This is a genomic window from Pseudomonas sivasensis, assembly GCF_021391435.1.
Classification (GTDB): domain Bacteria; phylum Pseudomonadota; class Gammaproteobacteria; order Pseudomonadales; family Pseudomonadaceae; genus Aquipseudomonas; species Aquipseudomonas sivasensis.
In genome coordinates this window covers 3,873,693-3,987,742 of the sequence record NZ_CP090029.1, presented here as the reverse complement: position 1 = coordinate 3,987,742, position 114,050 = coordinate 3,873,693, and the positions used below count along the sequence as shown (strand labels likewise).

Genomic DNA, 114,050 nt, shown 5'->3' with positions numbered 1-114,050 from the left:
CGGCGGCAACTCCATGCCATAGAACATCACCGAATGCCCCTCGGCACTGACGATCAGCCAACCAGCAATCGGCATACCGATCATCAAGGCGTACAGCGCGGCGTGCATCAGGGTGGCGAGCAGGCTTTGCCATTGCGGCGGGGCGGGGACGATCTTCGGCGCCACCCCCAGGCTGCGCGCGAACAGACGCAGCCATACCAATACAAACACGGTGAGGCCGAACATGAAGTGCATCTCGACGATCAAGGTGCGGGCGCCGCTGCCTTTGGGGAACTGGCCGCGTAACTCTATGCAGGCGTAGACCACCGCCAGCAGCACCACCATCAACCAGTGCAGCGCAATCGACATGGTGCTGTAGCGCGTATCGGAATTTTTCCACGGCATCGCTCGGTTCCTTATTCATCAGGGTAAACCTCCGCTCTTTGGCGACGGAGTCTTTTTACTTTATGCCTGTTTTGAACGATTTGCCCGGCGCGAATGCCTTTGTATTGACGCTTGTCAGTGGCTTTGCGGCATTTCACCGCGCGCCAGACGCTGGTTAACATCGGCGATCACCGCCGGCAGGTCAGTGATGGTATCGATCAGGTAATGCGGGCGTGAGCCTTCGAACATCGCCTCGATGCGTGTGCGTTCGCTGGCCAGGGTGGCGGCATCGAGGGCTTGAAACTGTTCATAGGTAAGCCCCAGGGCATTGCCGGAGCAGGTCAGGGCCACGGTCCACATTCCGGCGCGACGACCTTCGAGTATGCCGGGCACGGTGTCGTCGACCTTGAGGCACGCCGCCACATCATCAATTCCGAGGGCAATTACATTGGCCAGGGCCTGGGCCGGCCATGGGCGGCCGTTGGGCACTTCATCGGTGGCGACCACATGGTCGGCGACGTAACCATTGGTGGCGGCCAGGGCGACAACCTTGTCCATCACCTGCTTGGGGTAGCCAGAGCAGGAGCCAATCTTGATGCCTTGCTCACGCAGTTGAGCGATGGTGTCGAGTGCGCCGGGGATCAGCGCCGAGTGTTCGGCGATCTTCTCGATCTGCAACGGCATGAAGCGCTGGTAGATGGCGGTCACGTCGTCGTCGGTGGGCGTGCGGCCGAACGCTTTGCGATAACGTTCGGCGACTTGCGGTTGGTCGCAAAGGGTGCGGATATGGTCCCACTTGCCCATGCCCATCGGGCCACGGGCTTCTTCGATGGAGACTTGCACGTCGAACTCGGCGAAGGCCTCCACAAAAATCTGAGTCGGTGCGAAGGAGCCGAAGTCGACGACGGTGCCGGCCCAATCGAGGATGACGGCCTGGAGGGTGTTGGGGTTTTGATAGTTCATGGTTCAGATCCTGTGGGTTATGGGGAGAATCAGATGTCCAACACTTCCATTTCTTGCAGCACCTCGGCGATCGCCTTGACCGCCGTCTGCATGCCGGTTGCGTCGACATGGCCGATGCAGCCGACGCGGAATGTTTCCACTTGGGTCAATTTGCCGGGGTACAAGATGAAACCCTTGGCCTTGACCCGCTCGTAGAAGTCCTTGAACTGGTAGCGCGGGTCTTTGGGGGCGTGGAAGGTGACGATGATCGGTGCCTGGATTTCGGCCGGCAGAAAACTGCGCAAACCAAGGCTGGCCATGCCGTTCAGAAGCGCCTGGCAGTTGTCGGCATAGCGTCGATGGCGTGCAGGCAGGCCACCTTCCTCCTGGTATTGCAGCAGCGCTTCGTGCAGGGCGGCGACCACGTGGGTCGGTGGGGTGAAGCGCCACTGGCCGGTCTTCGCCATGTAGGTGTGCTGGTCGAACAGGTCCATCGCCAGGGAATGGCAGTTGCCTTGGGCGGCGGCCAGTGCCTGCTTCTCGGCAAAGACGAAGCCCATGCCGGGCACGCCTTCGAGGCACTTGCCCGAGGCGGCGATCAGTGCGTCGAACGGCACGTTTCGGGCATCAATTGGAAGGGCGCCGAAGGAACTCATGGCGTCGATGATCAGGCGCTTGCCGTGGTTCTTAACGACCTGGGCGATCTCCGGCAACGGATTGAGAATGCCGGTGCTGGTTTCGCAGTGGATCAACGCGACGTGGGTGATGCCCGTGTCGGCCTGGAGCAAACGGTCCACATCGGCGGCGGTGGTGGGTTCGTCTTCAGCGGTTTCAAAGGTGCTGAAGTCGCGGCCCAGCACTTCACAGATCTTCGCCAGGCGCTTGCCATACGCACCGTTGATCAGGACCAGCACCTTGCCATTACGCGGGACCAGGGTGCCGATGGCCGCTTCGACGGCAAAGGTGCCGCTGCCTTGCAAGGGCACACAGTGGTGGCTGTCAGCACCATTGAGGATTGCCAGCAATTGCTCGCAGACGCTGGCAGTGAGTTGGTTGAAACGGTCATCCCATGAACCCCAGTCCACCATCATGGCCTGACGGGTGCGGTTGGATGTGGTCAGGGGGCCAGGGGTCAGCAGGATCGGCGCGGCAGTGGTCATCTCAAGTCCTCGCAAGGCATCGGGGGTTGAAGCTACGGCGCCTAAATTGCAGTTTGGCTTGTCATCAATCAAATTGTTTGTTGTTATGCGAGCTATCAGTGAGGCCGATGACTATGAACCTGTTCCAACTGCGCGCATTCGATGCCGTGGCCCGCGAGGGCAGTTTTACCCGTGCTGCCGCGCGGCTTTTCATCAGCCAACCGGCGGTGACCGGGCATATCAAGGCCCTGGAGGAGTACTACCAGATCCCGTTGCTACGGCGCACCGCCCGACGGGTTGAGTTGACTGAAGAGGGCGCACGGCTGGCGGCGATCACACGGGCGATCTTCGGCCTGGTGGACGAAGCCCAGACGATGCTGGAGGCCAACCGCCAACTGCTGACCGGGCGTCTGGAAGTCGCGGCGGACGGCCCGCACTTGGTGATGCCGATGATTGCCAGCCTGCGCGCGCGCTACCCCGGGATTACCGTCAACCTGCGCCTGGGCAATGCCCAGGAAACCCTCGCCGCGCTGTTATCCGAACATGCGGATGTGGCGGTGCTCACCGAAGTGGAGCCGCGCAATGGCCTGCACCTGCAACCGTTGAACGAGTCGCGGATTTGCGCATTGGTGCCGGCCAGCCATCCGTGGGCGCAGCAACCCGAGGGTATTCGCCTCGAGCAACTCAACGACGTGATCATGGTGCTGCGCGAGCCCAGCTCCATCACCCGGCGTACCTTCGATGACGCCTGTGTGGCGGCGAATGTGCAGCCCAAGGTGCTGCTGGAACTGGACAGCCGCGAAGCGGTGACCGAAGCCGTCGCCGCTGAGTTGGGAGTGGGCGTGGTCTCGTCCATGGAAGTCAGCCCCGACCCACGCGTGCAGGCCGTGGCGATTGAGGGCGATGGGCTGGTCAACCGGCATACACTCGGTTGCATGGAGCGGCGCCGTTCGTTGCGCCTGATTCAGGCGTTTTTCGAGTTGGCGCCGAGCTGAAGGCTGTCGCGCACGATCTCCAGGAACGTCGCCACCACCCGGCGGGAACTCTGTTCCTTGAGGCATACCAGGGTTTCTTTCATGCGCTGGCTGCAATCGCGGATCGGCATGGCGCACACCCGTGAGTCGGCGCCGAACTCCGCCGCCGAGACCACGCCCACGCCGATGCCCACCACCACCGCTTCACGCGCGGCCTCACGGCCTTCCACCTGGATCGCCGGACGAATGCGCAAGCCTGCCTGGCTCATTTCCTGTTCAAGGGTCTGACGGGTGACCGAGCCGATTTCACGCAATACCAGCGGCGTGTCGTCCAGGTCAGCCAAGCAGATGGACTCGCGTCCGGCCCACGGGTGGTTGCGCGCGACAAAGGCGAGCAATTGGTCGTCAGGCAACGGCAGCGACAGCAGGCGCTCATCGTCGACGTCGCGGCCCAGCAAGGCCAGGTCGGCCTGGTAGTTGTACAGGCGAAACAGCGATTCGTCGGTGTTGCCGGTTTCGATCTTCACGCTGATTCCCGGGTACAGCTGGCAAAAACGCGCGATCTGCGGCAGCACATGCACGGGGGCATCCACGGCGAGGGTGAGGGTGCCGGTGAGCAACGCGCGGGAGTCCTGCAACAGTTCCTCGGCTTCGGCCTCGATCACAAACAGGCGCTGGGTGATGCTCAGCAGGCGTTCGCCCAGGTCTGTCAGGCGCACTGAGCGCTTGTTGCGATGAAATAACAGCACGCCGAAGCGCTCTTCTAGTTTGCGCACCTGGTCGGAAATCGCCGGTTGCGTCAGGAACAACCGTTCCGCGGCCTGGGTGAAACTGCCGTGTACGGCCACGGCATGAAAGGCTTTGAGTTGGGTATGGGACACCGACATCGCAAATCCTCTTACAAGCTGAGCTTATATTTGAAATACGATAAATCGATTTTACCTATTAGTCAGCCATTGCTTTGATATGTCTCAACCACTGTAGGTTGAGTCCTACAACCTCCGGTGGTCATGGGCTCTGGGACACCGGACTCATCTGACCAATGTCGCGCTTTCCAGGGCTCGGCATTGCAGTGCTTAACCATAAAAACAACAGGCATTTGCTTCTCGATTCTGCCGGCACACTCACCTGAGGTCAGAAACACCATGAATATCCCTATGGGTAGCATCAAGCGTTGGCGTGTGCAGATTTTCGCCATCACCTGGCTGGCGTACGCCGCGTTCTATTTCACTCGCAAGGCGTTTTCCGTGGCAAAGCTGGGGATCGTCGACGACCCGAGTTTCCCCCTCGACAAAATGATGATGGCCAACCTGGATGGCATTTACCTGGCGGCCTATGCCGTCGGACAGTTCACCTGGGGCATGCTGGCTGACCGCTTCGGGCCGCGTGTCGTTGTGCTCGGCGGGTTACTGATTTCTGCCGCTGCGGCGCTGGTGATGGGCACGTTTGCCACCTTGCCGATCTTTATAAGTTGCATGCTGATCCAGGGCTTGGCGCAGTCCACCGGCTGGTCTGGACTGTGCAAGAACCTCGGCAGTTTCTTCCCGGCGCAGCAGCGCGGGCGGGTGCTGGGGTTATGGAGTTCGTGCTACGCCTTCGGTGGCCTGGTGGCGTCGCCCTTTGCCGGGTGGTGGGCCTACACCCTGATCGGCAGCTGGCATGCGGCGTTTATCTCCAGTGCGGCGGTGGTAGCGTTTGTGGCGGTGCTGTTCTTTCTCTTCCAGCGCAACACGCCGCAGGACGTGGACTTGCCGGCCGTGGAACCGGAGCCGCTGTTGAGCGCCGAGGAGGCCGCCGCCGAGAAGCGCATCAGCGTGCTGGAACCGCTGCGGGCCATCTTGCGTAACCGCACCGTCTTGACCCTGGGGCTGGCGTATTTCCTGTTGAAACCGGCGCGCTACGCGATCCTGTTGTGGGGCCCGGTGATCGTGTATGAGCAAATGCCCTCGGTCGGCAAGGTCGGCGCGGCCATCGTGCCGACGGCGTTCGAACTGGCCGGTTTGCTGGGGCCAGTGCTGATCGGGCTGGCGTCCGACAAACTCTTCGGTGCCCGACGCATGCCGGCCTGCGTGCTCAGCCTGCTGGCCCTGACCGTGGCCTTGGCGCTATTCATGGGCGCGCTGCACACCGGCAGCGTGCTGCTGGTGATGGCGTTGTTGTTTGTGATGGGCCTGACCCTCTACGGGCCGGACTCAATGATCAGCAGCACCGCCGCCATCGACTTCGGCACCGCCAAGGCGGGGGCGACAGCCGCAGGCTTTGTGAACGGTTGCGGTTCGGTGGGGGCGATCCTCGGCGGGTTGCTGCCGGGCTACTTCGATACGGTGACGGTGTTTATCGTGTTTGCCGGTGCCGCGCTCTTTTCCTCGCTGGTGCTGATGCCCTACTGGAACGCCAGGCCGGCCGTGCTGGCCCAGGTCGGGGATTTCGTGCCGGACCGCGGTCTTGCGATCAAACCCTTGCGAACCTGAGGGGTATGGCCGGTTTTTGGTGGATCAGAGCGTTTTTGCCCTATAAACTCTGCCCCCAAAGCGCCGGCCAGTAGACGTTTCGGCGCGATGTATAGAAGAGAGTGAGTCATGGGCGCACAGTGGAAAGTCAAACATAAAGAAGCGGCATCCAATGCCAAGGGCAAGATCTTTGGCAAGCTGGTGAAAGAAATCACCATCGCCGCCCGCAATGGCGCCGACACCGCGACCAACGCTCACCTGCGTCTGGTGGTGGAGCAGGCCAAGAAGGCCTCGATGCCCAAGGAAACCCTGGAACGCGCGATCAAGAAGGGCGCCGGTCTGCTCGGTGAAACTGTGCAATACCACCGCGTGACCTACGAAGGTTTCGCCCCGCACCAGGTGCCGCTGATCGTTGAGTGCGTAACCGACAACATCAACCGCACCGTGGCGGAAATCCGCGTGGCGTTCCGCAAGGGGCAGTTGGGTGCTTCGGGGTCGGTAGCCTGGGACTTCAACCATGTCGGCCTGATCGAAGCGTCGCCGGATACCCCGGATGCGGATCCGGAAATGGCTGCGATTGAAGCCGGTGCACAGGACTTTGAAGACGGCGAAGAAGAGGGCGCGACCCTGTTCATCACCGAAACCACCGACTTGGACGCAGTGCAGAAAGCGTTGCCCGAGCAGGGTTTCACCGTGCTATCGGCCAAGCTGGGCTACATCTCGAAAAATCCGGTCAGCGGTTTGACGGAAGAGCAGATGGCTGAAGTCGAAGCCTTCCTCGAAGGTTTGGACAACCATGATGACGTGCAGGATATGTTCGTGGGCCTGGCGGGCTGATTGAATTTATAGCTGTACAACTGTGGGAGGGGGCTTGCTCCCGATAGCGGTGGTTCTGACCCACTGCAATCGGGAGCAAGCCCCCTCCTACTTGGTTTTAAGAGTGTTGGGTAGATGCCAGCAAGGCGTTGATTTCTTCGAAGCTCGGTCGCGCCAACACATCCGGCTGACAGCACATTTTTTGGAGTTCCAAGAGTTCACCGCTCAACCCCGTTTCAACCCGCTCCAACAATTCCCCCAGCAACACCCCGAACGCCCGCACTTCAAGTCGCTGTAACGCCCGTGTCTCCAAGGTATCCGTCGTGGCATGGAACGACGCTGCGCCAAAATCCCCTAGCAGGCAATCGCCCACTTCATTCCACAGAATATTGTGGCCGTACAGGTCGCCATGGGTGATGCCGTGCCTGTGCAAATGAGCGGCCACCGAGGCGATACCCTGGGCCATGCGCAAGGCCACATTGGCACTGAAACGGGCAGTCGGTTCGTAGATGTCGCGGGTGCACGAAGTCAGGCTCGGCAGGGCGGCGAGGTTGCGGTAACTGGGGTCAATCAGGTCCATCACCAGTGCGGCCTGGTGATCGGGATGGCCGACTACACGGCCCTCGACCTTGATCAGATTGGGATGCAGCCCGGCGGCGATGCAGGCCTGCATTTCGTGCAGCGGCGAGCCATCGCTGGTGATGGTGCCTTTATAGAGTTTGACTGCCACCGGCTTGGCCTGCGGTTTCCATAGGGCCTTGCGGATCACCCCCGAGGCGCCTTCGCCCAGCACTTCGGCCAATTCCAGTTCTGCCCACGGGATGTCCGGCGTTGCGTCGTCTGCCGCCACATCCACTGCCATTTCCACCGGGTTTCCGGCATAGGCCAACCAGGTCAGGCTTGGCAGGGCTAACAGCCATTGCGGCAGATGGGTAAAGCGGTTGGACGCGATGCGAAGCAATTCGAGGTTGTGACAGTTGGCCAGGCTTTCCGGCAGGGCCGCGAGTTGGTTCCCGGCGAGCATCAGTTTTTGCAGCAGCGGCCGCTCGCCCAACGCGTCGGGCAACTGGCTGATGCGATTGTCGGTGAGGATCAGCCAGCGCAACAGCGGCGGTAAAGCGGCGGCGGGAACGTGGCTGATCTGGTTGGCCTTGAAGCCGATCATGCTCAACTTGGCGCACTGCCCCAGGCATTCCGGCAGCTCAGTAAAAGCGTTGTCCGAGCAGAAGAGCACGCGAAGGTGCGGCAGGCGGTGCAGGTCGTCGGGCAGGCGGCTCAGGGCGTTACCGCTGAGGTTGAGGATCTCCAGGGAGTCGGCCAGCCCGAAGATTTCTTCTGGGAATTCGGTGAGCCCGCAGGACAGGTCCAGGCGCGTAACGCCGGCCAATTGGCCAGCCTTGAGTTGGGCGAGGGTATTCATGAACGGCGCGGTCACTCGGCAAGGGGGCGTAAATGGCGCTCATGATACCGGGTCGGGCACCGGTTGCGGGCTGGGGTGTTGCAGTTGATTCAGGCGGCTGGCGGTGCGCGCCAAGTCGATGGCCTGACCGCTCATCGCCTGTGCCAGCGGTTGTTCGCCGATCAGGATCAGGTGCTTGTCTTTGTCGTAGAGCACGTCCACTAGGTTGATAAAGCGCTGCTGCACAGCGATCGGGCACTCGGCCAAGTGGGGCAGGCCGTCGATGATCCAGTGATCGAAATCCTCGCACAGCAGCAGGTAGTCCATCACGGCTGTCAGCTGTTCGCAGAGGTCGCTGAAGGTGAGCGCGATGGTGCGAGCGTGATGCTGGCGGCAGATCAATTGTCGGTTGCCCACCGTCAGGTGCTGCGCCGGGCCATCGGTGACCGGCAGGCCGAGCGCCGCACGCTGGGTCGGTGTGCCCGGCCACACGTATTGCCCGGTGGTAAAGCGCTGCACGGAATGAGCCTGGGGCAGGCTGCGGAAATCCTTGGGCGAGCTGACTTCCAGCACCTCCATGCGCGTGGCGATCAAGTCGATCACCGGTTTGAACCGCTCGTGGTACAGCGGGTTGGGTAACAGGCCTTCGGGCGCATAGTTGGAGGTGACCAGTACCAGTACGCCGCGCTGGAACAACGCCTTGAACAGCCGGGTAATCAGCATGGCATCGCCGATATCGTGCACGTGGAACTCGTCGAAACACAGCACACGGCAGCCGTCGAGCAGTTCGTCCAGGGTGACGGCCAGGGCATCCTCGGCCTTCTGGTGGGCGAACATGCCCCGGTGCAACTGGGCGAAAAAATCATGGAAGTGCACGCGCTGCTTTTCGGCGAGGGGCAGCGCCTGGAAGAAACCGTCCAGCAGCCAGCTTTTGCCGCGACCTACCGGGCCGTGCAGGTACAGGCTGCGGGTGGGTTGGCCAGCGAGCAGGCGCTGGGTCGCGCGCGCCATGGCGGCGATTGCCTGGGCCTGGCCGGCGCTGAGGGTATAGCCCTGTTGCCGGGCCTTGTTCTCAAAGAACGTCTGGATGGGCGAGTCGTCGTGGCCGTCGGTGTGTTTACCGAGCAAGCGACGGATTAAAGGAAGCACGGCCAATGGGATTCACTCTGTGTGTCGAGGTCGCTTACTTTAGGTCGCTCGGGGCGATTTGACCAATACAGAAGGGCGCGGCCAGCTATCTCTAAACGGCATGGAGCACAGGTAATCCTGTCCACACTGGCAGATTTTTTCTCAGTGACTACCCTTCTACATGGCAGTCACCCCTGTATAAGGATTTGGGGCAGTGAAGGGACGAGCAGTATTGACAGTCATGGGCGCGATGCTCTGCAGCACGGTTTACGCGGCGCAACTGCAAGTTGTGGTGCGCATCGATGTGCAACGGGGCTGTCAGTTGGTGGGCACCACCCGCAGCGCTGGCATCGAGCAACTTGGCGTATTGGATTTTGGCAGCGGCCCGCGTCTGGATGACCCGGCCGGGCCGTTGAGTGCGGCGCTGATCAGCCAGCGCCAGCCGCGCCTGGAATGTAACCCCGACACCCCGTACCAGATGCGCGTCGATGGCGGCCTGAACGGTGGCACCGGCGAAGTGCGTTACCTGAGCACGGGCATCCCCTCCGGCAAACCCATTCCTTATCGCATTTATGCCGACGCCGCGCGGCGTGTTCCGTTGCCAGTGAATGTCCCGCTCAGCGGCCGTGTGCCGGACTCTGGCTCCGTCGATCTGCCGCTGTATGGTCGTATCGAACCGCTCAAGGACATCCCGGCCGTCGGCCGTTACACCGACCTGCTCAAGGTAACGGTCACATGGTGAACCGTGGCTGGACCCTGCTGGCCATGGGTGGCCTGTTGCTGCTGGCTGAAGACGCCCGGGCGGCGGTGGCCAGCGGGTTTATCCAGGCGCACATGGTGATCACCGCCAGTTGCGAAGTGAGCAAGGGCAACGACACAGCGCCGGTCAGCCCGACGGGCGGCACCGCCATGCTGGACTTTGGCAGCCAGGGACCTACGTGGAGCAACCCCTTGGGGGCGAACATCTCAGACGGCAGTAACGCGCCGCTGACAGTCTCGTGCAACCCGACGGTCGCCAGCTTCACCGTGACCATCGACGGCGGCACCAATGCCGTCGGCACCACCCGGCGCCTGAGCAACGGCCGCCAGACTATCCCTTATCAACTGATGGCCGACCCGCGGGGGCGTATCCCTTACACCATCGGCCAGCAACGCAGTTTTGTAGCCGCTAATGGCACGCAAATGACCATCCCGGTGTGGGGCGCCGTGGTGGCCAATACCACGGCCCTCCCTGCAGGAACCTATACCGACACATTGACGGTGACACTGGATTGGTAAATCAAAAGGATGACGATCATGCATGCACTTGTATCTCGACTCGGCGTTTGTGCACTGGGTCTGGCGATGGCCTCCAGCCTGAATGCGGCCACCACGGTGACCGGCCAGATCACCTCCAGCCTGACACTGATTGCCAGTTGCCAGGTCAACGGTTCCGGAGCGGCTACTGGTCTCAACTTCGGTAGCTTGAACTTCGGCACCACCAACAGCCTGTTTACCAATGCTGACGCCCAACTGCTGGGCGGTACCGGCACTGGTGGCGCGCTCTCGATCCTGTGTTCCAGTGGCACCACGCCAGCAGTGAAAGTGCGTGCCGGTGCCCATGATGGTGCTTCTCCGGGAGGCACCCGTGCACTGGCCGACGGCGCGGGTAACTTCGTGCCTTACGACTTCTACACCGACAGCGGCCATTCGGCGCTGCTGGCGATTGACGGCGTGATCACCCTCGCGACCAGCACCGGTGTGGCGCAAACCGTGAACCTTTATGGTCGGGCAGTGGGCAAGGCCGGGCTGCCGGCGGGCACGTACTCGGACACCGTGGCCGTTGAACTGACGTTCTAATGCGCTGGCTTCGCGCATTGCTGGCCTGTGGGCTGGTGGTGCCGCTGCCGTTGGCGGCAGTGACCAGCCAGAGTTTTCAGGTGAGCGCGACGATTACGCCGGGCTGCCTGATCGTCGGCGGCGGCGCCAACTACGGCGCGCTGAACTACGGCAGTTACTCGGCCCTGGCCACCAGCACCGTGACCGCGGCGCTGACCGGCGGCGTGACCCTGCAATGCACGCCGGGGGTGGCGTTAAGCATGAGTGTCGACGGCGGCCTGCATAACAGCAGCGGGCGCAACCTGCAACTCAACAGCGGCAGTGCGCGAGTGGCTTATCAGCTGTTTCGGGACGCGGCGTTCAGCCAGAGCCTGGGGATCAGCCAGAGCGTCAGCGTGGCGTACAGCGACGCAAACAACATCAGTCTGCCGATCTATGGGCGGGTGGTTTTACCGGGCAATCAGCCTGGGGGGACGTACAGCGACACGCTGCAGGTGCAGCTGACGTGGTAGGGCTTATCGGTAAAAGGAGTGGTTTTATGCGTTCACCTTCCCGGCGGCTGTGGGCCGCAGGTATTGCCTTGGGGGCGTTGTGCACGACGGGGCTGGTGCAGGCCGCCAGTTCGGTGCTGATCTGGCCTATCGACCCGGTGCTGGAAGCTGATCAACAGGCCAGCGCGCTGTGGCTGGAGAACCGCGGAACGGAAACCGCGAGCCTGCAGATTCGCGTATTTGCCTGGAGCCAGAGTGGCTTTGACGAGCAGTACCAGAACCAGCGCGATGTGATCGGCAGCCCACCGGTGGCCAGGATCGAACCGGGTCAAAAGCAACTGGTACGCCTGACCCGCACCCGTGAAGTGCCGCCGGGCCAGGAGTTGGCCTACCGCATCATCATTGATGAAATTCCCTCGCCATTGCAGGTGCCCACGCCGCCGGAAGGCAAGAATACGGCGGCGGCGATTCGTTTCCAGATGCGCTACTCGGTGCCGTTATTCGCCTACGGCGCGGGGCTGTGGAGCAAGGAGGACGCCACGCGTCAGCGTGACCCGGCGGGCGCGGGCAAACCGGACCTGAGTTGGCACAAGGTCACAGTCGCGGGGCGCAATTACATCGAGGTGCGTAACCAGGGCGCTGTGCATGCACGATTGACGGACGCGTCGTTCAAGCAGAGCGGACAGACGCGGCCGCTGGTGGAGGGCTTGTTGGGTTATGTGCTGCCCGGCGCGACGATGCGCTGGCCGGTGCCGGAGGCTGTGTCGGCCGATCAGCCGTTGCAGGTTCGCGTCAATGGTGCGGCGCAGTTGGAGAGCCTGGCGCCGAAGCGTTGAAGGCAGTGTAACGGGGCGGGGAAGCTCCGGGTTTTAAGCAGATGGAGATGTCCATTGAAGGACACAACGCCATGGTGAGTCGTGGTCGGGCTCGTCATCTATGGCTGTCGGTGGTGGTCAGCGGGCTGTGGGGCGTGGCAGTGGCTGGCGACCTGCCGCCGCCGCCGAGCAGCATGGAGGCTGTCGCCGATGCACAGTTATTTCTGGAGTTGGTGGTCAACCAGATGGACACCGGCCGCGTCGTTGCAGTCGATCAACGTGCCGGGCAGCTCTATGTGCCGGCCGGTGCGCTGCAGGACGTGGGCATGAAATTGCCCGGTGAACTCAGCGGCAGCGTGGCCCTGGACGCAATCCCCGGCCTGCACAGCGATTACGACAGCAACGGCCAGCGCCTGCTGATCGACGTGCCGCCGTCGTGGTTGCAGGAGCAGTTCATCGGCAACCGCAACACCTACCCGCGTACCCAGGCCATGAGCAGCTTTGGCGCTTTGCTCAACTACGACCTGTACTTCAACGACACCGATGAAGGCGGCAGCTACCTCGCGGCCTGGAATGAAGTGCGGCTGTTCGACAACTGGGGCACCTTGTCCAACACCGGGCAGTATCGCCAGACCCTGGCCGGCGGTATCAACGACAGCACCCTCAATAATGGTTACCGGCGCTACGACACCACCTGGCGTTTCTCGGATGATGAGCGCTTGCTCACCTACGAGGCCGGCGACGTGATCAGCGGTTCGCTGCCCTGGAGCAGCTCGGTACGCTTGGGCGGGGTGCAGTTGTCGCGCGATTTTGCGGTGCGCCCCGATCTGGTTACTTATCCCTTGCCGCAATTTGCGGGCGAGGCGGCAGTGCCGTCGTCGGTGGATCTGTTCATCAACGGCTACAAATCCGAAAGCGCGCTGCTGCAACCGGGCCCCTACACCCTGACCAATATCCCGTTTATCAACGGCGCGGGTGAAGCGGTGGTCGTCACCACCGACGCCCTGGGTCGCCAAGTGTCGACCACGGTGCCGTTCTACGTCACCAGTACGCTGTTGCAACAAGGCCTGACGGATTTTTCGGTGGCGGCCGGCACGTTGCGCCGCGACTACACCGTGCGCGACTTCTCCTATGGATCAGGGGTGACCAGTGCCACGTTGCGTTATGGCTACTCCGACAACCTCACTCTGGAAAGCCACGCCGAAGCCACCAGCGATCTGACCCTCGGCGGGCTGGGCGCCAATGTGCGCCTGGGCAATTTTGGCGTGCTCAACACTGCCCTCAGTCAAAGCCAGTTCGAAGGCCGCAACGGCCAGCAACTGAGCCTGGGTTATCAGTACAACAGCACCCGTTACAGCCTGTCCTACCAACGGGTGGAACGGCGCGCCGATTACGCCGATCTGACCCTGGTCGACACGCCCTACGCAAGCCTCAGCAAGCGCAGCGAACAGGTGACCCTGAGCCTCAATCTGCAGCGTTTTGGCAGCCTGGGCCTTGGGTATTTCGACGTGCAGGCAGCGGACGATTCCCGCACGCGGCTGCTCAACCTGAGCTGGAGCAAACCGTTGTGGCGCAACACCAGTTTCTACCTGTCGGCCAACCGCGAGATCGGCGATAGCAATTGGGCCATGCAGGCACAACTGGTAATCCCGTTCGACCTCAACGGCAGCCTGGCGTTGAGCACCGAGCGCGGAAAGGACGGCACCCGTCGCCAGCGCGTCAACTACAGCAGTGCGGTGCCCAGCCAAGGTGGGTTCGGCTACAACCTGGGGTATGCCCAAGGCGATGCACCCAGCTATCGACAAGCTGACTTGACCTGGCGTTTGCAGTCGGTGCAATTGCAGGCCGGCGTGTACGGCAGCAGCGATGCCGAGACGCGCTGGGCGGATGCCAGTGGCTCTCTGGTGTGGATGGGCGGCGACACCTTTGCTGCCAACCGCATCAACGATGCATTTGTGGTGGTGAGTACCCAGGGGTTTGCCGGGATTCCGGTGCGTTACGAAAACCAGTTGGTGGGAGAGACCGATCGCAATGGGCATTTGCTGGTGCCATGGAGCAGTGCGTATTACCGGGGCAAGTATGAAATCGATCCGCTGAACCTGCCGCTCAATGTGCAGAGCCCTAACGTGGAACAACGAGTTTCGGTGCGCCGTGGCGCGGGTTATCTGCTTGAGTTCCCGCTGCGGCGAGTGCTCGCTGCGAGCGTTACCCTGGTGGACAGTCAGCATCAGGAATTACCCCTGGGCAGCCTGGTGGTCCATGAGCAAAGCGGCCAGCAGGCGGTGGTGGGCTGGGATGGTCTGGTGTACCTGGAGAACCTGTCGGCCCACAACACCTTGCAGGTGACGTTGGGACAAGGGCGAGCCTGCCAGGCGACCTTTGATATCGATGAGCAGCAACAAGGCGTGCCGCTGATCGGGCCGTTGGTGTGCCAGTGAGAGGCAGGGCATGGTTGCTGCTCGGGCTGCTGCAGGCGGGCCCGGCGATGGCGGCGTGCTCGGTGGTCACCACCGCGCCGGCCAGCTTCGGCTCGATCAGTTCAATGACGGTGCGCACTGCCGCGCAGACCAGTTCCACGGCCAACGCCGGTTTGAGTTGCACGTCGGCGCTGATTTCGCTGTTGGTGTCGTCGGACCACTTCTACGCCACCGTTACGTCGGCCCAGAGTGGCATGGTCGGGCCGACCGGTGACGTGATCGGTTACACCCTTTACGGCAACAACAGCAGCAGCTATCCGATTACCCGAGGCACGCAATTCGATTTTGGTGGATCCGGGGGGATTGCCCAGGCGTTGGGGCTGATCGCAGGGCCAGGGACGAAAACCGTGCCGCTGTACCTGAGCAGTATCACGGGCAGCAATGTGGCGGCGGGGCTATATACCGAGACGTTGAACATTGCCTGGAACTGGAACTATTGCTCGGGGATCGGCATCGGCGGCGTCTGCCTGGGACGGGACATTGGTAATGCCGTCGCGACCCTGACGGTCAGCATGATCGTCACCAACGACTGTCAGATCACCGCGCCCAATATCAGCTTTGGCAGTGCTCCGGTGATCAGTGGGTTCACTGCCGTGACCGGACAAACCATCAACATCGCCTGCACCAAGGGCAGTGCCTACACCGTGGGCCTGAGCGACGGCCAGAATCCGCTGAGTGCTGGTGGGCGGCGGCGCATGATTTCAGGCAGCAATTACCTGGCCTACGACATTTTCAAAAGCGCCGGCACCACGCGGTGGGGCAGTGTTGGCGCAGCGCGGCGGGCCAGTTCCACGGCTGAGGTCAACCCCGGCAATGGCTTGGGCACCGGCAGCCAGGTGTTCAACTACAACGCAAAAATCTACAGCGACCAGACCACCCCAACCGCCGGCACCTATCTCGACAATGTGGTGCTGGACGTGGGGTTCTAGAACGGCTGAAGGGAGGGTGGCGGCTGATCCGTCGGGCTGACCACCGCATAGTTGTAGCCGCCGCCGGACCAGTATTGCGCTTGTAATCCATCCGCCGTGCGCTGGCCGCGGGGCAGGAAACCGTTGTCCGGGCCCGGTGGGCGAATGTAGAAACTGATGCGCCGACCCTGGGGATCTTCGTACAGCACCATGGCGGCGGCGCCTTGGTCGGTGGTGAGCAATCGACCGCTGACCGGCTTGAAGCCCGACTGACTCAAGTCCGGCAGGCGGTGGGCCTGGTTGAAGTAGCGGTCGAGCCACGCCTGCATGGTGCCGCTGTCCTGGCCGTTGTAGTCGGCGGGCATGATGCCTTCCTGGGCAAACAGGCGGAACGCTTGCATCGCGTCGGCCATCGGCAACATCGGTGCTTGTGTGGCTTCACGGGCGTGCCAGCCGCCGAGGCCGCCCAGGCTGACGGCAATCAGCAATACCGCCGCCGTGGCGAAGTGGCGGCGCGATTGATGCTTGATGCGTTGGCGAATCAGCGCCGGGTCCAGTGCCGGGTTGGCCGGCTGTTGCAGGGCGCCGCTCAAGGACGCGCGCAGCAGTTGCGCGTCCTGTTGCCAAGCCTGGACCCGGGCCGCGACGTCGGGATGGGCCGCCAAATAGGTGTCGAGCACACGGCGATCACTCTCCAGGAGCTGGTGGTCGACGTAGGCATGCAGGTCGCGTTCGCTGGGGGGCAGGCTGATCATTTGAGTATCCGCAGGGAAGGGCTGGCAATTTCGCCATCGCTGAGTTGACGCAAGGCTTGGCGTGCCCGGGACAGGCGCGACATCACGGTGCCCACTGGCACGTCGAGGATGTCGGCGACGTCCTTGTAGCTCAGACCTTCGACCGACACCCATAACAGCAGGGCGCGCTGTTCGGTGTTGAGTTGATCGAAGGCTTGCAGGGTCGACTGGGCGATCACGGTGCGCTCCACCGACGGCTGCGCGTCATCGCGGCCGGTAAAAAACTCCAGCATGCGTGCATAGCGCCGGGTGCGGCGGTGGGCGTCGAGGAACTGCCGATAGAGGATCGAAAACAGCCACGCGCGCAGATCGCCCTCAACGCGTTTGTCGGCCCAGCGGGTAATCGCCCGTTCCAGGGTGGACTGCACCAGGTCATCGGCGCTGCTGGCGTTACGGGTCAAGGACACGGCAAAACGCCGCAGCCTGGGGATGAGTTCACGTAACTGTTCGTCGAGTTCATGCATGGGTGTCTGGCTGGTCACTACGCTGGGACTAGAGAGACGTCCGGCGTTAAGGGTTATTCCAGGCTAGGAAAAATAAATCCACGGCCAGGGAATAGAGCAGATCGGCATTCGTCTCAATGCTCCGACCTTTAGTTTCACCCCCTAAGGCCTCTGGCCCTGGAGTTTGTTCATGGTAGATCACTCATCACCGCCCCGTCCTGCGTTGAGCACTGCGAGCCTGATTGCGCGACTCGCCGGTATTGGGGCCGTAGTTGCTGTCGTTGCCGGGGCATTTGCCTACGTCAACGGCACGCTCGACCCACAGCGGCTGCGGCCGAAAACCTTGGTCAATGCCCTGGAAACGAATAACGGCGTGCACCCTGGTTTTCGCCGTAACCATGCCAAGGGCGTGTGTGTGGCCGGGTATTTCGAGAGCAGCCCCGAAGCCCGTGCGTACTCCAGTGCCCAGGTGTTCAGCGAGGCCAAGACGCCCCTGGTCGGCCGGTTTGCGTTGCCCAGTGGTAACCCATATGCACCGGACAGCAGTGTGCCGATCCGCAGCTTTGCCGTGCAGTTCAACCAATCCAACGGCCAGCAATGGCGCACGGGTATGAACAGCATGCCGGTGTTCCCGGTAGGCACGCCCGAGGCGTTCTACCAGATGCTCAAAGCGGGTGCGCCCGATCCGGCCACCGGCAAGCCGAACCCGGCGAATATGCCGGCGTTTTTCGCCGCGCATCCCGAGACGGCGCCGTTTTTGGCGTGGGTCAAGACCGCCAAGCCATCGGCCAGTTACGCCACCGAAACCTATAACGGCATCAACGCGTTTTACCTGGTGAGCGCCGATGGCAAGCGCCAGGCCGTGCGCTGGGGCGTGGTGCCGCAGAGCCAGGATGCGGCGGGGGATACTGCGCCGGGCGGAGCTGACTTCCTTGAGAAAGACTTGGCGCAGCGCCTGGCGTCAGGGCCATTGCGTTGGCAGTTGAACATCACCCTGGCCAACCCCGGCGACCCACTCGACGATGCGAGCAAGACCTGGACCGGCGAGCATAAAGTGTTGAACGCCGGCACCCTGGTGCTGCAAAGCAGCCAACCTCAGGCCGACGGTGATTGCCGCGACATCAACTTTGACCCGCTGATTCTGCCCAGCGGCATCGAAGCCTCAAATGATCCGCTGCTGGCCGCCCGCTCGGCGGCGTATGCCAGTTCGTACCTGCGCCGTGCCGGTGAAGTCGGCCCGTTGCACAGTGCCCCTCAGGAGTCGAAACCATGAATGCCCACCCTCGGTTTTTTGCGCCCCTGGCACGTCTGCTGCACTGGTTGATGGCGCTGATGGTCATCGCCATGTTGTTTATCGGCGCGGGGCTGGCGGCGTCGGTGTCGGAGCGGCATGAGTGGTTGATCCACCTGCACAAGCCGCTGGGGATTGCGATCCTGGCGTTGGTGATCGTGCGATTGGTGGTGCGTTTTTCCACCCGTCAGCCGCCGTTACCGTCTGACTTACCGCAGTGGCAAGTGCTGGCGGCCAAGGCATCCCATCTGGTGCTGTATGGGTTGATGCTGGTATTGCCGCTGCTGGGTTGGGCGATGATCTCGGCGGCAGGTGATCCGGTAATGCTCAGCAGTTCGGTGCAGTTGCCGGCGCTGGTGGCGGCTAACGCGCCGCTGTTTGCGCTGCTGCGCAAGGCCCATGGGTATCTGGCTTACCTGCTGTTTTTCACGGTGCTGTTGCACTTGGCGGCGGCGTTGTTCCATGGACTGATTCGGCGTGATGGGGTGTTGCAGAGTATGACCGGCACCAGGGACTGATGCCGGCTGAGGGCAGGGGCGTTAGCGCAGGACCGTGACGATATCGGCCACGGTACTCAACACATCCTTGCCCAATTGCTTGGACCGCTCACCCGACCAACCGGTTTTCGGGTTGGGGGCGTCGTCGTTGTCCTTGAATGGCATTTCCAGGGTCAGGGACAGGCAGTCGTATTTTTCGCCGACTGCATTGCACGCCAGGGTCATATTGGCTTCGCCCGGCAAGTCGCGGGTGTAGCCATGTGTGGTCTGGAAGTCTCGGGTCAGCGCACTCAAGTGGCGGCGGAAGTGTTTTTCCAGCGCTTCGATACGCGGGGTATAGCCCGGGTTGCCTTCGCAGGCGGCGGTGAACACGTAGGGGATTTCTTCGTCACCGTGGATATCGAGGAACAGGTCCACACCGTACTCTTCCATCTGTTGCTGCACGAACAGCACTTCTGGACTGATCTCCTGGCTGGCGCTTTGCCAGGCACGATTGAGGTCCTGCCCCATGGCGTTGGTGCGCAAGTGACCGTGGAAAGCACCGTCGGGGTTCATGTTCGGCACCAGGTACAGGTCGGCAACGGCCAGGAGTTTTTTCATCTCGGCATCGCCGTCCTGTTGCAGGCGCTCGATGATGCCTTCCATAAACCATTCGGCCATGTGTTCGCCGGGGTGCTGTTGGGCGATGATCCAGATGTTGCGACGGCCTTCGCCGCCTTTGCCACGGCGCAGCAGTTGGATATCGCGGCCTTCGACGCTTTTACCGGTCGCCAGCAGTTGAGTGCCGGCGTATTTCAGCGCCAGCTCTATCAGCCGATCATGGCGTTCACGGCTGTAGGGCTCGAAGTAGGCGAACCAGGCATGTTTCTCGCGGGTTTCGAGGCTGATGTGCAGGATCTCTCCGTCGAAGCGAGTCGGTACTCGGAACCAGTTGACGTGATCATAAGACGCGACAGCGTGGTAGCCGCTCCAGGCATGCTTATACGAGGAGCCACCCGCGTTGCTCAGGCGAAAGGTGTGGGTGTGGCCCACGTGCATGCCTTCGGCCTTGAAGTGGAACCATTGGAAATGGTGGCTGCGGGTATCGGGTCGAATTGCCAGCAACAAATGGTATGCATCGCTGGCGTCGAGTACTTGGATATTGCCACTGTCGAAGTCGGTGCTGATCTTGATGGAAGTCAAGGCCACGGTCATAGTCTGGTTGCCTGAATATGAGTGTTGTGACGACTATATTACACAGGAGTCTGGTAAAGACTGGACGCAAAATTGTTGCGAGAAGGGGGGCGTCATCCGTGACGCTGCCGCAGCTTAAAATCTATGAGATTGATTCTCAAGCGCTATTTCGCAGAGATCTGAGCCAGAGCGCCCGACTGACTTTCTTTTGGCGATGGTCTTTTGCTACCATGCGCGCCATCGAGCAACACACAGTCTTCATTAGCCTGAAGCCACGCCAGGGAAACTGGCAAAAAAAAGACCCGGCCAAAGAGCCGGGTCAAAAACCGTGATTAGCCTGATGAGGAGATATTCCAAGAGTCCGACCTAAGGTCCCTTGGTTTATCGACTGATCTCGCGATCAGCTGAGCCCAATAATAATCATTATCATTTGCAAGTCAAATGTTTTTATCCCTGTGATAGAAATATTTTTCTTCGCGCCTCTTACGCGTTCGTCTGAGCCTCCGATGCCTGCAGCGACCGCTCTATCATCGCCTTCGCCATATCAATCAAATACACCACTGAAAACGCCAGGTCGCGCTGATTGCCTTGATGGCTGCTCGCCGATTCATAGGCCGTAGCGGCGGCGCTGCGCAACAGCTCTGAGGCGTGCACCAGCGCTTCTTCCTGACTGATGCCCGGTTTAAGTGTGAAAAAACCTTCGTCCGGGACGGGTGCTGACATATTTCCTTTCAAGTAAAAGTCCAGCGCCCTCTGGGCAGCACCGCTGCTGCGCAGGTTGTAAACGTCGTCACTCTTGGTGGCTTCAGGCAGGAGATACGGGCTCGTTGTCATAAGGGGCGGTACTCTGTGTGGGTGTCGAAAACCTTGAGCCTGATAATAGTACGTATCGTATTTATGTCGTTTTATGGATTACTACAAACTGTTTATTGCCCTGAAAAATACCTGCCGTATTGTCTGGCGCCATGGATAACTGGATAGCGTTGGTCAAGGCCAACATGAAAGACCGCAAGGTCACACAGGGTGAGCTGGCTGAACGCTTGGGCATGTCCCAGGGCGGTGTGGGCCATTGGCTCAACAAGCGGCGCGTGCCGAGCCTGGCAGACATGAACCGGGTCCTGGAAGAGTTGGGGCTGGGCTACCTGGAAGTGGTGCAGGAGGTGCGTGAGAAAACCGACGAAGTCCCCATTCAGGCTAAACAGTACACACCGTATTTTCGCTACCCGGTCAGCGAGTGGAGGGGCCTGTGCGAAGTGCGCGAAGAGCGCCCCGCTTATGGCGCCGCGGGCTTCGAGCTGTCGGACTACCATGCCCACGGAGATGCCTTTTGGCTGCCCGTGACGGGGGACGCCATGACGGCGCTTAGTGGCCTGAGCATCGCTGCGGGCATGATGATTCTGGTGGATCCCGCAGTCGCCGCACAACCCGGCAGGCTGGTGGTCGCCCAATGGGCAGACAGCCCCCAGGCGACCTTCCGCCAGTTGATGGAAGAGAGCGGCGAGCTCTACCTGGTGCCGCTCAACCCTACCTACCCGAAACGGCTGTTCACCAAGGATTGCCGCATCCTTGGCGTCGTCGTGCAGGCCACGGCGAAGTTCTAATCAGCGGTTTCGAGTTCCACCAGCGCGCAACCTTCGGCAACCATTTCGCCTTCCTGGCAGAACAGCGCCTTGACCACTCCGGCCTTGGGCGCGCGGATGCTGTGCTCCATCTTCATCGCTTCGAGCACCACCAATTGCGTACCAGCTTCAACCGCTTGGCCAACTTCCACCAGCACTCGCACAATGCTGCCGTTCATCGGCGCTGTAAGGCCACCTTGATGAGACTGGTTTGCCTCGACGGCGGCAATTGGGTCGAACAGGCTCACGCCATGCATCTCGCCATCCCAACGCAAGAACAGGGTGCCCTCGCGACGTACTGCCAGATGTGAATGACGCACGCCGTGATGGTCGATCAGCAGGCGCTCCCCGCACAGTCGCGGAACATCTTCGCCCACTGTCACTCGGCGATCCTGCCCATTACAGCTCAAATGCAGGGAAACCTCGGCAGGTAGCCCGGCACGAAACCCACGGGTGTCCGCCCAAGGCCCTTCACCCGCCGGCAAGCTCTGCATAAATGCCGAACCCGCCGCCTGCCAGAACTCATCGCTCAACTCACCGGGCACGGGCAGCAACTCATCCTGATAACGCGGAATAAATCCGGTATCCAGTTCGGCCGCCGCAAATGCGGGATGGCCAATGATGCGCCGCAGGAAGCCCAGGTTGGTCTTGATCCCGCCGACGGCAAACTCATCGAGCATACCCAGCAATCGCAGGCGTGCCTGCTCACGGTCCTCGCCCCAGGCAATCAACTTGCCGAGCATCGGGTCGTAGAACGGCGAAACGCTGTCCCCTTGGCCAACGCCGCTGTCTACCCGACGCCCCGGGCCCGACGCGGATTCGCGGTACAGCGCCAAGTGCCCGGTGGCGGGCAAGAAGTCATTGGCCGGGTCCTCGGCATACAAGCGCACTTCAATCGCATGGCCGATCAGTGGCACCTGTTCCTGGCTGATCGGCAGCGCTTCGCCCTGGGCGACACGAATCTGCCAAGCCACCAGATCCAGGCCGGTGATGGCCTCGGTCACCGGGTGTTCTACTTGCAGCCGCGTGTTCATTTCCATAAAGAAGAACTCGCCGCGCGCATCCAGCAAAAACTCCACGGTACCGGCGCCAACGTAGCCGATGGCCTGGGCGGCACGCACGGCGGCTTCGCCCATGGCTTTGCGCTGTTCAATACTCAGCCCCGGCGCTGGCGCTTCCTCGACGACCTTCTGGTGCCGACGCTGGATCGAGCAATCGCGTTCATTGAGGTACAGGCAATGCCCCTGTTGATCGGCAAATACCTGGATCTCCACATGGCGCGGCTTGAGCAGGTATTTCTCCACCAGCATCTGGCCGTTGCCAAAAGAGGACAGTGCTTCACGCTGGGCGGAGGCCAATGCTTCGGCGAGTTGGTCGACGTGCTCAACCACCTTCATGCCCTTGCCACCGCCGCCCGCTGTGGCTTTTAGCAGCACCGGATAACCAATACGTTCGCAGGCGGCGCGGAAGGTTTCCAGGTCTTGGGCTTCGCCGTGATAACCCGGCACCAATGGCACACCAGCGGTTTCCATCAGCGCCTTGGCGGCGGATTTGCTACCCATGGCGTCGATGGCCGAGGCGGGCGGGCCGAGGAAGATCAGGCCGGCGGCTTCAATCGCCCGGGCAAAACCGGCGTTTTCCGACAAAAAGCCGTAGCCCGGATGAATCCCTTGGGCACCGCTGGCGTGGGCGGCCGCGATGATCTTATCGATTTGCAGGTAACTTTCCGTGGCCTTGCTGCCGCCCAGGTCCACGCGAATATCCGCCTCGCGACTGTGCCGCGCATCACGGTCGATGGCGCTGTGCACGGCCACGGTGGTCAGGCCCATCGCTTTGGCGGTGCGCATCACCCGGCAGGCAATCTCACCCCGGTTGGCTACCAGCAGGGTCGTCAGTGTACTCATGGGCGCGGCTCCTGGGATTGCCAGCTCGGTGACCTTTTTTGCAGGAACGCCCTCAATCCTTCCTGCCCCTCGGCACTGACGCGAATCCGCGCAATTGCGTTTTCGCAGTAGCGGCGCAGTGCTGGGGTGAGGGCGCCGTTGCCCACTTCACGCAGCAGATCTTTACTCGCGCGCATCGCTGCCGGGCTGTTTTGCAACAGGTTGGCAATCCACTGCTCGACCTGGGTATCCAGCTCACCGGCCGGGTAGCTTTCGGCCAGCAAACCGATATCTCGCGCACGTTGGCCACCAAAGCGTTCGGCCGTCAGAGCATACCGGCGCGCCGCGCGTTCGCCGATGGCCTGCACCACGAACGGACTGATCACCGCCGGCGCCAGGCCAATGCGCACTTCCGACAGGCAGAACTGCGCGTCATCGGCGCCGATCGCCATGTCGCAGCAACTGATCAACCCGAGGGCGCCACCGTAGGCTGCGCCTTGCACCACGGCCAAGGTCGGGATTTTCAGCTTGGCCAGGTTGTACATCAGCTCTGCCAGTTCGCGGGCGTCGTCGAGGTTGGTGTGGTAATCCAACTCGGCTGACTGCTGCATCCAGGCCAGGTCCGCGCCGGCACTGAAGTGCTTGCCGCGTCCGCGCAGCACCAAAAAACGCAGGGTTGGGTCGCCTTGCACCTGGTCGAGAGCAATGATCAATTCGCGGATCATTTCGGCATTGAACGCGTTGTTCTTGGCTTCACGACTGAGCCACAGGGTGGCGAAGCCACGGCTGTCGGTGATCAGTTCGAGGGTGTTGAAATCGCTCATGGGTACAGCTCCGATTACATGCGGAACACGCCGAAGCGGCTCGGCTCGATAGGGGCGTTCAGGGAGGCGGACAGCGCAAGGGCGAGCACCTCGCGGGTCTGCTGCGGATCGATGACACCGTCGTCCCACAGGCGCGCGCTGGAGTAGTAGGGGTGGCCCTGGGTTTCGTACTGATCGAGGATCGGCTGCTTGATCGCGGCCTCTTCTTCAGCACTGAATGCATTGCCCGCACGCTCGGCCTGCTCACGCTTGACCTGCACCAACACGCCGGCGGCCTGCTCGGCGCCCATGACCCCGATGCGTGCGTTGGGCCACATCCACAAAAAACGCGGGTCGTAGGCGCGGCCGCACATGCCGTAGTTACCGGCGCCGAAACTGCCGCCGATGATCACCGTGAACTTCGGCACCTTGGCGCAGGCCACGGCGGTGACTAGCTTGGCGCCATGCTTGGCGATGCCGCCGGCTTCATATTTCTGGCCGACCATAAAGCCGGTGATGTTCTGCAAAAACAGCAGTGGAATCCCGCGCTGGCAGGCCAATTCGATAAAGTGCGCGCCTTTTTGCGCCGCCTCGGCAAACAGAATCCCGTTGTTGGCCAGGATCGCAATCGGGTAGCCGTGCAAGTGCGCAAAACCGCACACCAGTGTTGTGCCGAACAGCGCCTTGAATTCATCGAACACCGAACCGTCCACCAACCGTGCGATCACTTCGCGCACATCGAATGGCTGCTTGGCATCCGCCGGGATCACGCCGTACAGCTCATCGCTGCTGTACAACGGCGCCACTGGCGCGCGTTGCACCAACTGGCCCTGCTTGCGCCAATTGAGGTTGGCCACACTGCGTCGGGCCAGGGCCAGGGCGTGTTCGTCGCTGTCGGCATAGTGGTCGGCCACGCCGGATATCTTGCAGTGCACATCGGCCCCACCGAGGTCTTCAGCGCTGACCACTTCGCCCGTGGCGGCTTTCACCAGCGGTGGGCCGGCAAGGAAGATGGTGGCCTGCTGGCGCACCATGATCGCTTCGTCCGCCATGGCGGGGACATAGGCGCCACCGGCGGTGCACGAGCCCATCACTACCGCAATCTGTGGGATGCCTTGGGCGCTCATATTGGCTTGGTTGAAGAAGATCCGCCCGAAGTGCTCGCGGTCGGGGAATACTTCATCCTGGCGCGGCAGGTTGGCGCCGCCAGAGTCCACCAAGTAGATACACGGCAGGCGGTTCTGCTCGGCGATGGTCTGGGCGCGCAGGTGCTTTTTCACGGTCAGTGGGTAATACGAACCGCCTTTCACCGTTGCGTCGTTGACGACGATCATGCATTCGACGCCTTCCACGCGACCGATCCCCGCGATTACCCCGGCTGCAGGCACGTCTTCGCCGTACACCTGATGGGCGGCCAATTGGCTGAGTTCAAGGAACGGCGAGCCCGGATCGAGCAGGCGATTGATGCGCTCACGGGGCAGCAATTTGCCACGTGAGGTGTGCCGCTCCTGCGCCTTGGCGCCGCCGCCTTGTTGCACATGGGCGAGCAAGGTGTGCAGGGCGTCGACCTGTTGGCGCATCGCCGCGCTGTTGACGGCAAACTCCGCCGAACGCGGGTTGAGTTGAGTGTGCAAGGTGGCCATGGGGCGCTCCTTCAGCGAGTTTCGTTGAAGAGTTCACGACCGATCAGCATCCGCCGAATCTCACTGGTGCCGGCGCCGATTTCATACAGTTTGGCGTCGCGCAGCAGGCGGCCGGCGGGGAATTCATTGATGTAGCCGTTGCCGCCGAGAATCTGGATCGCGTCCAGGGCCATTTGCGTGGCGCGTTCGGCGCTGTAGAGGATCACCCCGGCGGCGTCCTTGCGCGTGGTTTCGCCGCGCTCGCAGGCCTGGGCCACGGCGTAGAGGTAGGCGCGGCTGGCGTTGAGTTGGGTGTACATGTCGGCGACCTTGCCCTGGATCAGCTGGAACTCGCCGATGCTCTGGCCGAACTGCTTGCGGTCGTGGATGTAGGGAACGATCAGGTCCATGCAGGCCTGCATGATCCCGGTAGGGCCGCCGGACAGCACCACACGCTCGTAATCGAGGCCGCTCATCAGTACTTTTACGCCGCCGTTGAGCACCCCGAGGATGTTTTCCTCGGGCACTTCGACGTCATCGAAAAACAATTCGCAGGTGTTGGAGCCGCGCATACCCAGCTTGTCGAATTTGCTGCTGCGGCTGAAGCCCTTCCAGTCGCGCTCGACGATAAACGCAGTGATGCCGTGAGGGCCTTTTTCCAGGTCGGTCTTGGCATAGATCACGTAGGTGTTGGCGTCGGGACCATTGGTGATCCAAGTCTTGCTGCCGTTGAGCACGTAGCGGTCGCCGCGCTTGTCGGCGCGCAGTTTCATAGAGACCACATCGGACCCGGCGTTCGGCTCGCTCATGGCCAGAGCGCCGACGTGTTCGCCACTGATCAGTTGGGGCAGGTATTTGAGTTTCTGTTCGTGATTACCGTTGCGGTTGATCTGGTTCACGCACAGGTTCGAGTGTGCGCCGTAGGACAGCGCTACAGACGCCGAGCCACGGCTGATCTCCTCCATGGCCACCACATGGGCCAGGTAACCCAGGCCGGCGCCGCCGTATTCTTCGGCCACGGTAATGCCCAGCAGGCCCATGTCACCGAACTTGCGCCACAGGTCGGCGGGGAACAGGTTGTCACTGTCGATCTGAGCCGCGCGAGGCGCGATCTCCTTGGCCACGAAGGACTGCACCTGGTCGCGCAGCATGTCGATGGTTTCACCGAGGGCGAAGTTCAGGGACGGGTAACTCATGGACAGGCACCTTAAATATCAGCGTTGTTGTTGTATGGAGGGCTCATCAGAGGAGGGCGCTCACCTTTACGTTAACGTAAGCTTGCGTTGTGGTGCTGTCAATCGTAGTTTACGTTTACGTCAACCTACAAAAAAGACAACAGGGGTCGTTATGGATCAACCGCAGCCGAGCTATAGCCGTGGCGCTCAGGACAAGGCCTTGTTGGCCATGACCATTGGCCAGGCCTTCGATCGCACCGTCGCGCAATACCCTCAGGGCGAAGCGCTGGTAGTGCTTCATCAGCAACGTCGTTATACCTGGCAGCAATTGGCCGAGACGGTTGAACTGCATGCCCGCGCGTTCCTCGCATTGGGCATGCAGACCGGCGATCGCCTGGGCATCTGGGCGCCCAATTGCGCGGAGTGGTGCATCAGCCAGATCGCCAGCGCCAAGCTCGGCGTGATCCTGGTCAACATCAACCCCGCGTATCGCAGCAGCGAGCTTGCCTACGTGCTCAAGCAATCCGGCTGCCAATGGCTGGTGTGTGCCGGTTCGTTCAAGACCTCCGATTACCACGCTATGTTGCAGGAACTGAACCCCGACCTGCGCGGCCTGATCAGCCTTCACCCCGAGCCGCCCGCGGGGTTTATGCCTTGGTCGCAACTGGCGAACCTCGGCGCCAGCGTTGCGCCTGAGCAACTTCACGCGCGCCAGGCCAGCCTGCACTTCGATCAACCGGTCAACATTCAATACACCTCCGGCACCACCGGTTTCCCCAAAGGCGCCACCCTCAGTCATTACAACATACTCAATAATGGTTACATGGTCGGCGAAAGCCTGGGCCTCACCGCGCAGGATCGTCTGGTGATCCCGGTGCCGCTGTACCACTGTTTCGGCATGGTGATGGGCAACCTGGGCTGCATCACTCACGGCACCACCATGATCTACCCCAATGACGGCTTTGACCCGCTGCTGACCCTCACCGCCGTCGCCGAAGAGCGCGCCACCGGCTTGTATGGCGTGCCCACCATGTTCATCGCCATGCTCGATCATCCGGGCCGCGCCGACTTTGACCTGTCCACCCTGCGCACCGGCATCATGGCCGGCGCCACGTGCCCCATCGAAGTGATGCGCCGGGTCATCAGCGAACTGCACATGGGCGAAGTACAGATTGCCTACGGCATGACCGAAACCAGCCCGGTGTCGCTGCAGACCGGCGCCAATGACGACCTGGAACGCCGCGTGACCACTGTCGGCCGCACCCAGCCGCAACTGGAAAACAAGATCATCGACGAGGCGGGCAACACCGTTGCACGCGGCCAGATCGGCGAACTGTGCACCCGTGGCTACAGCGTGATGCTCGGCTACTGGAACAACCCCGAAGGCACCCGAGAGGCCATTGACGACGCCGGTTGGATGCACACCGGCGACCTGGCCAGCATGGATGAACACGGTTACGTGTGCATTGCCGGGCGCAACAAGGACATGATCATTCGCGGCGGCGAAAACGTGTACCCACGGGAGCTGGAAGAGTTCTTCTTCACCCATCCGGCAGTGGCTGACGTGCAGATCATCGGCATTCCCGATGCGCGCTACGGCGAAGAAATTGTCGCCTGGATCAAGCTCCACCCTGGCCATGTGGCCAATGCGCTGGAGTTGCAGGCGTGGTGTAAGGACCGCATAGCGCACTTCAAGACGCCTCGGCATTTCAAGTTTGTGGAGGAGTTCCCGATGACGGTGACGGGCAAGATCCAGAAATTCAGGATGCGCGAAATCAGTCTCCAGGAGCTGCAGGGCGACGTCTGAAACGCGGTGCATGGCTACCGCTTCGGTATGGGGCCCATTGCCTAGAGTGGCGGGATATTCCGCTATCTGAAGGCGATGCACATGACAGATCCAGCCACACCTGACATTGAGGAGGATCAGGGCCCTCACGTCACGGTAATCCGCGACAACACGCCCGGGTGGTACACCGATGCAGTAGACGCGCGTAAAACCGAACTGACCGCAGTGGGCCTGCGTATTCCGGATTGGTACAAACAGGCGCAAGCGCCAGCCAAGGAGCGGCTCAAGAAGGTTCACGAGCGCAGTCGGCGCTCGCTGAACCAGCTCGATCAGTTGCTTGGTTCGCTGCAAAATCCGGCGGACTACGCCGAGCCATTACTGGTTGCCGCCATCGAGAAAACGTTCGGTAAACGCCTGGACGTTCGCCAGGTGTTCTATGCGCGCAAGATGGCGAACACCACATGCAACCCCGGACCCGCTGAGTTGGAACCCGACAGCGAGCATGCACTGGCGCCCGAGTTTTATTTCTATAAAGGCCTGAGCCTGCTTGAAGCGGCGCTGAATAACTTCACTGCGAGTGAGGCCACCGCACCGGTGTGCGGTGATTGCCACCTGATCACCTGTTACAACTTTCACAGCTACCGCGTACGCGTCATTCATTCTGTGTGGAGTGTCCAGGCGCAAAAACTGGACATTGACGCCTATCGTTTTGCCCAGTTGTGCCGGGAGCTTGACCTGGGCAAGTCATACTTCGAACACGTGCGTGCCACGATCAATGCACACATAAACGCAGTGCCAGACGCGCCGCCCGGAAAGCTCTACAGCACGCTGATCACCAGCCATCGAAACCAACTGGAACTGGCCGCTGAGATCGCCTTGATGAAGGCGGATATCGACCCGTCTCAGCATGCGCTGATCAAACAGATCCTGATCGACCCGGTTGGACGCAAATGGGCGGGTGATGATGTCGCGTTCTGTCGATTTCGGCTGCTGGGGCTGGAGCTGGACAGCATCCTGATCATCGGCCCGCGGGTGATGGAGCAGTACCTGGTCAACTCCGAGATCGTGCCTCGGCCTTGCATGGTTTACATCCCCGGCGATCCGCTTTATCCGCTAAAGGCCTATGACAACGTGGGCGCTTTCACCGAAGCACTGACCCTGCGCCTGTGCCGCGCGAAGTACCGAACGTTCTTCAGCCAATTTGTGCCACTGGCCGAGCAGAATGATTTTTTTGCCAAGCTTAAAATGTTGCTTGACCCTGAGGATGGGTACCGCATCAGCGATAATTTTGATGCAAACAAGAGAACGCCGATCCAGCGCCAGGGGGACTACGGCAAGGTCTGGAAAGACGTGTGGTACGACAGCGCGCTGCAGCGCGTGCGTTCGATCATGAACAACGCCAGTGCCGGCGCGGTCTCGACTGACGACATCACTACGCGAACCTACAATGCCTGGCTCTGGTCGTGGGGCAGCAAGGCCCTGGATATTCTTAATCTGGCGGCGTTCGTGGTGCCGGTGCTCGGTGAAGTGATGCTGGTGGTTGGGGCGATACAGATGGCTCGCGAGGTGTGTGAGGGCCTTGAGTCATGGTCCGACGGCGACACGCACCAGGCCTGGGCGCATCTCTCGGCGGTGGCGCTGAATGTGGCGGGGCTGGCGGTCCCCAAGGCGCTGACGGTGTTGAAGGACACCGCGTTGGTCAGACGGCTGGTGCATGTCCAGATGGGCGGGCGACCGCGTCTGTATGACTTCAGCCCGGGTGCCTACAAGCATCAGGTTACATTGCCGGCCGGTCTTGTACCGCAGTCCGATGGACTCTATCCCCACGAGGGGCGCCTGTACTTGCCGGCTGCAGGTGGCGGCCACTATGAAGTCCAGGCCGCACGGGGCCGCAATGCCTTCACACTGATCCATCCCGAAGGTGACACGCGTTATGCACCGCGTATCCGGCATAACGGCGAAGGCGCGTGGGTGCACGAGTTTGAACAGCCTTTGAGTTGGGATCGCACAACCTTGTTGCGCCGTATGGGCCCCCGTGTCGAGCGCCTGAGCGATGACCAGTTGGAGCAGCTTCGGCTGATCAGCGGGGTGTCCGATGATGAACTGCGCCGTATCTATGTCGAGCAGCAACTGCCGCCACCGATATTCAGCGAAACCCTGCGGCGCTTTGAGTTGGCGGGCAAGCACCAGGCGTTTATCGACCAGTTGAGCAGCAATGATCCGCAGGTGTTCGGCCGGGTCGACGCGACCTTGCAATTGAAATTGCTGGTGGACAATGGCCTGTGGCCAAAATCCAGGGTGCTGGTGATCTTTGATGCCGAAGGCAATCTGACCTGGCGTTCTGACCGCGTCAGGACGCGCAGCCAGGTGGTGAAGCTTGATGCCGAGCAGACCGACAGTGGCATGTTGCTGCCGGCTTTTCTCAAACAATTGAGTGAGCCTGAAATCCGTCAACTGCTCGACGAAGAGGCCGTGCTGGACGATCTCCGTACTCGCCTGGATATTGGTGGGCTGACGGACGAGGAAGGCGATCCCATTCCCCGGCCGGCAAGCCGAGAAGACTTGGAGGCAAAGGCGCAGCTTATGATGCCCGCGCAGCGTACGCCCGAGGCGAGAGCACTCAGGTACCGTGACCGGTTGCTGGAGGTGGCGAAGAACACCCAGGGCAAGCTGTACCGCGAGGAGGTTTTGGCCGGTGATAGGCCCAGCAATACTCATGCACAGCTGATCCAGAACAGCTTCCCCGGACTGCCCCGGCTCGCCGCCGAGGAGCTGGCCAACCATGCCAGCCCCGAGGAGTTGGTGCACCTGGACAGCACATCCCGGTTGCCCCTGCGTCTGGCCGAAGAGGCTCGTTGTTACCTGCAAAAAGCACGGGTCATGCGTGCACATACCGACTTGCTGTTTGACAGTGAATTGACCATGGATGGCGTACACCTGGCGCTGCACAAGCTGGCGGCGCTGCCCGGCCGCCTCGACGGTGTCGGCATCGAGTTGCGTGCAGGCACCTATGACGGGCCGGTGCTGGACCGCATAGGCCGTTCGGACGCCCCGCGACAGCGGCGCCTTGTGCGCGTCAGCATGAAGGAATGGGCGGTGTACCGCGAACCGCAGGTGGCTTCGTACCATCGTGCCGATAAAGACGCGTTCTACAGCGCGCTACTGGTGGCCACTGAGGATCAGGGCCTCGACATGCCGCGAATACGCGAATCGACGCCGACCTTGAAGGCACAGATCACCACTCAGCCGTTGAGCGAACAGGCCAGCCGCCAAGCCCTGGGCCTGCAAGCGATCAAGCCGGGGTTCAAGTCGCCCATGCGCCTGGCCGACGGGCGCATCGGCTACCCGCTCAGCCCGGTGGGTGGCGCGCAGCAATGGCCCTCGGTGTGCGTGATGAAAGCAATGATGCTGTACCCGTCGAAATCCATTGAGGCGGTGGTCGAGATGCTGGGGTTGCAAGGCCGTGGCAGTGCGGCGCTGGTGGCCAGGCTCAATCAGCTTGAACAAGAGTTCGCACAGCTTGACCGGGAATTGGTCGCCTGGCAGCAACAAGGTGAGCCCGGTTACCGCAGCGCCAGGCGTCGGGTCAGCGCGACCGTGCGATACGCCTGGCAGCGCGAGTCGGCTACGGCGTTCGCGGCGGATGGCACGTCTATCGGGCATGTCCTGGACCTGTCTGGTGAAGTCATCGACGAGCTTCCGCAGCTCAGTGCCAATATGGACCACGTGGGCCGCCTGACTTTACGGCGCATGGGGCTGTCGGACAGCTCCCTGCCGTTTCTGCAGTCCTTCGGCGGTTTGCGCTGGCTGGACATGCGTGAGAACAACCTCACTCAACTGCCGGAGTTCGCCAACGCGGGCGTTGGGCTGACCAAGCTCAACCTGAGCCGCAACGATATTCGCCTGACCGAGCAAAGCCGAGCGCGCCTGGAAGCCATGCATGGCCTCAAGATTCTAAACCTCTCCGGCAATCGCAACCTGGGATGGACCGCCGACGTGCGCAACATGCGCAGTCTGAACCAGCTGTATCTGAGTGATACCGGGACCACTCGTTTCCCGGCGGGCGTCGAGCAACTGACTCAACTGGCGCGGATCGACCTGCATACCAATCGGCTCACGACACTGCCGGAGTACGCGTTCCAGCATCTGGAACGGATCTCTGTGCATGACAACCCCTTTTCGGAGGCTACCCGGGTGCGCCTACCCGGTGAGTTTCCGGTGAATCAGGCGCAATGGGCAGACCATGTCACCGCCGACGAAGCGCGGGTACTCTGGCTGGCCGATACACCGACGGCGCTGCAGGCCGAGCGCAGGATCCTGTGGGATGACCTGAGTGCCAGTGCCGACTCGGCGCCGTTCTTCACGGTACTGGCCGACACCACACGCAGCGCCGAATATGCCTCATCCAACACCCGTGCAGCCCTGGCGGCGCGGGTGTGGGACATGCTGGAAGCAGCACAGCAAAGTCAAGACATCCGCGAAACGCTCTTCAGCACCGCAGATGATCGAGTCACCTGTGGCGATGGCACCACGGTGGAGTTCATGAACCTTGAAAGGGAACTGATCGGCGCAAGGGCCCTGGTACAAGCGGGGGATGCGCACGCGGAGGGCGCACTGATCAGCACCGCGAAAAAACTGTTTCGCCTGCATCTGGTGGACACCCTTGCGCAACGGGACGTCGAGGCGCGAGGGCCTGGGTTCACCGAGCAGGTCGAAGTCATCCTGGCCTATCGGGTCGGTCTGGCGGACCGGCTGGACCTGCCCGTCAAATCCCGCGGCATGTTGTTTCCCCAGCAAGCCAATGTAAGCCCGGCAGCACTCGACCAGGCCTATACGCAGGTGCTCGCGCATGAGCGGATGGTTGCGGATGAGTCAGCGTTTTTTGCCGAGCGGCGTTTCTGGCAACAGCACTTGCGCACTCGCTACCCTCAGGAGCTTGAGGCCTTGACGGCGCCCGGTACCGCGCTGAACCGGGCCAAGGGCGAGGCGCTCGAAGCGGTCTCGGACTGGCAGGCGCTGGAGGATAGCGCGCCGGACAGGGCGCAGTGGCAGGCAACACACACCGAATTGGTCGATAACCTGATGACTGTGCTGGGTAAGCCCAGGGAAGAGATTCTGGTGGATGGTTCGATGCAAAGTGCGTTCTATATCGAGCAGTTCAACCTGCTGCGCGTGGCGCAGTGGGAGCAAGAAGAACAGGCCATGCGCACGCTGACGCGGTCGGTGCTCAACAACGCCGCCGCGGAGCAGGGGACAGAGGTCTGAAAAGGCCATGTGCAGAAAGCACAAAGGGGACCCGAGGGTCCCCTTTAATTTGTCGTTGCGTGCTCTTTTTTATTATTGAAGGGCGGCCTGTTGTTGTTTTTGGTAGCCGTGACCCTTTTACCGCTGTTTTTAGCGACCCCCATGCGGGGTCAAGAGCAAACGTATTTTTTTGAGCGCTGACCTGCTTCTTCGTGACCGATCCAACCAGTGGGTAGCTACCTGAGGTAGTTTTATTTTTCTCTAACCGGTTGCGGGTTTCGGCGAGCCGTACCCTGCGAAGCACATCTTCTCCAAAAAAATCTGTTAGCTGCGTCTCTGCCGTGTTGTTTTTGTTATGTCAGAGTCGTTTCGTCTTATTTTTATTAGGTTTGGCGCTTTTTATTCTTGTTATGCCATAGAGATAGCAGAAGCCGTGCCAACTTTTAAAAACACTTTAAAATCAGTAGGTTAGTTTTTTGTTCGGATTTGGCTCACGCAAAGTTCGACAAAATATGTTCCCGTGTTACTCGATGTGTAGTCGTGCGGTAACACATTGTCACGGCTGCTCTACTCAAACGGCATTACGGACCTTGGCCACCCGCGAACCCGTAGGGCGGCCCAGGACCTGGCTGATTTGCAGGCCTGCGGCAATCAATGCTTGCAGGTCGATGCCGGTGTCGATCCCCAGGCCGTTGAGCAGGTAGACCACGTCTTCAGTGGCAACGTTACCGCTGGCGCCCTTGGCGTAAGGGCAGCCGCCGAGGCCCGCGATAGAGCTGTCGAACACACTGATCCCCTCCAGCAGACTGGCGTAGATGTTGGCGACCGCCTGGCCGTAGGTGTCATGGAAGTGGCCCGCCAGTTTGTCCCGTGGCACCTGCGCACTGACGACATCGAACAGCCGCCGGGTTGAGCCCGCCGTGCCGGTGCCGATGGTGTCGCCCAGGGAAACCTCGTAGCAGCCCATGGCATACAACTCCCGCGCGACTGCGGCAACTTGCTCTGGCGCAATCTCGCCTTCGTAAGGACAACCCAACACGCAGGACACATAGCCGCGCACGCTGATGCCATGTTGCCGGGCTGCAGCCATGATCGGCGCAAAGCGTTCCAGGCTTTCACTGATGGAACAGTTGATATTGCGTTGGGAAAACGCCTCGGACGCTGCCGCAAACACCGCGACTTCTTTCACCCCGGCCGCCAGCGCATCCTCAAAACCCCGCAGGTTCGGTGCCAGTGCGCCATAGGTCACGCCGGGCTTACGCTGGATCTGCGCAAATACCTCGGCCGAACCGGCCATCTGCGGTACCCACTTGGGCGAGACGAAACTGCCAACTTCGATGTAGCTCAAACCCGCCGCGCTGAGGGCGTCCACCAGTTGCACCTTGTCGGCCACGCTGATGGGTTGGGCTTCGTTCTGCAGCCCATCGCGCGGACCGACTTCGACCAGGCGCACATGGGAGGGGAGTGGATTTGATGGGTGGGACATGGCAGTTACCTTCTGATCAATGGCCAGCCTGGCTCATGGTGTGCGCGAGGGCCTGGGTGCAGCGCTCTTCGGCGGTGTCCAGTTCCAGTTTCATCTGTTCGATATCCAGCAACTGTTGCTCAAGCTGCTCACGGCGCTCTGCGATCTTGGCCAGCATGCTGTTGAGCTGGATGTGGTTGCCGCTGCTGGGGTCGTAGAGTTCGATGAGCTCGCGGCATTCGGCCAGGGAAAAACCGATGCGTTTGCCGCGCAGGATCAGCTTGAGGCTGACCTTGTCCCGTGCCGAATAGATGCGTTCCTGGCCCCGGCGCTCCGGGGTCAGCAGGCCTTGTTCTTCATAGAAGCGAATGGCGCGAGTGGTGATGTCGAGCTCGCGGGCGAGGTCGGAGATGCTGTAGGTGATGCTCATGGCGGCGCTCAAGAAGGTCCTGGCGCTAAGCTAATGGCAGGTTGACGTAAGCGTCAAGGCCAGCTTCGCTGACTATAGGGGGCAAGCCCCCTCCCACAAGGTGCGCGCTTCAACCTCAGGCTTGTTGTTTGTCCAGCTTCTTCTCATGGGCCGTAACTTGCTGGCACAACTCGATCATCTGCTCACGCATCCAGCGGTTGGCCGGATCCTGGTCGGTGCTTTCGTGCCAGTACAGGTGCGTTTCCACCGGAGGCACATCGTTGACCGGCAGGTTGACCCAGTGCAACTCATGGCGCCGTGCGAAGCGTTCGGGCACGGTCATCACCATGTCGGTCTGCTGCAGCACTTGCGAGGCCATCAGGTAATGCTGGGAGCGCAGGGCGATCTTGCGTTGCAGGCCCATTTTTCCCAAGGCCAGGTCGACATGGCCCAGGCCGTTGCGGCGGCTGGAGATGTGGATATGGGTCAGCCCCAGGTAATCGTCGAGGGTCAGCTTGTCCTTGCCCGCCATCGGGTGGCCCTTGCGCATGGCGCACACGTAGCGGTCTTCCATCAGCTTGACGTGGCGCACTTGCGGGTCGGTGTTGAGCGGCGCATCCACAGCAAAATCCAGGCGCCCGGCGGCCAGTTCTTTGGTGGTTTCGCGGCGCTTGGACAGGAAACTTTCGATCACTACCGTCGGCGCCAGACGGCGCAGGCGCTGGAACAGCGCCGGCAGAATCACCGCTTCGGTGAGGTCGGTCATGCTGATGCGGTAGGTCTTGGCCGCCTGTTGCGGATTGAAGATACGGCTTTCCTGTACCGACACTCGCAGCAACGACAGCGCATTACGCACCGGGCCGATGATGTTCTGCGCCATCGGCGTGGGCACCATGCCCTGAGCGGTGCGTACAAACAGCGGGTCGTTGAAGGTCTCGCGCAGGCGTGCCAGGGCGTTGGACACCGCCGGCTGGGTGATGCCGACGATCTGACCGGCGCGGGTCAGGTTGGCTTCGGTATAGATCGCGTCGAAGACGATAAAGAGGTTGAGGTCGACCTTGCTCAGATTCATTGGGTTGCGCTCTTATTGTTAGGTGGCGATTTGTTGCGTGCTGAGACGCCGATCATATATCGGTGATGAATGTTAATACACGCCGAGAATAGGCTAGGTAAATTATGAGCGCTGTTCTAGCATCGATTGCATGACCTAAACAACCTCTCAAAGAAGGGAGCTGCTCATGGATTTCGCCTATTCGCCCAAGGTTCAGGAACTGCGTGAACGCGTCACCGCGTTTATGGATGCTTACGTTTACCCGGCCGAGCCGGTGTTCGAACGCCAGGTCAGCGAAGGCGACCGCTGGCAGCCCACCGCCATCATGGAAGAGTTGAAAGCCAAGGCTAAAGCCGAAGGCCTGTGGAACCTGTTCCTGCCCGAATCCGAACTGGGCGCCGGCCTGACCAACCTCGAATATGCGCCGCTGGCCGAAATCATGGGCCGTTCGCTGCTGGGCCCGGAGCCGTTCAACTGCTCGGCACCGGATACCGGCAACATGGAAGTACTGGTGCGCTACGCCAACGAAGAGCAGAAACAACGCTGGCTCGAACCGCTGTTGCGCGGCGAGATTCGCTCGGCCTTCGCCATGACCGAACCGGACGTCGCCTCGTCGGACGCCACCAACATGGCCGCCCGCGCCGAACGCCAGGGCGACGAGTGGGTGATCAATGGCAAGAAATGGTGGACCTCCGGCGCCTGCGACCCGCGCTGCAAGATCCTGATTTTCATGGGCCTGAGCAACCCCGACGCGCCACGCCATCAGCAGCACTCGATGATCCTGGTGCCGGTGGACACCCCCGGCGTGAAAATCGTGCGCCCGCTGCCGGTGTTCGGCTACGACGACGCGCCTCACGGCCACGCCGAAGTGCTGTTCGACAACGTGCGTGTGCCCTATGAGAACGTACTGCTTGGAGAAGGTCGCGGCTTTGAAATTGCCCAAGGTCGTCTTGGCCCAGGCCGTATCCACCACTGCATGCGCTCCATTGGCATGGCCGAACGTGCGCTGGAGTTGATGTGCAAACGCGCGGTCAGCCGTACCGCGTTCGGTAAACCATTGGCACGCTTGGGCGGCAATATCGACAAGATCGCCGACTCACGGATGGAGATCGACATGGCGCGCCTGCTGACCCTGAAAGCGGCGTACATGATGGACACCGCGGGCAACAAAGTGGCGAAAAGCGAAATTGCGCAAATCAAGGTGGTGGCGCCAAACGTAGCGCTGAAGGTCATCGACCGCGCGATCCAGATCCACGGCGGCGCAGGCGTCTCCAACGACTTCCCGCTGGCCTACATGTACGCGATGCAGCGCACACTGCGCCTGGCCGACGGCCCGGACGAAGTGCACCGCGCTGCAATCGGCAAGTTTGAAATCGGCAAATATGTGCCTAAAGAGTTGATGCGCAGCGGGCAGTAATACGGCGTCGCCTGCAATCGGGGGCGAGCCCCCTCCCACATTCGACAGTATTCCTACTGGAGATACGCGGTCACCTGTGGGAGGGGGCTTGTCCCCGATGAGGCAGGATCAGGCACTGAAGATCCGGCAGTCCTCAGTACACCCAAACCTCCACCCGCCGATTTTTGATCCGCCCCTCATCCGCCGTATTCGCCGCCACCGGCATCTGCGCACCAAACCCGCGAATATCTCGCAGTACTACGCCGCTCTTGACCAACTCCCGTCGCACCGCCATCGCCCGCAATTTAGACAGCAGCGCCGCCCGCTGCGGATCGTTCTTGGTATCGCCGAATCCCACCAGCGACACCTTTTTGTCCAGCTTGTCGTGACCCTTGAGATACGCCACCACCCGCTGTACATCCTGGCGCGCCTTGTTATCCAGGCTGGCGCTGCCTTCTTCGAAACGAAAATTCACGGTCAAGCGCTGAGCGTCCCGAGCGATGGATTGATAGTCATCCGGCATTGTCGGGCGCGGTTCCACGGCCATGGCCTGCACCTGCTGCGCAATAAATCCACTGGCCGCCACAATCGCCTGGCCTTTGCTGCTCTGGGCAAAGTCCACCAGCGCCTTGGCCCACGGGTTATGTGCGGTGGGCGGCAGGTAAAAGAACAATCGGCGCGACAGCGGGTAATCCTCGGTGGCGATCAGGCTGTTGAGCGGCAACATCGGTTGCGAGTCGCCATCCACAATCGCCACGGCCTTGGCGTGGCGCACGTAGGGCAGCCCAATAAAACCGATGCCCTGAGGGTCCTGGCTCACCGCATCGGACAATGCCTCGCTGGACTCGAAACGCTTGGCCGAGGAAACCAGGGGCTTGCCGCGCAGGCGCAACACCAATTCCTTGAAGGTGTCGTAGGTGCCCGACTGGTCATCGCGGGCGTAGATATGAATCGCGCCGCCGATGCCGCCCAGAGCCTCCCAAGTGCTGACCTCACCGTTGAAGATCTGCGCCAGTTGCTCGGTATTCAGTGTATTCAGCGGGTTCTGCGGGTTGAGGATGATTGCCAGGCCGTCGATGGCGATCACGTGTTCGGCGTCGGGGCTTTTCAAGTCACCAAGTGGTTCAAGGTCTACCAGTTCGCTGTCCTTGATCGGTCGGGACGAGGCCGCAAGGTCGGCGCTGGTTTTCTTCAGGGCGACAAAGCCTGTGCTGGAACCGTGGGCTGCGACGTCGATAGTCACCGTTTTGCCCTGGCGTGTCTTGCCGATCACACGCTGTTCATTGGCGCCCTCGGCTGGTTCGCTGTGCACGTTCTGCAACCCTTGATGCTCCATCAAACCCTTGGCCAATGCCGGGGCCAGCGCCGCGCCAATGGTGTTGGAGCCCTGGATGTGCAAGGCCGGGCCTTGATCGGGAACGGGTAGGGGGGCAGCCACAACGGAGAGGGAAAATGCGCAACACAACAGGAACAGAACGCGCAGCATCATGCCGGCACCTTCTCAAGCCAAAGGGAGTGCCGCGAGATTAAGTCAGTTGGATTTCAATAATGTGACTGACACTCAAATGATCAAAGGTGTGGGAGGGGGCTTGCCCCTTCTCCCACATTTGACCCGAGTACAGTCAGGGGGATCAGCTCAGTTCAAGCCAGATCGGCGCATGGTCCGAGGGTTTTTCCAAACCACGCAGGTCGTAATCCACGCCGGCATCCTTGACCCGTGGCAGCAAACCGTTGGAGGCCATGATCAGGTCGATTCGCAGCCCACGCTTGGGCTCATCTTCAAAGCCGCGGCTGCGGTAGTCGAACCAACTGAAGCGGTCGGTCACGTCCGGGTTGAGGTGACGGAAGCTGTCCACCAGGCCCCAGTTTTTCAGGCGGGCCATCCATTCGCGCTCTTCGGGCAGGAAGCTGCACTTGCCAGTTTTCAGCCAGCGCTTGGCGTTGTCGGCGCCGATGCCGATGTCGCAGTCTTCCGGGGAAATATTCACATCGCCCATCACCACCAGCGCCTGATCGTTGCTGAACTGGCTTTCCAACAACTGTTGCAGGTCTTCGTAAAAGCGCTGCTTGGCGGGGAATTTGGTTGGATGGTCGCGGCTTTCACCCTGTGGGAAATAGCCGTTCATGATGGTCACCGGGTTGCCGTTTTCATCGGCGAAGGTGCCCCAGATAAAACGACGCTGGGCGTCTTCTTCGTCATTGGCAAAGCCTTTGTGAAGGCTCAACGCAGGCTGACGCGAAAGCAGCGCCACGCCGTAGTGGCCTTTTTGGCCGTGGTAGTAAACGTGATAGCCCAGTGCTTGTACTTCGGCCAGAGGAAACTGGTCGTCGTGGACCTTGGTTTCCTGCAGGCCGATTACATCGGGTTGATGCTTTTCAATCAGCGCCGCCAGCTGATGGGGGCGGGCGCGCAGCCCGTTGATATTGAAGGAGACGATTTTCATGGTCGGCGGTCCAGTCTGGCAAAAGGGCGATGCTAGCGGACAAGTCGGACGGGGGCCAGCGTGGCGGTAGGACAGATGCGCTGCTAATGTCTGGGAACGACTGGTGCTGCGTAGGTTCGTACCCATAAGAACGCCATCTATTGAGTGGCGCCCAGGGAGATTGATTGTATGACTGACACTGCCATTGACGAAGTTCGCTTGCTCAACAGCGGCTATTCCCGCGAGGCCCGCTCCCTGCTGTACCAGGCCTATCGGCATGAGCCGACGTTTGCCTACATCTTCGAAGCCGAACGCCCAGGTTATGAGCAGCGGGTACGCGCCACCGTGCGGGAGCTGGTCAAGCAGCATTTCTTTCAAAAACTTCCGGCGATCGGTTTGTTTGTGAATGATCGGCTGATCGGAATTGCCTTGATCGCACCCCCGCAACGGCGCCTGGGGATCACCGAGAGCTGGGCGTGGCAACTGCGCATGTGGCTGAGCACTGGCGTGCGCGGTACGCGGCGTTATCTTGATTATCATCACGCCGTGCTGGCGTGCCTGCCGAGCGAATCGGTGCATGTGCTGCCGCTTTTGGGCATTCACCCGCAGTTCCAGGGCAAACACTACGGTGAACAGTTGCTGGAGGCGGTGCACAACTGGTGCGCCGAAGACCCGCACTCTTCGGGTGTGGTGCTGGACACCGGCAATTCCCGCTACCTGGATTTCTACAAGCGCCAGGGCTATGAGGAAATCGGCGAAGTCGCTGTAGGGCCTATCTTGGAGCATGTCTTTTTCCACCCCAATCCCCAGCTGTTACATGCTGCAACGGCTTAATGCAGAATTTTTCAGAATCGTCTGAGTTCTAAGTTTTCCCCCAGCTCGTGTAGCATCCGCGCCTATGAAGTTTCCAGGAAGATTTACCAGCGGCTTGGTTCTGCTGTTCACAAGCTGCGGCGCCTTTGCGCTAAGCGAATTGGACGTGCGGATCAAACCCTCAAACGACGCGTTGAAAGCCAACATTGAAGGCTACATCGGCGGGGTTGGCGATCGTGACGAAGAGGCCTTGCTGCGGTTCAGCCGTGGTGCCGAAGAGCAGGCGCGCAAAGCGGCGCAGGCACTAGGCTTCTATCAGCCAAACATCGACAGCGAGGTGAAAGGCGGCAAGAACCCGCGCCTGATCCTCCGCGTCGACCCCGGTGAACCGGTGCATTTACGCAACGTGACTATTCGGGTCGACGGCGAGGCTGCGAACCTTAAGTCTTTTCGCGTGCCTGCCAGCGATGATCTTATCTCCGGCGCCGTGCTCAACCACGGCCACTACGAAGACGCCAAGCGTCTGATTCAGAATCAAGCCTCGCGCTACGGCTTTTTCAGCGGGCGCTTTACCAGCCAGAAACTCGCGGTGGACCCACAAGCAGGCGTCGCCGATATCGAACTCATTTATGACAGCGGCCCGCGCTACAGCCTGGGCAAGGTCAGCTTTGCCGGCGACACGCCGTTTGATGACGAACTGCTGCAACGCATGGTGCCGTTCAAAAACGGTGACCCTTACGACTCCGAACTGATCGCCGAACTCAACCAGAACCTGCAAGCCAGCGGCTTTTTCGAAGGGGTGCGCGTGGATGCCAGCCCCACCGCCTCGACACAAGACGTGATCCCGGTGGCCGTCAATCTGGACACGCGCAAGCCCCGCACCATGGGCCTTGGCCTGGGTTACTCCACCGACGTCGGTCCGCGCGGCAAGGCCAATTGGACCCGTCACTGGGTTAACCCCCAGGGCCATAGTTATGGCTGGGAAGCCGAACTCTCGGCTCCGCGCCAGAACGTCGGCCTGTGGTACGACATTCCGCTGGACCCGCCGCTCACCGACAAACTGCGCTTCGCTGGCGGCTACCAGAATGAAGAACTGGCGAACACCGACACCCTGAGTAAATTGCTTACCGTCGGCCCCGAATGGCACAGCAAGTTGCCCAGTGGATGGACACGGGTGATTTCTCTCAAGTACCAGCGCGAAGAATATCGCCTGGGCAACGACTCCGGCCTGAGTAACCTGCTGATGCCTGGCATCAGTTATTCCTACCTGCGCAGCGATAACCGCATCGACCCCCACAACGGCTACCGCCTGCAATTCGACACGAAGGTGGCGAAGGAAGGCCTGGGCTCCGACACCAACTTGCTGTACGGCACGGCCATGGTCAAAGGCCTGACTACCCTGTGGGACAATCATCGTTTCCTGGCGCGGGCGCAGTTCGGCGGCAGTGCCACCAATGGCTACAAGTCGGTGCCACCGTCGTTGCGCTTCTTTGCCGGTGGCGATCAGAGCGTGCGCGGTTATGAGTACCAGACGCTGTCGCCCGAGAACGACCAAGGTGATCGCATCGGTGGCCGCTACATGGTGGCCTTGAGCGCCGAGTATCAATATTCCATTGCCGAAAAATGGCGGATCGCGACCTTCATCGACCAGGGCAACTCGTTCAACACCCTGGAACTGCCCAGCCTGAAAACCGGCGTGGGTGTCGGTATCCGCTGGGTATCGCCGGTGGGGCCAATCCGCCTCGACCTGGCCCATGCCCTGGAAGACCCGGGCGGCGTTCGTTTGCACTTTTCCATGGGGCCTGAGCTGTGATGCGTGGTTTGAAAATAGCGGGGCTGGCCGTGGTGGCCATCCTCGCCGTGCTGTTGCTGGCACTGTGGGCGGTACTGGGCAGCCAGGCGGGCAGCCGCTGGGCGTTGGGCCAAGTGCCGGGTTTGAGTGTGGAGAATTTCCAGGGCCGTTTGGGCGGCCAGTGGAGCGCCGATCATCTGCTGTGGCAGCAAGACACCAGTCGCGTGGAACTCAAGGCGCCCGCGTTCGAGTGGTCGCCAGCCTGCCTGCTGCGCATGACCTTGTGCATTGATCGGTTGGATGTGGATCAGGTCATTCTGCAATTTCCACCCAGCACCGAAGAAAGCAGTGGCCCCCTTGTACTGCCAGATCTGAAATTGCCGGTTGCTCTCCAGTTAGGCGACGTTCGCGTCGGTAGCCTGGTGTTCAACGGCAGCGAAGAGCTTAAAGGCCTGCAACTGGCGGCGCATTGGACCGCCGCCGGGATGCAGATCGACTCAGTGCATCTGCAGCGCGACGATCTGGTGCTGGACCTGTCTGGCCTGTTGCAACCCACTGGCGACTGGCCGTTGACCGCCAGCGGAAACTTGAGCCTGCCTTACGCGCCCGGCGGCGCGCCCTGGAAAGTTGCCCTTAAGGTCGACGGCGACCTGCTCAAGACCCTCAAACTCGACGCCGACAGCAGCGGCTACCTGCCGGCCAAACTGCAGGGCGAGCTGCAACCCCTGGCTGAAAACCTTCCGGCCCAGTTGCACATCACCGCTGACGGCTTCAAGCCCAGCGCCGATCTGCCCGACACCCTGCAACTCAATCAACTGGACCTCACCGCCAAGGGTGATCTGAAAAACGGCTACCAACTGCTCGGCAAGGCCGTGCTACCGGCAGAGAAAGGTCCGGTGAACCTGCTGCTGCAAGGCAAAGTCGACGCCAACGGCGCGCAAATTGCGGGCCTGGACCTTAATGCCGGTGACAAGCAAAGCCTCAAGCTGAGTGCCAACCTGGATTGGCAACAAGGCTTCACAGCCGATGCCAGGATCGACTGGCTCGACTTCCCCTGGCATCGCCTCTATCCCGTGATCGACGAACCCCAAGTGACGGTGCGTACGTTCAACGGCGAGATTTCCTATAAAGACGGCAACTACCTGGGCAACCTCAAGGCCGACCTCGACGGCCCGGCCGGCAAGTTCAATGTGGTCACGCCGTTCAGTGGCGACCTCAAGCAAGTCTTCCTGCCCGAGCTGAAACTCACCGCCGGTCAAGGTAAGGCCGAAGGCCATCTGAACCTGCAGTTCGCCGATGGCATCGCCTGGGATACCGCGCTGGACCTGTCGGCGCTCAATCCGGCGTACTGGGTCGCTGAACTGCCGGGTACGTTGGCCGGGCCGTTGCGCAGCAAGGGCGAGTTCAAGAACGAGCAACTCAAGCTGAATGCCGACCTCGACCTCAAGGGCCGCCTGCGGGGCCAAACCGCCGTGCTGGCGGCCAAGGCCGAAGGTGCAGGGGAGCAATGGACCCTGGCCAACCTGGATATTCGCCTGGGTGACAACCGCATTAACGGCAGCGGCAGCCTGCAACAACGCCTGGCCGGGCAGATCGACATCAAGCTGGCGCGCCTCGCCCAGCTCTGGCCGCAGTTACGCGGGCAGATCAATGGCCGCCTCGACGTAGCCGGGAGCCTGAACGCGCCTCAGGGCAAACTCGACATCAAGGGCCAGCAACTGGCGTTTGCCGACAACCGCCTGCAAAGCCTCAGCCTCGGCGCTACCCTCGACAGCGCCCAGCGCGCCAAGATCGACCTCAAAGGCAGCGGTATTCAAAGCGGCGACACCCAGATCGGCACCCTGACCGCCAGCGCTCAAGGCGACATCAAGAACCAGAAGGTCCAGCTCGACTTGGCCGGTCCGCTGGTCAAGCTGGCCCTGGCCCTGGACGGCAACCTCGACAAAGGCAACTGGCGCGGGCGCCTGGCCAGCGGGGATGTCCAGGCCGGCGGGCAGGATTGGAAGCTGCAAGCCCCGGCGAAAATCGACTACATGGCCGACGGCAAGCTGACCTTCGCGGCGCACTGCTGGGTCTCCGGCGGCGCCAGCCTGTGCGGCGAAGACCAGCGCCTGATGCCCGAGGCCAAGTTGCGTTACCACCTCAAGCAATTCCCAATCGACAGCCTCGCGGCCTTTTTGCCCAAGGATTTTGCCTGGCGCGGCAGGCTCAATGCCGATGTCCAACTCGACCTTCCCGACAGCGGCCCCAAGGGCTTGATTTCGGTGGATGCCAGCGGCGGCACTTTGCGCGTCAAGGACAAGGACCAGTGGCTGGATTTTCCTTACGACACCCTCAAGCTTGAAACGACCCTCAACCCCAAGCGCATCGACACACAGTTGAACTTCCGGGGTGGCAAGCTCGGTGAATTGCTGTTGCAGGCGCAGATTAATCCGCTGCCGAAGAACAAGCCGATCACTGGCAATTTCAGCCTCACCGGGCTGGACCTGGCAGTGGCGCGTCCGTTTGTGCCGATGGTGGAAACCCTCAACGGCAAGCTCAACGGCAACGGCCGGATTTCCGGTGGCCTGCTCGCGCCGCAGATCAACGGCAATGTGAACCTGATCGGCGGCGAAGTCTCTGGTCCGGAGTTGCCCGTCAGCCTCGAAGGCTTGAACGTGCAGGCTCTCATCGCCGGCGAAAGCGTGCAGCTCAACGGTGGTTGGCGCAGTGGCAAAGCCGGGCAGGGCAGCCTCAAGGGCCAGATCGACTGGGGTCAGGCCCTGGCCGTGGACCTCAGTCTGCAAGGTTCGCAATTGCCGGTCACAGTCGAACCCTACGCCACGCTGGAAGTGGCGCCGGACCTGAAGATCACCTTGAAGGACGACAAACTGGCGATTGCCGGGAAAGTGAAGATCCCGCGTGGCGACATCACCGTGCGCGAATTGCCGCCGTCGACGGTCAAGGTCTCGGACGACACTATCATCGTCGGCAGTCAGACCGAGGAGGGCAAGCCAGCGATGGCCATGGCCATGGATATCGACGTGGCAGTGGGCGAAGACCAGCTCAACTTCTCAGGCTTCGGCCTCACCGCCAAGGTGCAGGGCCATGTGCATATCGGCGACAACATGGACACTCGTGGCGAGCTTTGGCTCAACGATGGGCGCTACCGCGCGTACGGGCAGCGGCTCAATGTGCGGCGGGCGCGCCTGCTGTTTGCCGGCCCTCTGGACCAGCCGTTCCTGGACATCGAGGCAGTGCGTGTCACCACAGAGCCGTCCCGGACCGTGACCGCCGGTATTCGCCTGAGCGGCAGCGCCGAGCAACCGACTACGCAGATTTTCTCCGAGCCGGCGATGGCCCAAGAGGATGCGTTGTCGTACTTGGTGCTGGGGCGTTCACGCACCACCACTGGCGAAGACAACAACATGCTCGCCGAAGCGGCGCTGGGCCTGGGTTTGATGGGCAGCGCCGGGGTGACCTCGGACATCGCCACCAAGTTGGGCATTCAGGACTTCGACCTCGACACCCAGGGCAGCGGCAATAACACCGCCGTGGTAGCCAGCGGCAAGATCACCGAGAAGCTCAGCCTGCGCTATGGCGTGGGCGTGTTCGAACCGGCCAGCACCATTGCCTTGCGCTACCTGCTGAGCAAGAAGGTATACCTGGAGGTGGCGAGTGGCGTGGCCAGTTCCCTCGACATTTTCTACAAGCGCGATTTCTAAGTCTTAGTCGGTCAAAAAATGTGTGAGGGGGCTTGCCCCCGATTGCGGTGTGACAGTCAGCAGATGTAGTGACTGACACACCGTGATCGGGGGCAAGCCCCCTCACACATTTGCTCCCGCCTGTCGTCGAATTAGCAAGCAAGCTAATTATTCCATTTGACATTCGCTGCCTAAGCAGTAACATCTCGTCATACATTCGCTGCCTAGGCAGCAATAAGGTGACTTTCGATGCCCCATTTCACCCCCGAAAACTTCCACAACTGCCATCTCGGCCTGTTGCTGGGCCGCGCTGCGATCCTCAAGGACCGCATCATCGACACCCATATGGAACCCCACGGCATCACGGCCGCGCAGTTCAAGGTGTTGATCATCATGGCCCAGTTCGGCGTCGACACCCCGGCGGAGCTGTGCCGCAACCTGTCCCTGGACAGCGGTTCGATGACCCGCATGCTCGATCGCCTGGAGCAAAAAAACCTGCTCAGCCGCAAGCGTTCCGAGCTGGACCGACGCCAGGTGCAGTTGGTGTTGACTGCCGACGGCCAGCGCCTGGCGGACATGCTGCCGCACATCGGCGCCCAGGCGCTGAACCAACTGGCGGGCGTATTGGAGCCCGGCGAGTTGGAAACCCTGGAACAGATCCTCAAGAAAATTCTGATAGCTGCGGGTGATCCCATCACCCTTCAGCGGGTAGGTAAATGATGAATCCACGTGCCCTATGCCTAGTGCTGGTCGCCATGAGCATGGCCGGTTGCGCCAATTTCAGCGGCCTCGACACCCAAGGCCAGCGCCTCGACGCCAACACTCTGCAAGCCGGTAAATCCCTGAGCGGCGTGACCCTGTCGAGTGCGGCCTGGCCCAGCGCCGATTGGTGGAAAGGCCTCGGCGACCCACAGCTCGACGGCCTGATCCATGAAGCCCTGCAAAACAGCCCCGACATGCAAGTGGCGAGCGCCCGTGCCCACCAGGCCGAAGCGGCCGCCTACGCCGCCGACGCGTCGCGCATGCCGACCCTGGATGCCAGCGCCGGTGTGACCCGTTCGCGCCTGGCCAAGGATCAGGACCCGCTGGGGCAGGGCGATGCGTACTCCACCGTGCGAAAAATCGGTGCCAGCTTCAACTACACCTTCGACCTCTGGGGTGGCCAGCGCGCCGCCTGGGAAGCTGCATTGGGCCAGGCCCGTGCCGCTGAAGTCGATCAACAGGCCGCGCGCCTGACCCTGGCTGCTGATGTGGCCAAGGCCTACAGCGACTTGGGCCAGGCCCATATCGTGCGTGACCTGGCCACTGACGACCTCAAGCGCACCCGGCAAATGCTCGATCTCAGCAAGCGCCGCCTGGATTCGGGCATCGACAGCCACTATCAGTACCAGCAGACCGAAAGCCTGGAGGCCAGCTCCCAATCGCAATTGATCGACGCGGAAAAACAACTGCAGAGTGCCAAGATCGCCCTCGCGGTGCTGCTCGGTAAAGGCCCGGATCGCGGCAATGAGCTGGCGCGTCCCAGTGTGTTGAAACCCGCTGCCGTTGCTGTCCCGTCGATGTTGCCTGCCGAACTGTTGGGCCGTCGTCCGGACCTGATCGCCGCACGGTGGCGTGTGGAGGCGGCGAGCAAGGACATCGCGGCCAGCAAGACGCGCTTCTACCCCAACCTCAACCTGAGCGCGAGCGCCGGGGCCGAGTCGTTGCTGGGGGATGCGATGTTCGGGTCGGCCAGCCGCTTCTTCAATATCGCGCCAACGATCTCGCTGCCGATCTTTGACGGCGGCCGCCTGCGCGCCGGCCTCGATGCCCGCGACGCCGACTACGACCTCGCCGTGGCCCAATACAACAAAACCCTGGTGCAAGCCTTGGGTGATATTGGCAACACCCTTTCGCAACTGCGCGAAACCGGCCGGCAGATCCAGGCCCAGCAACACGCTACCGATATTGCCCAGCAGTCCTACGACACGGTGCTTCAGCGGTACGGCTCCGGGATCGGTAACTATTTGGACGTGCTCAGCATCGAACAGCAATTGCTGCAGGCCCAGCGTCAGCTGGCGACCCTGAATGCCGGGCAGATCGCTCTATCGATTCAATTGATGCAGGCCCTGGGCGGCGGGTTCAACGCCGACAACGTGGCGTCGACCACCCCAGCCACTCGCACGGAATAATTTGAGGTATTTGTCATGGCCACTGCCGAAAACACTAACGTTACAGAACAACCCAAAGACAACAACCCGCGCAAACGCAAAGTCATGCTGATCGGCCTTGCGCTGATCGTCATCCTCAGCGTCCTCGGCGTATGGGCCTGGCACGAATTCTACGGGCGCTTCAACGAGAGCACCGACGACGCTTATGTGAACGGCAACGTGGTGGAAATCACCCCGCTGGTCACCGGCACCGTGGTGAGCATCGGCGCGGACGATGGCGACTTGGTCCACGAAGGCCAAGTGCTGGTCAACTTCGACCCGAATGACGCCGCCGTCGGCCTGCAAAGTGCCCAGGCCAACCTGGCGCGTACCGTGCGCCAGGTGCGTGGCTTGTACAGCAACGTTGATGGCATGAAAGCCCAGGTCAACGCGCAGAAAGCCGATGTGCAGACCGCTCAGGACAACTACAACCGTCGTAAGACCCTGGCCCAGGGCGGGGCGATTTCCCTGGAGGAACTGTCCCATGCCCGCGACAGCCTGACGGCCGCCAAGAACGCCCTGACCAACCTTGAGCAGCAGCTCAAAACCAGCAACGCCCTGGTGGATGACACGGTGATCTCGTCCCATCCGGACGTGCAAGCCGCCGCCGCGCAATTGCGTCAGGCCTACCTGACCAATGCGCGCAGCACCCTGATCGCGCCGGTCACCGGCTATGTCGCCAAGCGCTCCGTGCAACTGGGTCAGCGCGTGCAGCCGGGTACCGCATTGATGGCCGTGATCCCGCTGAACCAGCTGTGGATCGACGCCAACTTCAAGGAAACCCAACTGCGCGACATGCGCATTGGCCAACCGGTGGACATCGAGTCGGATATCTATGGCAGCGATGTGAAATACAGCGGCACCGTCGACAGCCTCGGCGCCGGCACCGGCAGCGCGTTCGCCCTGTTGCCGGCGCAGAACGCCACCGGTAACTGGATCAAGATCGTGCAGCGAGTACCGGTGCGCATCCATATCAATGCCGAAGAGTTGGCCAAGCACCCACTGCGCGTTGGCTTGAGCACCGTGGTGAATGTGGACCTGCACGACCAGAGCGGTCCCGTGCTGGCGCAACAGCCGCCACAAAAGGCCTCTTTCACCACCAACGTGTATGACCGCCAATTGGCCGAAGCCGATGCCATGATCACCCAGTTGATCCATGACAACAGCGTCGCCGCTCCCAAGGCTGTGCAACGCTGATGAGCAATAACGCCTCGTTCACGCCACCCAGCCTGTTGATGGCCACCATTGGCCTGTCGCTGGCGACTTTTATGCAGGTGCTCGACACCACCATCGCCAACGTGGCGTTGCCGACCATTTCCGGCAACCTGGGCGTGAGTTCGGAGCAGGGCACCTGGGTGATCACCTCGTTTGCGGTGAGCAACGCCATCGCCTTGCCGCTCACCGGTTGGTTGAGCCGACGCTTTGGCGAGGTGAAGCTGTTTCTGTGGGCGACCATTCTGTTTGTGCTGGCGTCGTTCCTGTGCGGTATTTCCACTTCGATGCCCGAGCTGATCGGCTTTCGGGTACTGCAAGGCTTGGTGGCGGGGCCGTTGTACCCGATGACCCAAACCTTGTTGATTGCGGTCTACCCGCCGGCGAAGCGCGGCATGGCCCTCGCGTTACTGGCGATGGTCACGGTGGTCGCGCCGATTGCCGGGCCGATCCTCGGCGGCTGGATCACCGACAGCTACAGCTGGCCGTGGATCTTCTTTATCAACGTCCCCATCGGCATCTTTGCGGTGATGGTGGTGCGTGCGCAGCTGAAGAAGCGACCTGTGGTCACCAGTTATCAACCGATGGATTACGTCGGGTTGTTAAGCCTGATCGTGGGGGTCGGCGCCTTGCAGATCATCCTCGACAAGGGCAATGACCTGGATTGGTTCGAATCCAACTTCATCATCATCGGCGCGGCGATTTCGGCGATTGCCCTGGCGGTGTTCGTCATCTGGGAACTGACCGATAAGCACCCAGTGGTCAACCTGCGGCTGTTTGCCTACCGCAACTTCCGCATCGGCACCATCGTGTTGATCCTCGGTTACGCGGGCTTCTTTGGCATCAACCTGATCCTGCCACAATGGCTGCAAACCCAGATGGGCTACACCGCCACCTGGGCCGGCCTGGCGGTGGCACCGATCGGGATTCTGCCGGTGCTGATGTCGCCGTTCGTGGGCAAGTACGCGCACAAGTTCGACCTGCGTCTGCTGGCGGGCCTGGCGTTCCTGGCGATTGGCTTGAGCTGCTTCATGCGCGCAGGCTTTACCAATGAAGTGGACTTCACCCACATCGCCCTTGTGCAGTTGTTCATGGGGATTGGTGTTGCACTGTTCTTTATGCCGACCCTGAGCATCTTGATGTCCGACCTGCCACCGCACCAGATTGCCGACGGTGCGGGCCTTGCAACCTTCCTGCGTACGTTAGGCGGCAGTTTTGCGGCGTCGCTGACCACCTGGATCTGGATTCGCCGGGCGGACCAGCACCATGCGTACATGAGCGAGAACATGACCACCTATGACGCGGCCACGCGCAATGCGCTGGATGCGTTGGGTGGGGCAGGGCACAAGGCCTATGCGCAGTTGGACCAGATCCTCACCAGCCAGGCGTACATGATGTCCACCGTGGATTACTTCACGTTGTTGGGGTGGATGTTCATGGGATTGATGCTGCTGGTGTGGCTGGCGAAGCCGCCGTTTGGCGCCAAGGCGGGGCCGGAAGCAAGCGGCCACTGATCCACACGGACTGGAATGCAATCAAATGTGAGAGGGGGCTTGCCCCCGATAGCGGTGGGTCAGCCAAAAAATGCTGACTGATCCACAGCCATCGGGGGCAAGCCCCCTTCCACATTTTTATCTCTGTTCACATTGGATCAGTGGTGTTTGAGGTCTCAGGCGCCAGGCAATGCCAGCTGCGGGTTCACAAAATCAAACGCCGCCAACTGAAACCCTTGCTCATCCACCTGCAACGCCCAACCCTGCTTGTCCCAATCCCCCAGCACAATGCGCTTGGCCGCCTGCTCGCCAATCTGCAGTTTGTGGATCGCCGGGCGGTGGGTATGGCCGTGGACCAGGGTGCGCACGCCGAACTGCTGCATCACCCGCGGCACTTCCTCGGGGGTTACATCGACAATGTCGTTGGCCTTCATGCGCGTCTGCGCCCGGCTCTCACTGCGCAGCTTGCGCGCCAGCTTGTGGCGGGTGCGCAAGGGCAAGTGACGCAGGATAAACAGCACAATCGGGTTACGCAGGATGCGCCGCAGCTTCATATAACCCACGTCGCGGGTGCAGAGGCTGTCGCCGTGCATCAACAGCACGGGTTCGCCATACAACTGCACGACACTCGGGTCCTTGAGCAAGGTCGCGCCTGCTGCTTTGCAGAACGCCTTGCCGATCAGGAAATCGCGGTTGCCATGCATGATAAAAATCGGGGTACCGCTGTCGCTCAGCTCGCGCAGGGCTGCGCAAATCGAACGTTGAAAGGGGGTCATCCCATCGTCGCCAATCCAGGCTTCGAAGAAGTCCCCCAGAATGTACAACGCCTGGGCGCCACGGGCGCGGCCGTGGAGCAGATCCAGAAACGCCCGGGTGATGTCCGGGCGCTCCTCTTCCAGATGCAAATCTGAAATCAGCAATATCACCCAACGATCTCGGCTTTCTCGACGATTACGTCTTCTGCTGGAACGTCCTGGTGACCGGCTTTGGACGTGGTGGACACGCCTTTGATCTTGTCGACAACGTCCTGGCCTTCGGTGACTTTACCGAACACGGCGTAGCCCCAACCCTGCACGTTCTTGCCGCTGTGGTTCAGGAAAGCGTTATCGGCCACGTTGATGAAGAACTGCGCGGAGGCCGAATGCGGCTCCATGGTACGGGCCATGGCGACGGTGTACTTGTCGTTGGAAAGGCCGTTGTCCGCTTCGTTCTGGATGCTTGGGCGCTTGTCTTTCTTCTCTTTCATGCCTGGCTCGAAACCGCCGCCCTGGATCATGAAGTTACCGATGACGCGGTGGAAAACGGTGTTTTCGTAGTGGCCAGCGTTCACGTACTCGATGAAGTTGGCGACGGTGATCGGCGCTTTCTCGGCGTTCAGCTCGATGACGATCTCGCCGTGGTTGGTGGTCAGTTTGACTTGAGTCATGTTCACTACTCTTTCAGGAAATTCGTGGGTTTGAGCGCCTTGGCGCCTTACCGGTTTGGCTAAACTGCGGCCAAGGCGCGCAGTTTAGCGTGCCTTGCAGGAATTTCGAGGTGGTTTTTTACCGCGCCCGTCATAAAAGCAGCAATAAATGCAGCAGTTTTTGACCGCGCTCTGTCAGCAGCTTGACAGCATCAGCTATGATACGGCCTTTGTTTTATCTGGCCCCAACCGGCCACGAACCTGTCTGTTCAAGGATCCTATGAGCAAGCCCACTGTCGACACTACCTCGAATTCCAAGGCCGGACCTGCCGTCCCGGTCAATTTCCTGCGCCCGATCATCCAGGCGGACCTGGATTCGGGCAAGCACACGCAGATCGTCACCCGCTTCCCGCCAGAGCCCAACGGCTACCTGCACATTGGTCACGCTAAGTCGATCTGTGTGAACTTCGGCCTGGCCCAGGAGTTCGGTGGCGTCACGCACCTGCGTTTCGACGACACCAACCCGGCCAAGGAAGACCAGGAATACATCGACGCCATTGAAAGCGACATCAAGTGGCTGGGCTTCGAATGGTCCGGTGAAGTGCGCTATGCCTCCAAATACTTCGACCAGTTGTTCGACTGGGCCGTCGAGCTGATCAAGGCCGGCAAGGCCTACGTCGACGACCTGACCCCGGAGCAGGCCAAGGAATACCGTGGCACGCTGACCGAACCGGGCAAGAACAGCCCGTTCCGCGACCGTTCCGTGGAAGAGAACCTCGACTGGTTCGCCCGCATGCGCGCCGGTGAGTTCCCGGACGGCGCCCGCGTACTGCGCGCCAAGATCGACATGGCTTCGCCGAACATGAACCTGCGCGACCCGATCATGTACCGCATCCGCCATGCCCACCACCACCAGACCGGTGACAAGTGGTGCATCTACCCGAACTACGACTTCACCCACGGTCAGTCGGACGCCATCGAAGGCATCACCCACTCCATCTGCACCCTGGAGTTCGAAAGCCATCGTCCGCTGTACGAGTGGTTCCTGGACAGCCTGCCGGTTCCGGCGCACCCGCGTCAGTACGAATTCAGCCGCCTGAACCTGAACTACACCATCACCAGCAAGCGCAAACTCAAGCAACTGGTCGATGAGAAGCACGTGTTTGGTTGGGATGACCCGCGCATGTCGACCCTGTCGGGCTTCCGCCGTCGCGGCTACACCCCGGCGTCGATCCGCAATTTCTGCGACATGGTCGGCACCAACCGTTCCGACGGCGTAGTTGACTTCGGCATGCTCGAATTCAGCATCCGTCAGGACCTCGACGCGAATGCTCCGCGCGCCATGTGCGTCTTGCGTCCGTTGAAAGTCGTGATCACCAACTATCCGGAAGACAAGGTCGATCACCTCGAACTGCCGCGTCATCCGCAGAACGAAGCACTCGGCGTGCGCAAGCTGCCATTCGCCCGTGAAATCTACATCGACCGCGATGACTTCATGGAAGAGCCGCCAAAAGGCTACAAGCGCCTGGAGCCGAACGGCGAAGTGCGCCTGCGCGGCAGCTACGTGATCCGCGCCGACGAAGCAATCAAGGACGCCGATGGCAACATCGTTGAGCTGCGTTGCTCCTACGATCCGGAAACCCTCGGCAAGAACCCTGAAGGCCGCAAGGTCAAAGGCGTGATCCACTGGGTGCCGGCTGCAGCCAGCATTGAGTGCGAAGTGCGTCTGTACGATCGCCTGTTCCGCTCGCCTAACCCTGAGAAGGCCGAAGACAGCGCCAGTTTCCTCGACAACATCAACCCTGATTCCCTGCAAGTACTCACTGGTTGTCGTGCTGAGCCATCGCTTGGCGACGCACAGCCGGAAGACCGTTTCCAGTTCGAGCGCGAAGGTTACTTCTGCGCGGATATCAAGGACTCGAAATCAGGCGCTCCGGTATTCAACCGTACCGTGACCTTGCGTGATTCGTGGGGCCAGTGATTCTGTTTTAAGGAACTGTCGTGCTAACGATCTACAACACACTCAGCAAGACCAAAGAAGTCTTCAAGCCGCTGGATGGCAACAAGGTGCGCATGTACGTGTGCGGCATGACCGTGTACGACTACTGCCACATCGGCCACGGCCGCAGCATGGTTGCCTTCGACCTGGTGACCCGCTGGTTGCGTTTCAGCGGCTATGACTTGACCTATGTTCGCAACATCACCGACATCGACGACAAGATCATCAACCGCGCCAATGAAAACGGTGAGTCGTTCGACGCGCTGACCGAGCGCATGATCGCCGCGATGCATGAGGACGAGGCTCGCCTCAACATCCTCAAACCGGACATGGAGCCGCGCGCCACGGACCACATCCCTGGCATGCACGCCATGATCCAGACCCTGATCGACAAGGGTTATGCCTACGCCCCCGGCAATGGCGACGTGTACTACCGCGTCGCCAAGTTCATGGGCTACGGCAAGCTGTCGCGCAAGAAGATCGAAGACCTGCGCATCGGTGCGCGTATCGAAGTCGACGAAGCCAAGCAGGATCCGCTGGACTTCGTGCTGTGGAAAGGCACCAAGCCCGGCGAGCCGAGCTGGGAATCCCCATGGGGCGCCGGGCGTCCGGGCTGGCACATCGAATGCTCGGTGATGTCCACCTGCTGCCTGGGCGAGACCTTCGACATTCATGGCGGCGGCAGCGACCTTGAGTTCCCGCACCACGAAAACGAAATCGCCCAGAGCGAAGCCGCCACCGGCAAGACCTACGCCAACGCCTGGATGCACTGCGGCATGATCCGCATCAATGGCGAGAAGATGTCCAAGTCCTTGAACAACTTCTTCACCATTCGCGACGTGCTGGAAAAGTACCACCCGGAAGTAGTGCGTTACCTGTTGGTGTCCAGCCACTACCGCAGCGCCATCAACTACTCGGAAGACAACCTCAAGGACGCCAAGGGCGCTCTGGAGCGGTTCTACCACGCGTTGAAAGGCTTGCCCGCCGTTGCACCGGCGGGCGGCGAAGCGTTCGTGGCACGGTTCACCGAAGTCATGAACGACGACTTCGGCACACCCGAAGCCTGCGCGGTGCTGTTCGAAATGGTGCGTGAAATCAACCGCCTGCGCGAGAGCGATCTCGACGCAGCGGCTGGCCTGGCTGCTCGCTTGAAAGAGCTGGCCAGCGTGCTGGGCGTATTGCAGATGGAAGCCGATGACTTCCTGCAAGCCGGCGCCGAAGGGCGTGTGGATGCGGCTGAGGTTGATGCGCTGATCCAGGCGCGTCTGGCGGCTCGCGCAGGCAAGGACTGGGCGGAATCCGACCGTATCCGTGACCAACTGACCGCGATGGGCGTGGTGTTGGAAGACGGGAAGGGCGGGACGACGTGGCGGTTGGCTGATCAAGCCTGATTGGCAAACGCTGGATGAAAAACGCCCCGACTGGTTCGGGGCGTTTTTTTGCACACCGTTTGAGTGAGCGGCTCACCCGATCGAGTGTGGGAGGGACGGTTTGAGGATTCGACTTGCCCCCGATAGCGCTGTGTCAGCCAACATACCTGCCAACAGTGCCGCCGCCTTCGAAGCCTCGCTAAAGCTCGACATCTCCCACATTGGGAGAGTGCCTGCGTCCTCGAAGGCGGGAAACCGGGCTTCCTGCGACTAGTGCGATGGGTGGGCTCACGGTCTGTTCCTTCAGAGGACCGTAGCTGGAAAAAGGACGGATCTAGCCGCCGGAAACCTGCGAAAGTGGTGTTAGATACGCAGGTGCCGTAGTGACGTCATACGCATTCTTTGTCGCGTCGTTATGAATCGTCTCGTGGTATCTGCCGTCCTTGAAATGCAGGGCGACGCCATCATCGACCGCGTAGGCGGGTTGTGTGCCTTTGAGCCGGACAAGCTCAACAAACGAAGTCTCTCTTCCCGCCTCTGAACTGAAATGCGGACACAGCGCTCCTGGCAGAAAACCCAGGCCGGCAATCAGGGCGAACGCTCCCCCTGAATCGGAGTGCCCGTATTCAAACCAGCAAATCGCCCCAGCGCTGACACCACACAGGACCTTGCCGTTTTCCCATGCCTTTGTCAGAAGGCCCACTGCGCCAAATTCACGCCAGATAGCCAGCATGGCGCGGGTATTCCCGCCTGCCACGTAGATGATGTCGGCTTGCTCAAACAACGAAGACATATGATCCGGGCTGGGAAAGGGTGGAATGAAAAATGTCAGCGTGCGTACGCTGCAACCAGCGCTCTCATATTTGGCCGTGAAGTCAAAAATCTTGACTCGGTCATCCCCACTGGCTGTGGAGATATAGAGCACAGTAGGGCGTGTTTTGCCTGATGAAGCGACGATCTGTTCGTCAATGTGCGTCATGCGCTGCATGTCTTCGGCGGACTCGCCGCCAATGACAATAATATGTTTAGTCATCCTGACCTCCAGTCCGTGTTACGCGGCGCGAGTGCCGGCTGTCAGTTGATATCGACTCTGAACAAAACCATTGTCCGACACCTGGGTTCCGACATGGCGAAGCCCATGCTCACTGCCAACCTGGCTAAACAATGGAATGCCTTGCCCCAGCAAAACCGGGATACGCGTAATGATCAGCTCATCAACCAGGCCCGCTTCAAGAAACGCCTGGACCGTTTGGCCACCGTCGATATAAAGATGCTTCATACCGCGTTCGGCTAACGCTACCACGAGTGAGGTCACGTCTCCTGCCATGACCTCGACCTTGCCCTCCAAATGCTCAGGTAGCTCCAGTCGTTGGCGGGAAAGCGCAATGACCGGCGTACCCTCATAGGGCCATTCGGGGAAGGACAAGACTTTCTCCAGGGTTTTGCGGCCCATCACGAGCGCATCGACCGTTGCGATGAAGCTTTCATACGTCACGCCGTTCAACTCGGCGGTTTCGTATTCCGGTTTGTGCAACCACTCGATATCACCGTCGGGGCGAGCAATAAAACCGTCGACGCTGGCTGCGATAAAAACCGAACATTTGATATCCATGGCGAAAACTCCTTTTTGCGTGTGGACGTAACGGCAGCCTGCGGGTGATGTTGGGCTGGGCGCCAATGTTACTTTAATCATCAGGTGCAACAACCGAGCGCCAATATAAATAGCCCTTACGCCCCTTTTTGAGTGCTAGGACGTATAGGAAGTTGGTTGATCCAGGACGTTGGACGATGTGCTCCATGGCCTGCGACCCCCTGAATCCGGATCCTAACTTTTTGGTTAGCCCATTACCTTTTCGTGCGTTCTTGTGGCCTCTTCGTCCCGTTCCTATCCTGTGGTCTCCGTTTATCCAGGAGTAGGTTTCCCATGAGTTTTGATCTTCAACTAAAGGGCCTTCGCGCCTTGGTCACTGGCGGCACCAAAGGTATCGGCGCCGCAGTGGTTGCCGTGTTGCAGGAACAAGGCGTCCAGGTGATTTCGGTCGCGCGTTCGGCGGTGGAATCGACACCCGAAGGCGTGCATTTCATCGCCGCCGACCTCGGCACTGCCGCCGGTTGCGCGTGCGCCACCGACTCGGTGAAAAGCCAGTTCGGCAGCGTCGACATCATCGTTAATGTACTCGGCGGCTCCAGCGCGCCAGGCGGCGGTTTCGCGGTGCTCGATGATGAGCAGTGGGCGAGTGCGTTGGGCCAGAACCTGATGGCGGCGGTGCGAGTGGATCGGGCGCTGTTGCCAGGAATGATCGAGCGTGGGGCCGGCGTCATTATTCATGTCACGTCGATCCAGCGTGAGTTGCCTTTGCCGGAGTCCACCACGGCGTATGCCGCTGCGAAGGCGGCTTTGGCGACCTACAGCAAGAGCCTGTCAAAGGAAGTCACGCCCAAGGGCATTCGGGTGGTGCGTGTTTCGCCGGGTTGGGTGGAGACGGATGCGGCGGTGGCGCTGGCAGAGCGTCTGGCGCAAGAGGCGGGCACAGATTATGAAGGTGGCAAGCAGATCATCATGCAAGCACTGGGTGGTATTCCGCTCGGGCGTCCTGCCAAGCCTGAAGAAGTCGCTGACTTGGTTGCCTTCCTGGTATCGCCGCGTGCAGCGTCTATCAGCGGCACTGAGTATGTGATCGACGGCGGCACCGTTCCCACGGTTTAGGCCTCGGGTTTGGCCGCTTGCCACTTGAGCAGGCCATCCAGCACCGGGCACAGGCTCTGACCCCATTCGGTCATTCTGTATTCCACTTTGGGCGGCACCACCGGGTAGACCGTGCGCTGCACCAGGCCATCGGCTTCGAGTTGGCGCAATTGCTGAGCGAGCATCTTCTGCGAGATATCCGGGATCAGTCGCTCAAGGTCTGAATAACGCTGCACCTGACCGCCGAACAGGTGGAACAGGATGATCAGCTTCCAGCGCCCGCCGAGCCAGTGGAGGGTGCTTTCGACATCGGCCGCGGCGGTGGCGGGGGTGTAGGTTTTGCTCATCGCGTACGTCCTGGAACAGTTCGGAAAATTGCTATTTGTTCTGATGCCCGCGCCATCATGGCCTTAGAAGGGCGCCACGACCAAGCCGATGTTCAAGCTGGCGGTTATTTGAATGAGCACAGATCCAAATGTGGAAGGGGCAAGCCCCCTCCCACATTTTTACCGTGTTCGCCTCAGAGCTCAGCGGCGCCTGCTGACTTCAGCGGGCACGTCATCACCGGCCATGCGCTTACGAAACAGCGCCGTACGGGCCAGCAGCACACCAGGTCCCCAATGTCGAGGCGAGGACAGGCGGCTGCATGTGCTGGAAGACGTCCTTCATGCGCAACAACCCGGTCGCACCGATCAGCGCAAACACGCTGCCGTGGAGTGGCTGGCAGGTGTTCACTATGTGCCGAGTGGTGTACCGGACGATGGTTAATTACAGTTGCCGGGTTTGACTCGCGGCAATGTGCCTGAGTCACCTTTCTTGACAAACATCAATTTATGATCCTGACTTAAATCAGAGAACGTTAGCGTAGTGTGCGGCGAAACAGTTTTATCTCTTAAAGAATTTTGATCTCCTCACCGGTACGAAGGATATTGGAATGAATAAGATATTAACTGTATTGGCGCTACTGGTGTGGATGCCGATCTCCCAAGCTCAAAGTGTGTGGATGCAACTGCAAAGTCAGCACGATTCGCTAGATGTTGCTGAAGTTTCCCTCGGTAATTACAAGGTGCCTCCGGCGATTTTGGCGGAACATGCCGATGTTGAGCGGGGATGGAAAGTTATTACTGTGGACGCCAATGGCAATACGCTTTATAGCAGCACCATTAACGACAGTCGTTATCGTCGCGGCGAAGTTTTTAATGAGATAACAGGTGCAATATCAAGTGTCAGTGCGGAATCTGCTGTAGAAGGCACTGAAGAAGTATTACTTCCTTACGACAGCCAAGTGTCCAGGATCAAGATCTTTCGTATTGACCTCAAGGCGGTTGACTCACTTGATGGTGCAGCGATGCGTAAGCCGTTACTGGAACTCGATCGCCAGGCCATCGAACGCTTGGCGAAGCGAGCACCTTTGCGTGGTGTCCTAGGCGATATCGACAGCGACAAGGTGGTCATGCTTAATCCGGACGGTAGCAACCAGAGAAAGCCGCTGGTGTTTGCCATTGTCGGCGATGGTTATGCCCAAGACGATATGCAGGCCTTTCGTGACGATACCCAGGCCGCCATCGATATTATTATGGGCGATACTGTGTTCGATGCGATTAAAGATAAAGTGGGTTTTTTACGCTTTGACCATGTTTCGCCGGTATCGGGTGAGCCGGATACTAAGAATATTGAAACGATCATGCGGCACAGTAATCAACTGGGGCATGGCATCTATGACGTTTCGATTAAACTTTCAAAATTTACATACCATCAGGTCGGCGTCGGCGGTCTCGCCAGTACCAATAAGATTTATATCTTTAAACCGTCTGCCAATACGCCGCTGGCCATCACCTCGATTCCCCATGAAATCGGTCATGCGTTGTTCAGGTTGGCGGATGAATATGCGTCCTATGACGCTGGCGAGACGTGCTTCGATGTCGAGCCTGCGGCGCCGAATATCACCCGTCAGACTGACAGGGAAAAAATCAAGTGGGGCGATCTGATCAGTCCGCAAACGCCTTTGCCAACCGAAGAAAATGCGGTTGAAGCTGGCACGTTAGGCCTTTACACCATCCACAAGGACTGTACGTACGGCCCCGCACCCCAAGGCATCATGGGCGGTGGACGTTATGGTGTGAAGGGGCACGAGGCTGGTTGGGGGGCGGTCAACGAGCGGCAGATTCGCGGATTGCTGCATGCGTACCTGGGTAACGACGTGCCGCTTGTTTTTGCCCCGTCAGTTGTCATGAAGATAAAAACCGGGGAGAAACGTGAGCCCATAGCGTCTTCTTACCGCAACAGTCGCGCTCCCCTGACGGTGGAGGCGGGATCGACGAGTGTGCCCAATGCAGGCGGAGCGCCGTTTACGTATCGTTGGAAGATCCCTGTTGAACTCAATCCGCAGGTCAACGGGCGTTACGCGATGATTGAGGCCCCATCGGCGCCGCAATTCATGGAGTACCCGGTCGAGGTGCAGATTACTGACGGCAAGATGGCGAACACCCGGAGTGAGACGCTGAAAGTCCTTCCCTCCGTGCGGATCAAAGGGGAAATCATTGGCGCCTCTTCCGCTAACGGAGGGACCTGGGTGGAATTGACGGCCGACATCTCCCACGAAGGCGCAGAGAACCCCGAATTTCAATATCGCTGGACCGTGCCGGACGGATGGACCCAGCCCATCGGCGTGACGCAGAAGAGTTTGCGCATCGTTGCCCCCACGCCCTCTGTCAGTACGCCCTTTGCGTTCAGTGTCAGTGTCACGCCGCTGATGAAGTTACCGGGCACCGAGAACGATCCTTATCCTGAAAAAATCAGCCTTCCGGCCGATACCGTGACACTGGAGACCTCCGTTGTCGTCAGGCGCAGGCAACCCGTAGACACTGACCCCTATGCCAAAATCCAGGGACCTTCGTCGATAAAAAGCGCTCAAACCTTTCAGTTGGATGGGTCCAGTTCAGAGATCCCCCATTCTTCGGCCAAGATGACATATCGGTGGAATGCCGCTGATTTTGAGCCATCCAGTTCATCCGCAGTGGCGCCTGATTTCAACGCGCCTGAGAAAGCGGGCAGTTTCCCGGTATCGCTGACGGTGACCAACAGCGAGAACCGCAGTAATACCGTCACGCGCAGCATTCAGGTCGAGTCCGATGAGCCCACGCCCGAACCCGACAGGGTAGAGGGGCCGCAGACGCTGATGTCCGGTGAGGTGGCTGTCTTTACCGCCGTCGTCAATGATCTGCGGGATGTTCGCGGCTATAGCTGGGCGTTTTCGCCGGCGTTTGCTTACCAGAATGTGAGTGCCCCGAATATCGTGGCGAAGGCGCCCGAGGTCACGCAAAGCACGACCGGCAGGGTTACGGTGCTGGTTTACCGTACCGGTTCCCCCAATCCGACTTCACTGTCCAAGGACGTCGTGATAGAGCCCAAGCCAGTGGATAGCCCTGCACCGCAGGCGATAATCAGCGGTCCAATTTCCGTGGAGGCAGGCAAGACGTTGACTCTGTCGGGCGCGGGGTCGAGCGGCGGCAACCTGCGTTATGCATGGACGGCAAATGAGTTTTCGCCGGCGTCTTCCTCCGGGATCGGTCCGATCCTTACCGCGCCTGCCACGGCTGGCCCACGCACCATCAACCTTATGGTGACCGATGCCGACAATCGCAGCGCCAGTGCAAGTCATACGGTTAACGTCACAGCCCAACAAGCCGGTAACTGCGCGCCGGTCTGGGTGGCGACCAAGGCCTACGCGACGCCCAACGAGAAGGTGTCCTATGACGGTTACAACTACGAGGTCGCCCACTGGACGCAGAATAATCGGCCTGACCTGAACTTTGTATTGAGCGGTTCAGCCAAGCCGTGGCGGCGCTTGAGTCCTTGCACGCCCTGAGGCGGGCGGACCTTCAATCACTGTTGGAGCGAAGTTTGCTCGCGAAAACCTGAGTGCGCCACGATTCAGCATGAAGTGCTGCGTTATCGTTGACGAGCTTCGCGAGCTAGCGCTGATAAAGTGCCGGAGCTACGGTGTTTTATCAGCGCGGCGGCTGCTGACTTCGGCCGGCACGTCATCACCGGCCATGCGCTTGCGAAACAGTGCCGTACGGGCCAGCAGCAACGTGGTCACCGGCACGGTGATCGACAGCAAAATCGGAATCAACCACCCGTGCAGCACCGGCCCGGACTTGAGTACCGAAAAATACACGATCGACGCCAACGCTACACACCAGGCTCCCAACGTCGAGGCCAGGGCAGGCGGGTGCATGCGCTGGAAGAAGTCCTTCATGCGCAGCAAACCGATCGCGCCGATCAGCGCAAACACACTGCTCAACACCAGCAGCACCGCGACCACGATTTCCATCCAGAACGGCATCATTCAATCACCTCCCCGCGCAGCAGGAATTTCGCCAGGGCAAACGAGCCCACAAAGCCAAACAACGCAATCAACAGCGCCGCTTCAAAGTAGGTGTCACTGGCATAACGAATACCGAGCACCAGCATCATCAGCATCGCCAGGATGTACAGATAGTCCAGCGCCAGTACCCGGTCTTGAGCTGAAGGGCCTTTGAACAGGCGGATCAGCGTCAGCACCATGGCCAGGGAGAACAGGAACAGGCTGAACAGGATTGCATTGGAGAGCAGGGCGCTCATTCGAAGATCTCCATCAATGGCCGCTCGTACGCGCTTTTGAAATGTTCGATGAAGGCCACTTCATCCTCCAGATCGAAGACGTGCAGCAGCAGGATGCTGCGATCCAGCGCCAGTTCCGACCAGATGGTGCCGGGCACTACGGTGGTGATCATCGACAGGGCGGCAAGGCCGTTGGCGTCACGCAAGTCCAGGGGGATCTTGATGAAGCGCGAACGCGGTGGGCGCGAGCCGCATGTCAGCACAGCCCAGGCCACTTGCAGGTTGGAGACGATCACATCGCGGCCCACCAGGAAGAACAGGCGGATGATTACGCCAGGTCGGCGGATACGGATCGGCAGCGGGCGCAACGGCGCCATCAGCAGTGGGGCGAGCACCCCCAGCGCAGCACCCAGCAGCAGATGGCCAGGGCTGACGGAGAGGTTCAGCACCAGCCACAGCACCCACAATGCCAGGGACAACCACGGGGCAGGGAGCAGACGCTTCATGGTTGCACCTCCAGAGCGGCCGTCTTGGCTTCAGGGCTGAGCACTGGTCGCGTGGCCATGACCGCCATCACGTAGCTTTCCGGGTTGTTCAGGCTCTGGGCGGTGGCTTGGGTGTAGCGCATCAGCGGCTCGGCCTTGAAGGTCAGCAGGATGCTCAGGCCCAGCAGGAAGAAAATCGGCACGCATTCGTAGCGGCGCAGCAAGGGCGATGGACGCTCCTCCGGGGTCCAGAAACGCTGGACACCCAGACGGGCGAAGGCGATCAGCGAGGCCAGTCCGGACAGGATCAGCAATGCCATCAGGCCCCAGGCCGCAGGGCGAATCGGGCCTTCCTGGCCGCTGCCCAGGCCCAGTGGATTGACCAGCGCACTCAGCAAGCTGAGCTTGCCGATAAACCCGGACAGCGGCGGCATGCCGATGATCAGCAGTGCGCAGGCGACAAAACTCAAGCCCAGGAACGCCATGGTCCAGGGGATCACCTGGCCGACTACGGCTTTCTGCTCGTCATCCAGGTTGACCCCTGGACGCGGGTGCAACGACTCCATGGCCTTGGGCAATGCATCGATTTCTTCATCCAACGGCAGGTCATTGGCCGAGCGCGAACGCTCGATCAATTCGGCCAGCAGGAACAGCGCACTCAACGCCAGGGTCGAGCTGACCAGATAGAACAGCGCCCCAGCGGTCAGGCTCGGCTGGGCGAAACCCACCGACGACAGCAGGATGCCGGCCGACACAAGGATGCTCAGGCTCGCCATGCGCTCCAGGCGTTGCGCCGCCACCATTGCTAGCCCAGCGAAGACGATGGTTGCCATGCCGCCGTACACCAGCCAGTCGCCACCAAACAACGCCGAAGCGCCGGCCTGGCCGGAGAACAGCAGCGTCCACAGGCGCAGCACGGTGTACACGCCGACTTTGGTCATGATCGCGAACATCGCCGCCACCGGCGCGCTGGCCGAGGAGTAAGCGGGCGCGAGCCAGAAGTTCAGCGGCCACATGCCGGCCTTGGCCAAAAACGCGGTGGCGAGGATCGCCGCACCGGCATGCAGCAGGCCACGATCGGCCTCCGGTACCAGCGGGATTTTCAGTGCCAGATCAGCAAAATTCAGCGTACCGGTAACGCCGTAGATCATCGCCGCGCCAATCAGGAACAGCGACGACGCCAGCAGGTTTATCGCAATGTAATGCAGGCCCGACGACACCCGCGCGCGGCCCGAGCCGTGCAGCATCAAGCCGTAGGACGCGGCCAGCAGCACCTCGAAGAACACGAACAGGTTGAACAGGTCCGCCGTGAGGAACGCGCCGTAAAGGCCCATCATCTGGATCTGGAACAGCGCATGGAAGCTGGTACCGGCACGGTCCCAGCGGGCCATGGCGAACAACAGCGCGCTCACGCCGATAATCCCCGTGAGCACCAGCATCAATGCCGAGAGTTGATCCACCACCAGCACGATGCCGAATGGCACCTGCCAGTTGCCCGGCAGGTAGACGCCAATCGAGCCGGGCCCACCTTTTTGCGTCCAGTACAACAGCAGGATCGCGATGCCGAGGCCGATGACGCTGGAGAACAGATTGATCTTGGCTTTGAGCGGGCGGCGTTTTTCGCCGAGCATCAGCATCAGCGCTGCGGTGAGCAACGGCAGCAGGATGGGGGCGACGATCAGTTGGTTGACCCAGTTCATTCCTTGGGCTCCCGGCCGTCCACATGGTCCGTGCCGGTCAGGCCCCGTGACGCCAGCAGCACCACCAGGAACAGTGCGGTCATGGCGAAGCTGATCACGATGGCCGTCAGCACCAGTGCCTGGGGCAGGGGATCGGTGTAGTTGAGCAGGTCTTGCGGCACGCCGTCCTTGATGATCGGCTCTTTACCGATAAACAGGCTGCCCATGCTGAAAATGAACAGGTTGACCCCGTACGACAACAAGCACAGGCCCATTACCACCTGAAACGTCCGTGGCCGCAGGATCAACCAGACGCCGGAGGCCGCCAGGACCCCAATGGCAATTGCGATGACTTCTTCCATCAGGCGGCTCCTTCTGTTGCGGCGACTACTTTGGCCTGGTTACTCGGTTTATGCGCGCGCACCGACTGGTGACCGAGGGCAGTGAGCATCAGCAAGGTCGAGCCGACGACCATGGCGTAAACGCCGACGTCGAAGAACAGCGCGCTGGCGACATGAATATCGCCCAGCAGCGGCAGGCTGAAATGCCAGGTGTGCGTGGTGAGGAACGGGTAGCCGACAAACAACGCGCCGATCCCGGTCAGCGTTGCCGAGAACAGGCCGAAGCCCATCCAGCGCATTGGCCGCAGGCTCATTTGTGCCTCGACCCACTGCGTGCCGGCCACCATGTATTGCAGGATAAACGCCACTGACATCACCAAGCCGGCGACAAAACCGCCGCCCGGTTGATTGTGGCCGCGCATAAACAGGTAGAACGACACTACAAGGGCAATCGGCAGCAGCAGGCGTACCAGCACTGCCGGCACCATCATAAAGCCCAGGGCGGTATCGCTGGCCTGGCGCGGGTTGACCAGGTCGGTCGCCACGTCCGGCGCCAGTTGGCGCTGTTGTGCAGGCAGCTGCATGCTTTCCTTGGACGGGCGGAAGCGCCGCAGCAGGGCGTACACCGTCAGCGCCACGGCGCCTAGCACGGTGATTTCGCCGAGGGTGTCGAAGCCACGGAAGTCCACCAACATCACGTTTACCACGTTGCTGCCGCCGCCTTCGGGAAGGGCGCGGCTCAGGTAGAACGAGGAAATATCGTTGGGCGTCTGGCGCGTCAGCATCGCGTAGGACAGCAGCGCCATGCCGCCACCGACCACGGTAGACAGCAGGAAGTCACGCAGGCGGCGAATGCGCGCCTTGCGTAGCGAGCTGGGCAGTGGCGAGACTTCTTCGATCCGCCGTGGCAGCCAGCGCAGGCCGAGCAGGATCAGCACGGTGGTGACCACTTCGACCACCAGTTGAGTCAATGCCAGGTCGGGCGCGGAGAACCATACGAAGGTGATGCACGTCATCAGGCCGCACACGCTGACCATGGTCAGTGCCGCCAGCCGGTGGTATTTGGCTTGCCAGGCGGCGCCCAGGGCGCAGGCAATTGCCAGCAGCCACAGGGTCACGAACACGATGGAGCCGGGGATCTTCGGCCGGTCGCCCCAACTGAGGCCGCTGTTGAACATTGGGATCATGGCGCCGATCACCGCAACGATCACCAGCAGGAACAACTGGGTCTGCAGCCGCTTGGTGCTGATGCGTTTTTCGATTTTGCGCACGCCGCGCATCATCACCACCAGGCTGCGCTCAAAGCCGCGCTTGCCGTTGAAGTAGCTGATGACCGGCGGGTACTTGAAACGGCCGAGCTTGAGCTGCTTGCGCAGCATCAGGTAGAGCACCACGCCACCGGTCATGGCCACTAGGCTCATGATCATCGGCGCGTTCCAGCCATGCCAAATGGCCAGGCTGTACTTCGGCAGTACACCGCCGACCACCGGCAGTGCCGCAGCGGCGAGGATCGAGCCGACCACCTGGGCCGGGAAAATGCCCACCAGCAGGCAGGTGAATACCAGCAACTCGACGGGGGCACGCATCCAGCGTGGTGGCTCGTGGGGTGTGTGGGGCAGGTCTTTGGCAGGCGGACCGAAGAACACATCGACTGTAAAACGCAGCGCATAGGCCACGCTGAAGGTGCCGGCGATGGTTGCGATCATAGGCAGGGCGATTTCCACCCACTGAGTGGCCGAGATAAACACGGTTTCGGCGAAGAACATCTCTTTGGACAGGAATCCATTGAGCAATGGCACGCCGGCCATGGATGCGCTCGCCACCATCGCCAGGGTCGCGGTGAACGGGATCAGGCGTACCAGGCCGCTGAGCTTGCGGATGTCGCGGGTGCCGCTTTCGTGGTCGATGATGCCCGCCGCCATGAACAGCGAGGCTTTGAAGGTGGCGTGGTTGAGGATGTGGAACACCGCCGCGACGGCCGCCAGCGGGCTGTTGAGGCCCAGCAATAAGGTGATCAGCCCGAGGTGGCTGATGGTGGAGTAGGCCAGCAGGCCTTTGAGATCATTCTGGAACATGGCGCAGTAAGCGCCGAGGAGGAGGGTGAGGGCGCCGGCACCGCCGACGATCCAGAACCATTCTTCGCTGCCCGACAGCGAGGGCCACAGGCGGGCCAGCAGGAACACGCCGGCCTTCACCATCGTCGCCGAGTGCAGATAGGCAGACACCGGGGTCGGTGCCGCCATGGCGTGGGGCAGCCAGAAGTGGAACGGGAACTGCGCGCTTTTGCTCAAGGCGCCGATCAGCACCAAGGCCAGCATGACCGGGTACAGCGCGTGCGCGCGAATCTGATCGCCCGCCGCCAGCACCAGGTCCAGGTCATAGCTGCCGACGATATGCCCCAGCAACATCACGCCTGCCAACAGGCACAAACCGCCTGCACCGGTGACCATCAACGCCATGTAGGCGCCGCGTCGCGCATCGGCGCGATGGTGCCAATAACCGATCAACAGGAACGAGAACAGGCTGGTCAGTTCCCAGAAAAATACGATTTGAATCAAGTTGCCGGAGATCACCAGCCCGAGCATCGCGCCCATAAAAGCCAGGAAAAATGCGAAGAAACGTGGCACCGGATCGTCCGGCGACATGTAGTAGCGCGCATACAGCGCCACCAGCGCGCCGATGCCGAGCACCAGCATCGAGAACAGCCAGGCAAACCCATCCATGCGCAACACGAAGTTCAGCCCAAGGCTGGGTAACCACATGAATTCTTCGCGGATCACGCCACCGTGGGCGATCTGGGGGTAGAGCAGGGCGACTTGAATGGTGCCGACCAGGGCCACAAGGCCGGCCAACAGGGATTCGGTGTTACGTGCATTGTGCGGCAGCAAGGCCGCTAGACAGCTGCCAATGAATGGCAGAAGCAGTAGAACTATCAGGGACATAGGCTTCTAATCTGCGGGAGTTTGGGATGCATCATACGTGCCGCTTTGATGATCACCAAACGGCAAGATGTGGCAGGATCCTACAAGGTAGGCTGAAACTTCCCATTTGGCATTGTTTCATTAGGCTGGAATTACCCCTGTGGCGAGGGCGTATGCTCTTGCCGGGCTGCGAGGCAACTCCAAAACACGAACCTCAATTCTGACGCTCTTGCTCCAGCTCTTCAGCCAACGCGAGCGCTTTCTGCCCCTTCGTCTTTAATTCGCTGACAATCACTGCCACCACGATCAACACCGCCCCCAGCATCGCAATCGGCGGGAACCGCTCGCCGGCAATCCGCCCCACCACACCGGCCCACACCGGCTCGCCGGCGTAGATCAACGTGGCTCGTGTCGGTGAAACGCTCTGTTGCGCCCAGTTCATCGCGACTTGGATTACCGCGCTGGTCAAGCCCAAGCCCACGGCGCTGAAAAGCAGCAACCACGAAAACCCCGGCAGCGCCTCGCCCATCGGCACCACCATCAAAAACGATAGGAGTGAGGCTGTGGCCAATTGCACCACCGTCACCCGGCGCACATCCACCTGACCGGCAAATGCGCTGATCAAGATGATTTCCGCCGCAATCGCAATGGCACCGATCAAGGTCGCGATTTCACCTGGGCTGAAATTCAGCGAAGCCCCCGCAGGCCCGGTCAGCAGCATCAACCCGGCAAACGCGAGCATGATGCCGATGCTCGGCATTAACCCAGGGCGACGGCCGAGTACCAGCCATTGCAACAACGGCACGAACGGCACGTAGAGCGCGGTGATAAACGCCGACTGGCTGCTCAGGATCGTCTGCAGGCCGATGGTCTGCAAGCCGTAGCCAAACATGATCGCCACACCGATAAACACCCCCGCCTTCAATTCAAACAAGGTCAGGTCGCGCAGCGTGCGCAACGAGAAGAAACCCACCACGATGGCCGCAGCCGCAAAGCGCAGACCCACGAAAAACATCGGACCGCTCACCGTCATAGCGTGCTGCACCAATAAAAAGGTGCCGCCCCAGATCATGGTGATAAACACCAGAATGCATTCGGCTTTGCTGAAGCGGTTGAAACGCGAAGGGGTTTTGGTGGTGGTCATGGCGGCTCGGTCTTGCACAGGGAAAGGTACGGACCGCACAATGCGCCGCACGCTGGGCAGTATACTGCGCACACCCACCTATTGAGCAATATAGTGCACAAAGAAAATCCACAACGGGCCTCGGTCCTGCAGCACGTCAGCCAAAACGTTCGTCGCCTGCGCCACGCCGCCGACCTGAGCCAGACCGCGCTCTCGGAAAAATCCGGGGTCAGCCGGCGCATGCTGGTGGCCATCGAAGCAGGCGAGAAAAACGTCAGCCTGTCCACCTTGGACCGCGTGGCCGAAGCATTGGACGTAGCCTTCAGCGACCTGATCCAGGCTCCGGACGTACGCGATCACAGCCGCATCAACGAACTGGCCTGGGCCGGTGAAATTGCCGGGAGCAAGGCGGTATTGCTGGCCAAGGCCACCGCGCGGCGCGAGGTTGAATTGTGGGAGTGGCGCCTCGAACCCGGTGATCGCTATTGCCCGGACCCCGACCTGGAAGGCTGGAGCGAGCAGCTGTTTGTGTTCGAGGGCAGCTTGACGCTGGTCGTGGGCGACCAGGAAAACACCATCGGCGCCGGCGAATTCTTCATGTTCGCCAGTCACCAGCCCCACGCCTATCGCAACGATGGCGAGGTCGCCGTGCGCTTTGTGCGCAACGTGGTGATTTAGCGGCCTTGTCTACAAGGATGCTGATGAGCACCTGTCAAGTTTCACAGCTTGTTTGTCTCATGTGCCGGGCATAGGTTTATGGCATCACTGCCCTGAAGTGGTTGGTTGGCGGCGATTTAATCAATCACTGGAGGATGCACCATGAAAGACGAACAAACCCCCGTGCTGGTGAACCCCGCACCATCCCTGGAGCCATCACAGGGCGGTGTCGTCCAATATGCTGATGTGGAGGCTGAAGAGCTCAAATTGGTTATCAAACCGTTCGTTGGCATGAAAATAGGTCAAACAATCATTGGGAAGATTGAGGGGAATGGCACCAGTTACTTCAGGGTTGAAGTTAAATCGGTAGAAACCTTGGAAATTCCCGCGTGGACTGGAAAACCGGTTTTTTTCACGTCCCTCGTTTATGTGAGTTTTGAGGTGGAAGGGCTTTCGCCGCCTTATAAATCGGACCTTGGTAAGTACATTGTCGAAGGGGCTCCTCGCACCCCTGCATAGAGCGTGTTCCATACGTTACTGTTTGCAGGTGAACAGTGACTAGACAGTTTGCTGTATGACAGCGCTCCCGTTCTTTGCGAGCTTTTAATTTAACTCATTGTTTTTAAAGTTATTTTTCATGTGGCACGACTCCTGCTGTAGCTCCTGCATATCCCTGGAGCCTGGAGTCGGCCCATGTCAGCCCATCCTCAACACCCTGCCCATATCATCCGCTCGGACGCGGAGGCCATCGAGGTCGCCACGCGCCTGGCCGAACGCTTCGCCGTCGATGCCAGCGTGCGCGACCGCGACCGTCGCTTACCGGTAGACGAACTCGACGAGTTCTCCGCCAGCGGCCTGTGGGGCATCACTGTTCCCAAGGCCTACGGTGGCGCCGGTGTGTCTTATGTCACCGTGGCCGAAGTGATCAAATTGATCTCCGCGGCAGACCCGTCCTTGGGGCAAATCCCACAGAACCATCTGGGTGTCGTCGACATCCTCCTGCAAACCGCCACCGAGGAGCAGAAGCGCTATTACTTCGGCAAGGTGTTGGCGGGCTACCGCTTCGGCAATGCTTTCTCCGAGGCCAAGAGCAAAAACGCCGGCACCTTTGACACCCAAATCCGGTTTCACGGTGATAGCGCGCAAATCAACGGTGAAAAGTTCTACTGCACTGGCGCACTGTTCGCCCATATCGTGCCCACGGTGGGCAATAACGAAAAGGGCCAGGCGTTCATTGGTTTTGTCGAGCGCAACGCGCCAGGCCTGACCGTGATCGATAACTGGGACGGCTTCGGCCAGCGCACCACCGCCAGCGGCGGCGTGACCCTCGACGGCGTGACTGTGCCCTTGAGTGCGGTGATTCCCGCCCACCTGGCGTTTGACCAACCCACGGCCGATGGGCCCATTTCGCAAATCATCCAGGCAGCGGTGGATACCGGCATTGCCCTCGGCGCCCTTGAACAGGCAAAAATTTTCGCGCGCCAGGCCCGTCCCTGGATCGACAGCCAGCAGGATCATGGCTGGCAAGACCCGTTCACCATCGCCGCCATCGGCGATCTGGAATGGCGCGTGCACGGCACCGAAGCGATCCTCGCCAAGGCCGGCATCGCGGTTGACCAAGCCTTGGCGCAACCGAACGAAGACACCGTGGCCAACGCGTCGCTGATCGTCGCCCAAGCCAAGGTGCTGTCCGCCGAAACCGCCTTGCTCGCCAGCAGCAAACTCTTCGAACTGGCCGGCACCCGTTCGGTCACGGCCAAGCACAACCTCGACCGCTTCTGGCGCAACGCGCGCACCCACACCCTGCACGACCCGGCCCGCTGGAAATACCACCTGATCGGCAACTTCGTGCTCAACGGCGTGAAACCTGCGCGCCACGCCTGGAACTGAGGAACCTGACCCATGACTGCCTTGAATCTCGCGCGCCAACTGCTGGACAGCACCCGCCGCCATGTCGAAAAAAGCGCTGACCCCTATGTGATCAGCCGCTTCGGCGACTTGCAGATCCGTGTGGATGTGGCCGCTGCCTTGCTCGAACGCGCCGAAACCCACCCGAGCCCGGTGGCCGCCACCGAGGCGCAGATCGCCGCCGCCGAAGCCCTCATCGCCGCCAGCAACGCCGAGTTTGAACTGACCGGGCAACGGACCGCGCTGCCGTCGACCCTGGATGATCCGTTGCGCAACAAATACCAGGTTGTCGGCAACTACCACCTCAACGGAGTGCTGTGATGTCCCGTGAAATCCGCTTGAACGCTTTCGACATGAACTGCGTCGGCCATCAATCTCCCGGCCTGTGGGCGCACCCCCGTGACCGTTCGTGGCAGTACAAGGACCTGGAATACTGGACCGATCTCGCGAAAATTCTGGAGCGCGGCAAGTTCGACGGTCTGTTTATCGCCGACGTGCTGGGCATCTACGATGTGTACAACGGCAACGGTGATGCGGCGATTCGCCAGGCCACCCAAGTGCCGGTCAACGACCCGTTGTCGCTGATCGCGCCGATGGCGTTGGTCACCGAGCACCTGGGCTTTGGTCTCACCGCTTCGTTGTCGTTTGAGCATCCCTATCCTTTCGCGCGTCGGCTGTCGACCCTGGACCATCTGACCAAGGGCCGTATCGGCTGGAATATCGTCACTTCCTACCTGGAAAGCGGCGCCAAGAACCTCGGCCAGAAAGCCCAGACCGAACACGACGCACGCTACGACTACGCCGAGGAATACCTGGAGGTTTGCTACAAGCTTTGGGAAGGCAGTTGGGAGGAGGGCGCGGTACTGCGCGACCGCGAGCGGCGGATTTTCAGTGATTCGAGCAAAATCCACGAGATCCGACACGTCGGCAAACACTTCCAGGTGCCCGGCATTCACCTGTGCGAGCCGTCGCCGCAGCGCACGCCTGTGCTGTACCAGGCCGGCGCGTCCAGCCGTGGCAAGCAGTTTGCCGCCGAGCAGGCCGAATGCGTGTTCGTCGCCGCGCCGTCCAAGGTGCTGCTGAAAAAAACCGTTGCCGACATCCGCCGTCGTGCGGCCGAGGCCGGGCGTGATCCGAAGAAAATCCTGATCTTCAATTTGCAGACGGTGATCGTCGACGAAACGGACGCCAAGGCTAAAGCCAAGTTTGACGACTACAAATCCTATGTGAGCTACGAAGGCGCGATGGCGCTGATCTCCGGCTGGACCGGCATCGACTTCAGCCAGTTCAAACCGGATGAGCCGCTCAAGCATGTGCACACCAACGCCATTCAATCGGCGGTGGAAGCCTTCTCCACGGCCGATCCGAATAAAGTCTGGACGCCGAATGAACTGGCGGACTGGGTCGGCATCGGTGGCTTCGGTCCGCTGTTTGTCGGCGGTCCGGAGACGGTGGCAGACCTGTTGCAGGAATGGGTCGAAGAGACCGACGTCGACGGCTTCAACCTGGCCTATGCGCTGACCCACGAAACCTTTATCGACGCTGTGGAATGGCTGGTGCCGGAGTTGCAGAAGCGTGGGGTGTACAAGACCGAATACGCCGAAGGCACGTTGCGCGAGAAGTTGTTTGGCGACGGTGCGCGACTGGGAGCCAACCACCCGGGCGCCAGCTATCGCGATCTTTCCAATGCACATAAATCCAATGTGGGAGGGGGCTTGGCGCCGATAGCGGTGGCTCAGTCAAAGGTGGTCTAACTGACCCACCGCCATCGGGAGCAAGTCGAATCGTCGCACCGCCCCTCCCACAGTTGTCCCGTGTCGATCCAAATAATCAAGCCAGCGGACCACCGCACGCACACCCTCCACTAGGAGCAAACACCTATGAGCGTGCTCGAACCCAAGGCCCTCCTGGAACACCTGCAACACTGGGCACAACTCACGCCGTTGCACATCGCTCTGCGCCACAAGCGCCAGGGCCAATGGTATGCCTGGCGCTGGATTGACACCCTGCGCGACGTCGAGCGCCTGGCCGATGGTTTGCGCCAGCAAGGTTTAAGTGAACAGTCTCGCCTGGTGCTCAGCGGCGCCTTTGAGCCGAACCTGCTGTTGCTGGCGTTGGCGGCCCATTCCGTCGGCGCGCAAGTGCTGACGCTGGCCGATGACCTTGAGCCGCAGGCCCTGGAGCAACACCTGTGGCGTATGCATCCCAGCCACGCCTACGCTCAAGGTCGTCAGCGCGATTGGACGTTCACCCAGCGGTTGGATTTCGCCCAATTGCTCGGCCCGGTCGAGCCTGCGCAGCATTTGCAGCGCTGGTGGCAACCCTCCGGCGAAACCGCACTGTGGAGCGAGGAGGGCACCCATTGGCAAGGCGGTCTGGCGGTGCTGCTGGAGCAATGGCTGAGCAGCGGCCACGGCCTGGCCTTCCCGGAAAGCCTTGCCTCGGCGCAGCGCGATCGCAGTGAAGTGGCGCCCACCGGCTTGCTGCTGTCGCCGGAGCGTTTGCGGCACCTGGCCGATGAGATCGAAAGCCGCCTTGCACCCCGCGGCACCTGGCGCCGACGCCTGTGCGACTGGGCCATCGCCCACCCTCAAAGCGGACTGCGCCGTTTACTGAAGAACCGTGTACGCAAACTGCTGGGTTTCCAGCGCCTGGCCTCTATCTGGCAGCCACTCAAATCCACTGCCGAGCCCGTGTGGCTGGCTGAACTCAAACGGGATATCGCATGAGCGACGCTATTCTTCAGGTGCGCGATATCTCGCTGTCATTCAAAGGGGTCAAGGCCATCAACGCCTTGTCTTTTGACGTGCAGCGCGGCGAGATCTGCGCGTTGATCGGCCCTAACGGCGCCGGTAAAAGTTCGTTGCTCAATGTGCTCAATGGCGTGTATCGCTTTGACGCCGGCGAGATCGTCTTCGAACAGCAACATTTCCACCGCATCGACCCCTTGGGCGCCGCGCGCCGAGGCATTGGCCGCACCTTCCAGAACAACGCGCTGTTCAAAAAAATGAGCGTGCTCGACAACCTTCTCACCGGCCTGTCGCGGCACATGCGCAGCAGCTTTATCGAGCAGGCCCTCGGCTTGCCACGCGCGCGCCGCGAGGCCGCGGCCTTTCGCCAGCGGGGCCAAGGCATTCTTGAGTTCCTTGAGCTGCAAGCACACCGCGATGTGCTGGTGGGCAACCTGTCCTACGGCCTGCAAAAGCGTGTGGAGTTGGGCCGTGCACTGATCGCCGGCCCTAGCCTGTTGCTGCTCGACGAACCCATGGCCGGGATGAACGCAGAAGAGAAACAGGACATGGCGCGCTTCGTCGCTGACGTGAACCGCGACCTCGGCACCACCGTGGTGTTGATCGAACACGATATGGGCGTGGTGATGGGACTGTCCGACCACGTGGTGGTGCTCGACTACGGGCGCAAGGTCGGCGACGGCACGCCGGCGCAAGTACAGGCCAATCCCGAGGTGATCGCCGCCTACTTGGGAGCCGTACACTGATGACCTTTTTCTTCGAAACCCTGCTTGGCGGCCTGCTCGCCGGCACGATGTATTCACTCGTCGCCATCGGCTTCGTGCTGATCTACAAAGCCAGCGGTGTGTTCAATTTTGCTCAGGGCGCGATGTTGCTGTTTGCGGCGTTGACCTTTGTCAGCCTGCATGACCAGGGCGTGCCGTTTGCTCTCGCGTTGCTGCTGACGGTGATCGTGATGATCGTCGGCGCGTTGCTCATCGAGCGCCTGGTGCTGCGCCCGCTGGTGAACCGCTCTCAGATCACCCTGTTCATGGCCACCCTCGGCTTGTCATTCATTATCGAAGGCCTGGCCCAGGGCTTGATGGGGGCGCAAGTGCGCGCCCTGGACTTGGGCATCGACGACGTGCCGCTGTTTGTCGGCCCGCTGATGCTCAGCCAGTTCGACCTGATCGCCGCAGCGGCTGCCGTGGTGCTGGTGACGGTGCTCGCGCTGCTGTTCAACAAGACCCGCATCGGTGTGTCGTTGCGCGCAGTGGCGGATGACACCACAGCAGCGCTGTCCATCGGCATCAACCTCAACCGCATCTGGCAGATCGTCTGGGCGGTGGCCGGCATTGTCGGGCTGGTGGCCGGGCTGTTGTGGGGCGCGCGCCAGGGGGTGCAGTTTTCGCTGTCGCTGGTGGTGCTCAAGGCTTTGCCGGTGTTGATCATCGGCGGCTTTACCTCGATTGGCGGCGCGATTGTCGGCGGGTTGATTGTCGGCGCGGCGGAAAACCTGGCTGAGGTGTATATCGGCCCGCTGATCGGCGGCGGCATCACGCCGTGGTTCGCCTATGTCTTGGCCTTGGCCTTCCTGTATATCCGTCCCGCCGGCCTGTTCGGCGAGCGCGCTATTGAGCGAGTCTGAAACCATGTCGATCCCTGTTGCTCAAGAAACCGCGCCGTTGTTGCTGGTCCCGCGACGTGTGCCCTGGGGCCTGCTCGGCCTGCTGGCGTTGGCGTTTATCGTGGTGCCGCTGTGGGGCAATGACTATTGGCTCAATGCGATCCTGATCCCGTTTCTAGTGCTGTCGCTGGCCGGGTTGGGTTTGAACCTGCTGACCGGCTACACCGGGCAAACCTCGGTGGGCGCGGCCGGCTTCATGGCGGTCGGCGCCTTCGCGACCTACGGATTTCTGCTGCGCTTGCCGGAGCTGGGATTGCCGCTGGCATTGCTGGGCGGCGGGATTATCAGCGCCTTGGTCGGCCTGTTGTTCGGGTTGCCCAGCTCGCGGATCAAAGGCTTCTACCTGATGGTCACCACATTGGCCGCGCAGTTTTTCCTGGAATGGCTGTTCGTCAAATTCCCGTGGTTCTACAACTACGGATCGTCCGGGACCATCTCGGCGCCGAAACTGGCGCTGTTCGGCCATGACCTCAATACGCCGCTGGGCCGCTACTGGCTGACGCTGGTCACGGTGCTGCTATTGACCTGGACCGCCGTCAACCTGGTGCGCAGCCAAGTGGGGCGCAACTGGATGGCGATCCGCGACATGGACACCGCTGCCGCCGTGGTCGGCATCCCGGTGGTGCGCTACAAGCGCCTGGCGTTTGCGGTCAGCTCGTTTTACCTCGGCATCGCCGGCGCGCTGTGGGCGTTTGCCTACCTGGGCACGGCCAGCGCCAGCAGCTTCGATATCAATCGCTCCTTCCAGATCCTGTTCATCATCATTATCGGTGGCATGGGCAGCATCGCCGGCAACTTCGTGGGCGCGGCGTTTATCAGCTTGCTGCCGATCTTTCTCAGCCACGCGGGGCAAGCGCTGTTCGGCGGCTCGGTGGACGCGGGGCAGTTGCAGAATCTGCAAAAAATCATTTTTGGCGTGTTGATCATCGTGTTCCTGATCAAGGAACCCGAGGGCTTGATTCGCCTGTTGCACAACCTTCGCGATCGGCTGCGTCAGTGGCCCCTACGTTTCTGACCTATAGAAGAGAATTTCCATGCGTGCATCCTTAAAACGATCCCTGGTCAGTGCGGCCTTTGCGTTGGCGGCGTTGTCCGCTGCCGTGCCCCAGGCGATGGCCTCGGCCGACCAGCAGTTCTTCCCCCTGGCGACGTACCGGGTGGGCGCCTACGCGTCCAGCGGCGTGCAGGTGTGGGCCGGGATGATCGACTACCTGCGCTATATCAACGAGGTCGAAGGCGGCATTAATGGCGTGAAACTGGTGTGGCAGGAATGCGAGACCGAGTGGACGGCAGAGAAGGGCATCGAGTGCTACGAGCGCTTCAAGAATGGCCTGGATGGCGCGCCGGTCGCGGTGTATCAGCCCAACGGCGCGCCGGCGGCGTATGCCTTGAGCGAGCGGGCCGAGGTGGACAAGATCCCGCTGATCACCCTCGGGTACGGTCGCACCGAAGCCACCGACGGCACGGTGTTCCCTTACAACTTCCCGGTGATGCTGACCTTCTACAGCGAAGCCTCGACCCTGGTGAACTATATTGCCCAGCGCGAAGGCGGCTTCGACAAACTCAAGGGCAAGAAGATCGCCACGGTCTACCACGACTCGGCCTATGGGCGCGAAACCCTCGGCCCGCTGAAATTGCTGGCCGAGAAATACGGCTTTGAAAATATCCAGATTCCGGTGGCGGACCCCGGCAATGAACAGTCCGCACAGTGGCGTCAGGTACGCCAGGCCAACCCGGACTGGGTGTTCCTGCGCACCTGGGGCGTGTCGACGCCGGTGGCGGTGAAGACCGCCGCGCGCTTCGGCTTCCCGGTTGACCATATCATCGGCGACATCTGGGCCAGTTCCAGCGAAGACGTATTGCCCGCTGGCGCTGCCGCCAAGGGCTACTTGGCGCTGACGCCATACCCGGCCGGCGCCGATTTTGAGATCCACAAACGCCTCAAGCAATACATCCTCGACAAGGGCCACAGCGACCTCAAGGACCTGAAAAACTTCGGCAGCGTGTACTACAACTCCGGCTTGGTGAACGCGGCCGTGGCCGTAGAGGCGATCCGCACCGGTCAGGCCAAGTTCGGCAAGCGTCCACTCAATGGTGAAGAAGGCCGCTGGGGCCTGGAACACCTGAATATCGACGACGCACGCCTCAAGGCCATGGGTTACCTGGGCCTGATGCAGAACCTCAAGCTGTCATGCCGCGACCATGAAGGCGGCGGTTCTGCGCGCGTGCAGCAATGGGACGGCGCCAACTGGACGCTGGTCAGCGAATGGATCGCTGCCGACCGTGGGCTGCTACGCCCGTTGATCGATGAAAAATCCGCCGCGTTCGCCAAGGAAAAAGGCCTCACGCCACGCACCTGCACGGGGGATGAATAAGCCATGAGCCAGCCTGCCACTGAAGCCGAAAGCGCGTCACTGCTGACGGTCAATGACATTGAAGTGATCTACGACGGCGCAATCCTGGCGGTGGCCGGGGTCTCGCTGAGCGTGCCCAAGGGCGCCATTGTCGCTTTGCTCGGTGCCAATGGTGCCGGCAAGAGCACCACCCTCAAGGCCATCTCTGGTCTGGTGCGGGCCGAGCGCGCCGAGGTCAGCCGAGGTGTTATCGAGTACGCAGGCAAGGACCTGGCGGATGTCGACCCCAGCCAGCGCGTGCGCCAGGGCATGGTGCATGTGCTGGAGGGGCGCCATGTGTTCGGCCAGCTGACGGTGGAAGACAACCTGCGCAGCGGCGGCTTTGTGCGACGCCTGAGCCGCAAGGAAATGGAGCACGACCTGGAGCGCATCTACGCCTGGTTCCCCCGGCTCAAGACCAAGCGCCACACCCGCGCCGGGCTCACCTCGGGCGGCGAGCAGCAGATGGTCGCCATCGGCCGTGCGTTGATGACTCGTCCTACTTTGGTACTGCTCGACGAGCCATCCATGGGTTTGGCGCCTATGATCGTGCAGGAGATTTTCGAAATCATCGCGCAGCTCAACCGCGAGCAGCAGGTGAGCTTCCTGATCGCCGAGCAGAACATCAACGTCGCGCTGACCTATGCGTCCCAGGGTTACGTGCTGGATACTGGGCGCGTGGCCTTGAGCGGCAGCGCCGCTGAATTGCTGGCGCGGGGTGACTTGCATGATATTTACCTGGGTAAACAGTAAGGGCGAACCTGCATGAGTGAATCCATCCGCAACGCTGATGTACTGATCGTCGGCGGCGGCCTGAGTGGGACGATGCTGGCCGTGCAACTGCTGCGTCTAGGTGGTCAGCGTCGGATCCTGGTGATTGAGCCGCGCGCCGAGCTCGGGCGTGGCGAGGCCTATAGCGCTGTGGAGTTGGGCCACACCCTGAACGGCAACGCGGCACGCATGAGTGTCGACCCGGACAATGCCGATGACCTGACTCAATGGCTCACTGACTACATCGGCGCTGGCGGCTGGCCGGAGTCGGACCAGCAGCACGTGTCCATCAGCGAACTGTTCCCGCCGCGCGGGATTTTTGGCCTGTATGCGCAGCAACGGTTGGCTGAGGCCAAGGTGTTGTCGGCTTCCACGGTGGAGCATGTCAGGGCGCAAGTGGTCGACCTGCAAGTGGACGCGGATTCAACCCTGCTGACCCTCGACAACGGCCAGCAACTGCGCGGTGCGTTTGCCGTACTGGCCACCGGCATGTTCCCGGCGGCGCGCACGCCACAAACCGAATCCAGCGGCTTGAACGCCGCGGCGGTGGACCCGTGGGATGTGCAGGCCATGACCCAACTCGACCCGCAGTCTAGGGTGCTGATCATCGGTTCCGGGCTGACCATGGTCGACGCGGTGGTGTCCCTGGAACAGGCCGGGCATCGCGGACCTATCGAGGTTTTCTCACGCCACGGTTTGTTGCCCCATGTGCGCCGGCAACCGCCGGCTTGGGAGGATTTTCTTGCCGCTGACCACGGCCTTCGCAGCCCTCGGCAGTTGCTGCGCGAAGTGCGTCGGCAATGCCGGATCGCGCTGGAGCAGGGCATCGATTGGCAGTCGCCGCTGGACACCGTGCGTGCCCATATCGGCCGGTTGTGGAGCCAGGCCAGCGAGCGGGAGAAACGTCAGTTCGTGCGGCATGTGCGGCCCTGGTGGGAAAGCCATCACCACCGCTCGCCGCCATTGAGCGCAGAGTTGGTAGCGCGGCTGCATGAGGAAGGGCGCTTGCGGATTCAAGCGGCGTCTTTCAAAGGGCTGGAGCCTTCGGGCGAGGGCGTAACCATTCGCTTGCGTTATCGAGGCGAACAGGCGATCACCCAAGTGTCGGGGGCAGCGCTGATCAACTCCAGCGGCATCGAATACGACTGGCGCCGCGTGGCCCGGCCGTTGCCGCAGCAGTTGCTCAAACGCGGGTTGATCAGGCCTGGGCCGTTGGCGTTGGGGATTGCGGCGGATATGTCCGGCGCAGTGCTGGATGCCCAGGGGCAGGTCAGTGAACGCCTGTTTGCCATGGGCCCGCCATTGCGCGGGATGTGGTGGGAAAGCACGGCGGTGACGGATGTGGCGCTTCAGGCCAAGGCGCTGGCTTCGAGATTGGTGAAGGCCTGAATGGGGTAGGGCTTGCTTCGGATCTGCGGTTTTTTGGGGTACATATCCGTTATTTGGGTAACGGCGGCTAGTGGTTCCGCTCTTACAGTGGGTCACTTTTGTAAAGGCCGGAATGCCGGCCATCGTGGTTGACGGGGCGATTTCAGATCAAAAGCAAGAGCGTGTCGGCCCTAGAGCCGACCGGGTTCTAAGTTGAACTCATTTCAAATGTGGGAGGGGGCTTGCTCCCGATGGCGGTGTGTCAGTTTATGCAGCTTTGACTGACCCTCTGCCATCGGGAGCAAGTCGAACCGTTGCACCGCCATCCCACAAGGGATCTCCATTTATCTTGGGGTCTTCACAAAGCCAGGCTTGAGGCCGAACACCTCAACCCCCTGCGCCGTCGATTGCCCGGTGGTCACTTTCACTCGCTCCACCGGCTTATCCATCGCTTCTCGATACTCCACCGTCATATCCGCTTGGATCGCCTCGCTCGGAATCACAATCGCCTGCGCATTGTTGTAGGTGATGATGGTCAACCGTGCACTCATCCCCAACCGCACCCGCTGCAACTGCTGGGGCGTCAGCTTGGGGATCGATAGCGTCACCGGAAACTGCGCACTGCCCTGGCTGTCACTGGCCATCGCCAACCCGCTGACCACGCTGACTGAGCCAGTCAGCCGCTCGCCATCAAACCCATCGCCCATGACCTCCACCGCTTGGCCCTGATGCAATTGGTTGATGTCCAACTCCGAGACCTTGGCGACGATTTTCAGCCGTTCTATGTTCGCCAACCCGAACAACACCTGGCCTTGGCTGATCTTGCTCCCAACTTGGATGGGGGCGTTGGTAATGCCGCCGCCTTGAGGTGTGTTATTGCCAGGCGCGGGCACCACGATGCCGGAAAACGGCGCCTTGACCTCCTGGCCTTCGAGTAACGTGCGCAGGGCCTCGTATTTCACCGTAGCGTTGGTCAGTTCCATGTCGGCAATCTGGCGGTACTCGCCTTTGCCCTGATCGAGCGCCTGTTGCAGTTCGCTGCGGGCGGAGGCGAGGTCCAGCTGTTGTTGCTGGGCTTGCTGCTTGAGTTCGTCCAGTTCGTTGCGCGGGATGATGCCGCGCTTGAACAGGTTGTCGCTTTCGGTGAGTTTGCGCTGGGTGTTGCCGGCATTCATCTCGGTGGTGCGCAGGCTGCGGCGGGCACGGCTGACTGCCGGGCTGCTCTCCCAGTCTTGCATCTCCTGCACGGTACGCCGGGCCTTGAGCTGGGCGGAAAGTGCGTCGCGCAGTTGCACTTGGAGGGTGGCCGGGTCCATGCGCAGCAGCACCTGACCGGCCTCGACCCGTTGGCCTTGTTCCACCAGGTTGGCCTGCACGTTGCCGTCGAACGGGGCGGTGAGGATGAGGGTGGTGTCGGGCTCGATCTTGCCCACCAGACCTATCTGGTGCACCAGCGGGTCGGGTTTTATGGCCAGCCATTGCTCGGCGGTGCTGGCGGGACTGGAAGCAGGACTGCGCAACGCCAGCCCCGCTCCGACCAGCAGCAGGATCACTACAGCGCCCAGCAGGCGTTTTCGATTAGTAGTCATTGAGGGTGATTTCCCAACTTTCCAGCGTCATGCCCAGGGTCAAGTCGAGCTGGGTCTGGGCGTTCAAATAAGCGATCAGTGCATTGAGCTGCGCGTTTTCGGCGTTGCGCAGGTCGGTCTCGAAACTCAGCACCTGGAAGTTGGTGGAACGTCCGGCACTGAGCTTTTCCCGCTCGATCTCGATCTTGCGCCGTGACAGCTCCACCGCACGCTGGGAGATTTCATATTGGCGCCAACGGGTGCCGAGGTCGCGCACCACATCGTTGACGCTGCGCTCCAGTTCCTGACGGGCGTCGGTGATGCGGATTTCCTGATCCTCCACATTCACCCGCGCACGCACTTCGGCCTGGCGTGTGCTGATGTCACCGATGGGGATCTGCACCTGCACCCCGGCGTAGCTGTCCCAGGTGCGGTTATTGCTGCTGCCGGCGTCGTTATTGTAGTTGTCGCGAATCTGGTTCGCGCCGGCCACCAAATCCACCTGCCAGCGCCCGGAGTCTTTGGCGATCACCAGGTCGAGGTCGGCCTGCTGGCTGCCGAGCAGGGCGGCGAGGTACTCCGGTTGCTGGGTTTGCGCCAGGGTGAAGGCCTGGCGCTTGTCGATCTGCATGGGCTTGGCCTCCAGGGCTTCGGTGGCGCGAATCGGCGTGGACAGGTCCAGGGCCAGCAGACGCAGGAGCGCCATGCGATTGGTATCGAGTTGGTTTTGCGCTTCTTCCACGCCCAACTGCTGGGTGGCGATATCGGCTTCGGTCTGCACGATTTCGAACTCGGCCATGCGCCCGGCGCTGATCAGCGCCTTGTTCACGTTCAGCAAGGTGTCGGAGCGTTTGAGGGCTTCCTGCACGATCAGCAGTTGTTCCTGGGCGCGCAGCAGTTCGCGGTAGGTGGCGATGATCTGGCTGATGGTCTGCGCCACGGTGGCCTTGAGGTTCAGGCGATTGGCCTGTTCCGACAGGCGTGACAGGCGCAGCGGCGCCGTGGTGGCGTCCCAGCCGGCACCGCGCAGCAGCGGTTGGATGATCGCCAGGTCCAGGCCGTCGCTGCGGTAACGGCCGGCGCGGTCGGCGTTGTTCAGTTGCTGGGTCCAGCCCATGCTCAGTCGGGTGCCGTACTCACTGAGCAAACTGGTGGCCGGCGCCACGTTGGTGTTGCGTGCGCTGTCCTGGGAACCGCGGGTGGCGCGGTAATAGCTGTTGAGCGTGAGCTTGGGGTTGAACACGTCTTCAGCGACCCGCAGGTCGAACTTCTGCGCCACCCGTTGCAGGTAGGCGCTGCGGATTGCCGGGTTGTTGCGCAGGCCCAGGTACACCGCGTCGCCAAGGGTCAGCGCGGTGACCTGGGCGTTCAACGACACGCTGCGGGGGCTGCTGGGGGCCGAGGGACGGATGAGCACATCGGCCGCCACGCCGGGCAGGCTGATCAGCGCGAGCAACCAGAGCCATTTACTCATCACGCAGGGCCTCCACCGGTTGCAATCGCGAGGCCGAAACTGCCGGGTAGAGGCCGAAGAACAAACCCACCAGCAATGTACTGCCCACGCCGAGGGGCAGGGCGGCAGCCGCCAGCGCGAACTCCCAGCCCGACAGCCAGGCGTAGAGCCAGGCAGCGCTCATGCCCAGCACCGCGCCGCACAGCGCGCCGACGGCGGTGAGGGTCACGGCTTCGAGCAGGAACAGGTTGCGGATATCCCGCTGGCGAGCGCCCAAGGCCATGCGAATGCCGATCTCGCGGCGGCGCTCCGAGACGTTCATCAGCATCACGTTCATCACCCCCACGCCACCGCCCACCAGGGAAATCGCGCCGAGGGCCAGTAGCAGGTAGGCGAAGGTGCGGCTTTGCCGGGTCATGCCGTCGATCATTTGCTGGGGCACCTGAATGTCGACAGTGTGTTCGGTGAGCTGGGTCTGCAAGGCGTCGGCGGCTGCCCGGGCGATGTGCTCCATGTCCTGGCCGGGCGCGGCGCGGATGATCACATTGCTGATCTGCGGCGTGGCGTAGATACGGCGCATGCCTTCGGCGGGGATGAACAATGACTCGTTGGCCTGCACCGGCATCAGCATCGCCCGCGGTTGGTTGTGCAGAATGCCGACGATCAGGAACAGGTAGTCGTTGATACGCACCCGGTCGCCCAGTTGCACGGGATCGCCCGGCGCGCCGAGTGCCTGGGCGACCTGGTCGCCAATCACGCCATAGGTTTCGTTGGCGTCGTAGCTCGACAGAAAACGCCCTTGTCGCAGTTCCAGGCGCATCGTTTGGGGAATCTCCGCTGTGCCGCCGACGAAGTTGGCGTTGGCTGTGCGGCCATGGAACACGATGGGCCCGCTGAACAGGCTGAGTGCGCCGATGTGCGCGATGCCTGGCACGGCCTCGCGCACCGCTTGCAGGTTGAGTGGGGTACGCATCGGCACGTTGTTGTTGCCTTTGGGCGGGAACTGCACCACCAGGGTGTCGGTGCCCATGTCCTTGAAAATCATCGCGGCATCCACTGCCGCGTTATGGCCGATATTGATCAGTGCTACCACCGACGAACTGCCAATCACGATGCCCAAGAGGGCCAGAACCGAGCGCTTGCCAAGGGTGCGCAGGCTGATGAAGGCTTCATGCAGCAATTGGCTGAGGCTCTGTTCGACCCGCAGGCTCATAGGCGACCGACCTCGTGCACCACGCCGTTGCGCACCAGAATCTTGCGTTCCAGTCGCTCGGCGATAGTCGCGTCGTGGGTGACGATGATCAGCGTGACCTGTTGCTCGCGGTTCAGCGCCAGCAGCAGGTCCATGATGTCCTGAGCGGTGCTGCTGTCGAGGTTACCGGTGGGTTCGTCGGCCAGGATCACCGAAGGTTTGCCCACCAGCGCGCGGGCGATAGCAACGCGTTGGCGCTGACCGCCGGAAAGGTCGGCGGGGCGATGGTGAGCGCGGTCGGCCAAACCCACTTGTTCGAGCATGCGCAGGGCCTGCTCCACCGATTCATGGCGCGACACTCCGCGATAGCTCAGGGGCAAGGCGACGTTGTCCAAGGCGCTGAGGCGCGGCAGCAGGTTGAAGCTCTGGAACACAAAACCGATCTGCTGGTTGCGGATCGCCGCCAGTTCATCCGGGGTGGCGCTGAAAATATCGTGGCCCGCAAAGTGGTACTGGCCGCAGTTGGGCAAGTCCAACAGGCCAAGAATATTGAGTAGGGTGCTTTTACCGGAGCCGGACGCGCCGAGAATGCCGCAGCTGTCACCGCGGGTGATGGACAGGCACACGTCATTGAGAATGGACAGCTCTTGCCCGGCCAACTGATAGCGTTTGCCGATGCCTTGCAGGGAGATCAAGCCTGGGTGCGCGGGGGTATCTGTCATCATGACTACGCCTGCAGTCTCGACGCTGCCGTCATGTCCCCCGGTAAATCCTTGTAACAAGTTCGGGAGTTGTCAGGTACGCGTCACGGACTGGTTTTATTTCTTGTTTTTAAAATATTGTTTGAATACTAACCGTGTTCCCAGCGCTTCGCCAGCCATGGATGTAGAGCGGTTTTACCCTTTGAAACGATTACATAAGACGGTGTGAGGGGCCGCCAAAATTGCCCGGATCACCCTCAAAATGCCCGCTGGCCAAGGCTTTGAATCGTATGGCGGTACATCCCCACTTGCTTTCGACCGGCCGCCCCGGTATAAAAAATCAAATTATTTTTTAAAACAATATTTCCGCCGTGGAACCCTTTATGGTCGCGAAGAAACTCAGCGCTCCAAACATTACCAAGACTCGATTGCTGGATGCGACAGAGGCGCTCTTTATTAAGTACGGTTATGACGCAGTGTTGTTACGGCAGATTACCGAGCGAGCCCAAGTGAACCTGGCCGCTGTGAACTACCACTTCGGGGACAAGGATTCCCTGATGAAAACCCTGCTGATGCAGCGCCTGGAACCGCTCAACGAGCAGCGCCTGGAACTGCTGGCGCGCTGCGAAGCCGAGTCTGATGGCCCACTCGATTGCGATACCCTCCTAGGCGTGCTGTTCGCCCCGGCCATGGGCCTGGAGCGCAGCGATCCGGCCAGTGCGAGTGGGGAAGGGCGTTCGTTCATCCGTTTCCTGGGTCGTGTGTACAGCGACACCTCACCGTTCATCCAGGAATACCTCAAGGTGCATTACCAGCCGGTGTTCCAGCGCTTCTTCGAAGCGTTCGCCCTGGCCTTGCCAGATCTGCCACGCAATGAGCTGGGCGTGCGCCTGCAATTTGCCCTCAAGGCGATTTCCGGGGTGATGGCCGGTACCGAACTGCGCTTGCTGATGAATTCCATGAGCCTGGGCCGCCCGGCGACGGATGCCGAAGTGATGGCCAAGTTGATCACCTTGGTCTCGGCGGCGATTCGTGTGCCGCAGCAAAGCCCGGAAGCGGAAACCGCGTTGGCGAAGGTGCTGGATACCCAGCGTGCCATTCGTGAACAAGCGGCCGCGCCCGCTGCCAAGGCCTCGCGTTAAGTCAAATCCCAGGCAAAAAAAAGCCCGCTGGGGCGGCGGGCTTGATGTGCAACGTTTGTAACGGATGAGGCTTCACCCTACGTCCCGGGATGTGAATAAAACGTGAAAAATATGTAGGAGAAAGTGTGAATGTGTAGATGCTGGGTACACGTCAACGGACCAGCTTTCTAGATCTTCCAGCGCCCGGCGCTCTTAGCCAGCCGCTGGCGCATCCCATCCACATTCGCCGCCAATTGCACCGTCAGCAACCGATAACCGTCCAACGCGCTGTAGACCGGCGTATCCAGCGCCGGCTCGCTCACGCCGGCATGGCTTGGCCGCTCCAACCGCTCTGTCACCCCCGACTTCAGCGCCCTCGCCATCCCCACCAACTGCACACGAATCTGCCGGTGCTCAGCCTTCAACATCATCTGCATGCGCGCAGTGGCCTGTTCATCACGCGGGTCCGGCCGCGTGTTGCCGAGAATTTCCAGGGTGCTGATGCACATGCGCAGGTGCCGCTGGATCGCGTCCAGTTCGGTCATGGAGATGCGCACTTCCTTGGACACCGACGGCATCAGCGAGCGCAGTTGCACCATCGCGGCATTCAAGCGGTTCAACAATTTGAGGTGTTCATCATCGGTGACCGATTGGCCGTTGATGATCCTGCTGTAAATCGCCGCACAGTCGCGCAAAGCACTGGCCAGGTTGTAGCGCCACGAGTACACGGCATACAGCGGTAGGGCGAAGGAAAACGCCAGGGCCAGCACGATGCCAATCAGGATATCGACCGTGCGCCACAAACCATCCGAGATCGGATTGTCGCCGTGGCCGGCGACGATAAACACCGTGATCGCTGACAGCAGGGCGATGTATCCGCCCTTGCCGATGGCGTGATAGGAAAAGAACCCGCACACCACCGACATCAGCAAATAGGTCAACAGCGGCAGACCGAAGTAGGCCTGTTGCACCACCAGCAGCAAGCCGACGCTGGCGCCGATCAAAGTACCGTAGGCGCGCTCCACGGCTTTCTTGCCGATATTGCCGTGGTGCTGCAAACCGCCGATCACGATCAGCATGGTCACCGACGCCCACTCACCGTGGGGCAGGTTGATGCCGGTGGTCAGCAGGATCGTCGCCAGCAAGCCAATGGACACGCGCACGGCGTGGATCAGCTTGGCATGGCGATAGCGACGGTACGGGTCGAGCAACGGGCGCAGCAGGCGCCGGGCAAACATAGGCAAATGCAGGTTAATCAACTGCTCGCGTTCCTCTAGAAAATGTAATCGGTGGTCAGGAAGCTCGAATCGCGGTTGCGCAGGATGTCGCTGACCAGCGCCTTGTTGCTCTCCTGGAACTTGGTGGCCACCAGGGTGCGGATCGAGAACACCCGCAAGGCGTCATGTACCGACAACGTGCCTTCGGCCGAGTTCTTGCGCCCGTTGAATGGGAACGTGTCCGGCCCGCGCTGGCACTGGGCGTTGATATTGATCCGGCCAACCTGATTGGCAAAGGTGTCCACCAGACGCCCAACTGCTACGGCGTTGGTGCCGAAGATGCTCAATTGCTGCCCGAAGTCCGAGTCGAGTACGTACTCGATCACCGTCTCCAGATCGCGGTAAGGCACGATCGGCACCACCGGGCCAAACTGTTCTTCGTGGTACACGCGCATCTGCGGGTTCACCGGGTACAGCACGGCCGGGTAGAAAAACGAACCACGGCTGGTGCCACCGTTGGCATTCACCACCTGGGCACCGTGTTGTTGAGCATCGGCCACCAGATCATTGAGGTAATCCACCTTGCCCACTTCCGGCAGCGGCGTCAGCGACACGCCGTCTTCCCATGGCATGCCGGGCTTGAGTGTCGCCAGCTTGGCGTTGAATTTCTCGATAAAGCTGTCGACCACATCCTCATGCACAAACAGGATTTTCAACGCGGTGCAGCGCTGGCCGTTGAACGACAACGAACCGGTGACGGCCTCGCTGACGGCATTGTCCAGGTCCACCTCGGGCAACACGATGCCGGGGTTTTTCGCGTCCAGGCCCAGTGCAGCACGCAAGCGGTGCGGCTTGGGGTGCAGTTTTTTAAGGTCGCTGGCGGCCTTGTTGGTGCCGATAAACGCAAAGATATCGATCTTGCCGCTGGCCATCAGCGCGCTGACGGTTTCACGGCCACTGCCGTAGATCACGTTGATCACTCCGGCCGGGAAGCTGTCGCGGAACGCTTCCAGCAGCGGGCGGATCAGCAGCACGCCGAGCTTGGCCGGTTTGAACACCACGGTGTTGCCCATGATCAACGCCGGGATCAGCGTGGTGAAGGTCTCATTGAGCGGGTAGTTGTAGGGGCCCATGCACAGCGCTACACCCAGCGGTACGCGGCGGATTTGCCCGAGGGTGTCCTGTTCCAGTTCGAAGCGGCTGCTGCGACGGTCCAGTTCCTTGAGGGCATTGATGGTGTCGGTGATGTAGTCGCAGGTGCGGTCGAACTCTTTTTGCGAGTCCTTGAGGTTCTTGCCGATTTCCCACATCAGCAGCGTGACCACGGCATCGCGCTGTTCGCGCATACGGCGCAAAAACGCTTCGACATGCTGGATACGGTCCGCCACACGCATGGTTGGCCATTCGCCCTGGCCCCGGTCGTAGGCGCGCACGGCGGCATCGAGGGCGGTGAGGGCGGTGTCGGCGTCCAGCAGCGGCGTGCTGCCGATCACCACACGGCTGTCGCCCAACTGCACCGGGCTCTGCACCTGGGCCAGCGGGCCGTTCCACACCTGCAACTGGCCATCGACCAGGTAATCACGCTGTTCAATGGGCGCTTCAAGCCGGAATTGCTCGGGAATATCGGCCACGGACGTTGGAAACAGCTGGGCGAGCAGGTTGCTGGTGGTCATGTCGCTACCCCTGGAATAGTTTCAAAACATGACTAGAGAGTCACCCAACAGAGGGCTCTATGGCAAGGCTTGCGCGCTTTCTCCTACGCACGATGACGTACGGCGGGTAAACTGCGCGCCTTTCTTGAAGGAGTTCACATGAGTCACTACCAGCCGGGCATTCTTGCCGCACCGGTGCCTTTGCAGGCACGCCATCTGTTTTTTGCCGTGCAAACCCTTGAAGCCGTACCGGCCGCGTTGGACGCGCTGGTGCAACTGGTGGATTCGGCGGCAGTGGTCGGTTTTGGTGAACCGCTGGTAAAGGCACTGGGCACGCACATCGATGGTCTGCGCCCATTCCCGGCTGTCAGCGGCCCGGGTGCGAATAATCCGTCCACCCAGCAGGCACTGTGGGTGTGGCTGCACGGTGTGGATCGCGGTGAACTGCTGTTGCGCAGCCGTGCCTATGAAAAGGCCCTGGCCCCGGCGTTTGGCCTGGTGCAGTCAACCGAAGGCTTTCGCTACAAGACCGGGTTTGACCTCACCGATTATGAAGACGGCACCGAAAACCCCCACGACGACGCCGCCGTTGACGCCGCGCTGACCGACAGCGGCGCCAGCTTCGCTGCGATCCAGCAATGGCAGCACGATCTCGACGGCTTCGCCGCCTTGCCCGCCCAGGAGCGCGACCACATCATCGGCCGCCGCCATGGCGACAACGAAGAGCTGGACGACGCCCCCGAATCCGCCCACACCAAACGCACCGCCCAGGAAAGCTTTACCCCGGAAGCCTTCGTGGTACGCCGCTCGATGCCGTGGGCCGAGAACGGTCAGGCGGGGTTGATGTTCCTCGCGTTCGGCCACTCGTTCGATGCTTTCGAAGCACAACTGCGCCGGATGAGCGGGTTGGAAGACGGGATTATCGACGGGTTGTACCGTATCAGCACGCCGTTGACCGGTGGTTACTACTGGTGCCCGCCGGTTATAGGCGGGCATTTGGACCTGAGCGCGCTGGCGAACATGAAATTGTCGACAGGCAACTGATCCGCGGCTGAAAAAAATCAGCGCTGCCCTTAATCTGGCAGCCTTATCACCCGCGTGGATCGTTCATGTCTTCTGCCGCCGATGGCCTGCCTCTCAACAAACGCCTGCCTGCCGTGATCGCGATCTCCCTGGGGATCGGCATGGCGACGTTGGACACGGCCATCGTCAACACCGCACTGCCGACACTGGCCGAAGGGATTGGTACCGATTCCGCCTCGGTGATCTGGGTGGTCAACGCCTACCAGTTGGCGATTATTGCCACGGTGCTGCCGTTTGCGTCGCTGAGTGACGTGCTGGGGCATCGCCGTGTGTACCTTGGCGGGTTGCTGCTGTTTATCGTCTCGTCGCTGTTTTGCGGGTTGGCCGGTTCGCTGGAGACCCTGACGGCTGCGCGGGTGGTGCAGGGGCTGGGGGCGGCGGCGATCATGAGTGTGAACACGGCGTTGCTGCGGCATATCTACCCGTCGAAAATGCTTGGGCGCGGCCTTGGTTATAACTCGTTGGTGGTGGGGTTGGCCTTTACCTTGGGGCCGACCGCCGCGTCGGCGATCCTGTCAGTGGCGACCTGGCACTGGCTGTACCTGATCAATGTGCCGCTGGGGCTGTTGGCCCTGGCACTCGGCGTGCGTTCACTGCCCATCCTCCCCATCACCGGGCATGCGTTTGACCGGCTGGCGGCATTGTTATGTGCCGGTTTGTTCGCCTTGTTGGTCTTGGGCCTTGGCACAGCGGTGCACGGCGCTCAAGGCGCACTGACCCTGGGCTTGATTGCCGTGGCGCTGCTGTGCGGCACCTTGTTGCTGCGTCGCCAGGCCGGTCATCCGGCGCCGATGCTCGCCTTGGACCTGTTCAAGCGGCCAGTGTTTGCCTTGTCCTCTCTCACTGCGATCTGCGCCTTCAGTGCCCAGGGCCTGGCCTTTGTGTCGCTGCCATTTCTGCTGCAAGCAGTGCTCGGCCATAGCCAGGTGGAAACCGGCTTCCTGATGACGCCGTGGCCGGCCGTGGTGGCGGTGATGGCACTGGTCGCCGGGCGCTTGGCCGACCGTGTGTCCCTGGGCCTGCTGTGCGGCATCGGCCTGCTGATGTTGAGCCTGGGCATGGCCGCATTGGCGACCTTGGACACCGGCGCGTCGGCCTTCGATATCGGTTGGCGCATGGCCTTGTGCGGCGCCGGTTTTGGTTTTTTCCAGTCGCCCAATCTCAAGGCGTTGATGACCAGTGCACCGCTGGCGCGCAGCGGTGGGGCCAGTGGCATCGTGGCGATTTCGCGCTTGTTGGGGCAGACGCTGGGCGCCTCGCTGGTGGCGTTGTGTTTCCACCTGTTCATGGCCAGCGGCCCGCACTCTGCGTTGTGGCTGGGCTGTGCATTTGCGCTGGTGGGCAGCGTGGCCAGCGGTTTGCGTTTGCTGCCCTATGGGAAAAAGACGTGACGGGGCGTTGTAAAGCGCGGTTCGCTAAGGCTACCGTGGCGACCTGAATATTTCGGGATGTTTCAGATTTATGTCCAGTCAGGCCCAACGCACTGCCGACACCACCTCCCGCCGCGCCGCGCTGACCCTGGCGTTGTGCCTGCCCAGCGACGTGTTGCTCTACCTGCTGTTGCCCATGGAATCCCAGGCCTTTGGCATTACCCTGGCACAGGCCGGGGTGTTGCTGGCGGCCAACCGCCTGGTGCGGATTTTCGGTTACCGGCATGTGTTGAATTTCTATGCGCGCAACGGCGATCGCCTGACCTGCATGATCGCCGCCGGTGCCGCTGCGCTGTGTGCCCTGGGCAATTCGGTGCTATCCGGCTTTGCCGCGTTGCTCGGGTTGCGGCTGGTGTGGGGCCTGTGTTTTGCCGCGTTGAACCTGTCGACCCAGGTATTGGCCACCGCTGAGCCAGAGGGCGCCGCGCGCCGGGCCGGGCGTTCGCGGGCCTTGATCGCCTGGGGACCGATGCTGGCGTTGCCGTTCGGTGGTTGGCTGACGCTGTGGGCCGGGCCGCGTCCGATCTTTGTGATTCTCGCCGGTTGTTGCCTGATAGGCCTTTGGATGGCGCGCGGCTTGCCCAGCGCCGGACATGATTTGCACAGCACACCAGGGCGTCGCTTCAAGTGGCCGGACAGCGTGGCACTGTGGTCGTTTATCGAAGGCGTGGCGCTGGACGGGCTGTTTATCTTTGGGCTGTCGATCCAGGCCCAGAAAATTCTCGGCGGCGATGCGGTGCTGATTGCTGGTGGCTTAATGGCCCTGCGCTACGTCTCGGAAATGCTTCTGAGCCCCCTGGGCGGTCGCGCGGCGCAGCGATTTGGCGCCACCGCCATGTTGCTGCTGTTTTCGTTCTTGAGTGCCCTGGCCTTGAGCGCATTCGGCAGCTATTGGGTGATCGTCGGCGCGGCGGCGGTGCTGGTGCTGCGCGCATTGCAACTGCCGCTGGTGACTACCTTGGTCGCCGAGCGCAACCCGGGTTCGATGCGAGTGTCGGCGCTGGCGTCCAATGCCGTCTGGCGCGACATCGGCGCTGGCCTGGGGCCGCTGCTGGCGGGTCTGCTGCTGCCGGTGGCGTCGGCGCCGCTGGTGTTTGGCGTGGCGGGTGCGGCGATTGCGGTGAGTGCGTTGTTCTGCTGGCGAGGCAGATGATTTAAACGCTTTTCAAACCGTCCAGCCACGCGGGGTCGAAACGGGTCTGTTCGGTGTCGATTCCCAGCGTCTGCATCCTGGCTTTATGCGCGTCCATTTCGCCGACCAGTTGCGCCTGGGCGCTGGAGTTGGCGTCCAGTGCATGCATCTGCGTCAGCCCCAGGTGATAGAAACGCAGCACTTTCATGGCCGTCGGATCATTGGCCTGCACACGTTCGGTGACGGTGTGCATCACATTGGTCACGCGCATCAGCGTGCGCTTGAGCTGCCAGCCGTACACCGCAGCGGCCAGCCACGACTTGGACCAGAAAGGGCCGCGCACCAGGGCGACGGTAATCAGCACCCCCGCGAACACACCGCCGACATTGAAGCGAAAGTTATCACCGCCGGGTTCGCCGAACAGCATCACCGCCAGGGTCGACAGCAGCATGGCCAAGGCCATGAACAGCACGGCCACGATCAACGTGCTGCGGCGGGTCTGTTGGCGGTAGGTGACGGGGTCGCAGGGTTTGAGCTCGAACATCCGGTCCAGGTCTCCAGGGCGGGTAGGGGGTGGCATCTTCTCATGGTCAGCGGTCAGCGGTGGGGCAATCAAGTTGAACCATGATCTGTGGCAGTTTCTCTAAACGAATGTAGTCCCTTTGAGGTGAACCACCATGCCCGAATACAAGCAACCACCGCCCGGTACACCCGACCCTGATCGCACACCCGGTGAAGAAGAGCGCGACAACGATGCCTTGCGCCCCAATGACCCGAAAGAGCGTGACGACCATGATGATGTGGAGCGCGTCGAAGAAGACTTGGAAAACCTCCACGACAAAGCTCGCCCGCTCTAACAGGAGACCATGATGAACAAGCGCTCGGATGGGCCCCCCTCTAACGAACACGCCAGCGGCAAGGATGAGCTGGGATTTGACCCCGACTCGCCGGATGTGGCTGATCCGCAGGTTGATCCGGTAGGTCCGGCGATTGCCCCGCTGGATAAAAAGGACAAGGACGAGGCGAAAAAAAAGCCGCCCTACGATCCGTTGGGCGACTTAAAGAAATAACAGCGTAATAGGTAATCAGGCCCCGCCATTGAGCGGGGCCTTCGTTTATTTAGGTGGCGTCCAGGAAACGTCGGTAATCCCGAACTTCTCCGCCCAGGGCCGGGTGGTTTTTTTCACTTGCTCGTGGCCGACGCGGCCGATACGGCTGACATGAGCAATGTCGGCATCGACCGCTGCCCAGTGCCAGGCCTCGGCGTTATTCATCACTTCGGCACGCACCACAAAGGACTTCGGTTGACCGTGCAGTTGGTAGTGGATGGTGTAGATTTTTGCGGTACTCATGTTGCCTCCCTGTCTTGTTATAGATGGAGGCTGAAGCGTTCAAAAAGGTTCATTCAAAATGACAGTTTGCATGTGAACGCGGCATAGTGACGCACTCTTCCTGCGCCCAAGGACCGTGCCATGACCCGCCTCAACCACAGCCATCTGTACCTGCAGCGCCTGGGATACGATTCGCCGCCACCGCCCACCCTGGCAACTCTGCGGGATCTGCAACTGCGCCATGTGTGCACCTTCGCCTTTGAAAGCCTGTCGACCCTGCTGCGCCTGCCGGTGCCGATCGACTTGCCCAGCGTCGAGCAAAAGGTGTTGTTCGATGGCCGCGGCGGCTACTGCTATGAGTTGAACCAGATGTTCCTCGCGCTGCTGCAGGAACTGGGTTTCGAGGCCCGTGGCATTACCGGTCGGGTGGTGATGGGCGGACCGCCGGACGCGCGCACGGCACGCACCCATCGTTTGAGCCTGGTGACCCTGGACGGGGTTCGTTACATCACCGATGTAGGCTTTGGCGGCATGGTGCCCAGCAGTCCGTTGCAGTTGGACACTGAGGCCGTGCAGGCCACCGCCCATGAGCCCTATCGCCTGACGTTCAATGCAGGGGAGAACAGTTACACGTTGTGGGCCGAAGTGGCGGGGGAGTGGCGTGGTTTGTATGTGTTCGACTTGCAGGTGCAGGGAGCCATCGATTACGAAATCGGTAATTGGTATGTCTCGACCCACCCGAACTCGCCGTTCTTGGGCCAATTGAAAGTCGCACTGCTGGCGCCCGGCAAACGCCATACCTTGAACAACGCGCATTACGCGATCCATTCCCTGGATCAGCCCAGCGAAAAACGGCTGCTGAACAACGCGCAAGAGCTAACGGCCTTGCTGAGGGACACCTTCGGTATTCGCGTGCCGGTGCAGCCGTCACTGGCTCAAGCAATGGCCGGCGGGTGGCCGACCTAAAGCCAGGCGACGCCATTTATGAGTGCGCGTTCTCTGTTCACAAGCGCTGCATTCGCAGCTTAATCCTACGCCCCGCAATGACACTGCCTGCATTCTCGTGTGGTCCCATCGCTATATAAATCCGCCCACGCTGAATATTTTCGGCAGTAGGCGTAGCGCGGGGGCTCCAACAGGCTCAGTTTTCTGAACCGTTGGATTCGACGTCCCGACTCGCGGCTCTACTGCCAGAGCCATTTGCCCGAGGGACACATGATGGGGTCGCCCACCGAAGCTCAACCACTGGATTTCACCCTGTTGTGCTTGCCCCTGAGCGAGGCCGATGGCGGTGGCCAGAACTTTGAATATTCGGCGCAATTCTTAGAACTTGAAGAAGAGGCACTGGGTAAACCCGAGGTTCAGTACGGCGACACCGTTACCGACGCCATCGAGCCGAACTGGAAGCGCGTCATGGCCCTCGCATTGCCGATGTTGGAGCGTAGCCGCGATTTGCGCCTGGCCATCTGGGCCACCCGCGCCGAACTCAACGTGCACGGCATCGCCGGCCTGTCGGCTGGCCTGGGGCTGGTGCAGGGGTTGTTGGAAAATTGCTGGGACGGGCTGTACCCCAGGCTCGACCCGGAGGATGGCCATGACCCGCTGTTGCGCATCAATGTCCTGGCGTTCCTATGTGCCCCCAACGGCCTGGTACGCGACGTGTTGGATGCGCCGTTGATCAACGCACGAGGCATCGGCGCGGTCAGCTTGAGAATGATCGATCTGGCGATTGTCGAGCACGGCGGCGAGGGCAATCACCCGAGCCTGGCGATGATCGAAGGGGCGCTTGTCGATGCCAATGCGCAACAGCTACAGGCCATTCACCTTGCGCTGACCCAGGCGTTAGCGCACAGCCTGCAGATTGAGCAGTGGCTGACAGAAAAAGTCGGCGTAGGTCGCGCCATCGACCTCAATGGACTGGTCGCTCCGCTGCGTCGCGCCGCTGAAATAGTCCGCCGGTTCTTGCTTGAACCTGCGCCGGTCGAGGCGGCTGCAGCCACTGTTGCTACCTCAGAGGTGGCCGCACCGCAGGCACTGTTCGGCGAGATCCGCAGCCGCGAAGAGGCGCGCCAGGTCATTGATCGGCTGTGCAGCTATTTTCATACCCATGAGCCCGCGAGCCCGGTGCCGTTCCTGCTGCAACGGGCAAAAACACTGATCGACAAGAATTTCATGGAGTTGCTGCAAGACCTGGCGCCCGATGGACTTGCGCAACTGGCGCAGGTCAGCGGCATCCGCACCAACGACAACTGAACGTTCATCTATCCACTCCACTCACCGGAGCCAGTTCCGTGGCCAAAGAAAGTAGCCAGAAGTTTATCGCCCGCAATCGTGCGCCGCGCGTCCAGATCGAATACGACGTGGAGATCTACGGCGCGGAAAAAACCGTGCAGTTACCCTTCGTGATGGGCGTGTTTTCAGACCTTTCCGGCAAACCGGCCGAGCCTTTGCCGCCGGTAGCCGAGCGCAAGTTTCTGGAAGTCGATGTGGACAACTTTGACGAACGCCTCAAGTCCATGAAGCCCCGTGTGGCGTTTCAGGTGCCCAATACCCTGACGGGCGAGGGCAACCTGCCGGTGGAGATCACCTTTGAGAGCATGGACGACTTCTCCCCAGGTGCAATCGCCAACAAGGTGCCCAGCCTCAATCAGTTGTTGGCCGCGCGCCGCCAGCTGTCGAATCTGCTGACCTATATGGACGGCAAGGTAGGGGCCGAAGAATTGCTGGCCAAAGTGCTCAGCGATCCGAGTGTGATGCAGGCCCTGTGCGCGGGCCCCCAACAACCCGACTAACTGAATGACCGTGGTCTCTGCCGGCGCCTCGTTTGCCCCGGTATGGGGACGCTGTTGCCCATAATTCAAGGATACCGTCATGTCCACTACGCAATCGGAACAACCCGAACAGGGAGCTCCGGCCACGGCATTCGACGCCGGTGACTTCGCCAGCCTGCTGCAAAAAGAATTCAAGCCCAAGACCGACAAAGCCAGGGACGCCGTGGAATCCGCCGTGCGCACCCTGGCAGAACAGGCGCTGCAAGGCACGCAGGTGATGTCCCATGACGTGCTCGGCACGATTGAGGGCCTGATCGCCAGCCTCGACCAAAAGCTCACCGAACAGGTCAACCATATCCTCCACCATGAGGAGTTCCAGGCCGTGGAAAGCGCCTGGCGCGGCTTGCATTACCTGGTCAGTAACACCGAGACCGACGAGTCCCTGAAGATTCGGGTGATGAACATTTCCAAGCACGAAGTGCATAAGACTCTGCGCAAGTTCAAAGGAGTGGCCTGGGACCAGAGCCCGATTTTCAAGAAGCTGTATGAAGAGGAATACGGCCAGTTCGGTGGCGAGCCCTATGGCGCCTTTGTCGCTGACTACTACTTCAACAACAGTGCGCCGGACGTCGAGCTGTTGACCCAGATCGCCCGTGTCAGTGCCGCCGCGCACTGCCCGCTGATCACCGCCGCTGACCCCAGCGTGATGCTTATGGAGTCCTGGCAGGAACTGGCCAACCCACGTGACCTGACCAAAATTTTCCAGACCCCGGAGCACGCGGCGTGGCGCAGTTTGCGCGCCAGTGAAGACTCACGCTACGTGGGCCTGGCCATGCCGCGTTTCCTGGCCCGTGCCCCTTACGGTGCCAAGTCCAATCCGGTGGAAGACTTCGATTTTGAAGAAACCACCGACGCCGCCGACGCCAAGGATTTCACTTGGGCCAACGCGGCTTACGCCATGGCCGTGAATATCAACCGTTCGTTCAAACACTATGGCTGGTGTTCGCAAATTCGCGGCATCGAATCCGGCGGCGTAGTGGAGGGTTTGCCGGTGCATACCTTCCCGACTGACGACGGCGGTGTGGACATGACCTGCCCGACCGAGATCGCCATCAGCGACCGGCGCGAAGCCGAGCTGGCCAAGAACGGCTTCATGCCCCTGGTGCACAAAAAAAACAGCGATCTGGCGGCCTTCATCGGCGCTCAGTCCCTGCACAAACCGGCGGAGTACGACGACCCGGATGCCAGCGCCAACGCCAACTTGGCAGCGCGTCTGCCGTACCTGTTTGCCACGTGCCGTTTTGCTCACTACTTGAAGTGCATCGTGCGCGACAAGATCGGTTCATTCAAAGAGCGCGACGATATGCAGACCTGGCTCAACAACTGGGTTGGCCGCTACGTGGAGCACAACCCGGCCACCGCGACCGATGCCGATAAAGCGCGTAAGCCGCTGGCGGGGGCCGAGGTCGTGGTGGAAGAAATCGAAGGCAACCCCGGTTACTACAGCGCCAAGTTTTTCCTGCGTCCGCACTACCAGCTTGAAGGCTTGACCGTGTCCTTGCGGTTGGTCTCCAGGCTGCCTTCAACCCAAGCGTCATAACCCCGTTGTTCAACCTGAAAGGTACTCACCATGATCCTGCTGAACTTTAAAGGCACCCCAATCAAAGGCACTTCCACCGTCGACGGTCACAAAGACTGGATCACCCTCGACGCTATCCAAATGGGGGTTTTCCGAGCGATTTCCTCCAGTGGCGGCGGTGCCGACCGTGACACCAGCAACCCTTCGTTCTCGGAAATTTCCGTGACCAAACTGGCCGACGTGGCCTCGGCCGATCTGTTTATGCAGGCTGTGTGCGGCAAGAGCCTGGGCGATGCCGAGATCCACTTTGTCCATACGGGCGGCGCGGACAAAAAACAGCAAGTGTTTCTTAAGATCATCCTGGGCGGCGCGATTATCAGTGCTTACTCCGCCAGCAGCACTGGCGATCGACCGGCCGAAACCCTTTCGATCAACTTCACCACCATCAGCTATGCCTATGACGCCTTCAACGGTGACACGGTAATCACCGGTACGCCGAAGAAGTGGGACTTGGAAAAGAATCAGAAGATCTGATTCGGATGCCCGACGGTGGGTGGGTTCGCCCGCCCGCCGTCCTGTCGATGGAGGCCTCAGCGCATGGCTGAACTAACCAGTCTCGAACGTTTGCAACCGTCCTTGCTCGATCGCTTGAGTGATGACGACACCGCGCAGGTTTTCGAGCCTCGCGACAAGCGCGTGTTGTCCATGCGCCGCTTGCGCAAGGCGGTATTACGCGATTTGGGGTGGCTGCTCAACAGCACCAGTCTGGGCAGCTTTCGCGACCTGAGGAAGTGCCCGTTGGCGGGACAATCAGTGCTCAATTTCGGGCTGCCCGATCTCGCGGGAAAGACGGCTGCCGGCCTGGACCGCGAAGCGTTGGGACGCCGCATTCGCCAGGCGATCTGGGATTTCGAACCGCGGATTTTGCGCGAAAGCCTGCGTGTCGTGCCGGTTGCCTCCTCGGGTGCAACCATCAGTCCCAACCAGATGACCTTTGAAATTCATGGCGAACTCTGGGGCCAACCGTTGCCCGAGCGCCTGTACCTGAAGACCGAACTCGACCTGGAAGCAGGCGAGGCGCGGATCTTCGATATTGAGACAAGGGACGTGCGTTGAACGCAAAACTGCTGCGCTATTACGAGCGTGAGCTGGCGCATCTGCGGGAAGTTGGCGGTGAATTCGCCCGCGACTACCCCAAGGTTGCCGGCCGCCTGGGGCTGGAAACCTACGCCTGTGCCGACCCCTATGTTGAACGGTTGTTGGAAGGTTTCAGCTTTCTCGCCGCGCGGGTGCAACTGAAGATTGACGCCCAATTCCCACAATTTACCCATCACCTGCTGGAACTGATCTACCCACACTACTTGGCGCCAACGCCATCGATGGCGGTGGTGCAACTGCACCCGGACATGGGCGAGGGCAGCCTGGCCGCCGGCTTCAAGGTGCCACGCCACACGGCATTGCACAGCCAGTTGGGCAAGGGGGACCAGACCGCCTGCGAATTTCGCACTGCCCATGAGGTAACCCTGTGGCCGGTGGAGTTGGTCGAGGCGCGCTATTTCGCCTGCAGCACGCAGGTGGCCGGGGTTGACCTGTCACGTCTCGGCGCAGTCAAGGCCGCGTTGCGCCTGCGCTTGAGCGTCGGGGCTGGCCTGGCTTTCAGCGACCTGGCCCTCGACACCCTGCGGCTGCACATCCGTGGCGGGGACGGCACGCCCGCGCGGGTTCTTGAGCAGCTGTTGGCCCAAGTGGCGGGCGTGCTGGTCATGCCCATGCAAGCGTCTGGGGACTGGCATCAGCTGCTGCCCAGCAGTGCGATTCGCAGTGTGGGCTATAGCGACAGCGAAGCCTTGCTGCCCATCGGGCCGCGTTCGTTCCAGGGTTATCGCTTGTTGCAGGAATACTTCGCCTTGCCGCAACGCTTCATGTTCGTCGACGTGGTGGGGTTGGCGAGCAGTGTCAGCCGCTGCACCGCCGAGCAACTGGAGCTGATCGTGTTGTTCAAGACGGCAGACCCGTTACTTGAGCAAAACCTCAGTGCCGCCAATTTCGCGCTGTATTGCACGCCGGCGATCAACCTGTTCCCGATGCGCACCGAGCGTGTGCACCTGGATGAACAGCGCTCTGAATACCATGTGAGCCCCGACCGCACACGGTCAATGGACTACGAGATCTACGAAATTGAAGGGGTGACCGGTTACGGCAGTGGCGCCGAGGCCAGTCAGACATTCGAACCCTTCTACCGCGCCAACGACCTGCAGGGGCGCACGCCGCCGCGTGCGTACTACCAGGTACGGCGCGACACGCGGGTTTTGTCCGAACAGCAGCGCAGCCGAGGCCCGCGCTCCAGTTATGGGGGCAGCGAGGTATTCGTGTCGCTGGTGGACGGCGAGCAGGCTCCTCACCGCAGCGACCTGCGCCAATTGGGCATCGACGCCCTGTGCAGCAACCGCGACCTGGTGCTGAGCATGCCTGTGGGCAGTGGCAGCACCGACTTCAGCGTCCAATCCGCTGCGCCGGTGCAGTCGGTACGTTGCGTGGCAGGGCCCACGGTGCCCGCGCCGTCGTATGCCGAAGGCGATACCGCATGGCGTCTGGTCAGCCATTTGTCCCTTAACTACCTGTCACTGCTGGACCAGGACACGGAGCAGGGCGCTGTAGCCTTGCGTGACATGTTGCGCCTGTATTGCCGCGTCGACGATGCCGTTGCACATAAACAGATCGAAGGCGTGCGTTCGGTGACTGCGCAGAGCATCGTGCGGCGCCTGCCATTGTCTGGACCCGTCACCTATGGGCGAGGTTTGCAGATCAGTGTGAGCGTGGATGAGTCTGCGTTCGAGGGTGCAGGCGTCTGTGTATTGGGGTCGGTGCTGGAACAGTTTTTCGCCAAGTACGTGTCGCTCAACTCATTCACCGAGACGCGGATCGTGAGCGCGTCACGCGGCGTGATCATGCAGTGGCCTGCGCGGGTGGGCAGATGCGAGATCCTCTGAGCCTGCTCAGCGAGCTTGAAGCGCATCCGGGTCGGTTTGATTTCTACGCGGCATTGCGCCAGTTGGAATGCGCCTTTGCGCACCTGCCGCGCATCGGCGAGGCCACGCGCCCGGCGGACGAGGCGGTGCGTTTCGGCCAGCATTCCTCGCTGGCGTTTGAGCCGGCAATGATTGCGGGCCTCATACCCGGCGACACGCCTAAACTGCTGCTCAATTTCTTCGGCCTGATGGGCGCCAATGGCCCGTTGCCGATTCACCTCACCGAATACATTCGCGACCGTCAACGCAACCTCAACGACCCTACGCTGGCGGCATTTTGCGACGTGTTTCATCACCGCATGATCAGCCTGTTCTATCGCGCCTGGGCCAGTGCCCAGCCAACGGTGAGTCTGGACCGTCCGGGGGCGGACCGCTTTGCCAACTACCTGGGATCATTGCTCGGTATTGGCCTACCGTCGCTGCAGGCGCGCGACGGCGTGGTGGACCTCGCCAAGCTGCATTTCGCCGGTCGCCTGGGACCGCAAACACGCAATGCCGAAGGCCTGGCCGCCTTGCTTGGCGACTACCTTGGCGTTCCCGTAGAGGTCGAGCAATTTGTCGGCCACTGGATGACCCTGCCCCGTGACGGGCTGTGCACCTTGCGCAGCGGTCCGGACGCGGTGGTGCTCGGCCAGGCCACGGTCATGGGCCGGAAAGTCTGGAATGCCCAACACAAGTTTCGCCTGCTGATTGGCCCTCTGGACCTGACACAAACCCGCCGTTTGCTGCCCGGTGGCGACAGCCTGCAACGGGTGCAGGATTGGGTGCGTCAGTACGTCGGCATGGCGATGGACTGGGACGTCAACCTGATCGTCAAGAAAGAACACCGGCCTCGCTTGCGCCTGGGGTCCACGTCATTGGGCTGGACCAGTTGGCTGAGCAGCAGAGCGCCCCAGCGGGATGATCGGCAATTGCTGATCAAGCCTCGACCCTCATTTTCTTCTCAAGGAACTGCCCATGGCTGATATCAGTCGCGTCGCGCTTTTCGGCAAGCTCAACAGCCTGTGCTACCGGGCGATTGAAAGCAGCACTGTGTTCTGCAAACTGCGCGGCAATCCCTATGTCGAGCTGGTGCACTGGTTGCAGCAGTTGTTGCAATTGACCGATTCGGACCTGTTGCGCCTGGTCCGCCATTACGGCATTGATCCGGTGGTGTTGGACCGGGACCTCACTGCCGCCCTAGATCGTTTGCCTAGGGGCTCGACCTCGGTGACGGACCTGTCCTCGCAGGTCGAGGAAACCGTGGAGCGTGCTTGGGTCTACGCGACCCTGATGCTGGGTGAGTCCCAGGTGCGTTCTGGCCATTTGCTGCTGGCGATGCTGAAAACTCCGGCATTGCGTAATGGTTTGTATGGTGTGTCCCGGGAGTTCAACAACGTCAGGACCGACGATCTCAGCGAGCAGTTTGGCGCGTTGCTCAAGGATTCGCCCGAGGCCCGCATGACGGCCAGCGACGGGTACCAGGTGCCGGGTGAGGCTGTCGGTGCACTGGCGCCCGACCGTCAGGAAGGCCTGAAGCGCTTCACTGTCGACCTGACCGAGCAGGCGCGGCGAAACACGATGGACCCTATCGTCGGACGCGATGAAGAGATCCGGCAGGTCATCGATATCCTGATGCGCCGTCGCCAGAACAACCCGCTGCTGGTGGGCGAGGCGGGCGTGGGCAAAACTGCTGTGGCGGAAGGATTCGCCCAGCGCATCGCCCGTGGCGACGTGCCGCCTAGCCTGCGGGACGTACAATTGCTGGCCCTTGATGTCGGCCTGTTGCAGGCCGGTGCGAGCATGAAAGGTGAGTTTGAACAGCGCCTGCGCTCGGTCATCGATGAGGTTCAAGCCAGCGTCAAACCGGTGGTGCTGTTTATCGATGAAACCCACACCCTGGTCGGCGCAGGTGGCGCCGCGGGTACCGGCGATGCGGCTAATCTGCTCAAGCCGGCCCTGGCCCGTGGCACCTTGCGTACCTTGGGTGCAACCACGTTTGCCGAGTACAAAAAACACATCGAAAAAGATCCGGCCCTGAGCCGGCGCTTTCAGACGGTGCAGGTCGATGAGCCTGATGAAAGTCGTGCGCTGCTGATGCTGCGCGGTCTTGCCTTCAGCCTGCAGGAGCACCATCAGGTGCAGATCCTCGATTCGGCGCTGGAAGCGGCCGTGCGTTTGTCCAATCGCTATATCCCGGCGCGCCAGTTACCGGACAAGGCGGTGAGCCTGATCGACACCGCGTGCGCCCGCGTCGCCATCAGCCTGCACGCCACCCCGGCGGAAGTCGATGACAGCCGCCGGCGTATCGAATGCCTGGAAACCGAGCAGGCGATCATCCAGCGTGAACGCGCCATGGGGGCGCAAACCTCAAGTCGTTGTGCATCGGTCGATGCGTTGCTGGCGACTGAGCGAGAGCGCCTGAAGGTCCTTGGCAGCCGCTGGCATAGCGAGCTGGCGCTGGTCATGCAGATCTTGCGTCTGCGTAGCCGGTTGGTCGATGTGGATGCCGATGAACCTGAAGCGGGCCGGTTGGAACTGCGTCAATTACAGGAGCAATTGGCGCTGCTGCAAGGCGAGACTCCGTTGGTCCTGGTCAACGTCGACGAACAGGCCGTCGCGGCGGTAGTACAGGACTGGACCGGCATCCCCGTGGGTCGCATGGTCAAGAATGAAATCGAGAACGTGTTGCACCTGGCAGACCGTTTGGGCCAGCGCATTATCGGTCAGGATCATGGACTGGAGATGATCTCGCGACGTATCCAGACCTCCCGCGCGGGCCTCGACAATCCGGGCAAACCGGTGGGGGTGTTCATGCTCGCCGGTACCTCCGGGGTGGGTAAGACCGAGACGGCCCTGGCCCTGGCCGAGGCGTTGTATGGCGGCGAGCAGAACGTCATTACCCTCAATATGAGCGAATACCAGGAAGCCCACAGCGTCTCCACCCTCAAGGGCGCGCCGCCTGGTTACGTGGGCTACGGCGAAGGCGGCGTGCTCACCGAAGCAGTACGGCGCAGGCCTTACAGCGTGGTGCTGCTGGACGAAGTGGAGAAGGCGCACTCGGATGTGCACGAACTGTTTTTTCAGGTGTTCGACAAGGGTTGGATGGAAGACGGTGAGGGGCGAGTCATCGACTTCAAGCACACCCTGATCCTGCTGACCACCAACGTCGGCACTGACCTGATCGCCCGCCAGTGCCGTGACCCGCTGGCAATGCCAGAACCGCAAGCCCTCGCAAAAGCCTTGCGTGAGCCGTTGCTGGAGGTCTTCCCGCCGGCTTTGCTCGGACGCCTCGTGGTGATCCCGTATTACCCCCTCAGCGACGCCATGCTCCACCGCATCATCCGCCTGCAACTGGAGCGGATCAGACAGCGCATCGCTGACAGCCACAAGATTCCCTTCACGTACAGCGATGACGTGGTGCAGTTGATTGCCAGCCGCTGTACCGAGCTGGAAAGCGGTGGGCGGATGATTGACTCAATCCTGACCAACTGCTTGCTGCCAGCAATCAGCCGTGAGTTCCTCGATCGTCTGTTACAGGGCATCCCGGCCAGCCAGGTTGGGGTCAGCGTGGAAAACGGCGAGTTTGCCTATGTCTTTTCCGAGTCCGCGAGGTAGTCCCTATGGCAACCAGTCAAATGCATCGTGACATTCAGGTCAGCAGTGTGCTCGGCGACGATGTGCTGCTGTTTCGCAGCATGCAGGCATTCGAGGGGCTGTCTCGTCTCAGTGAATACGAGGTGGAGCTGTACAGCGAACGCGCCGACCTGGACATCAACGACTTGCTCGCTACGCCGATGAGCATTGCGGTGGACTTGCCCAAGGGCGGTAGTCGTTACTTCAGCGGGCATGTGAGCCACTTCTCCATAACCGGTCGTCAAGGGCGCTATACCACGTGCAAAGCGGTGTTGAGGCCGTGGTTGTGGTTCCTGACACTGGCCAGCGACTGCCGTATTTTCCAGGGCCTGAGCGTGCCGCAGATCCTCAACCAGGTGTTCGCGCCTTACAGCATTGCCGATGTCGACACCTCGGGCCTGAGTGCGGACTACACGGCACTTAACTATTGCGTGCAATACCGCGAGAGCGATTTCAACTTTGTCAGCCGGCTGATGGAGCAGGAAGGTATCTACTACTTCTTCAAAAGCGCTGCTGGCCGTCATACCTTGGTACTTGCCGATTCCTGCGGCGCGCATTCGCCGGCGCCGGGCTATGCCCAACTGCGCTACATGCCGTCCCAGGATCACGCCCTGCGCGAAAGCGAGGTGATCTACGCCTGGCACATGAGCGGCGAGGTGGCGCCGGGCGGCTATACCCTGAAGGACTTCGACTTCGAAAAGCCCAGCGTCAATCTGATGGTCAAGTCGGCCATGCCTGGTGACTACCCGCAGTCTCGTCACGAACGTTACGACTATCCGGGTCGATACACCGAGCGCAAACAGGGCGAAACCTATGCCCGCACCTTGATTGAATCGCTGCAGACCGGCGCCAGTCGGATCAGCGGTGCCACTCGTGCCCGGGGGCTGTTCCCGGGAGCGTTGATGACCTTGGCCGAGCACCCGCGCAGTGAACAGAACGCGCAATGTTTGCTGCTGGAAGCGCGTTACACGTTGTCGTTAGACACCTATGAGCCGACGCCACCGACCGAGCCCGCGCCCGTGCTGACTTGCGAGTTCGTGGCCATGCCGCACCAGCAGCCATTTCGAGCACCTTGCGTATCGCCCAAGCCACGGATGCACGGTCCGCAGACCGCCAAGGTGGTGGGCAAACAGGGCGAAGACATCTGGACCGACAAATACGGACGGATCAAGGTGCAGTTCCACTGGGACCGCGAGGGCAAGGGCGACGAAAACAGCTCATGTTGGGTCCGAGTAGCCCATGGCTGGGCCGGCAAGCGTTGGGGCAGCCTGCATATCCCGCGTATCGGCCAGGAAGTGGTGGTCAGCTTTCTCGACGGCGACCCCGACCAGCCGTTGGTCACCGGCAGCGTCTATAACGCGGAATCGCTGCCGCCCTATGCACTGCCAGAAAATGCCACCCGCTCGACCCTCAAGACCCATTCTTCAAAGGGCGGTGGTGGCTACAACGAACTGCGCTTCGAGGACAAGAAGGGTTCGGAGCAGGTGTTCCTGCACGCCCAGAAAAACTTCGACCAGCGAGTGCTCAAGGATGCCCTGGACTGGGTAGGCGGCGACCGTCACTCCAGAATCGACCAGGACCTGCGCGAGAAGGTCGGCGGTGATCGTCATTCCTCTGTGGACGGCAACCGCAATGAAAAAACCAGCGGTGCGGTGTCGATGAGCGCCGGCAGCGAGATGATTATCGAGGGCGCCATGAAGACGGGTATCACCGCCGGTACCGATGTGCATATCAAGGGCGGGGCGAACGTGGTGATCGAAGCCGGCGCGAGCATCACCTTGAAGGTCGGTGGGGCCTTTATGACCTTTTCTCCAGGCTCGATTCTCGCTTCGGCCATGCCTGTGCCCTTGCCTCAGGCCGCAACCGCTGCCACCGCCGCAGCATTGGCAGCGGCCACCGGGCCTGCGGGTGTACCGCTGCCGCCCAAGGAGGCCGACGATGGCAAGTAAGTCGTTGTCGAGTCTGTCTGCTTCTACCGTTGCCCATATTGGAAGAACTTAATGTCCTGGAAACACAAAGTGGTTTGGTCCGAAGGCATGTTGTTGCAGCCTCAGCATCTGCAACAACATGACCGTTTCCTGCAAACCCAGCTGGAGGCACGGGTCACGGCGTTGCGTGCGTATGGCTGGGGCTTTTCGGCGTTGGACATTGACCCGCAGCAACTGGCTCTGGGCAAGGTATCGTTGCTTTCATACAGCGGTATATTCCCGGATGGAACGCCTGTCGGCCTGCCATTCGATGATGAAATGCCGCCGCCCCTGACCATCCCCGATGATGCGCGCGACCTGACTGTGGTGTTGGCGTTACCAAGCTTGCGTCCCGGGATCCCGGAGGTTGACGACAACCCCAGTATCGAAAATTTCGCCCGTCTTCGCAGCGCAGAATACGAAGTCTGGGACAGTAATGGACTGGACAGCAGTGCGCTGATGAGTGTCGGCAAGTTGCGCGTGCGTCTGGCCTTTGAGGGCGACGTGGCCGATGCCTACACCTCACTGGGTATCGCCCACGTGTTGGAAAAGCGCGCCGACAACTGTGTGGTGCTTGATCGCGGCTACTGCCCGCCCTGTCTGGATATCCGGGCGGCCGAATGCCTCAAGGCGATGGTCGATGAGGTCGCAGGGCTGGTGCAGCAGCGGGGCGAAGCCACGGCCTCGCGCGTGGCCCGGCTCGATGGCAGTGGTGCAGCGGACATTGCCGATGTCCTGCAACTGCAGGTGCTCAATCGTAGCCTGCCGCTGATGCGCCATTTATCGACCATGAGCGGCCTGCATCCCGAGCAACTGTATCGCGACCTCTCGGCCCTGGCCGGTGAGCTGGCAACGTTTAGCCGCGACGATAAGCGCACGCCTGCCTACCCGGTGTATCGCCATACGGCCCTGGCAGAAACGTTTGCTCCGGTGATGCTTGAACTGCGTCGGATGCTCTCGACCGTGATGGATACGCGGGCCATCGCTATTCCCTTGGAAGAGCGCCAATACGGCATCCGTGTGGCCGTGCTGCCGGACCGGGCGTTACTGGCCTCGGCCACCTTCATCCTGGTGGTTCAGGCTCAAATGGCGGCCGACAGCGTGCGCAGCAGTTTCCCCTCCCAGGTCAAGATCGGCTCGATGGAGAAAATCCGCGACCTGGTCAACCTGCAACTGCCGGGTGTTGGCCTGCGGCCTTTGCCGGCAGCCCCACGGCAATTGCCGTTCTATGCGGGCTGCACGTATTTCGAACTTGATCGCAGCAGCGAGTATTGGCAACTGTTGAGCCAGTCGAGCGGTTTTGCGATCCATGTACCCGCCGGGTTTCCTGGGTTGGATATGCAGTTTTGGGCCATCCGCGATTTGGCCCAAAACGAGTGAGGTGAACGCCCTGTTGCAGGGCATCCAGAAACGCAAAACGGCGCCCGAAGGCGCCGTTTTGTTTACTGCATCCCGCTAAGCGATCAAACGCCCAGTACCGCGTGCTGCACCAGGGTGAGCAACGGTTGTGGGTACACGCCCAGGAAGAACGCGAGCAGGGCGATGGCCAGCAGCATCACGCCGCCTGCCTTCTGTTCCCAATGCAGCTCGGCATCCACACGGCGCAGGTTTGGCTCGATCAGGTACAGGGTGACCATCACGCGCAGGTAGTAGAACACGCCGATAGCGCTGCCCAGTACCAGGGACGCAACCAGCCACCACTCGTGGGCTTCGACACCGGTAGCGACGATGTAGAACTTGCCGATGAAACCCGCGGTCAGCGGGATACCGGCCAGGGACAGCATCATCACGGTCAGTACGGCGGTCAGGTACGGGCGGCGCCAGAACAGGCCGCGATACTCGTACAGGGCGTCAGCGTCACGGCCTTTGTACGGCGAGGACATCAGCGTAATTACACCGAAGGCGCCGAGGCTGGTGATCACGTAGGTGACCAGGTAAACGCCGATGGCTTCCATGGCCAGGCCTTTGCTCGCCACCAGGGCGATCAGCAGGTAGCCGAAGTGAGCGATGGACGAGTAACCCAGCAGACGCTTGAGGTTGTTCTGGGTCAGGGCCAGCAGGTTACCGAACAGGATCGACGCGATGGCGATCACGGTCAGCACGTTGCTCAGCACGCCGGTATTGGCAGCAGGCGAGATCTGGAACAGACGCACCATCACGGCAAACACAGCAACCTTGGACGCGGTAGCCAGGAACGCAGCCACCGGCGCCGGGGCGCCTTCGTACACGTCTGGGGTCCACAGGTGGAACGGCACCAGCGACAGCTTGAATGCCAGGCCGATCAGCATCATCGCCAGGCCCAGTTGGGCAATCGGCGCCGGGCTGTTGGTGGCAGCCAGTGCATGGCCGATACCGGTGAAGCTCAGGCTGCCGGCTTCGGCGTAGAGCAGGGCCATACCGAACAACAGGAACGCGGAACCGGCAGCCGACAGCACCATGTACTTGATGCCGGCTTCCAGGGAACGCTTGTTGAAGAAGGCGTAAGCCACCAGGCCGTAGGTCGGGATGGACAGCAGTTCCAGGCCGATGAACAAGCCGGCCAGGTGCTGTGCGCTGACCAGCACGATACCGCCGGCCGCAGCCAGCAGGATCAGCAGGTACAGCTCTTCGCGGTTGCCTGGGTAGCCGGTGCCGCCTTCGCCGAGGTAGGCGTGGGCGAGGGTGACGCAGGCGAGGGTGGCGACGAGGATCAGCGCGATATACAGCAGCGCGAAGTCATCGACCATCATCAGCGGGGTCACCGCCAGTGGCGCGACCTTGAGTGCCGGGATAATCGACAGCAAAGCCAGGTTCAAACCGGCACAGGACAGCAGGAACGTTTGTGAGTGATTGCGGCGCCAGGCGATTGCCAGCATCACCACCACGATGGTGAGGCTGGTAATCAGCAGCGGCGCAAGCGCGATAAAGTGTTGGATCGTGAATTCCATAGCGCTCTTACCGGGCCGAAGCGAGTTGAGAGAAGGCGGTGCCGAACCACTGCTGCACGCCATGCATCGTTGCGGCAGAAGTGTCCAGGAACGGTTGCGGGTACACACCGATGTAGATCAGCAGCACCGCAAGGCCGAGCACCATGATCAGTTCGCGAGCATCCATCCCTTTCAGGACGGTGTCGGACTTGGCCGGGCCGAAGTAGGCGCGGTGGATCATGATCAGCGAGTAGACCGAACCGAATACCAGGCCGGAAGTAGCAATGGCGCTGATCCAAGGCGTTTGCACGAAGGCACCCATCAGGATCAGGAACTCGCCGATGAAGTTGCCGGTACCCGGCAAGCCCAACGAGGCAGCGGCAAAGAACAGGCTGATCGCCGGCAGGTACGCGATGCGCGACCACACGCCGCCCATCTCACGCATGTCACGGGTGTGCAGGCGCTCGTACAACTGGCCACTCAGGATAAAGAGTGCAGCGGCGGAAACACCGTGCGCCAACATCTGGATCACTGCACCTTGCAACGCCAGTTGGCTGCCGGAGTAGATGCCGATCAGTACGAAGCCCATGTGGGAAACGGACGAGAAGGCAATCAGACGCTTGATGTCGGTTTGCGCGAACGCCAGGAACGCACCGTAGAAGATCCCGATCAGACCCAGGGTCATGGCAATCGGCGCGAACTCCGCCGAGGCGTTCGGGAACAGCGGCAGCGCGAAACGCAGCAGGCCATAGGCAGCGGTTTTCAGCAGGATGCCGGCCAGGTCAACGGAACCTGCGGTCGGTGCCTGGGCGTGAGCGTCAGGCAGCCAGGAGTGGAACGGCACCACCGGCAGCTTCACCGCGAACGCGATGAAGAAGCCCAGCATCAGGATGTACTCGGTGGTCAGGGACATCTTGGTTTTCAACAGGTCGGCGTAGTTGAACGTAATCACGCCTGTGCTGTTGAAGTTGACCAGTACCAGACCCAGGATCGCCACCAACATGATCAGGCCGGAAGCCTGGGTGAAGATGAAGAACTTGGTCGCCGCGTAGATCCGGGTTTTCTTGCCGTCCGAAGAACTGTGACCCCAGAGCGCGATGAGGAAGTACATCGGCACCAGCATCATTTCCCAGAAGAAGAAGAACATGAACAGGTCGAGGGCGAGGAACACGCCGACAACGCCGCCCAGGATCCACATCAGGTTCAGGTGGAAGAAGCCCACGTGACGCTGGATCTCTTTCCAGGAGCAGAGTACCGAGAGGATACCCAGCAGGCCGGTCAGCAGGATCATCAACAGCGACAGGCCATCGAGGGCCAGGTGCACGTTGATGCCGAAGCGCTGGATCCACACGTGCTTGAATTCAAGCGCGAAAGTCGGATCGACACCCGGTGCCGGAGCGAATGAATAGTCACCGTGGGCCCACAGCCAGAGGCCGAGTGCGAGTTCCAGGGACATGGTCAGCAACGCAATCCAGCGGGGGAGGGTGGCGCCGAAGCGTTCACCCATCCAGCAGAGCAGGCCGCCGATGAAGGGGATCAGGATTAGCCAGGGCAGAATCATGACAGGCTCGTTTCCTTTCGCAAGTTTGCAAAGTTCGCAATGTACATAGACATGGTCAGACCGCCACGACAACGATGGCGCCGATCACCAGCACGGCACCGACCGCCATGGACGCTGCATACCAACGCAGTTGGCCGGTCTCGCTGCGGCTCAGGGCGGTGTGACCGGCCTTGGCGGCGCGCGGGATCAAACCGATGGTCTGGTCGAGCGGGTCTTTGCGCAGTACATGGCTGATAGCCAGGTAAGGCTTGACGAACAGTTTGTCGTAGATCCAGTCGAAGCCCCAGGCGGCGAACCACCAGGCCGACAGGAAGCGGCCAATGCCACTGTTGGCCACGGCCGTCACGAAGCGACGCTTGCCGAGGAACAACAGCGCGGCCAGCAGGATACCCGCGATGGCAATGGCGCCCGAGGCGATTTCCAGGCTGTGCTTGGCGGCGCCACCGGCATGGCCGGCGCTTTCCGGCAGTACACCGGCCAGGGGCGGGGTGATCAGGGCGCCGACGAAGGTCGACAGCACGATCAGCACCGACAGTGGCAACCAGTGGGAGATGCCGTGACCTGCGTGCGCTTCGGTCTTGGCTTCACCGTGGAACGTGATGAAGATCAGGCGGAAGGTGTACAGCGAGGTCATGAACG

Annotated in this window: 99 protein-coding genes and 1 pseudogene (2 of these 100 cut by a window edge); 57 read left to right on the top strand and 43 right to left on the bottom strand. The window is 61.0% G+C overall.

Going from position 1 to position 114,050, the window contains the following annotated elements:
• The 3 genes from LRO94_RS17850 to LRO94_RS17840 form a co-directional block, all read right to left on the bottom strand.
• A protein-coding gene (locus LRO94_RS17850) for a cytochrome b (protein WP_032889883.1) crosses the window boundary here: on the bottom strand, positions 1-384 show its 5' portion. The gene continues 174 nt to the left of window position 1, outside the view; the window shows 384 of its 558 coding nt (coding positions 1-384); the start codon lies at positions 382-384; the stop codon falls past the left edge of the window.
• A gap of 114 nt (positions 385-498) precedes the next feature.
• Positions 499-1,326: a phosphonoacetaldehyde hydrolase gene (gene phnX / locus LRO94_RS17845; protein WP_032889878.1), complete on the bottom strand. Its 828-nt coding sequence runs from the start codon at positions 1,324-1,326 to the stop codon at positions 499-501.
• A 29-nt stretch (positions 1,327-1,355) separates the two neighbouring features.
• Positions 1,356-2,465 (bottom strand): 2-aminoethylphosphonate--pyruvate transaminase, encoded by a 1,110-nt coding sequence (locus LRO94_RS17840; RefSeq protein WP_179178761.1) that lies wholly within the window; start codon positions 2,463-2,465, stop codon positions 1,356-1,358.
• A 113-nt stretch (positions 2,466-2,578) separates the two neighbouring features.
• Here LRO94_RS17840 and LRO94_RS17835 point away from each other — a divergent pair, with 113 nt between their 5' ends.
• Positions 2,579-3,439, top strand: coding sequence for a LysR substrate-binding domain-containing protein (locus tag LRO94_RS17835; protein WP_032889876.1), 861 nt, complete (start codon positions 2,579-2,581; stop codon positions 3,437-3,439).
• On the opposite strand, the gene LRO94_RS17830 is transcribed toward LRO94_RS17835, so the two are convergent.
• On the bottom strand, positions 3,409-4,305 hold the full coding sequence (locus tag LRO94_RS17830; protein WP_179178762.1) for a LysR substrate-binding domain-containing protein: 897 nt from the start codon (positions 4,303-4,305) through the stop codon (positions 3,409-3,411). The genes LRO94_RS17835 and LRO94_RS17830 overlap by 31 nt on opposite strands.
• A gap of 258 nt (positions 4,306-4,563) precedes the next feature.
• On the opposite strand from LRO94_RS17830, the gene LRO94_RS17825 reads away from it, so the two are divergent.
• Positions 4,564-5,889, top strand: coding sequence for an MFS transporter (locus LRO94_RS17825; protein WP_032889872.1), 1,326 nt, complete (start codon positions 4,564-4,566; stop codon positions 5,887-5,889).
• Between the two features lie 108 nt (positions 5,890-5,997).
• On the top strand, positions 5,998-6,705 hold the full coding sequence (locus tag LRO94_RS17820) for a YebC/PmpR family DNA-binding transcriptional regulator (RefSeq protein WP_179178763.1): 708 nt from the start codon (positions 5,998-6,000) through the stop codon (positions 6,703-6,705).
• Between the two features lie 97 nt (positions 6,706-6,802).
• Here the strand turns inward: LRO94_RS17820 and LRO94_RS17815 are convergent, their stop codons facing one another.
• Both LRO94_RS17815 and zapE read right to left on the bottom strand, forming a co-directional pair.
• On the bottom strand, positions 6,803-8,104 hold the full coding sequence (locus tag LRO94_RS17815) for a protein kinase (protein ID WP_179178764.1): 1,302 nt from the start codon (positions 8,102-8,104) through the stop codon (positions 6,803-6,805).
• A gap of 39 nt (positions 8,105-8,143) precedes the next feature.
• On the bottom strand, positions 8,144-9,238 hold the full coding sequence (zapE, locus tag LRO94_RS17810) for a cell division protein ZapE (RefSeq protein WP_179178765.1): 1,095 nt from the start codon (positions 9,236-9,238) through the stop codon (positions 8,144-8,146).
• Between the two features lie 214 nt (positions 9,239-9,452).
• Between zapE and LRO94_RS17805 the strand changes: the two genes are divergently transcribed.
• From LRO94_RS17805 to LRO94_RS17775, 7 genes are all read left to right on the top strand, one after another.
• Positions 9,453-9,953: a Csu type fimbrial protein gene (locus LRO94_RS17805; RefSeq protein ID WP_032889867.1), complete on the top strand. Its 501-nt coding sequence runs from the start codon at positions 9,453-9,455 to the stop codon at positions 9,951-9,953.
• Positions 9,947-10,489, top strand: a complete 543-nt coding sequence (locus tag LRO94_RS17800) for a Csu type fimbrial protein (protein ID WP_179178766.1) — start codon at positions 9,947-9,949, stop codon at positions 10,487-10,489. The genes LRO94_RS17805 and LRO94_RS17800 overlap by 7 nt, the downstream gene beginning before the upstream one ends.
• Positions 10,490-10,507: 18 nt before the next feature.
• A complete protein-coding gene (locus LRO94_RS17795; protein ID WP_032889863.1) occupies positions 10,508-11,050 on the top strand; it encodes a Csu type fimbrial protein in 543 nt (180 codons plus the stop codon).
• Entirely contained in the window at positions 11,050-11,541 is a 492-nt protein-coding gene (locus tag LRO94_RS17790; RefSeq protein WP_122753631.1) for a Csu type fimbrial protein, read from the top strand. The genes LRO94_RS17795 and LRO94_RS17790 overlap by 1 nt, the downstream gene beginning before the upstream one ends.
• 26 nt (positions 11,542-11,567) lie before the next feature.
• The gene (locus tag LRO94_RS17785) at positions 11,568-12,356 is read left to right on the top strand and encodes a fimbrial biogenesis chaperone (RefSeq protein WP_032889858.1); all 789 of its coding nucleotides are present in this window, start codon (positions 11,568-11,570) and stop codon (positions 12,354-12,356) included.
• 71 nt (positions 12,357-12,427) lie between these two features.
• Positions 12,428-14,773 (top strand): fimbria/pilus outer membrane usher protein, encoded by a 2,346-nt coding sequence (locus tag LRO94_RS17780; RefSeq protein WP_179180060.1) that lies wholly within the window; start codon positions 12,428-12,430, stop codon positions 14,771-14,773.
• 47 nt (positions 14,774-14,820) lie between these two features.
• Positions 14,821-15,741 (top strand): Csu type fimbrial protein, encoded by a 921-nt coding sequence (locus tag LRO94_RS17775; RefSeq protein WP_179180061.1) that lies wholly within the window; start codon positions 14,821-14,823, stop codon positions 15,739-15,741.
• Here LRO94_RS17775 and LRO94_RS17770 read toward each other — a convergent pair.
• On the bottom strand, positions 15,738-16,475 hold the full coding sequence (locus LRO94_RS17770; RefSeq protein WP_032889852.1) for an anti-sigma factor family protein: 738 nt from the start codon (positions 16,473-16,475) through the stop codon (positions 15,738-15,740). The two genes, LRO94_RS17775 and LRO94_RS17770, sit on opposite strands and share 4 nt — an antisense overlap.
• Positions 16,472-16,978 (bottom strand): sigma-70 family RNA polymerase sigma factor, encoded by a 507-nt coding sequence (locus tag LRO94_RS17765; protein WP_032889850.1) that lies wholly within the window; start codon positions 16,976-16,978, stop codon positions 16,472-16,474. Before LRO94_RS17765 ends, LRO94_RS17770 begins: the two co-directional genes overlap by 4 nt.
• 169 nt (positions 16,979-17,147) lie before the next feature.
• Between LRO94_RS17765 and LRO94_RS17760 the strand changes: the two genes are divergently transcribed.
• On the top strand, positions 17,148-18,230 hold the full coding sequence (locus LRO94_RS17760; RefSeq protein WP_179178768.1) for a catalase family peroxidase: 1,083 nt from the start codon (positions 17,148-17,150) through the stop codon (positions 18,228-18,230).
• On the top strand, positions 18,227-18,766 hold the full coding sequence (locus tag LRO94_RS17755; RefSeq protein WP_099600977.1) for a cytochrome b: 540 nt from the start codon (positions 18,227-18,229) through the stop codon (positions 18,764-18,766). Before LRO94_RS17760 ends, LRO94_RS17755 begins: the two co-directional genes overlap by 4 nt.
• Before the next feature lie 21 nt (positions 18,767-18,787).
• On the opposite strand, the gene LRO94_RS17750 is transcribed toward LRO94_RS17755, so the two are convergent.
• On the bottom strand, positions 18,788-19,939 hold the full coding sequence (locus LRO94_RS17750) for a M14 family metallopeptidase (protein ID WP_032889844.1): 1,152 nt from the start codon (positions 19,937-19,939) through the stop codon (positions 18,788-18,790).
• Positions 19,940-20,037: 98 nt separating this feature from the next.
• On the opposite strand from LRO94_RS17750, the gene LRO94_RS17745 reads away from it, so the two are divergent.
• Positions 20,038-20,250 carry a hypothetical protein gene (locus LRO94_RS17745; protein WP_179178769.1) on the top strand — a complete coding sequence of 71 codons (213 nt, stop codon included), beginning with the start codon at positions 20,038-20,040 and terminating at the stop codon, positions 20,248-20,250.
• 151 nt (positions 20,251-20,401) lie between these two features.
• Here LRO94_RS17745 and LRO94_RS17740 read toward each other — a convergent pair whose 3' ends face one another.
• Positions 20,402-20,752 carry a DUF6124 family protein gene (locus LRO94_RS17740; RefSeq protein WP_122753636.1) on the bottom strand — a complete coding sequence of 117 codons (351 nt, stop codon included), beginning with the start codon at positions 20,750-20,752 and terminating at the stop codon, positions 20,402-20,404.
• 131 nt (positions 20,753-20,883) lie between these two features.
• On the opposite strand from LRO94_RS17740, the gene LRO94_RS17735 reads away from it, so the two are divergent.
• Complete coding sequence (locus tag LRO94_RS17735) at positions 20,884-21,519, top strand: LexA family protein (RefSeq protein ID WP_179178770.1); 636 nt, start codon at positions 20,884-20,886, stop codon at positions 21,517-21,519.
• Here the strand turns inward: LRO94_RS17735 and LRO94_RS17730 are convergent.
• From LRO94_RS17730 to LRO94_RS17715, 4 genes are read right to left on the bottom strand one after another with little or no spacing between them, the layout of a single operon-like run.
• Positions 21,516-23,441: an acetyl/propionyl/methylcrotonyl-CoA carboxylase subunit alpha gene (locus LRO94_RS17730; RefSeq protein WP_179178771.1), complete on the bottom strand. Its 1,926-nt coding sequence runs from the start codon at positions 23,439-23,441 to the stop codon at positions 21,516-21,518. The genes LRO94_RS17735 and LRO94_RS17730 overlap by 4 nt on opposite strands.
• Positions 23,438-24,244: a gamma-carboxygeranoyl-CoA hydratase gene (locus LRO94_RS17725; RefSeq protein WP_032889834.1), complete on the bottom strand. Its 807-nt coding sequence runs from the start codon at positions 24,242-24,244 to the stop codon at positions 23,438-23,440. The genes LRO94_RS17730 and LRO94_RS17725 overlap by 4 nt, the downstream gene beginning before the upstream one ends.
• 14 nt (positions 24,245-24,258) lie before the next feature.
• The gene (locus LRO94_RS17720; RefSeq protein ID WP_032889832.1) at positions 24,259-25,866 is read right to left on the bottom strand and encodes a carboxyl transferase domain-containing protein; all 1,608 of its coding nucleotides are present in this window, start codon (positions 25,864-25,866) and stop codon (positions 24,259-24,261) included.
• 11 nt (positions 25,867-25,877) lie between these two features.
• Positions 25,878-27,041, bottom strand: a complete 1,164-nt coding sequence (locus LRO94_RS17715) for an isovaleryl-CoA dehydrogenase (RefSeq protein ID WP_032889830.1) — start codon at positions 27,039-27,041, stop codon at positions 25,878-25,880.
• Between the two features lie 151 nt (positions 27,042-27,192).
• Here LRO94_RS17715 and LRO94_RS17710 point away from each other — a divergent pair, with 151 nt between their 5' ends.
• Positions 27,193-28,827: an AMP-binding protein gene (locus tag LRO94_RS17710; protein ID WP_179178772.1), complete on the top strand. Its 1,635-nt coding sequence runs from the start codon at positions 27,193-27,195 to the stop codon at positions 28,825-28,827.
• 81 nt (positions 28,828-28,908) lie between these two features.
• Positions 28,909-34,071, top strand: a complete 5,163-nt coding sequence (locus LRO94_RS17705) for an NEL-type E3 ubiquitin ligase domain-containing protein (protein ID WP_179178773.1) — start codon at positions 28,909-28,911, stop codon at positions 34,069-34,071.
• A 550-nt stretch (positions 34,072-34,621) separates the two neighbouring features.
• On the opposite strand, the gene LRO94_RS17700 is transcribed toward LRO94_RS17705, so the two are convergent.
• The 3 genes from LRO94_RS17700 to LRO94_RS17690 all read right to left on the bottom strand — a co-directional run bounded on the left by LRO94_RS17700 (position 34,622) and on the right by LRO94_RS17690 (position 36,996).
• Positions 34,622-35,536: a hydroxymethylglutaryl-CoA lyase gene (locus LRO94_RS17700; protein ID WP_179178774.1), complete on the bottom strand. Its 915-nt coding sequence runs from the start codon at positions 35,534-35,536 to the stop codon at positions 34,622-34,624.
• A 16-nt stretch (positions 35,537-35,552) separates the two neighbouring features.
• Positions 35,553-35,945 (bottom strand): MerR family transcriptional regulator, encoded by a 393-nt coding sequence (locus LRO94_RS17695; RefSeq protein ID WP_032889825.1) that lies wholly within the window; start codon positions 35,943-35,945, stop codon positions 35,553-35,555.
• A gap of 115 nt (positions 35,946-36,060) precedes the next feature.
• Complete coding sequence (locus tag LRO94_RS17690; protein ID WP_095184407.1) at positions 36,061-36,996, bottom strand: LysR family transcriptional regulator; 936 nt, start codon at positions 36,994-36,996, stop codon at positions 36,061-36,063.
• A gap of 166 nt (positions 36,997-37,162) precedes the next feature.
• Here LRO94_RS17690 and LRO94_RS17685 point away from each other — a divergent pair, with 166 nt between their 5' ends.
• Entirely contained in the window at positions 37,163-38,392 is a 1,230-nt protein-coding gene (locus tag LRO94_RS17685) for an acyl-CoA dehydrogenase (protein WP_032889822.1), read from the top strand.
• 133 nt (positions 38,393-38,525) lie between these two features.
• Here the strand turns inward: LRO94_RS17685 and LRO94_RS17680 are convergent, their stop codons facing one another.
• Positions 38,526-39,860, bottom strand: coding sequence for a substrate-binding domain-containing protein (locus LRO94_RS17680; protein WP_179178775.1), 1,335 nt, complete (start codon positions 39,858-39,860; stop codon positions 38,526-38,528).
• Between the two features lie 142 nt (positions 39,861-40,002).
• Complete coding sequence (gene xthA / locus LRO94_RS17675; protein WP_179178776.1) at positions 40,003-40,815, bottom strand: exodeoxyribonuclease III; 813 nt, start codon at positions 40,813-40,815, stop codon at positions 40,003-40,005.
• 168 nt (positions 40,816-40,983) lie between these two features.
• On the opposite strand from xthA, the gene LRO94_RS17670 reads away from it, so the two are divergent.
• The 7 genes from LRO94_RS17670 to LRO94_RS17640 all read left to right on the top strand — a co-directional run bounded on the left by LRO94_RS17670 (position 40,984) and on the right by LRO94_RS17640 (position 51,997).
• Positions 40,984-41,628 carry a GNAT family N-acetyltransferase gene (locus tag LRO94_RS17670; protein ID WP_179178777.1) on the top strand — a complete coding sequence of 215 codons (645 nt, stop codon included), beginning with the start codon at positions 40,984-40,986 and terminating at the stop codon, positions 41,626-41,628.
• Positions 41,629-41,692: 64 nt separating this feature from the next.
• Entirely contained in the window at positions 41,693-43,420 is a 1,728-nt protein-coding gene (locus tag LRO94_RS17665) for an autotransporter assembly complex protein TamA (protein WP_032889811.1), read from the top strand.
• The gene (locus LRO94_RS17660; RefSeq protein WP_179178778.1) at positions 43,420-47,103 is read left to right on the top strand and encodes a translocation/assembly module TamB domain-containing protein; all 3,684 of its coding nucleotides are present in this window, start codon (positions 43,420-43,422) and stop codon (positions 47,101-47,103) included. The genes LRO94_RS17665 and LRO94_RS17660 overlap by 1 nt, the downstream gene beginning before the upstream one ends.
• 228 nt (positions 47,104-47,331) lie before the next feature.
• Complete coding sequence (locus tag LRO94_RS17655; RefSeq protein ID WP_095184411.1) at positions 47,332-47,802, top strand: MarR family winged helix-turn-helix transcriptional regulator; 471 nt, start codon at positions 47,332-47,334, stop codon at positions 47,800-47,802.
• The gene (locus LRO94_RS17650; protein WP_179180062.1) at positions 47,802-49,253 is read left to right on the top strand and encodes an efflux transporter outer membrane subunit; all 1,452 of its coding nucleotides are present in this window, start codon (positions 47,802-47,804) and stop codon (positions 49,251-49,253) included. The genes LRO94_RS17655 and LRO94_RS17650 overlap by 1 nt, the downstream gene beginning before the upstream one ends.
• A 15-nt stretch (positions 49,254-49,268) precedes the next feature.
• Positions 49,269-50,468, top strand: coding sequence for an HlyD family secretion protein (locus LRO94_RS17645; RefSeq protein ID WP_179178779.1), 1,200 nt, complete (start codon positions 49,269-49,271; stop codon positions 50,466-50,468).
• Complete coding sequence (locus LRO94_RS17640) at positions 50,468-51,997, top strand: DHA2 family efflux MFS transporter permease subunit (RefSeq protein WP_032889801.1); 1,530 nt, start codon at positions 50,468-50,470, stop codon at positions 51,995-51,997. Before LRO94_RS17645 ends, LRO94_RS17640 begins: the two co-directional genes overlap by 1 nt.
• 155 nt (positions 51,998-52,152) lie before the next feature.
• Here the strand turns inward: LRO94_RS17640 and lpxH are convergent, their stop codons facing one another.
• Together lpxH and LRO94_RS17630 are read right to left on the bottom strand one after the other, a co-directional pair.
• Complete coding sequence (gene lpxH, locus LRO94_RS17635; RefSeq protein WP_032889799.1) at positions 52,153-52,902, bottom strand: UDP-2,3-diacylglucosamine diphosphatase; 750 nt, start codon at positions 52,900-52,902, stop codon at positions 52,153-52,155.
• Entirely contained in the window at positions 52,899-53,402 is a 504-nt protein-coding gene (locus LRO94_RS17630) for a peptidylprolyl isomerase (protein WP_032889796.1), read from the bottom strand. Before LRO94_RS17630 ends, lpxH begins: the two co-directional genes overlap by 4 nt.
• Before the next feature lie 259 nt (positions 53,403-53,661).
• Between LRO94_RS17630 and LRO94_RS17625 the strand changes: the two genes are divergently transcribed.
• Together LRO94_RS17625 and cysS are read left to right on the top strand one after the other, a co-directional pair.
• Entirely contained in the window at positions 53,662-55,362 is a 1,701-nt protein-coding gene (locus LRO94_RS17625) for a glutamine--tRNA ligase/YqeY domain fusion protein (protein WP_179178780.1), read from the top strand.
• 20 nt (positions 55,363-55,382) lie between these two features.
• Entirely contained in the window at positions 55,383-56,771 is a 1,389-nt protein-coding gene (gene cysS / locus LRO94_RS17620; protein ID WP_032889792.1) for a cysteine--tRNA ligase, read from the top strand.
• Positions 56,772-57,084: 313 nt separating this feature from the next.
• On the opposite strand, the gene LRO94_RS17615 is transcribed toward cysS, so the two are convergent.
• Complete coding sequence (locus LRO94_RS17615; protein WP_179178781.1) at positions 57,085-57,783, bottom strand: Type 1 glutamine amidotransferase-like domain-containing protein; 699 nt, start codon at positions 57,781-57,783, stop codon at positions 57,085-57,087.
• Between the two features lie 18 nt (positions 57,784-57,801).
• A complete protein-coding gene (locus tag LRO94_RS17610; protein WP_032889787.1) occupies positions 57,802-58,362 on the bottom strand; it encodes a dihydrofolate reductase family protein in 561 nt (186 codons plus the stop codon).
• A 312-nt stretch (positions 58,363-58,674) separates the two neighbouring features.
• On the opposite strand from LRO94_RS17610, the gene LRO94_RS17605 reads away from it, so the two are divergent.
• The gene (locus LRO94_RS17605; RefSeq protein ID WP_179178782.1) at positions 58,675-59,457 is read left to right on the top strand and encodes an SDR family oxidoreductase; all 783 of its coding nucleotides are present in this window, start codon (positions 58,675-58,677) and stop codon (positions 59,455-59,457) included.
• On the opposite strand, the gene LRO94_RS17600 is transcribed toward LRO94_RS17605, so the two are convergent.
• Together LRO94_RS17600 and LRO94_RS17595 are read right to left on the bottom strand one after the other, a co-directional pair.
• Positions 59,454-59,783 carry a winged helix-turn-helix transcriptional regulator gene (locus LRO94_RS17600; RefSeq protein WP_032889784.1) on the bottom strand — a complete coding sequence of 110 codons (330 nt, stop codon included), beginning with the start codon at positions 59,781-59,783 and terminating at the stop codon, positions 59,454-59,456. The two genes, LRO94_RS17605 and LRO94_RS17600, sit on opposite strands and share 4 nt — an antisense overlap.
• A gap of 180 nt (positions 59,784-59,963) precedes the next feature.
• Positions 59,964-60,141 (bottom strand): annotated as a pseudogene (locus LRO94_RS17595) (monovalent cation/H(+) antiporter subunit G).
• Between the two features lie 229 nt (positions 60,142-60,370).
• Here LRO94_RS17595 and LRO94_RS17590 point away from each other — a divergent pair.
• Positions 60,371-63,304: a M64 family metallopeptidase gene (locus LRO94_RS17590; RefSeq protein WP_179178783.1), complete on the top strand. Its 2,934-nt coding sequence runs from the start codon at positions 60,371-60,373 to the stop codon at positions 63,302-63,304.
• A gap of 129 nt (positions 63,305-63,433) precedes the next feature.
• Here LRO94_RS17590 and LRO94_RS17585 read toward each other — a convergent pair whose 3' ends face one another.
• The 7 genes from LRO94_RS17585 to LRO94_RS17555 form a co-directional block, all read right to left on the bottom strand.
• Positions 63,434-63,787: a Na+/H+ antiporter subunit G gene (locus LRO94_RS17585; RefSeq protein ID WP_032889780.1), complete on the bottom strand. Its 354-nt coding sequence runs from the start codon at positions 63,785-63,787 to the stop codon at positions 63,434-63,436.
• Positions 63,784-64,062, bottom strand: a complete 279-nt coding sequence (locus tag LRO94_RS17580) for a K+/H+ antiporter subunit F (RefSeq protein ID WP_005789171.1) — start codon at positions 64,060-64,062, stop codon at positions 63,784-63,786. The genes LRO94_RS17585 and LRO94_RS17580 overlap by 4 nt, the downstream gene beginning before the upstream one ends.
• Positions 64,059-64,547: a Na+/H+ antiporter subunit E gene (locus LRO94_RS17575; RefSeq protein WP_032889779.1), complete on the bottom strand. Its 489-nt coding sequence runs from the start codon at positions 64,545-64,547 to the stop codon at positions 64,059-64,061. Before LRO94_RS17575 ends, LRO94_RS17580 begins: the two co-directional genes overlap by 4 nt.
• The gene (locus LRO94_RS17570) at positions 64,544-66,226 is read right to left on the bottom strand and encodes a monovalent cation/H+ antiporter subunit D (RefSeq protein ID WP_032889777.1); all 1,683 of its coding nucleotides are present in this window, start codon (positions 66,224-66,226) and stop codon (positions 64,544-64,546) included. The genes LRO94_RS17575 and LRO94_RS17570 overlap by 4 nt, the downstream gene beginning before the upstream one ends.
• Complete coding sequence (locus LRO94_RS17565) at positions 66,223-66,567, bottom strand: Na+/H+ antiporter subunit C (RefSeq protein WP_003192163.1); 345 nt, start codon at positions 66,565-66,567, stop codon at positions 66,223-66,225. Before LRO94_RS17565 ends, LRO94_RS17570 begins: the two co-directional genes overlap by 4 nt.
• Positions 66,567-69,488: a monovalent cation/H+ antiporter subunit A gene (locus LRO94_RS17560; protein WP_179178784.1), complete on the bottom strand. Its 2,922-nt coding sequence runs from the start codon at positions 69,486-69,488 to the stop codon at positions 66,567-66,569. The genes LRO94_RS17565 and LRO94_RS17560 overlap by 1 nt, the downstream gene beginning before the upstream one ends.
• Positions 69,489-69,681: 193 nt before the next feature.
• Positions 69,682-70,611 (bottom strand): DMT family transporter, encoded by a 930-nt coding sequence (locus LRO94_RS17555; protein ID WP_095184419.1) that lies wholly within the window; start codon positions 70,609-70,611, stop codon positions 69,682-69,684.
• A gap of 93 nt (positions 70,612-70,704) precedes the next feature.
• Between LRO94_RS17555 and LRO94_RS17550 the strand changes: the two genes are divergently transcribed.
• The 12 genes from LRO94_RS17550 (at position 70,705) to LRO94_RS17495 (ending at position 82,124) form a co-directional block, all read left to right on the top strand.
• Complete coding sequence (locus LRO94_RS17550; RefSeq protein WP_095184420.1) at positions 70,705-71,268, top strand: helix-turn-helix domain-containing protein; 564 nt, start codon at positions 70,705-70,707, stop codon at positions 71,266-71,268.
• A gap of 141 nt (positions 71,269-71,409) precedes the next feature.
• A complete protein-coding gene (locus tag LRO94_RS17545) occupies positions 71,410-71,766 on the top strand; it encodes a hypothetical protein (protein WP_179178785.1) in 357 nt (118 codons plus the stop codon).
• Positions 71,767-71,940: 174 nt separating this feature from the next.
• Entirely contained in the window at positions 71,941-73,137 is a 1,197-nt protein-coding gene (locus LRO94_RS17540) for an SfnB family sulfur acquisition oxidoreductase (RefSeq protein WP_179178786.1), read from the top strand.
• Between the two features lie 12 nt (positions 73,138-73,149).
• Complete coding sequence (locus LRO94_RS17535) at positions 73,150-73,476, top strand: acyl-CoA dehydrogenase (protein WP_099600995.1); 327 nt, start codon at positions 73,150-73,152, stop codon at positions 73,474-73,476.
• Positions 73,476-74,909: an LLM class flavin-dependent oxidoreductase gene (locus tag LRO94_RS17530; protein WP_179178787.1), complete on the top strand. Its 1,434-nt coding sequence runs from the start codon at positions 73,476-73,478 to the stop codon at positions 74,907-74,909. Before LRO94_RS17535 ends, LRO94_RS17530 begins: the two co-directional genes overlap by 1 nt.
• Before the next feature lie 126 nt (positions 74,910-75,035).
• Positions 75,036-75,884, top strand: a complete 849-nt coding sequence (locus LRO94_RS17525) for an acyl-CoA synthetase family protein (RefSeq protein WP_122753653.1) — start codon at positions 75,036-75,038, stop codon at positions 75,882-75,884.
• On the top strand, positions 75,881-76,651 hold the full coding sequence (locus LRO94_RS17520; RefSeq protein ID WP_032889762.1) for an ABC transporter ATP-binding protein: 771 nt from the start codon (positions 75,881-75,883) through the stop codon (positions 76,649-76,651). Before LRO94_RS17525 ends, LRO94_RS17520 begins: the two co-directional genes overlap by 4 nt.
• Positions 76,651-77,532, top strand: coding sequence for a branched-chain amino acid ABC transporter permease (locus LRO94_RS17515; RefSeq protein ID WP_032889760.1), 882 nt, complete (start codon positions 76,651-76,653; stop codon positions 77,530-77,532). The genes LRO94_RS17520 and LRO94_RS17515 overlap by 1 nt, the downstream gene beginning before the upstream one ends.
• A 4-nt stretch (positions 77,533-77,536) precedes the next feature.
• Positions 77,537-78,586, top strand: a complete 1,050-nt coding sequence (locus LRO94_RS17510) for a branched-chain amino acid ABC transporter permease (protein WP_032889758.1) — start codon at positions 77,537-77,539, stop codon at positions 78,584-78,586.
• A gap of 19 nt (positions 78,587-78,605) precedes the next feature.
• Positions 78,606-79,946 (top strand): ABC transporter substrate-binding protein, encoded by a 1,341-nt coding sequence (locus LRO94_RS17505; RefSeq protein ID WP_032889756.1) that lies wholly within the window; start codon positions 78,606-78,608, stop codon positions 79,944-79,946.
• Positions 79,947-79,949: 3 nt separating this feature from the next.
• The gene (locus LRO94_RS17500; protein WP_032889754.1) at positions 79,950-80,717 is read left to right on the top strand and encodes an ABC transporter ATP-binding protein; all 768 of its coding nucleotides are present in this window, start codon (positions 79,950-79,952) and stop codon (positions 80,715-80,717) included.
• Between the two features lie 12 nt (positions 80,718-80,729).
• On the top strand, positions 80,730-82,124 hold the full coding sequence (locus LRO94_RS17495; RefSeq protein WP_032889751.1) for an FAD/NAD(P)-binding protein: 1,395 nt from the start codon (positions 80,730-80,732) through the stop codon (positions 82,122-82,124).
• Between the two features lie 323 nt (positions 82,125-82,447).
• On the opposite strand, the gene LRO94_RS17490 is transcribed toward LRO94_RS17495, so the two are convergent.
• The 4 genes from LRO94_RS17490 to LRO94_RS17475 are packed head-to-tail and all read right to left on the bottom strand — an operon-like array spanning position 82,448 to position 87,041.
• Positions 82,448-83,692: an efflux RND transporter periplasmic adaptor subunit gene (locus tag LRO94_RS17490; protein ID WP_179178788.1), complete on the bottom strand. Its 1,245-nt coding sequence runs from the start codon at positions 83,690-83,692 to the stop codon at positions 82,448-82,450.
• On the bottom strand, positions 83,682-85,145 hold the full coding sequence (locus LRO94_RS17485) for a TolC family protein (protein ID WP_179178789.1): 1,464 nt from the start codon (positions 85,143-85,145) through the stop codon (positions 83,682-83,684). The genes LRO94_RS17490 and LRO94_RS17485 overlap by 11 nt, the downstream gene beginning before the upstream one ends.
• Positions 85,138-86,337: an ABC transporter permease gene (locus LRO94_RS17480; protein ID WP_032889744.1), complete on the bottom strand. Its 1,200-nt coding sequence runs from the start codon at positions 86,335-86,337 to the stop codon at positions 85,138-85,140. Before LRO94_RS17480 ends, LRO94_RS17485 begins: the two co-directional genes overlap by 8 nt.
• Positions 86,334-87,041, bottom strand: a complete 708-nt coding sequence (locus LRO94_RS17475; RefSeq protein ID WP_032889741.1) for an ABC transporter ATP-binding protein — start codon at positions 87,039-87,041, stop codon at positions 86,334-86,336. The genes LRO94_RS17480 and LRO94_RS17475 overlap by 4 nt, the downstream gene beginning before the upstream one ends.
• 359 nt (positions 87,042-87,400) lie before the next feature.
• Between LRO94_RS17475 and LRO94_RS17470 the strand changes: the two genes are divergently transcribed.
• Positions 87,401-88,159 (top strand): TetR/AcrR family transcriptional regulator, encoded by a 759-nt coding sequence (locus LRO94_RS17470; RefSeq protein ID WP_032889739.1) that lies wholly within the window; start codon positions 87,401-87,403, stop codon positions 88,157-88,159.
• A 167-nt stretch (positions 88,160-88,326) separates the two neighbouring features.
• On the opposite strand, the gene LRO94_RS17465 is transcribed toward LRO94_RS17470, so the two are convergent.
• Both LRO94_RS17465 and LRO94_RS17460 read right to left on the bottom strand, forming a co-directional pair.
• Positions 88,327-89,388, bottom strand: coding sequence for an FUSC family protein (locus tag LRO94_RS17465; RefSeq protein WP_032890043.1), 1,062 nt, complete (start codon positions 89,386-89,388; stop codon positions 88,327-88,329).
• 23 nt (positions 89,389-89,411) lie between these two features.
• A complete protein-coding gene (locus LRO94_RS17460; protein ID WP_032889737.1) occupies positions 89,412-91,028 on the bottom strand; it encodes an NADP-dependent glyceraldehyde-3-phosphate dehydrogenase in 1,617 nt (538 codons plus the stop codon).
• A 138-nt stretch (positions 91,029-91,166) separates the two neighbouring features.
• On the opposite strand from LRO94_RS17460, the gene LRO94_RS17455 reads away from it, so the two are divergent.
• From LRO94_RS17455 to LRO94_RS17445, 3 genes are all read left to right on the top strand, one after another.
• Positions 91,167-92,051 carry a Dyp-type peroxidase gene (locus LRO94_RS17455; protein WP_179178790.1) on the top strand — a complete coding sequence of 295 codons (885 nt, stop codon included), beginning with the start codon at positions 91,167-91,169 and terminating at the stop codon, positions 92,049-92,051.
• A 65-nt stretch (positions 92,052-92,116) separates the two neighbouring features.
• Positions 92,117-93,481, top strand: a complete 1,365-nt coding sequence (locus LRO94_RS17450; RefSeq protein WP_032889731.1) for an MFS transporter — start codon at positions 92,117-92,119, stop codon at positions 93,479-93,481.
• A 70-nt stretch (positions 93,482-93,551) separates the two neighbouring features.
• Positions 93,552-94,673 carry an MFS transporter gene (locus LRO94_RS17445; protein ID WP_032889729.1) on the top strand — a complete coding sequence of 374 codons (1,122 nt, stop codon included), beginning with the start codon at positions 93,552-93,554 and terminating at the stop codon, positions 94,671-94,673.
• A gap of 1 nt (position 94,674) precedes the next feature.
• Here the strand turns inward: LRO94_RS17445 and LRO94_RS17440 are convergent, their stop codons facing one another.
• A complete protein-coding gene (locus LRO94_RS17440; protein ID WP_095184429.1) occupies positions 94,675-95,196 on the bottom strand; it encodes a DUF3087 family protein in 522 nt (173 codons plus the stop codon).
• 133 nt (positions 95,197-95,329) lie between these two features.
• Here LRO94_RS17440 and LRO94_RS17435 point away from each other — a divergent pair, with 133 nt between their 5' ends.
• Together LRO94_RS17435 and LRO94_RS17430 are read left to right on the top strand one after the other, a co-directional pair.
• Positions 95,330-95,509 carry a hypothetical protein gene (locus LRO94_RS17435; RefSeq protein ID WP_032889724.1) on the top strand — a complete coding sequence of 60 codons (180 nt, stop codon included), beginning with the start codon at positions 95,330-95,332 and terminating at the stop codon, positions 95,507-95,509.
• A 12-nt stretch (positions 95,510-95,521) separates the two neighbouring features.
• Positions 95,522-95,722, top strand: a complete 201-nt coding sequence (locus LRO94_RS17430) for a DUF6021 family protein (protein ID WP_032889722.1) — start codon at positions 95,522-95,524, stop codon at positions 95,720-95,722.
• A gap of 45 nt (positions 95,723-95,767) precedes the next feature.
• On the opposite strand, the gene LRO94_RS17425 is transcribed toward LRO94_RS17430, so the two are convergent.
• Entirely contained in the window at positions 95,768-96,004 is a 237-nt protein-coding gene (locus LRO94_RS17425; protein ID WP_032889720.1) for a DUF6555 family protein, read from the bottom strand.
• Between the two features lie 120 nt (positions 96,005-96,124).
• Between LRO94_RS17425 and LRO94_RS17420 the strand changes: the two genes are divergently transcribed.
• The 11 genes from LRO94_RS17420 (at position 96,125) to tssK (ending at position 110,324) form a co-directional block, all read left to right on the top strand.
• Complete coding sequence (locus LRO94_RS17420; RefSeq protein WP_095184430.1) at positions 96,125-96,949, top strand: arylamine N-acetyltransferase family protein; 825 nt, start codon at positions 96,125-96,127, stop codon at positions 96,947-96,949.
• Positions 96,950-97,198: 249 nt separating this feature from the next.
• Complete coding sequence (tssA, locus tag LRO94_RS17415; RefSeq protein ID WP_233896848.1) at positions 97,199-98,236, top strand: type VI secretion system protein TssA; 1,038 nt, start codon at positions 97,199-97,201, stop codon at positions 98,234-98,236.
• A gap of 38 nt (positions 98,237-98,274) precedes the next feature.
• Positions 98,275-98,775, top strand: a complete 501-nt coding sequence (gene tssB / locus LRO94_RS17410; RefSeq protein WP_099601010.1) for a type VI secretion system contractile sheath small subunit — start codon at positions 98,275-98,277, stop codon at positions 98,773-98,775.
• A 79-nt stretch (positions 98,776-98,854) separates the two neighbouring features.
• Positions 98,855-100,354: a type VI secretion system contractile sheath large subunit gene (gene tssC, locus LRO94_RS17405; RefSeq protein WP_032889713.1), complete on the top strand. Its 1,500-nt coding sequence runs from the start codon at positions 98,855-98,857 to the stop codon at positions 100,352-100,354.
• A gap of 30 nt (positions 100,355-100,384) precedes the next feature.
• Positions 100,385-100,867, top strand: a complete 483-nt coding sequence (locus tag LRO94_RS17400) for an Hcp family type VI secretion system effector (RefSeq protein ID WP_032889711.1) — start codon at positions 100,385-100,387, stop codon at positions 100,865-100,867.
• Between the two features lie 63 nt (positions 100,868-100,930).
• Positions 100,931-101,449, top strand: coding sequence for a type VI secretion system baseplate subunit TssE (tssE, locus tag LRO94_RS17395; protein ID WP_095184434.1), 519 nt, complete (start codon positions 100,931-100,933; stop codon positions 101,447-101,449).
• Complete coding sequence (gene tssF / locus LRO94_RS17390) at positions 101,446-103,323, top strand: type VI secretion system baseplate subunit TssF (protein WP_179178791.1); 1,878 nt, start codon at positions 101,446-101,448, stop codon at positions 103,321-103,323. The genes tssE and tssF overlap by 4 nt, the downstream gene beginning before the upstream one ends.
• Complete coding sequence (gene tssG, locus LRO94_RS17385) at positions 103,308-104,327, top strand: type VI secretion system baseplate subunit TssG (RefSeq protein WP_032889704.1); 1,020 nt, start codon at positions 103,308-103,310, stop codon at positions 104,325-104,327. The genes tssF and tssG overlap by 16 nt, the downstream gene beginning before the upstream one ends.
• The gene (gene tssH / locus LRO94_RS17380; RefSeq protein WP_179178792.1) at positions 104,320-106,959 is read left to right on the top strand and encodes a type VI secretion system ATPase TssH; all 2,640 of its coding nucleotides are present in this window, start codon (positions 104,320-104,322) and stop codon (positions 106,957-106,959) included. The genes tssG and tssH overlap by 8 nt, the downstream gene beginning before the upstream one ends.
• A 5-nt stretch (positions 106,960-106,964) precedes the next feature.
• Positions 106,965-108,926 carry a type VI secretion system Vgr family protein gene (locus LRO94_RS17375; protein ID WP_179178793.1) on the top strand — a complete coding sequence of 654 codons (1,962 nt, stop codon included), beginning with the start codon at positions 106,965-106,967 and terminating at the stop codon, positions 108,924-108,926.
• A 51-nt stretch (positions 108,927-108,977) separates the two neighbouring features.
• On the top strand, positions 108,978-110,324 hold the full coding sequence (tssK, locus tag LRO94_RS17370; RefSeq protein ID WP_179178794.1) for a type VI secretion system baseplate subunit TssK: 1,347 nt from the start codon (positions 108,978-108,980) through the stop codon (positions 110,322-110,324).
• An 83-nt stretch (positions 110,325-110,407) separates the two neighbouring features.
• Here tssK and nuoN read toward each other — a convergent pair whose 3' ends face one another.
• The 3 genes in view from nuoN to nuoL are tightly spaced (at most 55 nt apart) and all read right to left on the bottom strand, a layout consistent with a single transcriptional unit that may run on beyond the window.
• Positions 110,408-111,871 (bottom strand): NADH-quinone oxidoreductase subunit NuoN, encoded by a 1,464-nt coding sequence (gene nuoN, locus LRO94_RS17365; protein ID WP_179178795.1) that lies wholly within the window; start codon positions 111,869-111,871, stop codon positions 110,408-110,410.
• Between the two features lie 7 nt (positions 111,872-111,878).
• Positions 111,879-113,411 carry an NADH-quinone oxidoreductase subunit M gene (gene nuoM, locus LRO94_RS17360; protein ID WP_017527174.1) on the bottom strand — a complete coding sequence of 511 codons (1,533 nt, stop codon included), beginning with the start codon at positions 113,409-113,411 and terminating at the stop codon, positions 111,879-111,881.
• A 55-nt stretch (positions 113,412-113,466) separates the two neighbouring features.
• Positions 113,467-114,050 carry the 3' portion of an NADH-quinone oxidoreductase subunit L gene (gene nuoL, locus LRO94_RS17355; RefSeq protein ID WP_099601015.1) on the bottom strand. The gene runs 1,270 nt beyond the window's last position, so only the last 584 of its 1,854 coding nucleotides appear in the window; the start codon falls outside the window, past its right edge; the stop codon is at positions 113,467-113,469.

Excerpts from the sequence above, each read along its gene's own strand:
- LRO94_RS17670 (WP_179178777.1), top strand. The coding sequence starts at position 40,984 with ATGACTGACACTGCCATTGACGAAGTTCGCTTGCTCAACAGCGGCTAT.
- LRO94_RS17795 (WP_032889863.1), top strand. The coding sequence starts at position 10,508 with ATGCATGCACTTGTATCTCGACTCGGCGTTTGTGCACTGGGTCTGGCG.
- LRO94_RS17820 (WP_179178763.1), top strand. The coding sequence starts at position 5,998 with ATGGGCGCACAGTGGAAAGTCAAACATAAAGAAGCGGCATCCAATGCC.
- LRO94_RS17445 (WP_032889729.1), top strand. The coding sequence starts at position 93,552 with ATGTCCAGTCAGGCCCAACGCACTGCCGACACCACCTCCCGCCGCGCC.
- LRO94_RS17750 (WP_032889844.1), bottom strand. The coding sequence starts at position 19,939 with ATGACCGTGGCCTTGACTTCCATCAAGATCAGCACCGACTTCGACAGT.
- LRO94_RS17605 (WP_179178782.1), top strand. The coding sequence starts at position 58,675 with ATGAGTTTTGATCTTCAACTAAAGGGCCTTCGCGCCTTGGTCACTGGC.
- LRO94_RS17765 (WP_032889850.1), bottom strand. The coding sequence starts at position 16,978 with ATGCATGAACTCGACGAACAGTTACGTGAACTCATCCCCAGGCTGCGG.
- tssH (WP_179178792.1), top strand. The coding sequence starts at position 104,320 with ATGGCTGATATCAGTCGCGTCGCGCTTTTCGGCAAGCTCAACAGCCTG.
- LRO94_RS17645 (WP_179178779.1), top strand. The coding sequence starts at position 49,269 with ATGGCCACTGCCGAAAACACTAACGTTACAGAACAACCCAAAGACAAC.
- LRO94_RS17480 (WP_032889744.1), bottom strand. The coding sequence starts at position 86,337 with ATGAGCCTGCGGGTCGAACAGAGCCTCAGCCAATTGCTGCATGAAGCC.
- LRO94_RS17700 (WP_179178774.1), bottom strand. The coding sequence starts at position 35,536 with ATGTCCCACCCATCAAATCCACTCCCCTCCCATGTGCGCCTGGTCGAA.
- LRO94_RS17540 (WP_179178786.1), top strand. The coding sequence starts at position 71,941 with ATGTCAGCCCATCCTCAACACCCTGCCCATATCATCCGCTCGGACGCG.
- LRO94_RS17435 (WP_032889724.1), top strand. The coding sequence starts at position 95,330 with ATGCCCGAATACAAGCAACCACCGCCCGGTACACCCGACCCTGATCGC.
- LRO94_RS17800 (WP_179178766.1), top strand. The coding sequence starts at position 9,947 with ATGGTGAACCGTGGCTGGACCCTGCTGGCCATGGGTGGCCTGTTGCTG.
- LRO94_RS17805 (WP_032889867.1), top strand. The coding sequence starts at position 9,453 with ATGGGCGCGATGCTCTGCAGCACGGTTTACGCGGCGCAACTGCAAGTT.
- LRO94_RS17825 (WP_032889872.1), top strand. The coding sequence starts at position 4,564 with ATGAATATCCCTATGGGTAGCATCAAGCGTTGGCGTGTGCAGATTTTC.
- LRO94_RS17660 (WP_179178778.1), top strand. The coding sequence starts at position 43,420 with ATGCGTGGTTTGAAAATAGCGGGGCTGGCCGTGGTGGCCATCCTCGCC.
- LRO94_RS17785 (WP_032889858.1), top strand. The coding sequence starts at position 11,568 with ATGCGTTCACCTTCCCGGCGGCTGTGGGCCGCAGGTATTGCCTTGGGG.
- tssA (WP_233896848.1), top strand. The coding sequence starts at position 97,199 with ATGATGGGGTCGCCCACCGAAGCTCAACCACTGGATTTCACCCTGTTG.
- LRO94_RS17555 (WP_095184419.1), bottom strand. The coding sequence starts at position 70,611 with ATGACCACCACCAAAACCCCTTCGCGTTTCAACCGCTTCAGCAAAGCC.
- LRO94_RS17725 (WP_032889834.1), bottom strand. The coding sequence starts at position 24,244 with ATGAGCGATTTCAACACCCTCGAACTGATCACCGACAGCCGTGGCTTC.
- LRO94_RS17460 (WP_032889737.1), bottom strand. The coding sequence starts at position 91,028 with ATGACCACCAGCAACCTGCTCGCCCAGCTGTTTCCAACGTCCGTGGCC.
- LRO94_RS17610 (WP_032889787.1), bottom strand. The coding sequence starts at position 58,362 with ATGGATATCAAATGTTCGGTTTTTATCGCAGCCAGCGTCGACGGTTTT.
- LRO94_RS17740 (WP_122753636.1), bottom strand. The coding sequence starts at position 20,752 with ATGACAACGAGCCCGTATCTCCTGCCTGAAGCCACCAAGAGTGACGAC.
- LRO94_RS17545 (WP_179178785.1), top strand. The coding sequence starts at position 71,410 with ATGAAAGACGAACAAACCCCCGTGCTGGTGAACCCCGCACCATCCCTG.
- nuoM (WP_017527174.1), bottom strand. The coding sequence starts at position 113,411 with ATGATTCTGCCCTGGCTAATCCTGATCCCCTTCATCGGCGGCCTGCTC.
- LRO94_RS17710 (WP_179178772.1), top strand. The coding sequence starts at position 27,193 with ATGGATCAACCGCAGCCGAGCTATAGCCGTGGCGCTCAGGACAAGGCC.
- LRO94_RS17590 (WP_179178783.1), top strand. The coding sequence starts at position 60,371 with ATGAATAAGATATTAACTGTATTGGCGCTACTGGTGTGGATGCCGATC.
- LRO94_RS17730 (WP_179178771.1), bottom strand. The coding sequence starts at position 23,441 with ATGAGTACACTGACGACCCTGCTGGTAGCCAACCGGGGTGAGATTGCC.
- LRO94_RS17685 (WP_032889822.1), top strand. The coding sequence starts at position 37,163 with ATGGATTTCGCCTATTCGCCCAAGGTTCAGGAACTGCGTGAACGCGTC.
- LRO94_RS17690 (WP_095184407.1), bottom strand. The coding sequence starts at position 36,996 with ATGAATCTGAGCAAGGTCGACCTCAACCTCTTTATCGTCTTCGACGCG.
- LRO94_RS17470 (WP_032889739.1), top strand. The coding sequence starts at position 87,401 with ATGGTCGCGAAGAAACTCAGCGCTCCAAACATTACCAAGACTCGATTG.
- LRO94_RS17830 (WP_179178762.1), bottom strand. The coding sequence starts at position 4,305 with ATGTCGGTGTCCCATACCCAACTCAAAGCCTTTCATGCCGTGGCCGTA.
- LRO94_RS17485 (WP_179178789.1), bottom strand. The coding sequence starts at position 85,145 with ATGAGTAAATGGCTCTGGTTGCTCGCGCTGATCAGCCTGCCCGGCGTG.
- LRO94_RS17815 (WP_179178764.1), bottom strand. The coding sequence starts at position 8,104 with ATGAATACCCTCGCCCAACTCAAGGCTGGCCAATTGGCCGGCGTTACG.
- LRO94_RS17525 (WP_122753653.1), top strand. The coding sequence starts at position 75,036 with ATGAGCGTGCTCGAACCCAAGGCCCTCCTGGAACACCTGCAACACTGG.
- LRO94_RS17400 (WP_032889711.1), top strand. The coding sequence starts at position 100,385 with ATGATCCTGCTGAACTTTAAAGGCACCCCAATCAAAGGCACTTCCACC.
- LRO94_RS17760 (WP_179178768.1), top strand. The coding sequence starts at position 17,148 with ATGGTAGATCACTCATCACCGCCCCGTCCTGCGTTGAGCACTGCGAGC.
- LRO94_RS17600 (WP_032889784.1), bottom strand. The coding sequence starts at position 59,783 with ATGAGCAAAACCTACACCCCCGCCACCGCCGCGGCCGATGTCGAAAGC.
- phnX (WP_032889878.1), bottom strand. The coding sequence starts at position 1,326 with ATGAACTATCAAAACCCCAACACCCTCCAGGCCGTCATCCTCGATTGG.
- LRO94_RS17735 (WP_179178770.1), top strand. The coding sequence starts at position 20,884 with ATGGATAACTGGATAGCGTTGGTCAAGGCCAACATGAAAGACCGCAAG.
- LRO94_RS17570 (WP_032889777.1), bottom strand. The coding sequence starts at position 66,226 with ATGAACTGGGTCAACCAACTGATCGTCGCCCCCATCCTGCTGCCGTTG.
- LRO94_RS17505 (WP_032889756.1), top strand. The coding sequence starts at position 78,606 with ATGCGTGCATCCTTAAAACGATCCCTGGTCAGTGCGGCCTTTGCGTTG.
- LRO94_RS17680 (WP_179178775.1), bottom strand. The coding sequence starts at position 39,860 with ATGATGCTGCGCGTTCTGTTCCTGTTGTGTTGCGCATTTTCCCTCTCC.
- LRO94_RS17835 (WP_032889876.1), top strand. The coding sequence starts at position 2,579 with ATGAACCTGTTCCAACTGCGCGCATTCGATGCCGTGGCCCGCGAGGGC.
- LRO94_RS17665 (WP_032889811.1), top strand. The coding sequence starts at position 41,693 with ATGAAGTTTCCAGGAAGATTTACCAGCGGCTTGGTTCTGCTGTTCACA.
- LRO94_RS17425 (WP_032889720.1), bottom strand. The coding sequence starts at position 96,004 with ATGAGTACCGCAAAAATCTACACCATCCACTACCAACTGCACGGTCAA.
- LRO94_RS17650 (WP_179180062.1), top strand. The coding sequence starts at position 47,802 with ATGAATCCACGTGCCCTATGCCTAGTGCTGGTCGCCATGAGCATGGCC.
- LRO94_RS17790 (WP_122753631.1), top strand. The coding sequence starts at position 11,050 with ATGCGCTGGCTTCGCGCATTGCTGGCCTGTGGGCTGGTGGTGCCGCTG.
- LRO94_RS17775 (WP_179180061.1), top strand. The coding sequence starts at position 14,821 with ATGGCGGCGTGCTCGGTGGTCACCACCGCGCCGGCCAGCTTCGGCTCG.
- LRO94_RS17490 (WP_179178788.1), bottom strand. The coding sequence starts at position 83,692 with ATGACTACTAATCGAAAACGCCTGCTGGGCGCTGTAGTGATCCTGCTG.
- tssG (WP_032889704.1), top strand. The coding sequence starts at position 103,308 with ATGCGAGATCCTCTGAGCCTGCTCAGCGAGCTTGAAGCGCATCCGGGT.
- LRO94_RS17780 (WP_179180060.1), top strand. The coding sequence starts at position 12,428 with ATGGTGAGTCGTGGTCGGGCTCGTCATCTATGGCTGTCGGTGGTGGTC.
- LRO94_RS17515 (WP_032889760.1), top strand. The coding sequence starts at position 76,651 with ATGACCTTTTTCTTCGAAACCCTGCTTGGCGGCCTGCTCGCCGGCACG.
- LRO94_RS17560 (WP_179178784.1), bottom strand. The coding sequence starts at position 69,488 with ATGTCCCTGATAGTTCTACTGCTTCTGCCATTCATTGGCAGCTGTCTA.
- LRO94_RS17705 (WP_179178773.1), top strand. The coding sequence starts at position 28,909 with ATGACAGATCCAGCCACACCTGACATTGAGGAGGATCAGGGCCCTCAC.
- xthA (WP_179178776.1), bottom strand. The coding sequence starts at position 40,815 with ATGAAAATCGTCTCCTTCAATATCAACGGGCTGCGCGCCCGCCCCCAT.
- LRO94_RS17455 (WP_179178790.1), top strand. The coding sequence starts at position 91,167 with ATGAGTCACTACCAGCCGGGCATTCTTGCCGCACCGGTGCCTTTGCAG.
- LRO94_RS17720 (WP_032889832.1), bottom strand. The coding sequence starts at position 25,866 with ATGGCCACCTTGCACACTCAACTCAACCCGCGTTCGGCGGAGTTTGCC.
- LRO94_RS17420 (WP_095184430.1), top strand. The coding sequence starts at position 96,125 with ATGACCCGCCTCAACCACAGCCATCTGTACCTGCAGCGCCTGGGATAC.
- LRO94_RS17655 (WP_095184411.1), top strand. The coding sequence starts at position 47,332 with ATGCCCCATTTCACCCCCGAAAACTTCCACAACTGCCATCTCGGCCTG.
- LRO94_RS17565 (WP_003192163.1), bottom strand. The coding sequence starts at position 66,567 with ATGGAAGAAGTCATCGCAATTGCCATTGGGGTCCTGGCGGCCTCCGGC.
- LRO94_RS17630 (WP_032889796.1), bottom strand. The coding sequence starts at position 53,402 with ATGACTCAAGTCAAACTGACCACCAACCACGGCGAGATCGTCATCGAG.
- LRO94_RS17530 (WP_179178787.1), top strand. The coding sequence starts at position 73,476 with ATGTCCCGTGAAATCCGCTTGAACGCTTTCGACATGAACTGCGTCGGC.
- LRO94_RS17450 (WP_032889731.1), top strand. The coding sequence starts at position 92,117 with ATGTCTTCTGCCGCCGATGGCCTGCCTCTCAACAAACGCCTGCCTGCC.
- LRO94_RS17520 (WP_032889762.1), top strand. The coding sequence starts at position 75,881 with ATGAGCGACGCTATTCTTCAGGTGCGCGATATCTCGCTGTCATTCAAA.
- nuoN (WP_179178795.1), bottom strand. The coding sequence starts at position 111,871 with ATGGAATTCACGATCCAACACTTTATCGCGCTTGCGCCGCTGCTGATT.
- LRO94_RS17430 (WP_032889722.1), top strand. The coding sequence starts at position 95,522 with ATGAACAAGCGCTCGGATGGGCCCCCCTCTAACGAACACGCCAGCGGC.
- LRO94_RS17495 (WP_032889751.1), top strand. The coding sequence starts at position 80,730 with ATGAGTGAATCCATCCGCAACGCTGATGTACTGATCGTCGGCGGCGGC.
- LRO94_RS17535 (WP_099600995.1), top strand. The coding sequence starts at position 73,150 with ATGACTGCCTTGAATCTCGCGCGCCAACTGCTGGACAGCACCCGCCGC.
- LRO94_RS17755 (WP_099600977.1), top strand. The coding sequence starts at position 18,227 with ATGAATGCCCACCCTCGGTTTTTTGCGCCCCTGGCACGTCTGCTGCAC.
- tssC (WP_032889713.1), top strand. The coding sequence starts at position 98,855 with ATGTCCACTACGCAATCGGAACAACCCGAACAGGGAGCTCCGGCCACG.
- LRO94_RS17640 (WP_032889801.1), top strand. The coding sequence starts at position 50,468 with ATGAGCAATAACGCCTCGTTCACGCCACCCAGCCTGTTGATGGCCACC.
- LRO94_RS17375 (WP_179178793.1), top strand. The coding sequence starts at position 106,965 with ATGGCAACCAGTCAAATGCATCGTGACATTCAGGTCAGCAGTGTGCTC.
- LRO94_RS17500 (WP_032889754.1), top strand. The coding sequence starts at position 79,950 with ATGAGCCAGCCTGCCACTGAAGCCGAAAGCGCGTCACTGCTGACGGTC.
- tssE (WP_095184434.1), top strand. The coding sequence starts at position 100,931 with ATGGCTGAACTAACCAGTCTCGAACGTTTGCAACCGTCCTTGCTCGAT.
- LRO94_RS17695 (WP_032889825.1), bottom strand. The coding sequence starts at position 35,945 with ATGAGCATCACCTACAGCATCTCCGACCTCGCCCGCGAGCTCGACATC.
- tssK (WP_179178794.1), top strand. The coding sequence starts at position 108,978 with ATGTCCTGGAAACACAAAGTGGTTTGGTCCGAAGGCATGTTGTTGCAG.
- LRO94_RS17840 (WP_179178761.1), bottom strand. The coding sequence starts at position 2,465 with ATGACCACTGCCGCGCCGATCCTGCTGACCCCTGGCCCCCTGACCACA.
- LRO94_RS17575 (WP_032889779.1), bottom strand. The coding sequence starts at position 64,547 with ATGAAGCGTCTGCTCCCTGCCCCGTGGTTGTCCCTGGCATTGTGGGTG.
- LRO94_RS17510 (WP_032889758.1), top strand. The coding sequence starts at position 77,537 with ATGTCGATCCCTGTTGCTCAAGAAACCGCGCCGTTGTTGCTGGTCCCG.
- LRO94_RS17440 (WP_095184429.1), bottom strand. The coding sequence starts at position 95,196 with ATGTTCGAGCTCAAACCCTGCGACCCCGTCACCTACCGCCAACAGACC.
- LRO94_RS17585 (WP_032889780.1), bottom strand. The coding sequence starts at position 63,787 with ATGATGCCGTTCTGGATGGAAATCGTGGTCGCGGTGCTGCTGGTGTTG.
- LRO94_RS17715 (WP_032889830.1), bottom strand. The coding sequence starts at position 27,041 with ATGAGTTACCCGTCCCTGAACTTCGCCCTCGGTGAAACCATCGACATG.
- LRO94_RS17475 (WP_032889741.1), bottom strand. The coding sequence starts at position 87,041 with ATGATGACAGATACCCCCGCGCACCCAGGCTTGATCTCCCTGCAAGGC.
- LRO94_RS17625 (WP_179178780.1), top strand. The coding sequence starts at position 53,662 with ATGAGCAAGCCCACTGTCGACACTACCTCGAATTCCAAGGCCGGACCT.
- LRO94_RS17770 (WP_032889852.1), bottom strand. The coding sequence starts at position 16,475 with ATGATCAGCCTGCCCCCCAGCGAACGCGACCTGCATGCCTACGTCGAC.
- LRO94_RS17615 (WP_179178781.1), bottom strand. The coding sequence starts at position 57,783 with ATGACTAAACATATTATTGTCATTGGCGGCGAGTCCGCCGAAGACATG.
- LRO94_RS17580 (WP_005789171.1), bottom strand. The coding sequence starts at position 64,062 with ATGAGCGCCCTGCTCTCCAATGCAATCCTGTTCAGCCTGTTCCTGTTC.